Annotated in this window: 96 protein-coding genes and 2 pseudogenes (1 of these 98 only partly in view); 43 read left to right on the forward strand and 55 right to left on the reverse strand. The window is 64.7% G+C overall.

Features of this window, described 5'->3' with window-relative positions:
* Together D6M19_RS17600 and D6M19_RS34560 are read right to left on the reverse strand one after the other, a co-directional pair.
* A protein-coding gene (locus D6M19_RS17600; RefSeq protein WP_123026528.1) for a VOC family protein crosses the window boundary here: on the reverse strand, window positions 1–52 show its 5' portion. The gene continues 839 nt to the left of window position 1, outside the view; the window shows 52 of its 891 coding nt (coding positions 1–52); the start codon lies at window positions 50–52; the stop codon falls past the left edge of the window.
* 700 nt (window positions 53–752) lie between these two features.
* Entirely contained in the window at window positions 753–992 is a 240-nt protein-coding gene (locus D6M19_RS34560) for a hypothetical protein (RefSeq protein WP_206428563.1), read from the reverse strand.
* Between D6M19_RS34560 and D6M19_RS17605 the strand changes: the two genes are divergently transcribed.
* From D6M19_RS17605 to D6M19_RS17615, 3 genes are all read left to right on the forward strand, one after another.
* Complete coding sequence (locus tag D6M19_RS17605; RefSeq protein ID WP_164478549.1) at window positions 897–1616, forward strand: GntR family transcriptional regulator; 720 nt, start codon at window positions 897–899, stop codon at window positions 1614–1616. The genes D6M19_RS34560 and D6M19_RS17605 overlap by 96 nt on opposite strands.
* A gap of 152 nt (window positions 1617–1768) precedes the next feature.
* Window positions 1769–2980 carry an acyl-CoA dehydrogenase family protein gene (locus tag D6M19_RS17610; protein ID WP_164478550.1) on the forward strand — a complete coding sequence of 404 codons (1212 nt, stop codon included), beginning with the start codon at window positions 1769–1771 and terminating at the stop codon, window positions 2978–2980.
* Window positions 2981–3043: 63 nt separating this feature from the next.
* Window positions 3044–3835: an SDR family NAD(P)-dependent oxidoreductase gene (locus D6M19_RS17615; RefSeq protein ID WP_123026531.1), complete on the forward strand. Its 792-nt coding sequence runs from the start codon at window positions 3044–3046 to the stop codon at window positions 3833–3835.
* 36 nt (window positions 3836–3871) lie between these two features.
* Here D6M19_RS17615 and D6M19_RS17620 read toward each other — a convergent pair whose 3' ends face one another.
* From D6M19_RS17620 to D6M19_RS17635, 4 genes are read right to left on the reverse strand one after another with little or no spacing between them, the layout of a single operon-like run.
* The gene (locus D6M19_RS17620; RefSeq protein WP_123026532.1) at window positions 3872–4705 is read right to left on the reverse strand and encodes an SDR family oxidoreductase; all 834 of its coding nucleotides are present in this window, start codon (window positions 4703–4705) and stop codon (window positions 3872–3874) included.
* 32 nt (window positions 4706–4737) lie between these two features.
* Window positions 4738–5526 carry a maleylpyruvate isomerase N-terminal domain-containing protein gene (locus tag D6M19_RS17625; protein ID WP_123026533.1) on the reverse strand — a complete coding sequence of 263 codons (789 nt, stop codon included), beginning with the start codon at window positions 5524–5526 and terminating at the stop codon, window positions 4738–4740.
* Complete coding sequence (locus D6M19_RS17630; RefSeq protein WP_123026534.1) at window positions 5523–6737, reverse strand: CaiB/BaiF CoA transferase family protein; 1215 nt, start codon at window positions 6735–6737, stop codon at window positions 5523–5525. Before D6M19_RS17630 ends, D6M19_RS17625 begins: the two co-directional genes overlap by 4 nt.
* Entirely contained in the window at window positions 6734–8197 is a 1464-nt protein-coding gene (locus D6M19_RS17635; RefSeq protein ID WP_234834909.1) for an aldehyde dehydrogenase family protein, read from the reverse strand. Before D6M19_RS17635 ends, D6M19_RS17630 begins: the two co-directional genes overlap by 4 nt.
* Window positions 8198–8279: 82 nt before the next feature.
* Here D6M19_RS17635 and D6M19_RS17640 point away from each other — a divergent pair, with 82 nt between their 5' ends.
* Genes D6M19_RS17640 through D6M19_RS17655 form a run of 4 tightly spaced genes read left to right on the forward strand, consistent with a single transcriptional unit; the run spans window position 8280 to window position 11634 of the window.
* A complete protein-coding gene (locus D6M19_RS17640; protein WP_123026536.1) occupies window positions 8280–9041 on the forward strand; it encodes an SDR family NAD(P)-dependent oxidoreductase in 762 nt (253 codons plus the stop codon).
* Window positions 9038–9811 (forward strand): crotonase/enoyl-CoA hydratase family protein, encoded by a 774-nt coding sequence (locus D6M19_RS17645; protein ID WP_123026537.1) that lies wholly within the window; start codon window positions 9038–9040, stop codon window positions 9809–9811. The genes D6M19_RS17640 and D6M19_RS17645 overlap by 4 nt, the downstream gene beginning before the upstream one ends.
* 30 nt (window positions 9812–9841) lie before the next feature.
* Window positions 9842–10993 carry a thiolase family protein gene (locus D6M19_RS17650; protein ID WP_123026538.1) on the forward strand — a complete coding sequence of 384 codons (1152 nt, stop codon included), beginning with the start codon at window positions 9842–9844 and terminating at the stop codon, window positions 10991–10993.
* Between the two features lie 17 nt (window positions 10994–11010).
* The gene (locus D6M19_RS17655) at window positions 11011–11634 is read left to right on the forward strand and encodes a TetR/AcrR family transcriptional regulator (protein ID WP_123026539.1); all 624 of its coding nucleotides are present in this window, start codon (window positions 11011–11013) and stop codon (window positions 11632–11634) included.
* Window positions 11635–11705: 71 nt separating this feature from the next.
* On the opposite strand, the gene D6M19_RS17660 is transcribed toward D6M19_RS17655, so the two are convergent.
* The 3 genes from D6M19_RS17660 to D6M19_RS34280 form a co-directional block, all read right to left on the reverse strand.
* Entirely contained in the window at window positions 11706–12080 is a 375-nt protein-coding gene (locus tag D6M19_RS17660) for a cupin domain-containing protein (protein ID WP_123026540.1), read from the reverse strand.
* Window positions 12081–12137: 57 nt separating this feature from the next.
* Window positions 12138–13094 (reverse strand): fumarylacetoacetate hydrolase family protein, encoded by a 957-nt coding sequence (locus tag D6M19_RS17665; protein ID WP_164478551.1) that lies wholly within the window; start codon window positions 13092–13094, stop codon window positions 12138–12140.
* Between the two features lie 116 nt (window positions 13095–13210).
* Complete coding sequence (locus tag D6M19_RS34280) at window positions 13211–13786, reverse strand: hypothetical protein (protein ID WP_164478552.1); 576 nt, start codon at window positions 13784–13786, stop codon at window positions 13211–13213.
* Window positions 13787–14131: 345 nt separating this feature from the next.
* On the opposite strand from D6M19_RS34280, the gene D6M19_RS17675 reads away from it, so the two are divergent.
* On the forward strand, window positions 14132–14629 hold the full coding sequence (locus tag D6M19_RS17675; RefSeq protein WP_123026543.1) for a flavin reductase family protein: 498 nt from the start codon (window positions 14132–14134) through the stop codon (window positions 14627–14629).
* 51 nt (window positions 14630–14680) lie between these two features.
* Here D6M19_RS17675 and D6M19_RS17680 read toward each other — a convergent pair whose 3' ends face one another.
* Window positions 14681–16216 carry a class I adenylate-forming enzyme family protein gene (locus D6M19_RS17680; RefSeq protein WP_123026544.1) on the reverse strand — a complete coding sequence of 512 codons (1536 nt, stop codon included), beginning with the start codon at window positions 16214–16216 and terminating at the stop codon, window positions 14681–14683.
* Between the two features lies 1 nt (window position 16217).
* A complete protein-coding gene (locus D6M19_RS17685; RefSeq protein ID WP_123026545.1) occupies window positions 16218–17435 on the reverse strand; it encodes a thiolase family protein in 1218 nt (405 codons plus the stop codon).
* Between the two features lie 526 nt (window positions 17436–17961).
* Between D6M19_RS17685 and D6M19_RS17690 the strand changes: the two genes are divergently transcribed.
* Window positions 17962–18684 (forward strand): GntR family transcriptional regulator, encoded by a 723-nt coding sequence (locus tag D6M19_RS17690; protein WP_164478553.1) that lies wholly within the window; start codon window positions 17962–17964, stop codon window positions 18682–18684.
* A gap of 53 nt (window positions 18685–18737) precedes the next feature.
* Here D6M19_RS17690 and D6M19_RS17695 read toward each other — a convergent pair whose 3' ends face one another.
* The 16 genes from D6M19_RS17695 to D6M19_RS17770 all read right to left on the reverse strand — a co-directional run bounded on the left by D6M19_RS17695 (window position 18738) and on the right by D6M19_RS17770 (window position 34147).
* A complete protein-coding gene (locus D6M19_RS17695; RefSeq protein ID WP_123026547.1) occupies window positions 18738–19562 on the reverse strand; it encodes an LLM class flavin-dependent oxidoreductase in 825 nt (274 codons plus the stop codon).
* 69 nt (window positions 19563–19631) lie between these two features.
* Window positions 19632–20105, reverse strand: a complete 474-nt coding sequence (locus D6M19_RS17700) for a nuclear transport factor 2 family protein (protein WP_123026548.1) — start codon at window positions 20103–20105, stop codon at window positions 19632–19634.
* Between the two features lie 33 nt (window positions 20106–20138).
* Complete coding sequence (locus D6M19_RS17705; RefSeq protein WP_123026549.1) at window positions 20139–21059, reverse strand: VOC family protein; 921 nt, start codon at window positions 21057–21059, stop codon at window positions 20139–20141.
* A gap of 287 nt (window positions 21060–21346) precedes the next feature.
* Window positions 21347–21670 (reverse strand): DUF732 domain-containing protein, encoded by a 324-nt coding sequence (locus tag D6M19_RS17710; protein ID WP_234834910.1) that lies wholly within the window; start codon window positions 21668–21670, stop codon window positions 21347–21349.
* Window positions 21671–21944: 274 nt separating this feature from the next.
* Window positions 21945–22808, reverse strand: a complete 864-nt coding sequence (locus tag D6M19_RS17715; protein WP_407665361.1) for an alpha/beta hydrolase-fold protein — start codon at window positions 22806–22808, stop codon at window positions 21945–21947.
* Window positions 22809–22935: 127 nt separating this feature from the next.
* Complete coding sequence (locus D6M19_RS17720) at window positions 22936–23418, reverse strand: CAP domain-containing protein (RefSeq protein WP_123026615.1); 483 nt, start codon at window positions 23416–23418, stop codon at window positions 22936–22938.
* Between the two features lie 65 nt (window positions 23419–23483).
* Window positions 23484–24158 (reverse strand): Rv1363c family protein, encoded by a 675-nt coding sequence (locus tag D6M19_RS34835; protein WP_234834911.1) that lies wholly within the window; start codon window positions 24156–24158, stop codon window positions 23484–23486.
* Complete coding sequence (locus D6M19_RS17730; RefSeq protein WP_123026551.1) at window positions 24155–24598, reverse strand: Rv1363c family protein; 444 nt, start codon at window positions 24596–24598, stop codon at window positions 24155–24157. Before D6M19_RS17730 ends, D6M19_RS34835 begins: the two co-directional genes overlap by 4 nt.
* Window positions 24599–24813: 215 nt before the next feature.
* The gene (locus tag D6M19_RS17735; RefSeq protein ID WP_123026552.1) at window positions 24814–26238 is read right to left on the reverse strand and encodes an MCE family protein; all 1425 of its coding nucleotides are present in this window, start codon (window positions 26236–26238) and stop codon (window positions 24814–24816) included.
* Between the two features lie 2 nt (window positions 26239–26240).
* Window positions 26241–27374, reverse strand: a complete 1134-nt coding sequence (locus D6M19_RS17740; RefSeq protein ID WP_123026553.1) for a virulence factor Mce family protein — start codon at window positions 27372–27374, stop codon at window positions 26241–26243.
* Window positions 27371–28711: an MCE family protein gene (locus D6M19_RS17745; protein WP_123026554.1), complete on the reverse strand. Its 1341-nt coding sequence runs from the start codon at window positions 28709–28711 to the stop codon at window positions 27371–27373. Before D6M19_RS17745 ends, D6M19_RS17740 begins: the two co-directional genes overlap by 4 nt.
* Window positions 28708–30066 carry an MCE family protein gene (locus D6M19_RS17750; protein ID WP_123026555.1) on the reverse strand — a complete coding sequence of 453 codons (1359 nt, stop codon included), beginning with the start codon at window positions 30064–30066 and terminating at the stop codon, window positions 28708–28710. Before D6M19_RS17750 ends, D6M19_RS17745 begins: the two co-directional genes overlap by 4 nt.
* Window positions 30063–31091, reverse strand: coding sequence for an MCE family protein (locus D6M19_RS17755; protein ID WP_123026617.1), 1029 nt, complete (start codon window positions 31089–31091; stop codon window positions 30063–30065). Before D6M19_RS17755 ends, D6M19_RS17750 begins: the two co-directional genes overlap by 4 nt.
* A gap of 46 nt (window positions 31092–31137) precedes the next feature.
* On the reverse strand, window positions 31138–32526 hold the full coding sequence (locus tag D6M19_RS17760; RefSeq protein ID WP_123026556.1) for an MCE family protein: 1389 nt from the start codon (window positions 32524–32526) through the stop codon (window positions 31138–31140).
* A gap of 2 nt (window positions 32527–32528) precedes the next feature.
* Entirely contained in the window at window positions 32529–33386 is an 858-nt protein-coding gene (locus D6M19_RS17765) for an ABC transporter permease (RefSeq protein WP_123026557.1), read from the reverse strand.
* Window positions 33383–34147 (reverse strand): MlaE family ABC transporter permease, encoded by a 765-nt coding sequence (locus D6M19_RS17770; protein WP_234834922.1) that lies wholly within the window; start codon window positions 34145–34147, stop codon window positions 33383–33385. Before D6M19_RS17770 ends, D6M19_RS17765 begins: the two co-directional genes overlap by 4 nt.
* A 785-nt stretch (window positions 34148–34932) precedes the next feature.
* On the opposite strand from D6M19_RS17770, the gene D6M19_RS17775 reads away from it, so the two are divergent.
* Together D6M19_RS17775 and D6M19_RS17780 are read left to right on the forward strand one after the other, a co-directional pair.
* Window positions 34933–36438 (forward strand): FAD-dependent monooxygenase, encoded by a 1506-nt coding sequence (locus tag D6M19_RS17775; RefSeq protein ID WP_123026619.1) that lies wholly within the window; start codon window positions 34933–34935, stop codon window positions 36436–36438.
* Between the two features lie 114 nt (window positions 36439–36552).
* A complete protein-coding gene (locus tag D6M19_RS17780) occupies window positions 36553–37407 on the forward strand; it encodes a fumarylacetoacetate hydrolase family protein (protein ID WP_123026558.1) in 855 nt (284 codons plus the stop codon).
* 685 nt (window positions 37408–38092) lie between these two features.
* Here the strand turns inward: D6M19_RS17780 and D6M19_RS17785 are convergent.
* From D6M19_RS17785 to D6M19_RS17805, 5 genes are all read right to left on the reverse strand, one after another.
* Window positions 38093–38458, reverse strand: coding sequence for an EthD domain-containing protein (locus tag D6M19_RS17785; RefSeq protein WP_123026620.1), 366 nt, complete (start codon window positions 38456–38458; stop codon window positions 38093–38095).
* A 285-nt stretch (window positions 38459–38743) separates the two neighbouring features.
* The gene (locus D6M19_RS17790; protein ID WP_123026621.1) at window positions 38744–39463 is read right to left on the reverse strand and encodes a GntR family transcriptional regulator; all 720 of its coding nucleotides are present in this window, start codon (window positions 39461–39463) and stop codon (window positions 38744–38746) included.
* Between the two features lie 213 nt (window positions 39464–39676).
* Window positions 39677–40951 (reverse strand): NAD(P)/FAD-dependent oxidoreductase, encoded by a 1275-nt coding sequence (locus tag D6M19_RS17795; protein WP_123026559.1) that lies wholly within the window; start codon window positions 40949–40951, stop codon window positions 39677–39679.
* Window positions 40948–41271 (reverse strand): 2Fe-2S iron-sulfur cluster-binding protein, encoded by a 324-nt coding sequence (locus D6M19_RS17800; RefSeq protein ID WP_123026560.1) that lies wholly within the window; start codon window positions 41269–41271, stop codon window positions 40948–40950. The genes D6M19_RS17795 and D6M19_RS17800 overlap by 4 nt, the downstream gene beginning before the upstream one ends.
* Before the next feature lie 70 nt (window positions 41272–41341).
* Window positions 41342–42649, reverse strand: coding sequence for a cytochrome P450 (locus D6M19_RS17805; RefSeq protein WP_123026561.1), 1308 nt, complete (start codon window positions 42647–42649; stop codon window positions 41342–41344).
* A 447-nt stretch (window positions 42650–43096) separates the two neighbouring features.
* Here D6M19_RS17805 and D6M19_RS17810 point away from each other — a divergent pair, with 447 nt between their 5' ends.
* Both D6M19_RS17810 and D6M19_RS17815 read left to right on the forward strand, forming a co-directional pair.
* The gene (locus tag D6M19_RS17810; protein WP_164478554.1) at window positions 43097–44308 is read left to right on the forward strand and encodes an acyl-CoA dehydrogenase family protein; all 1212 of its coding nucleotides are present in this window, start codon (window positions 43097–43099) and stop codon (window positions 44306–44308) included.
* Between the two features lie 94 nt (window positions 44309–44402).
* A pseudogene (locus D6M19_RS17815) lies at window positions 44403–44522 on the forward strand (transposase); the annotation flags it as partial.
* A gap of 261 nt (window positions 44523–44783) precedes the next feature.
* Here the strand turns inward: D6M19_RS17815 and D6M19_RS17820 are convergent.
* Window positions 44784–45185 (reverse strand): nuclear transport factor 2 family protein, encoded by a 402-nt coding sequence (locus D6M19_RS17820; protein ID WP_123026563.1) that lies wholly within the window; start codon window positions 45183–45185, stop codon window positions 44784–44786.
* 59 nt (window positions 45186–45244) lie between these two features.
* A complete protein-coding gene (locus D6M19_RS17825; RefSeq protein ID WP_123026564.1) occupies window positions 45245–46168 on the reverse strand; it encodes a VOC family protein in 924 nt (307 codons plus the stop codon).
* A 724-nt stretch (window positions 46169–46892) separates the two neighbouring features.
* Here D6M19_RS17825 and D6M19_RS17830 point away from each other — a divergent pair.
* The 5 genes from D6M19_RS17830 (at window position 46893) to D6M19_RS17850 (ending at window position 52883) form a co-directional block, all read left to right on the forward strand.
* Window positions 46893–48395 (forward strand): aldehyde dehydrogenase family protein, encoded by a 1503-nt coding sequence (locus D6M19_RS17830; protein ID WP_123026565.1) that lies wholly within the window; start codon window positions 46893–46895, stop codon window positions 48393–48395.
* Between the two features lie 139 nt (window positions 48396–48534).
* The gene (locus D6M19_RS17835) at window positions 48535–49761 is read left to right on the forward strand and encodes a CaiB/BaiF CoA transferase family protein (protein WP_123026566.1); all 1227 of its coding nucleotides are present in this window, start codon (window positions 48535–48537) and stop codon (window positions 49759–49761) included.
* 39 nt (window positions 49762–49800) lie between these two features.
* On the forward strand, window positions 49801–50787 hold the full coding sequence (locus D6M19_RS17840; protein WP_123026567.1) for a LysR family transcriptional regulator: 987 nt from the start codon (window positions 49801–49803) through the stop codon (window positions 50785–50787).
* Between the two features lie 137 nt (window positions 50788–50924).
* Window positions 50925–51800: a 3-hydroxyisobutyrate dehydrogenase gene (gene mmsB / locus D6M19_RS17845; protein WP_123026568.1), complete on the forward strand. Its 876-nt coding sequence runs from the start codon at window positions 50925–50927 to the stop codon at window positions 51798–51800.
* Between the two features lie 45 nt (window positions 51801–51845).
* Window positions 51846–52883 carry an enoyl-CoA hydratase/isomerase family protein gene (locus tag D6M19_RS17850; protein ID WP_123026569.1) on the forward strand — a complete coding sequence of 346 codons (1038 nt, stop codon included), beginning with the start codon at window positions 51846–51848 and terminating at the stop codon, window positions 52881–52883.
* Between the two features lie 138 nt (window positions 52884–53021).
* Here the strand turns inward: D6M19_RS17850 and D6M19_RS17855 are convergent, their stop codons facing one another.
* The gene (locus tag D6M19_RS17855) at window positions 53022–53840 is read right to left on the reverse strand and encodes an LLM class F420-dependent oxidoreductase (RefSeq protein WP_123026622.1); all 819 of its coding nucleotides are present in this window, start codon (window positions 53838–53840) and stop codon (window positions 53022–53024) included.
* A 598-nt stretch (window positions 53841–54438) separates the two neighbouring features.
* Between D6M19_RS17855 and D6M19_RS17860 the strand changes: the two genes are divergently transcribed.
* The 4 genes from D6M19_RS17860 (at window position 54439) to D6M19_RS17875 (ending at window position 57373) form a co-directional block, all read left to right on the forward strand.
* The gene (locus D6M19_RS17860; protein WP_164478555.1) at window positions 54439–55227 is read left to right on the forward strand and encodes an alpha/beta fold hydrolase; all 789 of its coding nucleotides are present in this window, start codon (window positions 54439–54441) and stop codon (window positions 55225–55227) included.
* Between the two features lies 1 nt (window position 55228).
* Window positions 55229–56242, forward strand: coding sequence for an NADPH:quinone reductase (locus D6M19_RS17865; RefSeq protein WP_123026571.1), 1014 nt, complete (start codon window positions 55229–55231; stop codon window positions 56240–56242).
* Window positions 56243–56301: 59 nt separating this feature from the next.
* On the forward strand, window positions 56302–56784 hold the full coding sequence (locus D6M19_RS17870; RefSeq protein ID WP_123026572.1) for a nuclear transport factor 2 family protein: 483 nt from the start codon (window positions 56302–56304) through the stop codon (window positions 56782–56784).
* Window positions 56785–56893: 109 nt separating this feature from the next.
* On the forward strand, window positions 56894–57373 hold the full coding sequence (locus D6M19_RS17875) for a nuclear transport factor 2 family protein (RefSeq protein ID WP_164478556.1): 480 nt from the start codon (window positions 56894–56896) through the stop codon (window positions 57371–57373).
* Between the two features lie 203 nt (window positions 57374–57576).
* Here the strand turns inward: D6M19_RS17875 and istB are convergent, their stop codons facing one another.
* The 7 genes and pseudogenes from istB to D6M19_RS17915 form a co-directional block, all read right to left on the reverse strand.
* A complete protein-coding gene (gene istB, locus D6M19_RS17880; RefSeq protein WP_123026574.1) occupies window positions 57577–58359 on the reverse strand; it encodes an IS21-like element helper ATPase IstB in 783 nt (260 codons plus the stop codon).
* Window position 58360: 1 nt separating this feature from the next.
* Window positions 58361–59604: pseudogene (gene istA, locus D6M19_RS17885) on the reverse strand (IS21 family transposase).
* Between the two features lie 142 nt (window positions 59605–59746).
* Entirely contained in the window at window positions 59747–60136 is a 390-nt protein-coding gene (locus tag D6M19_RS17895; protein ID WP_123026576.1) for a metal-sulfur cluster assembly factor, read from the reverse strand.
* Window positions 60137–60139: 3 nt separating this feature from the next.
* Window positions 60140–61213 (reverse strand): amidohydrolase family protein, encoded by a 1074-nt coding sequence (locus tag D6M19_RS17900; RefSeq protein ID WP_123026577.1) that lies wholly within the window; start codon window positions 61211–61213, stop codon window positions 60140–60142.
* On the reverse strand, window positions 61210–62130 hold the full coding sequence (locus D6M19_RS17905) for an alpha/beta fold hydrolase (protein ID WP_206428557.1): 921 nt from the start codon (window positions 62128–62130) through the stop codon (window positions 61210–61212). The genes D6M19_RS17900 and D6M19_RS17905 overlap by 4 nt, the downstream gene beginning before the upstream one ends.
* Before the next feature lie 529 nt (window positions 62131–62659).
* Window positions 62660–63772, reverse strand: coding sequence for a cytochrome P450 (locus D6M19_RS17910; RefSeq protein WP_234834912.1), 1113 nt, complete (start codon window positions 63770–63772; stop codon window positions 62660–62662).
* A gap of 70 nt (window positions 63773–63842) precedes the next feature.
* Complete coding sequence (locus tag D6M19_RS17915) at window positions 63843–65555, reverse strand: FAD-dependent monooxygenase (RefSeq protein WP_123026579.1); 1713 nt, start codon at window positions 65553–65555, stop codon at window positions 63843–63845.
* Window positions 65556–65684: 129 nt separating this feature from the next.
* Here D6M19_RS17915 and D6M19_RS17920 point away from each other — a divergent pair, with 129 nt between their 5' ends.
* From D6M19_RS17920 to D6M19_RS17935, 4 genes are all read left to right on the forward strand, one after another.
* On the forward strand, window positions 65685–66464 hold the full coding sequence (locus D6M19_RS17920) for an IclR family transcriptional regulator (RefSeq protein WP_123026580.1): 780 nt from the start codon (window positions 65685–65687) through the stop codon (window positions 66462–66464).
* Window positions 66465–66864: 400 nt separating this feature from the next.
* The gene (locus D6M19_RS17925; RefSeq protein WP_123026581.1) at window positions 66865–67950 is read left to right on the forward strand and encodes an S-(hydroxymethyl)mycothiol dehydrogenase; all 1086 of its coding nucleotides are present in this window, start codon (window positions 66865–66867) and stop codon (window positions 67948–67950) included.
* A complete protein-coding gene (locus tag D6M19_RS17930) occupies window positions 67947–68579 on the forward strand; it encodes an MBL fold metallo-hydrolase (protein ID WP_123026582.1) in 633 nt (210 codons plus the stop codon). Before D6M19_RS17925 ends, D6M19_RS17930 begins: the two co-directional genes overlap by 4 nt.
* A 70-nt stretch (window positions 68580–68649) precedes the next feature.
* Window positions 68650–68952 (forward strand): YciI family protein, encoded by a 303-nt coding sequence (locus D6M19_RS17935; protein ID WP_234834913.1) that lies wholly within the window; start codon window positions 68650–68652, stop codon window positions 68950–68952.
* 210 nt (window positions 68953–69162) lie between these two features.
* Here the strand turns inward: D6M19_RS17935 and D6M19_RS17940 are convergent, their stop codons facing one another.
* From D6M19_RS17940 to D6M19_RS17955, 4 genes are read right to left on the reverse strand one after another with little or no spacing between them, the layout of a single operon-like run.
* Window positions 69163–69915, reverse strand: a complete 753-nt coding sequence (locus D6M19_RS17940; protein WP_164478557.1) for an acyl-CoA dehydrogenase family protein — start codon at window positions 69913–69915, stop codon at window positions 69163–69165.
* Entirely contained in the window at window positions 69912–71870 is a 1959-nt protein-coding gene (locus D6M19_RS17945) for an aconitate hydratase (RefSeq protein ID WP_123026584.1), read from the reverse strand. The genes D6M19_RS17940 and D6M19_RS17945 overlap by 4 nt, the downstream gene beginning before the upstream one ends.
* Before the next feature lie 27 nt (window positions 71871–71897).
* Complete coding sequence (gene ribB / locus D6M19_RS17950; protein WP_123026585.1) at window positions 71898–73145, reverse strand: 3,4-dihydroxy-2-butanone-4-phosphate synthase; 1248 nt, start codon at window positions 73143–73145, stop codon at window positions 71898–71900.
* Between the two features lie 8 nt (window positions 73146–73153).
* Window positions 73154–73666 (reverse strand): flavin reductase family protein, encoded by a 513-nt coding sequence (locus D6M19_RS17955; protein WP_234834914.1) that lies wholly within the window; start codon window positions 73664–73666, stop codon window positions 73154–73156.
* Between the two features lie 230 nt (window positions 73667–73896).
* Between D6M19_RS17955 and D6M19_RS17960 the strand changes: the two genes are divergently transcribed.
* From D6M19_RS17960 to D6M19_RS17980, 5 genes are all read left to right on the forward strand, one after another.
* On the forward strand, window positions 73897–75408 hold the full coding sequence (locus D6M19_RS17960) for an aldehyde dehydrogenase (RefSeq protein ID WP_123026586.1): 1512 nt from the start codon (window positions 73897–73899) through the stop codon (window positions 75406–75408).
* A 15-nt stretch (window positions 75409–75423) separates the two neighbouring features.
* Entirely contained in the window at window positions 75424–76584 is a 1161-nt protein-coding gene (locus D6M19_RS17965; protein WP_123026587.1) for an LLM class flavin-dependent oxidoreductase, read from the forward strand.
* Window positions 76585–76655: 71 nt separating this feature from the next.
* Window positions 76656–77642, forward strand: a complete 987-nt coding sequence (locus D6M19_RS17970) for an AraC family transcriptional regulator (RefSeq protein ID WP_234834915.1) — start codon at window positions 76656–76658, stop codon at window positions 77640–77642.
* A 102-nt stretch (window positions 77643–77744) separates the two neighbouring features.
* A complete protein-coding gene (locus D6M19_RS17975) occupies window positions 77745–78938 on the forward strand; it encodes a CaiB/BaiF CoA transferase family protein (protein WP_123026588.1) in 1194 nt (397 codons plus the stop codon).
* Entirely contained in the window at window positions 78935–79861 is a 927-nt protein-coding gene (locus D6M19_RS17980; RefSeq protein ID WP_123026589.1) for a hydroxymethylglutaryl-CoA lyase-like TIM-barrel protein, read from the forward strand. Before D6M19_RS17975 ends, D6M19_RS17980 begins: the two co-directional genes overlap by 4 nt.
* A 109-nt stretch (window positions 79862–79970) precedes the next feature.
* On the opposite strand, the gene fadD4 is transcribed toward D6M19_RS17980, so the two are convergent.
* The 3 genes from fadD4 to D6M19_RS17995 all read right to left on the reverse strand — a co-directional run bounded on the left by fadD4 (window position 79971) and on the right by D6M19_RS17995 (window position 83439).
* The gene (gene fadD4, locus D6M19_RS17985) at window positions 79971–81503 is read right to left on the reverse strand and encodes a fatty-acid--CoA ligase FadD4 (RefSeq protein WP_123026590.1); all 1533 of its coding nucleotides are present in this window, start codon (window positions 81501–81503) and stop codon (window positions 79971–79973) included.
* A 181-nt stretch (window positions 81504–81684) separates the two neighbouring features.
* Window positions 81685–82584, reverse strand: coding sequence for an SDR family NAD(P)-dependent oxidoreductase (locus D6M19_RS17990; RefSeq protein ID WP_123026591.1), 900 nt, complete (start codon window positions 82582–82584; stop codon window positions 81685–81687).
* 93 nt (window positions 82585–82677) lie between these two features.
* Window positions 82678–83439, reverse strand: coding sequence for a 3-hydroxyacyl-CoA dehydrogenase (locus D6M19_RS17995; RefSeq protein ID WP_123026592.1), 762 nt, complete (start codon window positions 83437–83439; stop codon window positions 82678–82680).
* Between the two features lie 423 nt (window positions 83440–83862).
* Between D6M19_RS17995 and D6M19_RS18000 the strand changes: the two genes are divergently transcribed.
* Complete coding sequence (locus tag D6M19_RS18000; RefSeq protein ID WP_123026593.1) at window positions 83863–84813, forward strand: TIGR03564 family F420-dependent LLM class oxidoreductase; 951 nt, start codon at window positions 83863–83865, stop codon at window positions 84811–84813.
* Here the strand turns inward: D6M19_RS18000 and D6M19_RS18005 are convergent.
* Entirely contained in the window at window positions 84810–85595 is a 786-nt protein-coding gene (locus D6M19_RS18005) for a GntR family transcriptional regulator (RefSeq protein ID WP_123026594.1), read from the reverse strand. The two genes, D6M19_RS18000 and D6M19_RS18005, sit on opposite strands and share 4 nt — an antisense overlap.
* Before the next feature lie 7 nt (window positions 85596–85602).
* Window positions 85603–86709: a zinc-binding dehydrogenase gene (locus D6M19_RS18010; RefSeq protein WP_123026595.1), complete on the reverse strand. Its 1107-nt coding sequence runs from the start codon at window positions 86707–86709 to the stop codon at window positions 85603–85605.
* Between the two features lie 325 nt (window positions 86710–87034).
* Here D6M19_RS18010 and D6M19_RS18015 point away from each other — a divergent pair, with 325 nt between their 5' ends.
* Genes D6M19_RS18015 through D6M19_RS18025 form a run of 3 tightly spaced genes read left to right on the forward strand, consistent with a single transcriptional unit; the run spans window position 87035 to window position 89254 of the window.
* Complete coding sequence (locus D6M19_RS18015) at window positions 87035–87985, forward strand: NAD(P)-dependent oxidoreductase (RefSeq protein WP_164478558.1); 951 nt, start codon at window positions 87035–87037, stop codon at window positions 87983–87985.
* Window positions 87982–88392, forward strand: coding sequence for a carboxymuconolactone decarboxylase family protein (locus D6M19_RS18020; RefSeq protein WP_234834916.1), 411 nt, complete (start codon window positions 87982–87984; stop codon window positions 88390–88392). Before D6M19_RS18015 ends, D6M19_RS18020 begins: the two co-directional genes overlap by 4 nt.
* On the forward strand, window positions 88373–89254 hold the full coding sequence (locus tag D6M19_RS18025; RefSeq protein ID WP_206428559.1) for an N-acyl homoserine lactonase family protein: 882 nt from the start codon (window positions 88373–88375) through the stop codon (window positions 89252–89254). The genes D6M19_RS18020 and D6M19_RS18025 overlap by 20 nt, the downstream gene beginning before the upstream one ends.
* A 20-nt stretch (window positions 89255–89274) precedes the next feature.
* Here the strand turns inward: D6M19_RS18025 and D6M19_RS18030 are convergent, their stop codons facing one another.
* A complete protein-coding gene (locus tag D6M19_RS18030) occupies window positions 89275–90753 on the reverse strand; it encodes an aldehyde dehydrogenase (protein ID WP_123026597.1) in 1479 nt (492 codons plus the stop codon).
* 187 nt (window positions 90754–90940) lie between these two features.
* Here D6M19_RS18030 and D6M19_RS18035 point away from each other — a divergent pair, with 187 nt between their 5' ends.
* Window positions 90941–91735: an MBL fold metallo-hydrolase gene (locus tag D6M19_RS18035; protein ID WP_123026629.1), complete on the forward strand. Its 795-nt coding sequence runs from the start codon at window positions 90941–90943 to the stop codon at window positions 91733–91735.
* 5 nt (window positions 91736–91740) lie between these two features.
* Here D6M19_RS18035 and D6M19_RS18040 read toward each other — a convergent pair whose 3' ends face one another.
* A complete protein-coding gene (locus D6M19_RS18040; RefSeq protein WP_164478559.1) occupies window positions 91741–92271 on the reverse strand; it encodes a carboxymuconolactone decarboxylase family protein in 531 nt (176 codons plus the stop codon).
* Between the two features lie 83 nt (window positions 92272–92354).
* On the reverse strand, window positions 92355–92948 hold the full coding sequence (locus D6M19_RS18045; RefSeq protein ID WP_164478560.1) for a TetR/AcrR family transcriptional regulator: 594 nt from the start codon (window positions 92946–92948) through the stop codon (window positions 92355–92357).
* Window positions 92949–93013: 65 nt separating this feature from the next.
* On the opposite strand from D6M19_RS18045, the gene D6M19_RS18050 reads away from it, so the two are divergent.
* The gene (locus tag D6M19_RS18050; RefSeq protein ID WP_123026600.1) at window positions 93014–93853 is read left to right on the forward strand and encodes an SDR family NAD(P)-dependent oxidoreductase; all 840 of its coding nucleotides are present in this window, start codon (window positions 93014–93016) and stop codon (window positions 93851–93853) included.
* A gap of 15 nt (window positions 93854–93868) precedes the next feature.
* On the opposite strand, the gene D6M19_RS18055 is transcribed toward D6M19_RS18050, so the two are convergent.
* Window positions 93869–94630, reverse strand: coding sequence for an SDR family NAD(P)-dependent oxidoreductase (locus D6M19_RS18055; protein ID WP_164478561.1), 762 nt, complete (start codon window positions 94628–94630; stop codon window positions 93869–93871).
* Between the two features lie 244 nt (window positions 94631–94874).
* On the opposite strand from D6M19_RS18055, the gene D6M19_RS18060 reads away from it, so the two are divergent.
* From D6M19_RS18060 to D6M19_RS18090, 6 genes are all read left to right on the forward strand, one after another.
* Window positions 94875–96431 (forward strand): aldehyde dehydrogenase family protein, encoded by a 1557-nt coding sequence (locus D6M19_RS18060; RefSeq protein ID WP_123026602.1) that lies wholly within the window; start codon window positions 94875–94877, stop codon window positions 96429–96431.
* Window positions 96428–98815: an acetyl-CoA acetyltransferase gene (locus tag D6M19_RS18065; RefSeq protein ID WP_123026603.1), complete on the forward strand. Its 2388-nt coding sequence runs from the start codon at window positions 96428–96430 to the stop codon at window positions 98813–98815. The genes D6M19_RS18060 and D6M19_RS18065 overlap by 4 nt, the downstream gene beginning before the upstream one ends.
* Window positions 98812–99591 (forward strand): SDR family NAD(P)-dependent oxidoreductase, encoded by a 780-nt coding sequence (locus D6M19_RS18070; protein WP_234834917.1) that lies wholly within the window; start codon window positions 98812–98814, stop codon window positions 99589–99591. The genes D6M19_RS18065 and D6M19_RS18070 overlap by 4 nt, the downstream gene beginning before the upstream one ends.
* Before the next feature lie 944 nt (window positions 99592–100535).
* Window positions 100536–101237 carry an MlaE family ABC transporter permease gene (locus D6M19_RS18080; RefSeq protein WP_206428562.1) on the forward strand — a complete coding sequence of 234 codons (702 nt, stop codon included), beginning with the start codon at window positions 100536–100538 and terminating at the stop codon, window positions 101235–101237.
* Window positions 101237–102100 (forward strand): ABC transporter permease, encoded by an 864-nt coding sequence (locus tag D6M19_RS18085; RefSeq protein ID WP_407665362.1) that lies wholly within the window; start codon window positions 101237–101239, stop codon window positions 102098–102100. Before D6M19_RS18080 ends, D6M19_RS18085 begins: the two co-directional genes overlap by 1 nt.
* A 3-nt stretch (window positions 102101–102103) precedes the next feature.
* On the forward strand, window positions 102104–103637 hold a 1534-nt coding region (locus D6M19_RS18090), incomplete at its 3' end, for an MCE family protein (protein ID WP_123026606.1).

Genomic DNA, 103637 nt, shown 5'->3' on the forward strand with positions numbered 1-103637 from the left:
CCGAGAGGTCGTCCACCTTGAGGGTTGCGTGGTCGATGCGATTGATTGACATGGCGTCGTTCCTTTCGGTAGATCCACCGGGTTCAGGTTTGTCCAAGTCCTGCGCTGCTTGTAAATCGAAGGCGTTGGATACCGTTTGCGGACCCTGCGTTACGGCGAGACGCCGTGACTTCGTTACCCACCGCCTATGTCGGCGTCCATGTTCCGCAGGTGTAGCGGGGGTTCCCGGAGCCTGCCAGGCGCGGCGCCGAGCCGCCTGAAACGCACCACGGTCCAACACCTTGGGGCGGCGGCACGGGTGACCACCGGATCATCCCGCAACCCCAACCCTTCCGTGAAGCGATCATGTCGGTGATCCTGAGCTAAGTGTAAGCAGAATGAATTGTCAACCCTCGATCTCGCGCCCATTGTTCGGCCCGACGCCTCAGTAGATCGCCCTGTCGATAGCCACTTTTTCAGCAGCGGTTCGTATTGCACGCTGTTCTTGGCTAATGAAGATGAACCTGTCACACCTCGGGCAACTGCTTACATTCTAGGGACCGCGCCCCTTGTGTGCGGCCCGGCCAGAGGCGGCCGTGGCGGAAGATGCAACGAGGACTCGCGCAGATGCCTCCCGACAAGAGACGCGGTAACGGCGACAGCCCGACTCTGCAGCAACAACGACTCGCTCGGCGTTGCCGAGAGCGTCGAATCAACCGCGTTGATAGGGTTCCGAGCTAGGTGGATTGGAGCTCTTTGGATGGCCATTGTCGTCAGTCGTAGAGGGCGGTCGCTGTGATCAGCGTCGGCGACGTCGGCGCGTGGACAGTTTCGGCGTCGGTGTCGCCGATCCAGACTGCTTCCCGCTCGCGCGACGTCCATCCCGGCGCTTCGGGCAAGGCCGAGGTGCCGTTCGCGTGAGCCGACGGGCAGATGGCGCGGGTAGCGCGCGCGGCAAGGGGGTATCGCTCGGTGAGACGATTTATCAGACCCTCAGGGACGACATCATCCACGGTGCCCTGCGTCCGGGTGCGCGGTTGCATCTCAGCGATCGGGCAAAAGCGGAGGGGGTGAGCCTCTCGATCGTTCGCGAAGCGGCTGCGCGGCTCGCGTCCGAGGGCCTGCTCGACGCGGTCCCGCAACGCGGGTTCTCGGTGCCGGAACTGTCTGTCGAGGATCTCGTCGACTTGAGCTGGACGCGCGTCTACATCGAGACGTTGGTGGTGCGCGAGGCCGTTGTCCACGGGGACATCGCATGGGAGTCCGAACTCGTCGCCGTGCATCATCGGTTGAACGCGACTCCGATGTTCGACGGCCATGGCGGCCACAATCCCGAGTGGATGAAGCTGCATGGAGGGTTCCACGAGGCGTTGGCGGCCGGCTGCCCCCATCGTCGAATTCGGCATCTGCGCCGGCAACTCTTCGATGCCTCCGAGATCTATCGTTCCTGGTCGGGGCCCGGCGAGCAGATGTCGTCCATTACTGCGCAGGAGCACACGTCGATTCTGGAGGCTGCGCTCGCGCGCGACGCCGACGCCGCTGTGGCTCGTGCAACCCAGCACATCGAGGGGATGACCCGCCACCTAGAGGACACCGCCAAACGACTCGAAGAGCGCGGCGCGTTCGTCACAGACTAGGACGCTCGGTTCGCGTCCGCGATCACGTCACCGCCTCCAGTTCCTGCTCAAGGGCACTGTTCGCGTTGCTCGGCTAAAAGATCGATTTTAGTGACCGAAATCGACCCTTGTGGTAGTGTGTGACCTGATCAACGTGGATGAGGGAGTCGCTGATGTCCGTTGTAGATGTCCAGTCGGCGGCCGACACCGCCACCGCCGCAACCGATTACGTCTCGATCGCGCGCGAGATGCGTCCCCGCCTGGAAGAGAGGGCACCGTGGGCGGATCGTGAGCGTCGGCTTCCCGAGGAGACGGTTCGCGAACTCATCGACGCGGGCATGTTCAAGTTGACGATGCCGAAGTCATGCGGCGGGGCTGGGCTGACGATGGCAGACTACTCGGACGTTCAGTTCGAGTTGGGCAAGGGTTGTCTGTCGACTGCATGGGTGCAGATGATCATCGGATGCGTCAACCACGTGGCGATGATGTCGCTGGGCGACGAGGGTCGGGCTCATGTTCTGGGGTCGGTGGAGGACCTGAGGATGTGCTCGGTGCTGGCGGCCAAGGGATCCGCCAAGCGCGTCGAGGGTGGCTGGGTGGTCAACGGCAAGTGGCCGTCGGCGTCGGGTTCGCTGCATTCGAATTGGGGCATGGTGGGCTGTCTGCTGCAGGAGCGCGACGGCAACCCGGCCGGTGTCGGTTCGGCGTTCATGCCGATCTCGGATGACGACGGCATCCAGATCATGGAGACCTGGTTCGTGACCGGTATGCGGGGGACCGGCAGCAACATGATCGTCGCGGAGGACGTATTCGTGCCCGATCACCTCATCGCCCTGCAGTCGGAGATCGCCGAGAAGGAGTTCTGGGGCCCGGACACCGAACCCGCCGAGCGCTGGGAGTTCGCGCCGCAGTTCGGTCTGGGCCTGATGGGACCGGCCCTGGGTGGGGCCGAGGCGCTGTTCGAGGGTGTGGCTGCCAACATGGGCAAGCGTGGTGTCGCGGAGTTCGATTTTCCGCGGCAGGTCGATTCCTCGGTGGTGTTGGGCCAGCTCGGGGAGGCGCGCATGCTCCTCGACAGCGCACGACTGCAGACCCGGCGCGGGATCGCGGCGCTGGAGGAGACGACACTGCAGCGTCCGATGACGTACAACGAGCGTGCTCGCTGCCGGGCCGATGCGGGTTTCGCCGCCAGTCAGGTCAGGGCCGGCATGAGCGCCTTGCTCGACATTGCCGGCAGTGCGATGTTCTCTGAAACAGCTCCACTGGAACGGATTTGGCGGGATCTCTCGGTCGTCACCCGACACCCCATGCTCAACACCAAGCTCACCAACGAAATCCTTGGTCGGGCACTGAGCGACCAACCCAACATCACGCACTTCGTGTGACCTGGCGCGAAGCGTCCAGACTTCCCGGCACCGCATCGCACAACGAGAGTGGAGACATCGAGCATGACCGAACTGGTGGCCGGTAGCGCGATAGTCACTGGAGCCAGTTCAGGCATCGGCCGGGCCATTGCCATGGCCTTGGCCGGTCGAGGCGCAGCAGTGGGCTTGATCGACGTACAGCGCGCGGGAGTCGACGAGCTCGTGGCCGAACTGAGTTCGGACGGGCACACCGTGGCTGCGGCGCGAGCCGACATCAGCGTGTGGGACGACGTGGACGCCGCGGTCACCGAGCTGACGGACAAGATCGGCGCTCCGAGCATCCTGATCAACGCCGCGGGCATCATCGACGGGTTTGCTAGCCTCGAAGACATGTCCGCGGCATTGTGGAACCGCGTGATCTCGGTCAATCTCACCGGAACGTTCAATATGACCAAGCGGGTGCTGCCTCACCTGCTGAGTCACCAGGCCAGCCGCCTCGTCAACATCTCCTCGATCGCCGGTGTCGTGGGCTCGGGTGGCGGGCCCGCCTATACCGCGGCCAAACACGGGATCGTCGGATTGACCAAACAGATGGCGCTGACCTACGCCCCACGGGGGCTCACCGTCAACGCAATCGCCCCTGGTCTCATCGGTACCGGGTTCCTCGCCAATTCACAGCAGTTCCTCGGCGCAGACGCGCCCGTCCTGAGCGGGGCCGCAGCCGCAGGGGAGGCAGCTGCCCTTGCGTTCATTCCGGCCAATCGGGTGGGCACACCGGAGGACGTGGCAGGCACCGCCTGCTTCCTGGCCTCCGACGCTGCGGGATACATCACCGGCCACCTGCTGCTCGTCGACGGTGGCTGGACGGCACAGTAATCAGAGAGTCTGCCGAGACATGCACAGTGCCGGGAACTAGTACACGTAGTCCTCACCGCTGGCGCGCACGGTGATGTCGCTGATGCTGATTCCCCACGGCTGATCGATGACGTACACGACGGCGTCAGCGAGCTCGTCTGGCTTGATCACCCAGTACTGCACGGAGTCTCGATCGGTGAGCTCCGGCGGCAGCTCACGCTTGACGTAGGCGGACAGCCGCTCGTTGAAGGTCTCCGCACGCTGACCAACCAGGCCGACGAGGGCCGACCGGTCGACCATCCCGGTATGAACGTTGGTACCGAAGACACCCGTCGGTTTGACCGTGGTGACCTTGATCCTTCCCTTCGTCTCGATCCGCAATGAATCCGACAGCGTCGTGACTGCGGCCTTGGTCGCGCTGTAGACGGCCGCGCCTTCGACTCCGGCGTTGCCGTAGATGGAGGAGATGTTGACGACCTGCCCGCGACCCTGCTCGATCATCTGGTCGTAGACGGCGCAAATCCCGTTAAGGACTCCCTTGATGTTGATGTCGATTGCGCGGTGCCACTTCTCGACAGCCCGGTGGTGGTCGCGGAAGTACGCCAGCGGCATGATGCCCGCGTTGTTCACGATGACGTCGATCGCCCGGTAGGTGTCGACGGTGTGTCGAGCTGCCGCCTGCAATTGTTCGAGATCGGTGACGTCCGCGACAAAGTGCGACGCGTCGCCGCCAGCTGCACGGATGGCTTCGACCACCTGGGCGAGCTTCGCCTCGTCAAGATCCACGCCGACCACCTTGGCGCCGCCGGCGGCGCACTTGCCGGCAATAAGACGTCCAAAGCCGTTGGCGGCGCCCGTAATCAGGATGACTCGACCTTCGAGATGTTGCACGGTACCTCCGTTGGTAGTGGTGTGACGCTTGCTCAGATGACCCGGATCGCGTCCAGGATCGGCGCGACGAGCTCGCGGCGTCCGGTGATCGCGACGACGGGACGCCAGGACGACCGCTTGGTCGCCCACCTGAGGAAGTCCGTGGCTCGCGTCGTCGCCGTCTCGGCGGGCAGGTCGGCCGTCTCGGTCAGTACGACCGCGTCGCCGTCCCGCGACAGGGTGAAGGCGCGCTCGGTCTCGCCCACGAGGCGAACGCCTACGGGATCGTCGCCGAGGGCGAGATGCAGCCGGCGTGGGCACATCTGGGGCAGCCCAGCCAGCATCCAGTCGATCGTCGCATCGATTGCCTCAGCGACACTCGCGCTTCCGGCGACGGGGCCATGTGGGAGAAGCAGGTCGGAGGTCAGGTGGACGAGGTGGTCGAAGGCCACGGCGTCGGCGAGCTGCGCCAGCCGGTAGGTTCCCAGTTCGCCGAGACGAATCGTCTTGCTTCGCAACGGTTCTTCCTGCAGTGCCACTAACGCGCGGAACCCGGCTTCGGCCTGCGCCGTGTAGTACTCAAGGGCCCGCTGCGGTGACCATTCTGCCCGTTCGTACACCGCGGCATCGTTGAGTGACTCGGTGGTGCCGTCCGGGTTGGGAGGCAGCGTCAGTCGGGGATCGGCAATCGTGTTCAGGAAGAACGCCATGTGGGTGACCAGATCCTGGACCCGCCAACCGCGGCAGGCGCTGTCGATCGACCAGTCGCTGAGCGCGAGATCGCCCAGAACGCTCGAGGTGTCGTCGATCAGTGAGCGCACCGCGACGATGGAGGGTGTCATATCGTGCCAGCCTCTCTGAACGAGCTGATGTCCTCATCGGTGTAGCCGAGCTCGGCGAGCACGGTCGAGGTGTGTTCCCCCAGCGCCGGGATGGGACCCATCCATGCCGAGTGCCCCGAGATAACCGGGGGTGGCAGCAGGGAGGTCACCGATCCGACGGGCGACGACACCTCCTGCCATCGTCCGCGAGCGGCGAGCTCGGCATGGTCGACGACATCGAGCGGCGTGTTGTACCGGGCGTTGCCGATACCGGCCTCGTCTGCTGCCGCCTGAATGTCCGCCAGCCGTCGCTGCGCGCACCACGCCGCCACGATCTCGTCGACTTCACCCCGTCTGGCGACCCGATCGACGTTGCGCCGATAGCGGTCGTCGTCGGCGAGCTCGGGTCGACCGATCATCGTCGACAGCCGCCGGAACTCGGCGTCGTTGGTGGTGCCAAGCACGGCCGTGTGCAGATCCAGCGTGCCGTAGGCACCGTACGGCGCCAACGCGGGAGAGCCCATGCCCACCGGAGGTTGATTGGACTCCGTATACCGCGCGTGCGTCAGCGCGTAGCCCATGAGTTCGGTTGCGGCGTCGAACATTGCGACCGACGAGGACGTCCCGGCGCCGGAGTGCCCGCGCGCGTGCAGGCCGGCCAGAATGGTGATCACCGCGTACAGGCCGGTGGAGACGTCAACGATCGCCGGACCCGGCTTCGACGGTTGACCCGGCAGTCCCGTGGTGGCACAGGTACCGCTCTCGGCCTGGATGAGTAGGTCGTATGCCCTCTTGTGGGCCATCGGACCGTCACTGCCGTAGCCCGAGATCTCCAAGGAGACGAGGCGCGGGTGGCGGGCCTTCAGGGACTCCGCGTCGATTCCGAGGCGGCGGGTGGCACCGGGAGTGAGGTTGGAGATCAACACGTCGGCCGATGCCAGCATTCGGTGCATGATCTCCATGCCCGCGGGCCTCTTCAGATCGAGGCTGACGGACTCCTTGCCGCGGTTCGCCCAGACGAAGTGCGCCGCCATCCCGTTGACGACGTCGTCGTAGTCTCTAGTGAAGTCGCCTCCGCGGGGGTTCTCGATCTTGATCACGCGGGCACCGAGATCGGCGAGCGTGCGGGTGCACATCGGCGCGGATACCGCCTGCTCGACGGCCACGACGGTGACGTCGGCCAGCGGCCCCCTCCGGTCGGCGCTAGTTTCGAACGTTGCGGCCGAGGTCATTTCGCTCCCGTCCGCTCTGTTTCCTCGCGCCGGCGGGCTGGGCCGGTCACGACCTGGGTGTCGGTGAACGAGTGCAGTCCCCAGATGCCGTTCTCCACGCCGACACCACTCCACTTGTGGCCGCCGAACGGAAGGTGGGGCTGCACGCCCGCGCCGTGGCTGTTGACCGACACCTGGCCACTGTCCAACTGCGCGGCCACCTCCATGGCGCGCTCGGTGTCTTCGGACCACACGGATGCGGTGAGCCCGAACGGGGAGTGATTGGCGCGTGCCACTGCGTCGGATGTGTCCCTGAACTCCACGATCGGCAGCACGGGTCCGAACTGTTCCTCGTCGACGACGCGAACGCCGTCTTCGACGCGGTCGATGATCGTGGGCTCGAAGAAATAACCGCGCCGGTCGATCCGCGTTCCGCCCGCCGCAGCGCGGCCGCCCGACCGCAGCGCATCCTGCACCAGGTCGTCGACGTGCTGGAGTTGCGGCCTATTGTTGATCGGCCCGAGTTCGACGCCGTCGGCCATTCCGTCATCGACGGTGACCGTGCGCGCGATCGCTGCAACGGCATCGACCAATTGGTCGTGGATGCTCTCGTGGGCATACACGCGCTTGATCGCGAAGCACGTCTGCCCGCTGTTGCGAAAAGCCCCCCAGAACAGTCGCTTCGCGATGCGCTCGATGTTGGCCCCGGGCAACACGATGGCCGGGTCGTTTCCGCCCAGTTCGAGCGTCACCCGCTTCAAATCGCCGGCGGCCGATACCGCGACCCGCTTGCCTACTGGCGTCGACCCGGTGAAGGTCACCTTGCGGGGAATGGGATGGGCGACCATGTCCGCACCGAGCGGCTCGACGCCGGTGATGACGTTGAAGACGCCGTCGGGGAGCACACCGCGCAACAACTCGCCGATGGCCAGCGTGGTCAAAGGCGTGTAGGGCGAGGGCTTGACGACCATGGTGTTGCCTGCCCGCAACGCCGGGGCGATCTTCCACACCGCGAGTGTGACCGGGTAGTTCCACGGAGTGATCGCGGCGACTACGCCTAGCGGGCGGTGGAGCACTTCTTCGTAACCGCGCTCGTCGTCACGGATGATCTCGCGCGGTACCTCGAGATCCGCGTAATACCGCAACCACGTGGCACTGACCTTGATCTCGGAACGTGCCTCCCTCAGCGGCTTGCCCTGCTCCGCGGTCAGCAGCGTGGCCAAGACGTCCTCGGCGGTCTCGAGCGCGTCAGCCGCGACCCGAAGTGCCGCGCGACGCGCGGATTCATCGCTGCGCCACGTCTGGAACGCCGACTCTGCCACGCCGAAGACATGGCTCAGATCCTCCGGTGCGAACGCGGGCGCATGAGCGAGAACCGAGCCCGTGGCCGGATTGAGGACGTCGAAGACGCCGCTGGCTGGATGATCCCTGCCACCGACCGACATTTGGCTCGATGCGCTGACCTTGACTGACTCCGTCACAGGCACGACGCTACACACTTACTGGACAGCCAGCAAGGAAAATGACACACTCGGTTCACCGCACCTGAGCGAAGGAGAACACATGGACTTGGCGGGTCAGGTAGCGCTGGTCACCGGTGGAGCCTCGGGGCTCGGGCTGGCGTCCACTGCGGCGTTGATCAACCGCGGCGCAACGGTGTTCGTCGCAGATCTGCCCACTGCCGGCCGGGGCGCCATCACGGACCTGGGTGCCCACTTCCTCGCGGCGAACGTCCTCGATGAGGAGCAACTAGCCGCGGCGCTGGATGCGGCCGGAGAGGCCGGACCGCTGCGTGGGGTGGTTCATACTGCCGGTCGCGGGGGCGATCGGCTCCGCATCCTGGATCGGGAACGTAATCCGGCGCCGTTGGACGCCTTCGCCGACATGGTGCGGACCAACCTCTTCGGTACGTACAACGTCCTGCGGCTCTGCGCCGCCCGAATGGCGGGCAACGACGAACTCCCCGAGGGAAGTCGGGGCGCCTTCGTCCTCACCGCGTCGGTGGCCGCCTTCGACGGTCAGGTGGGACAGACGTCGTACACCGCATCCAAGGCCGCTGTTCACGGCATCACCCTGGTGGCCGCCAGGGACCTTGCGTCGTGGGGCATTCGGGTGAACACCATCGCCCCCGGACTCTTCGACACGCCGATGCTGGCCCGGCTGCGCGATGACATCCGCGAGGGGTTGGCACAGTCAGTGCCGTACCCACGACGCCTGGGATCACCGGCGGAGTACGGCCGGCTCGCCGTGGAGCTTCTGGAGAACGACTATCTCAACGGCGAGACCATCCGGCTCGACGGGTCCATCCGAATGGCGCCCCGATGACCGCACCGGAAGAACCCCTCGAGACGTCGGTGACGGGCAACGTCCTCGTGATGAGGATGAATCGGCCTGCGGCTCGCAATGCCATGACGATCGAGATGGCTCGAGGTATCGCCGCCGGGCTCGACGAACTCGATTCACGTTCCGATCTTGCGGTCGGCATCCTCACCGGCACTGATGAAACCTTCTGCGCCGGAGCGGATATCAAGCGTCTCGCGCAGGGTGAGTCGGCGACCATCGACGGACGTGGCTTTGGCGGGCTGGTGGAGAAGCTGCCGTGTAAGCCCCTCGTCGCGGCCGTCGAGGGGTGGGCGCTCGGCGGCGGTTTCGAACTCGTACTGGCATGCGACCTCGTGGTGTGCGGTGCGGGCGCGCGGTTCGGGCTTCCGGAGGTCCGTCGCGGATTGGTGGCGCGGGCAGGTGGAGCGATTCGGCTGCCGCAGCGGCTGCCACGCGCCGTCGCCCTCGAGCTCCTTCTCACCGGTGAGCCCTTGAACGCGGTGAACGCATTGCACTTCGGACTCGTCAACGAGGTGGTGTCCGACGGCACGGCACTGGAGGCGGCGGTTCGGCTCGTCCAGCGCATCGCGGCCAACGCGCCCCTGGCCCTGATGGCCACCAAACGCATCGCGGAGGAGTCGCGAGCCTGGGGTGCCGACGAGGTCTTCGCTCGCCAGCGGGAGATCACCGACCCGGTATTCGCCTCCGCCGACGCAGCCGAGGGGGCGCGCGCATTCGCCGAAAAGCGCAGCCCCACATGGACCGGCGCCTGATGCGGGCGCAACACGGCCCGAGGAGACGACATGCCTGAAGCCGTGGTTGCCGCTGCAGCACGCACCCCCATCGGCAAGCGCAATGGTGCGCTGTCGGGTATCCATCCCACCGATCTGTCCGCGCTGGTCTTGAACGAGTTGGTCAAGCGGACGGGTATCGATCCCGTCGACGTGGACGACGTCCAATGGGGATGTGTGACCCAACTCGGCGACCAGTCCAGCAACGTGGGCCGCTTCGCCGTCCTCGCCGCCGGGTGGCCGGAATCGGTTCCGGCGGTGACGGTCAACCGCGCTTGCGGGTCCAGCCAGCAGGCGCTGGATCACGCCGCGTTCGCCGTCATGGCGGGGCAGCAGGAGCTGGTGGTGGCCGGCGGTGTCGAGACAATGAGTCGGGTGCCCCTGGGCGCGGCGCGGGCCACCGGTCAGCCGTATGGGCCTACCGTGCTCGAGCGGTACGGGGTGGTCGACTTCAACCAACTCGACGGTGCCGACATCATGGCCAAGCGCCACGGCTTGTCGCGGTCGATGCTGGACGAATACAGTGCACGCTCGCACGAACGGTCGGCCGCTGCGATAGACAGTGGGGCGTTCGACGAGCAGATCGTTCCGGTCACCACGAACGCCGGGATCGTGACGCGCGACGAGGGATTGCGGCGCGGTACCACGGTCGAGTCGCTGGCGAAGCTGAAGCCAATCGGTCGTCATCAGGACGGAGTCGTCCATGCAGGCAACGCATCACAGATCTCCGATGGCGCTGCAGCACTCCTGGTGACGACACCGCAGCGCGCAAAGGCGCTCGGGCTGACCCCATTGGTGCGGTATCACAGCGGTGCGGTCAGCGCCGCCGATCCCGTAACGGTCCTCGAGGGGCCGATGCCGGCTACGCACAAGCTGCTCCGCAAGTCGGGTCTGCGGCTGCGCGACATCGGGGCCTACGAAGTGAACGAGGCGTTCGCCACCGTGCCGCTCGCGTGGGCGAAGGACCTGGGAGCCGACGAGGAGCGGCTGAACCCGCTCGGTGGCGCGATCGCCGTAGGCCATCCGCTGGGCGCATCGGGAGCAATCCTGATGACCAGACTCATACACCATATGTGCGACAACGGAATTCGATACGGTCTGCAGACCATGTGTGAAACTGGCGGCACGGCCAACGCCACCATCGTCGAACTGTTGGTCAACTGATCCGGCAAGATGCGACCATGCCGGCACCCCATACCTCAACACAGGACGAACGCAGCGAGGCTGCGCGGAAGCTGATCATCGACGCCGCCATCAAACTCCTGGCCGAGGAGGGGTATCAGCGCACCACCTTCACCCGCATTCAGGACTGTGCCGGGGTCAGCAGGGGGCTGATCACTTATCACTTCGGGTCGAAGGCCAAACTGATCGAGGCCGTCATCGCATCGACACGGGACACCTTCAGCGCCGAAGCTCTCGAGCCGCTGAAGGAGGCTGCAACGGGTCTGGACGCGATCCTGGGAATGATCACCTCCTATTTCGACCGCTTGACCGTCAACCCGAAACCGGCAGCCGTGATGCTCGTCCTGGCAGTCAGCGCCGACGCCGACGCCGCTGAGGTCAAGGCGGCGGTGAGCCAGCGATACGCGGAGATGCGCCAGGAACTGTACGACTGGATCGAACGTGGGCGCGCGGACGGCAGCGTCGCCAGCAGTATTGAACCCGTTTCGTATGCGGCGTTGCTCGAAGGAGTCATCCGCGGCGTGGCGCTGCAGTACCTGGTCGACCCCGGCACCTTCGACATCCGGGGGGCCAGGGACGCCGCGGTACGGATGGTCACGGCCGCGCTTGCGGGGTCGGGCTGACCGGTCCCCATCGCCTCGGCCCTATCGCAGCCAGGAATGAGTACCGGCCCGATGCGGGGACCGAAGCGGCTTTACGTGTTGTCGCCTTGCCATTCCACGAGGTGCGCGAAGTCAGCGCGAGCGGGGGAGAAGACGTCGATGTTGAGGACGCGCCCGCTGCCCAGAGCCTTACCGGTGTGCGGCAGACCCGCAGGAATGTACAAATAGCCGCCGTCTTCGACGATGTACTTCTCTCCGTCGACGATGAACTCCATGGCGCCACCGAAGATCAGCGCGAGTTGGTCGAACGGGTGGTCGTGCGGTGGGATGTCCTCGGTCATGTCATCGAGATAGTTGAAGACCACCATGGCGTTGTCGGTCTGGATGGCGCTGCGTGCCACGCGGCCGTCGAACATGACTTGCGCGGGAATCGCCGTGGCCTTGCCCGTCATGACGTTCTGAGGCATAGCTGCACTCCTAATCTTCTAATCTTCGAGGGTCGCTGTTGAGTAACTTCGACTGGGCTATTCCGCCGCGGCGTGCAGTTCGATGCCTGCGTTGGGACGGTATGGGGCCGGCGGCGTGAGGTGGGCGCTGCTGAGTCGCTGAGCGCGCATGTGGGCGGCGAGGTCGGTGTCGATCTCGGATGGCCAGGTGCGGCCGACGGGGTCCTGGACCGTCACCTCGAGAGACCCGATCTTGTCGATCGTGAGGCGGACGTGGTCGCCGTCCTGCAGTGGGCCCAACCCTTGATGATTGGTCCCGCAAGAGATCACGTCGCCGGGTTCCAGTGTGGTGATCGATGACGCCCACCAGATGAGCCGCGCGATAGGATTCTCCATGTCGCTGGTGCGATAGTCCTGGCGCAGGTGATCGTTGACCCAAAGGCGAATGGCCAGATCGCTGGCGTCGCCGACCTCGTCGGCGGTGACGATCCACGGTCCGAGGGGGCCGAAGGTGTCAAAGCTCTTGTCGGCCAGTCCGGCTGCCTGGCTGACGCCTCGAGCGGAGACGTCGATGAGCGCGGTGTAGCCGAAGACGTAGTCCATCGCCTCGGACTCGAGCACCTGGTGTGCCCGCCGACCGATCACGACCGCCAGTTCGGCTTCGTGCTGAAACACGCTGGCCGGGACGTCGGGCAACCGCACCACCCCGCCGTGGCCGATGACCGAAGTCGATGCCTTCAGGAACATCCCAACGGGCTTGATCTCCCCCCCGACGCCTTCGAGATAGTTGCCTAGTGCGCAAAGCAGTTTCGTCGGCCGTGGCAGGGGGGCATCAAGAGTGACAGACGCCAGCGGCACCCCGTTGTCAGAGCGTGCGGCCGCCTCCAACGCCTGTCGGTGGTCGGCGAAGCTTCCGATCAAGCTGGGGAGGAGATCACGGGCGGGCTGCGCCGTGTCGACGAGATGGCTCACGTCGACGACGCGATCTCCTGTCACCACGCCGGGTTTCCCGCCATTGAACAGTGCGAGTCTCATCTCGACGAGCCTTCCTTTCATCACCAGGTTTACATTTGCGGCCGAACCGATCTCGGCCGACGTGAATCGTCAACTTGTCTAGCGCTGGGTGCCTCGAGCTGGTCGCGCCCCGCCATTCACGCGACGGCTCCGACGAGAAAGCGGCGGGCCGCGCCGACTGCTTCGGGAGCGCTCTCAAAGCCCATCTCGGCGAGCGCCTCGAGTAGTCCGTCGATGACGTGGGTTGCCGAACCGGGCATGGTCAACGGCAGCACCGCTATGCCGTCGGCGATGTCGAGGGCGTGAATGTCGGCAGCGAAACCGGCCAGACCGCGCGGTGATCCGACGTACCGCAAGGACGCCGTCTGGTCGGTCTCTCGGTCCAGCCGAGCGAGCGCACGAAGGGCGCGGCGCGGCTCGGGATCGATCAGCACACCCACTTCGAGGAAGATGACGGGGGCGGCGATGGCCTGCCGGGCCGCATCGGCACGTAGCGCTCTGGCGCGGCGAGCCGCGTCACGAAGGTCTGTAGCGGAGACGCGAACGACGGGGCCGATGGCCGCCCGACTGGCACCCAGTTCTATCCAGCGCTCTGCGACGGTTTCAGTCGTCGCCGCGGGATGATGGCCCGAGGAGTTCAGCGCCAGGGCTACGCGCAACGCCCTGCAGGGGCTGCCCTCGCCCGGTGTTCCCGCGGAGTCGTGCTCAGACACGCGACGCTCCTGAAATGACCGTGTAGCCGTGATGCCGTCAACGCTGAGCCCTGCCTGCGGTCTCCGAGTCCTCCGGCCGAACACCTTCGAATCTAACCCATCCTGGGCCTGAGGTCTACATCGATCTGCAAGCAGAATATTGGCCGGATTCCCGATGGATGCTTTTAAACTGCAGATAACTCGGAAAACTGCATTGAGGCCTGGCTGCTTTGGTCCTAAACTGATGACAGTTTGTCTTTCGGAATATGTCCGGGATGCGCCGATCAGTGGGCGCAATTTGCTCCGGGCGCGCAAGTGAAATGGCTGGGCGCGCCAGGACTGCACGAGAAGAGAGGATGTCGGCCCTTGACCGCTGCACCGCCTACGCCGCAGGATTTCCGCTCGGTGTTGGGGCACTTCGCCTCAGGCATCACGATCATCACAGGCGTCTGCGAGGGCAGGCCGGTTGGTTTCACCTGCCAGTCGTTCTCCGCGTTGTCCCTCGATCCGCCGATGGTGGTCATCTTGCCCGCGCTCACATCACGGACTTGGCCGCAGATCGCTCGAGGCGGGAACTTCGGCGTGAGCGTCCTTGCGCACGATCAACAGGACATCTGCGCCAGATTCGCCAGAAGCGGTACCGACAAGTTCAGCGGCGTGGAATGGCGAACATCACGGCTGGGATTGCCGATGATCGTCGGCGCCTGCGCCTGGATCGACTGCAGCATCGAGACGTCCCACACTGGCGGCGACCACGAGATCGTCGTCGGGGCCGTTCATCACCTCGAGGCTGACGGCGCACGGGAGCCGCTGCTGTTTCACCGGGGGCGTTACGCACACGCCGTGCCGGTAGGAAGTCCATGACAACGACTCCGTGACAACGAACCACGACGGGGCCGACGAGCTGCTCGGCGCTCAGATCTTCTGCTCCAGCGCGGCCCAGTACCGGGCTCTCACCTCACGACGTAGCACCTTGCCAACCGAGCTGCGTGGCAAGCTGTCGACGACGTCGACCGCCTTGGGTGTACGGACGGAGCCGAGCTTGGCCTTGCACATGGCGATCAGTTCGTCTGCTGTCACGTCCTGACCGGGGACCAATTCGACGACAGCGGTCACCGCCTCGCCCCAGTCCGCGTCGGGTGCACCCACGACGGCGCAGTCCTGAACGGCGGGGTGGCCGAGCACGACGTTCTCCACCTCTGCCGGGTACACGTTGTACCCGCCGGTGATGATGAGGTCTTTCTTGCGGTCGGTGATGTACAGGTACCCGTCGTCGTCGACATGCCCGACGTCACCGGTGAGCAGCCAGCCGTCGACCACCGTGGACGCAGTCGCGGCGGCATCGCCGTAATAGCCGGCCATGACGTTGTCGCCCCTGACGCATATTTCGCCGGACTCGCCGGCGGTAAGTTCGCGGCCGCCCTCGAAGATCCCGACCCGCAACAGAGGGAAGGGACGCCCGACCGACGACAGGCGTCGGTCGGATGCGATCTCACCGTCTTCGAAGTGTTCCTCTGGCCGAAGGTAGGCGATGGAGCCGAACGCTTCGGTCTGGCCATATCCGCCCATCATGACCGGCCCGAACACCTGGATGGCGCGTCGAAGCTTGGCGACGGATATGGGCGCAGCGCCGTAGAGCAGGTAGCGCAGGCTGGAGAGGTCCCGCTGCCGGATGTCGTCGAGTTCGAGCATTCGGTAGATGACGGTCGGGGGAAGGAACACCTCGGTCACGTGATGGCGCTCGATGGCGTCGACGACCCCATCCGGCGTTGCCCTCGGTATCAAGACGACGGTGCCGCCGCGGGTGAGCGCAGGCATGGCTAGGAATCCGGCGGTGTGGGTCAGCGGTGCGGCCGCCAGGTTGACGATCGGTGTGTTCTCGGGATAGTGAAACGCCAACAGCATGTGCGTCAGCGCCGCCGACATGCTGCGGTGGGTGATCATCACACCCTTCGACGGCCCCGTCGTGCCACCGGTGGCCATGATCGCGATGACCTCATCCGGTTGATGTGGCGGTTCCGGGTCGGTGGCCGGATGGCCGGCCAGCCAGGGCTCCAAGCCCACGTCGAAACAGATGGTCTCGCGAACCGATGGGGTGACGGCGGCCATCTGCTGGGCCGCTTCGCGCTGGCTGCTGTGGAAGAGGATCAACTCGCAGTCGAACCGGCTGAGCAGATCGATCGACTCAGCGGTGGGAATGTCGGCCTTGAGCGGCACCCAGGTGCACCCGGCGCGCCACAGACCCAACACGCAGATCATGCCGAGCGGGTCGTTGGGCGAGAGCACGGCGACCTTGGTACCGGCCGCGAATCCGTTGGCGGACAAGGCCTGCGCGATTCGACACGACAGCTCGCCGGCTTGCGTGTAGCTGTAGGTGCGCTCGTCCATCACGAACGCGGCGCCGTTGCGGTTGAGGCGCCAGCCGCGGTCGAAGAAGTCGGTGATGCGCACGTCAGCCGCCCAGGATCGTCACGACAGCGACGGCTTCCTCACCGCGCTGGTACCCGCCGCCGTTCTCCACGAGCCCGATGCGAGCTCCCGGTACCTGACGCCCACCGGCCTCGCCGCGGAGCTGGGTCACGATCTCGAATATCTGTCCCAGTCCGGTAGCGGCCAACGGGTGTCCCTTGGATTCGAGGCCACCCGAGGGATTGATGGGGATGCGCCCGCCGAGGGAGGACGCGCCCTGCAGAGCCATCGGCCCCCCCATCCCCATAGGAGCCAATCCGACCAACTCGCTGACCAGCAGTTCGCCAAACGCGGTGGCATCGTGCACCTCGGCGACGTCGACCTCGCCCGGGCTGACACCGGCCCGCTCGTACGCCCGGTCGGCGGCCCGCTTGGTCACATGTTGGGAGTAGTCGGCCCATTCGCGGTCCAGTCCGGTGGCGATGCCGTTCGCCCTCACCCGGACCGACCGGGAGGGGACCTTTCCCCCAGTGGGGAGGCACACGATGGCTGCCGCGGCGCCGTCGGTCACCGGCGCACACATGGGGACCGTGAGCGGATGGGCAAGCTTGCGCGCGTTCATGATGTCCTCGATCGACATCGGCTTGCGGTAGTGGGCACGTTCGTTGTGGACGGAGTGGCCGTGGTTCTTCGATGCCACCGCCGCCAGCTGCTCCACGGTCGACCCGAAGGTCTTCATGTGCAGTCTCGCGAACGCCGCGTAGACGTCCATCAGCGGGCTGCGGGCACCGAGTTCGGCATCGTCGATGGCCCCGCCGATGTCGTCGATCTCCTCGAACACCCGCTGGGGATTGTTGACGTCGGCGACCCCGTCGAACACCGACATGGTCTTGGCCCGGTCTCCGATATTCATGCGCTCGACGCCGACCGCGAGCGCGACGTCACAGGTGCCCGAGAGCACTTGGTTCACCGCGAGGGTGAACGCCGTTGTCCCTGTGGCGCAGGCATTCTCCACGTTGACGATCGGGATGCCTGCGATTCCCGACGGGCGCAGGGCGATTTGGCCGCCGGTCATCAGCTGGCCCTCCAGCAGGCTTTGGGTGGTGTTGCCGAAAAATGCCCAGCCGACGTCGGACGCAGTCAACCCCGCATCGGCGAGCGCGTCGTTGACGACCGAGGTCGTCATGTCGACGATCGACCGGTCGGGAAAGATGCCGAACTGTGTCATCGCCACGCCGGCGATGTGGACTTCTTTACCCATCGGTTCTCCCCTATCTGCCACCATCAAGGAAACTGTAAGCAGTTCACGGTTGTCAAGCTAGCGGTCCGCTCGATGCAGCTACGCGCCGGGGCGCGATCGAAGCGGCCTTCAGCCGTCTCGAGCGCTTTCCCCAGGGCGGGGGTCACGGGGTGCCGTCCCTACCTAACTGCTTACACACTGGGCGGGCCACTGGCGTGGTCGGGAGTCAAAAAATGATGGATCTATCCGTCGGCCGCATCGAGTAGGCTCGTCACCATGCGACGCGCTGGCACCGAGCGCGACCTGCAGACGCCGGTCGAGCACGTAATGTCGGCAGTAGGGAATCTCGCAGTTGGTGAAGGCGCGCAGTTTTGCCCGACCGGCAAAATCCGACGTACCGAACCTCGTGGCAAACTCAGATCACCCCGTGTGCGGCGTCGCGCGGTAGACTTGCCCCGATGTGAGCGGTCTGCAGAAGTCGTCGAACTACGAACTGCCGACAGAACCATCCACGACAACACCAATGACTATGAGCAAAGGCTCCTCGATGGATGACATGACAGCGGAGCAGGGTGGCGCCATGTGGGCGTACGGGAAGGTGCGCGCGGCCATTCTGTCGGGCGACTTACCTCCGGGCGGGCGGGTGTCTCAAGTCCAGCTCGCCGATCGCCTCGGCATCGGACGTCCGACGTTGCGTGAAGCGCTGCGGATGCTTCAGAACGAAGGCTTGATTCGAGCCGAGCACAACCGGCAGGTCCGCGTAGCACCGTTGGAACTGGGCGACTTCGAGGATCTGTGCGCGTTGCGACTGGCGGTCGAACCGATGGCCGTGCGGCTGTCCGTCCCGCTGCTGACCGACGAGGATCTGGTGCAGATAATCACGGCCGAGCAGGAGACCTCTCGGCTGAACCGAGAATTGGACTTCGTGTGCGCCGCGGCCTCGCATCAGCGCTTCCACTCGTTGATGTTCTCCCACGCGGGTGAGCGGGTCAGGCGAACGGCCGATGATCTGTGGCAGACCGCGGAACGGTATCGCAGACTGATGATCGGGAAGAACGATGATCTCGATGCCGTGGCGCGATTGGCTGACGCCGACCACGCCGCGATACGGCGAGCTGCCGAAGACCGCGATGGGGCGGTGTGCGCCGATCTCGTCGCGCAACACATCTCAAAGGTCAGCACCGTGACGCTCTCGTTGATTGACAGCAGCCATGACAGTCGCGTGCTGCGAACCGCCACCAGTCGCATCGTCGCCAGGAGCCACGCGTAGCGCTGACTCCGGTAAGCGAAAAGCTCGAGCCTGCAATCGAATCGAGTGCAGGACTACGCTGTGGCCACCTCGCGGGGACTGAGTCGCGCCAGCACTGCTCGGACCTCCCCGATGTCGTTCCAGTCCACCACCGGCCGGAGAATGATCCTTGCCGGGGCGGGGTTGCCCCAATGGTCCAGCTGCATTGCCAAATCTGCAGCGCCGTCACTAATGCTGCCGAGCAACGGTGGGGGGGAACCAGAGCGGGTGGAGGTCACGTCTACACCGTTGGCAGCCATCTCCTCCAGCAACTGACGCTCCGCTTCCGGGCCCGTCGCGACGACTCGGTGATAGACATGGGTGAAAAACCCCGGGTTGGTAGTCGTTGTCTGCAGTTTCGCCACTGCCGCCCGCACTTCGGCCGGGGTGAGCATCGAGAAGATGACGGCATCTGCTGAACGCGCGCTGAGTTCCAGCATGCGAGGGCCCTTGGTGCCCACGCCAACACGGGTGTGCGGCAACTCTTTGCGGATGACGTCGATCGCCGCGCCAACCAGACGCAGTTGCCCGCGCGCGGCCGCGCCGGCACCCACCCCCACTGTGACGCGCGACGAATCCAACTCCTCGGCAGCCATCTTGGGAGCCCACACCTCCGCGGGGTGCGTGTCCAGTGGAATGACGCCAACGCCGATTTCCATCCGGCGGGTGCTCGCGTACGCGCTGGCGAGGCGGGCAACGGGGTCGACTTCGGTGCCGACGACGTTGAACCAGAATCCGCCATAGCCGAGCTCTTCGGACAGGCGCGCCAGTTCACCAATGGTCCGCGGCGCCAGCTTTCCATGAACACCGACCTCCCAGGGTGGAGGTGGGCCGGGTTCGGTGAACGGTGATGCAGTCATGACCGGTAACTACTACAGACGTCGCCGACGAGGAGGCACATCGCCGAACTCACTGCTGGCGGTACCACTTCAGTTGCGGGGCAAGGGGATCGGGCTGCTGCCCGCTGAAACGAACACCGGTTCGATGACCCGACGTTGGATCAACCAGCGGTCGTCGTCACGAACGAAATGATCGGTGGCATCCGCGATCATTGTGGGTGGGGCGAGCGCCAACGGCGCCTCGCCGTCTTGGGCGTACAGCGTGATCACGTACGTCGCCGAGGCGTTCAGGTGGTCCACGACATCGGTGACCAGGTTCGAGACGAGATGCCGAGATAGACGTGGCCCGTTGGCTCGTCGGGCCGCGAAGAACTCCGCAACTTCCGCTCTGCCCGTCATCGTCCGAGCCGGCATCACGCACACACCTTGTTCGGTATAGAGCAGTTCATTGCCCACACCGTGGTTCCGATCGACGTTCCACCAACTCTGATGCACGGCTTGTGTCAGGGCGCTGGCACTAGATGGCTCGACGTGGGGTCCCGGCTGTGGGTCAGGGGACGGCATGCAGTTCTCCCTTCGCGGTGGCGTCGGCGTGGGCTAGGTACCGGTGGACAGGAAGGTCTCTGGGATTCCGTAGGACCAACCGTTCATGAACTCCGGGAGCTTCTCCGGGCTGGTGTCGTTGACGACCGATGCATCGTCGTCCATTTCGTCCATGCCGCCGCTGAACTCGTTACGATTTCCGGTGGGATCGAGTACGTAGGCGAAGGTGTTGGTCCCGAAACCCTTCGTGGTTCCGTACGTACCGCCGGCCATGTGGCGACCAGGTCCCCACTCCCACCGATGCCCATTTTCGACCAGTCGGTCGCTCAAACGGAAGTAGTGGTTGCCGTCTTCCATCGCAAAGGCGATGTGGTGCAGGCGATCCCCGGGATGAATGGCCTGCATGTAGGCGATGTCGTGATCGAGCTTGCTGGCCCGAAGCCATGATCCTGCCCAGTTGCCCGCGATGGTCAGGGCGATGGACAACTTGAATCCGAGGACCATCTTCATGAACTCTGCGAACTCGCGGGGGTTCAGGTCGCCGAGGATGTTGATGTGGTCGATGTCGGTCGGACGGGCCGAGCCGTCGGAGGTGAAGTTGGTGACCCCGGCGGTACGAGCGCCGTCGGCGACGACGAACTCCATGTGGTGTCCGCTGGGAAGATCGAAGCCGAGGATCTCACCGTGTCCGGGGCGGTCTGCGTCCTTGTACCGGCTGTATTCGACGCCGCTGTTGTTCAATCGCGACATGATCGCGTCGAGGTCGTCGCCGTGGTCCACGCCGAAGGCGAAGCTCTCGACTGCCTGTCCACCGTTGATCAGCGTGATGTCCGCTTCGTCGCCGCCACACGTCAACAGCGCGCGATCGGCATTGCGGTCCAGCACGATCAGATCGAGGACGCCCTCGTACCACTCCAGCGCCTCACCGAGATCTTTGACGCGAATGGCGGCGTGGTCGATCCGATTGATGGACATTTACTGACTCCTTCGAGAACGGTCCGCCCTTCTGCAGACACCGCTCTACTGTAAGCAGATAGTGGGCATAAGGCTAGTGTCTTTCTTTCTTCAAGATCGCCTGGGTAGAGCCTTCGCGGTCCTCGGAACATCCGTTTTATGCGGTTATCTGCAGGTATGCGCCGGGTCGCCCGCCTACCAAAACTTCAAGGATGCACATGGCGTAGCCTAAACGAGGCGTTTGATTCTGCTTACACTTATGCCGTCCAGATCCCGCTGGACAGCCCAGCGGTGGGCGGTCGCGAGGCTCAGCCACCCACGGGAGGCTGGTAGCCCGCTGCCGAATTCCGGAGCTGCGAGATCTGGGCGGGGCACAGGATGCCGACCGCGTAGGACACGATGTAGTTCGCTGATTGCTCGTCATTCGGACTGACGTCTCGTTCGACGTCGCTCATCACGTTGGCGTAGCTCTCACCGTTGGCAACGTGATGACAGATTTCGTGGCCGTACCCCAATGCGTCGCCGTAGGGGAAGTCGAAGTGACGGCGCACGACCACGTTGTAGGTGTATTCGACCTCGGGTGCCGGCGTCGCGGATGCGGGCGACGCTTGCGTCGGGGCGAGGACGGTCAAGACCGCGGCCAGGGTGACTGCGCCGAGAGTCCAGCTCCGCCAGGCTGTGCAACGACCCGGCGCGGCAATGAGCCTTGGTGACGCAGTTCTGCCGTCGGGTTGGCGGCAAATGGCCACCGGTTCCGACGCCGAATCGACTTCTGGTGCTGAGTACTTCACTAAAGCCACCTATCGGTATCCGTGCCTGCTGCGTCGTGCGTACACGTCACACGTAGGGCAGGCACTATCCCAACTCGGATCGGAAGGGGAGGCAGCAGGTCCACGCGGTGATCGCTCACCTGATGGAGGCGACGAGATCAGCGGACATCTTGGCCACTTGTGGTCCCCAACTAGACCAGTCGTGCTGGCCGCCAACGGGGATGTCGAAATGACCGTTGGTACCGCCGACCGACCGGAAGTGGGTAAAGAAGCTTCGGTTGCTGCCCTGCGCCTGATCGCAATGGTCGATCATCGCGGCCGGGTCACTGCACGTCAGGGTGCCGGGGCTGAACACCCAGAGCCGAGTGTTGTTGTTCACCAACAGCCCCACGTGCACGTCGGGGTCGTGCCACTTCCAGCGACCCAACTGGGCCGCACCCCACATCGCACGCGTGTCCACTCCACCGAACCGAGCCATGCCCTCGGTGATCGCACCATTGAAAGTCGTGGCCGACGGGGTCAGGAACCCCGACATCGATCCGGCGTACCGGAATCGGTCGGGGTGAAACGCCGCCATCATCAGTGCGCCGGTGCCCCCCTGGGCCGCGCCGACGATCCCGTGCCCGCCTGGCGCCAGCCCCTTGTTCGCGGAGAGCCAGTCGGGCAGTTCGCTGGACAAAAACGTCTCCCACTGGCGACTACCGTCCATTTCCCAGTCGGTGTACATGCTCCAGGCGCCGCTCGCAGGCGCGACCACCGAGATGCCCTGCCCCGAAAGGGTTTCCATGGCCTTGCCCGCCGTCACCCAATTGCTGACATCGGGTGCTGCATTGAAGGCATCCAGAAGATAAACCGCATGTGGTCCGCCGGCCTGGAACGCCACCGGAATGTCGCGACCCATGGCCGCCGAAGGGACCATCAGGTACTCGACGGCGGCTGCCTTCGCGACAGCGCTTTGCCAGAAGCAGACGGCGAACACGCAGGCCAACGCGACGCGCAGGAAGATGATGCTGACTTTCACGGTGTCCTCCCGATGTGACCTTCGCGTGGATACGTCAGGGTTCAGATGCGGCCGAAGCTGCGGTGTGGTCATGGTCGTCGACGAATACGTCGCCTGCGCTTGGTTGTCACGCCGCGTCCGGTCGACCGTAGAGCGCCACGACCACAGTCCGATCGAGTGAGTTCTCCGACCACACGCCGATCTCGGAGTGACCGCAATCCTGCATGATGGCCAGGTAGGCCGGGTTGTAGTACCACTGGTTGAGCAGTTCGATACCGCTCATAGCCAGGGCGGGGTTGATGCCAACCGTCTCGGCGACGTCACCTCTGAAACCGGTTGCCGCGGCACGACTCTGGGCCGTCGAGCCGTCGGACCCCAGGTCGCCGTCGAGCGCACGATTGGTGAGTACGTCCGCGGCGTGCCATTGCGCAGCGAGCTGCAGCTGCGGGCTGACGTGAAGGCGATTCGTACAACCCGCCTGATGCTGCAGGACATAGACGGCCTCGACCACGCTGGCGTTGAAACGCTTGTTGTCCGCGTGCGCAATCGGGGTCGAAGCCAGAACGGTTCCAATCGTCAGCAGCAATGCTGCGGGCACAATCCGCTTCATCGCAGCGCCGAAGATCGCCCACCGCTTGCGCGGGACCGGTGGCGGCGTCTGGTAGCTGGATCTGATCATTTGGGGTTGAACCCCGAGATGAGCCAGCGCGAGTCGCGGTGATCGAGGGCGACTTCGACGACCGAGGCAGTACTGGTCGGAGCATCCTGTCCCGTGGTGACGGCCTGGTTGATGAACAGCAGCACGACTGCGTGATTCGCGGTCGCCGATGCCGAGGCCGCCTCGGCCACAGTCGCCGTCGCGGAGATCATGCGCTGTTTTGCCCCGGGGATCACGACATCCCGGGTCAGGGACGTGTATTCGTCGCGAAAACCTCCGGTCAGGCGGTCGCGTGCGGCGCTCAACGACTTCTCCGCGGTGTCCGGGGTGTACGAAAGCATTGCCACGGCGCCGTCTTTGGCGGCTTGCACAGACTCTGCAGCGGCTCGTTCGTCGGCCTTGGCCCTGTCGACGGTGTATTTGAGGTAACCGACACCGAGCGCCATCAGCAGCACGATGGCAGGCACGACGTAGAAGCCGAGGGTCGCCGCCCATCGCCGCGGCGGGCGGCCGTCGTGTGCCAGGCCGTCCTCTTCTAGAGAAGAGTGCGTTCGCCTTCGCAACCGTAGAGTGCGGGCCCGCCGCACGGGTTTCGGAGCGTCTGTCGGAGCAGACGCCTCGACACTGTCGGCGCCGTCTGCCGGCTCGTCGGCCGCGTCGAGGTCGACCTCAACAACTTCGACTTTGCTCATGGGACGAACTCCACGTCGGACACTTTCACGGCGTCTCCCATTTTCTTGACGGTGAGTTGCATCCGCCAAGATCTCGGAGGTTGTTGCGGGGCGACGGCATTGGTGATGTTGACCTTGACTGCGACCAGTACCTGAGCTGTGTCTGCGGAGGCGGATTGCACGCCGGACGAGAGCACGGTCCCCGTCGAGGTCGACTGAGACTGCTTGACCACGTCGATGAACGGACCTGATCTCTTGGAGAAGTCGTCGTAGAAGGAACCCGTTGCGGTGTCGAGGATGCGCTGCACATCAGCGTCCGCGTGCTGCCAGTCGATTGTCGTGAGGTTCACCGCGCCTTGGCGGGCTGCCTGCAGGAACGCCGCACGCCCCGAATCTATCTGGTGGTAGTGATTGCTCTGCACGCCCAGCCATCCGCCGACCGCGCCCAGCGCGGTGACCATCGCGGCCCCTAAGAGGAGGGCAATACGGTGCGGCGGCCGCCGTCGAGCGGAAGCCACTGGGGCGGAGGGTGGCTCGCCATCAGGCGTGGGAACTGTGTCGATTCTCTCCGCCTCGAGTTCATCGTGAGGTCCATCGACGTCGGAAACGACGGCGCTATCGTCCTCCTCGGCGAGGTCGTTGTGTAAACCGCGTATCGCCGTTGCGGAGGCGCGTCTCATCGGTCATTTCCTTTCGGCACCAACATGTCTTGCCATGTCGGATTCGCCGGGGCGGATTGGGACAGATCGGACTGGGTGTACTGCTGTCCGTCTGGGCCGAAGTACTTGCCCGTTGCGGGATCGTAGGTTGCGGCAGCCACCGGCACAGGAGGCTGGGGTGGAGGTTCGGGTATCGGCTGGCCGGTTAGCGTCGCATTGGCATCGCCCTTCCAGTTGTAGCCGTCATTGAGCGGGACATACGTCCTGTCGCTCTCGCACTCCTTGACAGTCGCCGCGCGTTTGCCCGGTCGGGTTTCGCACGGAATGTTGCGTGCACCACGGACGTTGAATGGAGAGTCCTGGGGCACCCGGCAGTACATGTCGCCTGCCGGGCGGGTGGGGTAATCGACTTCGCTGGCAGATCGCGCCTGATTGGGCGGCAGGAAGCCGGTGGTGCACGGCGGCGGAAGGTTAATGTTGGCATTCAACGACAGGTTGATTCCCGGATACTTGCCGTACCGGTCCGGCAGTTCGGCCGACTGCACTCCCGCGGTGACCTGTGGCGCCAACACGAGTATTTGTTCGATATTGGCTTGGTAGACCACTGCGACGTCGGCCAAGCTTGCCATGTTGGCCGCCAAGATCGGCAGTGTCGGGTTGAGTCGGTCGAACAGCGCGCGCGTCTGGTCGAAGGCATCGGGCCCGTTGTTCAAAACTCCGGCGAAAGCTCCGTTCTGCGCTTCCAGGTCGCTGGTGATCTGCGCGAGGTTGGCCGCCCAAGCCTGGATTGAGTCTGCGGTGTCGATCTGGCTGTCCATGACCGGCTTGCTGTCGTCTATCAGGGTGGTGATGGAGTCCAGATTCTTGCGTGCGTCAGCGGTCAAGGCAGTCGTACCCGATATGAGGCGCGACAGTTCGGGTCCCAGACCGCCTATTGCGGTGAATGATTCGTCGATCGCGGTGCGGAGATTGTCGTTCGGTATCGCAGTCAGGCCGGCGTTGGTGATGGTGAGCAACTTGTTGACGTCGGGCGGGATGCTGGTGCGGGCGGCGGGAATCACGTCACCGTTCTTCAGCGACGGGCCCTTGCCACTCCTTGGGACCAGTTCGATGAATTGCTCGCCGATGGCCGATTGGCTGTGCACCCGCGCGTCGAGGTCGGCCGGGATGTGCGCATCTGAATTGATCGACAGTTGGGCTGTCACGCCCGCGTCCGACAACGCAACGCTGTCGACCCTGCCGACTTCCACCCCACGGTAGGTGACGTTGCTGTTGACGTAGAGCCCTGCCGAGTTGGGCAGTTCGACGTCGACGCGGTAGTGCCCGCCTCCCCACAGCAACCTGGGTACATCGAGGTAGCTGAACACCATGAATGCGCCACCGACGAGTGTGATGACACAGAAGATCGCCAGCTGCAGGCGAACTCGGCGAGTCAGATGCATGCTTACGGTCCTTGGTCCAGACGGTAGGGGGCCACAAGCGGGTTGCCGCCCGTGTAGGGGCTTGGGATGACGCCAATGGTCCGACCCCACTGCATCTCCAGCTCGGTCAGGTCTCCCTCGAATCGGGTACCGACGAAGAAGGATGAGTCGATTCTGCTCAACGTGAGATCGAGAATCAGGCTGACGTTGAGGTAGTCGCCCCGCTGCGCCTTGGCGATCATGTCCTTCGGGAAGGGGTAGGTGACGAAGAAGCCCAAGGATCTCGTGAGCGCGGGCCCGGAGTTCGCCAGCGACTCCAGGACCGGTCCCAGGTCCCGGAGTTCGGTCACCAGGGCGTCCTTGGTCTGATTGACCGAGTCAGCGGTCAAAGCACTGAACTTGCCCAGCTGGTCGACTGCCTCGATCAATTGATCGCGCTGGCCGTTGAGGACCGCCAGCGCCCGCGGAATGGTGTCGAAGGCCTTGTCCACCACCGGTTTCTGGTCGGCGAACTGCTTCACGAGCCTGTTCAGACTGTCGGTGGCGGCGATGATCTGGTCGGTTTGATCTTTTACGTGCCCGATGAACTGTTCCAGCTGTGCCATCAGGCTGCGAAGTTGGTCTTCGCGGCCACCGAACGCCGTCGACAGCGCTTTGGTGATGTCTTGGAGCTGGCCCACGCCGCCGCCGTTGAGGAGCATCGACACCGCGGCCAGTGTCTGCTCGGTCGAGGGGTAGGCGCGCCCCGCCGACAGCGGAATCAGCGACCCTTGGTGCAACCTACCTTCAGGAGGGGCATCGGTGGGCGGAGTGAGTTCGACGTGCAGCGAGCCCAGCAGGCTGGTCTGGCCGAGCGTTGCAACGGAATTGGCCGGCAGGTTGACGCTCTTGTCGAGTGACATCGTGACCAGCGCGTGCCAGTCTTGGCGTTCGATCTTGGTGATCGTTCCCACGTTGACGTCACCCACCCGAACCCGGGAGTTCTGCTGGATATTGGTGATGTCAGGCATCTGCGCCTGGATGGTGAACGACCCGTCGCCTGTCCCCTGGGTGCCCGGCATGGGAAGTGAATTCAGTCCGCGCCAGCCACATCCCGACATCGTGGTGGCAACGATTGCGGTCGCCGCGATGGAGATTGCCCGTTGGAAGCCTTTCATGGCTGCCCTTCCGCTTGCGGCGGTGCCATCAAACCCAGCAGACCGTTGTTGGGATCCGTCGGCGTCGCGACCGGTGCCGGCGCCGGGTCCGTTGGCGCTTCGGCAGGCAGAGGGGGGAGGGCCTCGGCGGGTGCTTGCGGACCGTTCGCGTGCGGCTGCGGTGGTACGAAGTCAGGGCGCAATCTGTCCTCGCTGTAGGTGATCTCATTGGGTCGCGTGGTCGCACCGACGAATGGGTTCATGCCGATCGGGGGGAAGTTGTACTGCCGGTTCTTCACGATCGGCGCCAGGTACTGCACGCAGAGCTTCGCCGACTGTTCGGAGTTCAGGCGCGATGCCGCCTGAATGCCGCCACACAGGAACGTGATCGGGTCGGAGAAGTTGTTGATCACCGGGATGCCGGTGAGGGCGCCCTGAGCAGGCTGGTAGAGGTTGGCCGCATTGGACAGCGTCGTGGGCCCGAGGTGCAGCGACTGCTTGATGTCGTCGATGCTGTCGTTCAGCGCCTGAGACACCGACGTCAACTTGTCGGCCGTGGTGCCGACTGTCTCGCGATTCTCGGCGATGAAGGTCCGCATTTCGATGAACGCCCCATCGAGATCCTTGACTGCATTGGCGACCTCGCCTTGATTGTTGTTCAGCAGGTGCGTGACTTCGGCGAAGTTGACGTTGAGCTGGCGCAGCAGGTCGGTGCTGTCGCGCAGCGCTGAGACCAGCGTGGCGAGATTCTTCACCGAGGTGAAGGTGTCGTCGCTGTGGTCGGCGACCGCCGAAACCGCCTGTGAGAGCTTGATCAGCGAGTTCCGGATCTCGGCACCCTGCCCGCGCAGATTGTCGGCGGTGGTGTTGATCAGAGACCCGAGGGTGCTCACGCCTTCCGGCTCGGTGGGCTGCAGTGTCTCGGCGAGCTTCTGCAGCTGCGTGCGGAAGTCGTCCCACTCCATCGGGACCGCGGTGCGGTCCGTACCGATCACGGTTCCCGTCGCCATGGTCGGACCGCCCTGGTAGGGCGGCGTCAACTGGATGGCGCGCGCCGTGATGAGCGTCGGCGACAGGATGACGACCTTGGCGTCGGCGGGCACGGGGTGCCGTGTGTCGAACCAGAAGGAGATCTTCACTTTGTCGGGTTGGGCTTCGATCGTCTCGATCTTGCCGACGTTGACGCCTCTGATGCGTACGTCGTCTCCGGCGAACACACCGTTGCTGTTCTCGAAATACGCGACAACGTGCACTCGATGGGCCACCCGGGACAGGTGCACGAGCGCCGCGGCGGCGCAAGTGATGACGAGGACCAGCGCGGCCACCAGTCCGATGCGCAATGCGCGGGAGCGAGTCATTGTGCAGCGTCCTGGATCGATGGAGTCGCTTGGGGCTCACCCGGTGCCGGTTGGAAGACCGGCATGGGCTCGGGTTGAGCCGGGGCGTCCTGCCCGGCCGGAAGGGCAGGCGGACCAGGCGGCGGCCCACCGGGCAACGGAGCGAGCCCCGGGTCTCGGTACGGATAGCAGCCGGTCGGGCCGGGCAGCGGCACACCGGGCGGCCCGCACCCTGGGTCACCCGGGTTACCGGTGATGGCATCTGGGATGGTCAGGCGCGGCTCACCACCTTGGCCCGTCCGTGGGTAGGGCACCGGCAGCGCCGGCGTGCCCGGCTGGCCGACCTGTGGGTCGGTCCGCTGGGACGGCAACAGCACGTGGGGATCAAGGCCGAGGTCGGAGAACGCCGCATCGACGAACGGTTGAGTGAACTGTCCGGGCAGCAGGTTCACGATGTAGGCCTTGAAGAACGGGCCCGACGAAATCGCTTCTCCCAAGGACAGTGCATAACTGTTGAGACCCTTGATGGACGCCTGGATGTCGGCCTTGCGGTTGTCAAGGATCGTCAGGACGCCGTTGAGCTTGTCGAGCGCCGGCTTGAGCGTGGACCGGTTGTCCTTGACGAACCCGCTGAACTGCTGCGACAACGCCGACAAGTTGTCAGAGATCTCGTCGAGAGCGGCGCTCTGACTTCGCAGGCTGACCAGCAGCGCGTTGCTGTCCCTGATCAGTTGGACGATGTTGTCGGTTCGGTCCGCCAGCACGGTGGTCGCCTTGCGTGCGTTGGCCAGCAGATTGCGCAGCTCCTCGTCACGTTGGGCCAACGTGTCGGAAAACCGCCCGACACCGGCCACCGCGACCTTCAACTCTGGTGGCGTGTCCTGCAGCGTTTGCGACAGCGTCTGCAACGACTGCGACAGCTGGTCGGTGTCCAGCCCGCTGATGGTGGCGGTGAGATCACCGATTGCGTCCGAAAGTTGGTACGGCGACTTGGTCCGGGTGAGCGGGATCGTCTCGGAGAGCCGTCCTGCACCGCGCGGCGTGACGTCGAGCACCTTATTGCCGAGCAGCGCGATGGTCTTGATCTCCGCTTCGGTCTCTGTGCCGAGCCGGATGTCGTCGTGCACGCTGAAACGCACCAGGACCCCATGGGAGTCCAACGTGATGCTGTCGATGCGGCCGGCGTCGAACCCCAGGACCTGCACCGGCGCGCCGGTGGTCAGCCCGCCGGATTCCTCGAAGTACGCCGAGTAGTCGGAGTCGGTGAACAGCGACGACAGGCGCGCGTAGTTGAGCGTGCCGACGGTGATCGCGGCGATCACCGCGACCGCGACCAGGCAGATGACGACGGGATTTCGTTCGCGGAATGGCTTCATTTGGGTGTGCACCTGCCCGAATCCTGGCCGGCGGCCTTGATGTAGACGGGCTGGCCGCCCTGCCCGTTGACCTTGAGGAACAGATCGCACATGTAAAAACTGAAGAAGTCGCCGGTGAGCGCCTGCCGTCCGACCATGCGGTAGGCGTCGGGCAGCGTCTTGAGGAAGTCGTTGAAGTAGTCGTGATCAACGAGCACTTGTGCTGCGGCACGGTCGGTTTGGTGAACCACCGACTGTATGGCCGGCCGTGACTGAGACAGCAGGTCACTGATCGACGCCGAAGCTGCATTGGCGTACGCCACCGAGTTCGTGAGGTCTTCCTTTCTTCCCTCGAGCCCGTGGATGAGTTCGGCCAGCGAGTCGACCGCCGTGCCCAACTGCTCACTGTGGTCGCCGAGCGAGCCCAGCAGGGTGTTGAGGTTGACCACCACCTGGCCGATGAGATCGTCACGGTCGGCGAGGGTGTTGGTCAGCGTTGCGGTCTGCGCCAGGATCGATCCGATGGTCGGGCCCTGCCCCTGGAAGGCGGCGATCAGTTGGCCGCTCAGCGCATTCACCTGACCGGGATCCAACGCCCGAAAGAGTGGTCGGAACCCGCCGATCAGCGCATCGAGATCCAGTGCCGGACTGGTCCGGTCCAGGGGGATGGTGCCGCCGACCGGCAATTTGCGCGTGCTGCCTGCGCCTTCTTCCAGTGCCAGGAATCGCCCGCCGATGTTGTCGTCATAACGCACCACCGCCTTCGTTGCGTCGGTGAGCACCACCGTGTCGTCCGTGCCGAACGTCACCTGGGCGGTCGCGTTATCCAAGATCTTGATCCCCTTGACCTGTCCGACCTCCACGCCGGCAATACGAACGAAATTCCCCTCCTTGAGACCACGGACGTTGGAAAAGATCGCGTTGTACGTCTTTTCGGACTGAAATCGAAGATCTCCGTATATCGCGACGAGGGCGAATGCGCCGAAAGCGCATATCACGACGAACACCCCAAGCCTGAGCAAGGTCGCGGAAAGGTTGCGGCGCAACGGTTCACCTGCCTTCAGTTCGTTTCGGCTGCATGGGGCGTCGGCATCACGGCGCCGGCGGCGCGGAGGCGGGCTCGGGAGCGGGTGCCGGTGGGACACCCGGGTAGAGCGGTGCTCCGTCGGGGCCGTACATCGGCGCGCCCCACGGCGGCGCCCCCGGATACGGGATGGGGCCTGGCGCAGGACCGCCCTGGGTGTTGCGAATGACGGGCGGCTCGGGGACGCCTCGTGTCACAGGCAGGAAGTTGGCCCACCCGGGGAACCCGATGCCAGGATTGGGACGGTTGTCGAGGCCACTGCCGAAGCCGGTGTCGGTGACGAGATTGCGCACCGGGTAGTTGTTCGCGACATCGGGCAGCGATCCGCAGCCTGGCTTGCCGCCCGGCCCACCCTTGGCGTTTACCACCGGCAGGTTGTCGGGGTACTTGTACATGTCGTCGCCCAGCAGAAGCGCCGAATCCATGAGCAGCGACTTGCCGTTGAATCCGCCCGTGGTGGCCTCGTGGAACTTCAATGCGGTGTTGGCGCCGACCAACAAGCACGTCAACTCCGGGTTGTACTTCATCAACAGATTCGTAGTCGGTTCCAACAGGTTGACGGCCTTGATCAGATTGTCCTTGGCAGGCGCGAGCGTCGCGGTGCCGCTCCGAGCGAAGCCGGCGACAGACAACATGAGCGCGTCGAACTGCTTGCTCTGGTCGACCAGGGTGGTGCTGGTGGTGCTTGCCGCCGAGAGGAACCTGATGATGTCGGGCGCGGCCTTGCTGTAGGTGTCACTGAACTGCTTCAACGCAATCCAGTTCTCAGGCATGGTGTCGCTGCGCGGATTGAGGGCCAGAAGAACGTCATTCGAGTCGGTTATCGACTGGCCGATCTGCTTACCCTTGCCACCGAAGCCGTCGTCGAGTGCGGACAGCACGGAGTTCAACTTGGCCGGATCGATGTGGTTGAGCACTTCGACCAGGTTCTCGAAGACGGTGTTCACCTCGACTGTGACGTTGGACGACTTCAGCACCGCGCCGGCCGAGAGCCGTTCCCGGCTGGGGTTGTCCGGGTAGACGAGGTCGACGAACTTGGACCCGAAAACCGTTGTCGCATCGATCTTTGCCGTCACATTGGCCGGGATGTGCGATACCTGGTCGGCGTCGATGGCCAGACGCAGCCGAACGTTGTCGAGCCCTGCCGAGACTGTTTCTACGTGCCCGACCTGCACGCCGCGCATCTTGACCTTGGAATAGGGTTCCATCACCAAGCCGGCACGATCTGAGGTCAACGTCACCGGAACAGTGGCGCTCAGCGCGCCCAGAAACGACGCCGCGCACAGCACCAAGCACCCGACGATGACAAGGACGAGTGCAGCGGCGAGCCAGCCAGCGGAGAATCGTGGTTCTCCAGCGGGGCGCTTGCGGCCTGACCGGTGACTGGATCTACTCATCGTCAACCCGAGAAGTTGAAGTTGCCGGTCTGGCCGTAGAGCGCCAGCGTGACGAACAGGATGATGAAGCCGGCGGCGATGAGCGATGCGCGGGTCGCCCGACCCACGGCTTCGCCCACTCCGGCGGGCCCTCCCGATGCCGTGAATCCGTAGTAGGTGTGGATCAGCATGATCACGATCACTTCGGCGATGGTGACGACGAAGGACCGAATGGCGTCGCCCGGGATGAAGAAGGTGTTGAAGTAGTGCGTGTACACGCCTCCCGACTGTCCGTACAACACGGTGCTGATGAACTTGCCTGCGAGGAATCCCATCATCAGCGCGACGCCGTAGATCGGGATGACCACAATGACTCCCGCGGCGACCCGAGTCGACGCCAGGTAGGCAACGGCTTTGATGCCCATCACTTCCAATGCGTCAATCTCTTCGTTGATGCGCATGGCACCGAGTTGCGCGGTCGCGCCTGCGCCGATGGTGGCGGCGAAGGCGACGGCAGCGGTGATGGGCGTGATGATGCGAGTGTTCGCGAACGCCGCAGCGAAACCGTTGAGTGCTTCCACGCCAACCTGGGACAGCTGGCTGTAGAACTGGCTGGCTCCCGCCGCGGCGGTGGACATGGCCATGAAGGACACCACCGCCACCGTGCCCCCGATGACCGCGAGCGCGCCGGTACCGAGGCTCATCGACGCAACCTGCCGTAGGAGCTCGGACCGGTACCTGGTGACCGCGTCCTTGACCGACACCACCGTCTCACCGAAGAACCGAGCCTGTTCACCCAGATCGATCCACCTCGACCGGACGGTACGCACTCGTTGGGCGGTGCGTGGGAAGGCCGAACGGACGACCGATAGGGATGTCATTTGCCCACCTGGAATCCGATTGCCGTCATCACCGCGTTGATGAGCAACAAGAAGATGAAGGAGAAGACAACCGTTTCGTTGACCGCATTGCCGACCGCGGCCGGGCCCCCACCGACGTTGATGCCCTTGTAACACGCGATGAGTCCGGAGGTCAGCCCGAACAGAGTCGCCTTGATCATCGAAACGATGACGTCGGTGAGGCCGGTGATGATGGTCATGCCCGCGACGAAGGCGCCGGCGGTGACATGCTGGACGAATACCGCGAAGAAGAATCCGCCGATCAGGCCGGTGAGGGTGACCAGCGAGGACAGTAGGAACGCCACCACCGTCGCCGCCAGTACGCGTGGCACCACCAGCGCCTGAATCGGATCGATGCCCATGACGCGCATGGCGTCGAGCTCCTCGCGGATGGTACGAGCGCCGAGGTCGGCGCACATCGCCGTGGCTCCCGCGCCGGCGACGACCAGGACGGTGACGAACGGCCCGAGCTGATTGACGGCGGACAACGAGGCGCCCGAACCCGAGTAGTCCGCGGCGCCGAATTCCACCAGCAGCACGTTGATGGTGAAGACCGCCATCACCACGAACGGCACTGCCAGGACGAGGGAAGGCAACAGTGACACGCGGGCTACGAACCACGTCTGGTCGAGGAATTCACGCCACGCGAATGGCGGCCGAAACATCGTGACGAAGACGTCGAGGACGAGCGCGAAGAACTTGCCGCCACTGCGTACCGGGCCCAGCAGCGTGGCGCCGGTCACGGTGTCGGAGAGCTTCGACGAGCAGGGATCGTTGCTGCGGCGCACTCGTCGAACGATTGCCCGCTGTCGCGCCCGAGTCCCCGCGTCCGCAGGCGTGTCGCCAGGGTCAGGCGCTCCGCGGATAGGTGGCCGCCGGAATCGAAGGCGACCACGTGGGGATACCGGTGGGGCATCTTCATCCAATCTGAGGCGTCAGTGTGACCACAATCACCCACATTGAAGTGTAAGCAGATTCGGTTTGTCAAGTGATTCTTGAAGTTATCTTCGACGGACTGCCGCAACCTGTGCCAGACGCATCAAAGTAGTTGTCCAACAGTGCTATTGAAAAAGTCTCAACGATTCTGCAAAGTATTGGACTACTAAAAATAAGCCGGTCTATCGACTAAACTGTTTACACTCTTACAGAGGACTGACAGCTGGGTCGCGTTGCCGCGGGTCCATCTCAGTCGAGCCGGCCCCCGGTGCACCTTCTGCGAGAGCGACTTGGAACGTGTTGGCGTTCGTGGTCGCTCCTTCAGTTCGGGCGAGGCTTCTCCGTGTTTACGCGCTTCTGGTCGATCATGTCAAAAAATTTCGAAATTTCTTGATCGTGTCGGTTCGGCGGGGTAACTTCAAATTTGCGAAGCAGGCGCGCGATGGTGCGCAGGCTGTGCTCACTGGCCAACCCGTCCAAGCGCGGGGCCGGCCGTGGACCGAAAAACGGAAACCGTGCCAACCCCGTTGCCCATCCGCGGCCCTCGCCCGAGACGGCGGTCTGCGCGTCTGAGGAAGTGAGAAGGATGAAGATGAGCGACGTCGATGTTCTCGTTGTTGGCGCGGGCCCCTCTGGGTTGACGCTGGCGGCAGAGGTCGCACGACGAGGCGCATCCGTTCAGATCGTCGAGAAGCGCGCGTTGGCTCCCGTGTCGCGCGCCGGAACGGTGCTGCCGCGTCCGATGGAGCTGCTGGACGCGCGCGGGATCGCCGATCGGTTCTTGGCGCGGGGTTACGAGCTAAACGGGGTTGGAACGCTGTCCTCGACGCATGTATGGGCCGGCATGTCTCCCCTCGCCTGGTCGCCATTGGGTTCCCGATTCGGCTTCACCTTGTACCTGCCTCAGCACGAGACCGAGGTACTGCTGCGCGCGTGGGCGGAGGAGGTGGGCGTGCAGATTCGTTTCGAATCCGCGCTGGTGGATCTCACGGAAACCTCGGACGAGATCCGAGCCACCACCCTCAACGCCGACGGCGTCGAGGAAGACACCACCGCCCAATATGTCGTCTGCGCAGACGGGGGGCGAGGCAAGTCACGCGAGCTCCTTGGCATCGACTGGGTCGGCCACGACACGACCTTCACCGGCATTGTCGCCACCGCCCGGATGGAATTCGCCTGGCCGGGTGGAGTGAGGCCGGGGCAGAACAAGTACGGCTTCACCGTCGCCTTCCCGTTCGGCACTGGTCTTACGCGATTCGCGATCGTGCACGTCGAGTCCGCGAAACGCCCGGTCGAAGAGCCCATCACTGCGGCCGAGGTCTCTCACGCAGCCAGCGAGATCCTCGAGGAGAAGATCGAGGTCACCGAGCTGGTCGAAGGGACCCGCTACGGCGACGCCATGAAAGTGGCCGGACAGATGAGAAAGGGCCGCGCATTCCTGGTCGGAGAATCTGTGCGAATTCACTATCCCGCCAGCGGCGTTGGGATGAACTTCTGCATCCAGGATGCGTTCAACTTGGGCTGGAAGCTCGCTGCGGTGGTGCAGGGCGATGCCAACCCGGCGCTACTGGACACATACGAGAGTGAACGACGGCCGATCGTGGACGATCTGCTGGAGAGCGTGCGTGCGCAGGTGGCCGTGCAATACAACTTCAGCGAAGGTGGGGCCGCCTACCGCCGCCGTTTCGAGAAGGACCTGATCCAGCTCCCGTCGGTGAACGCCGAACTGGTCAGGGAGCTCAACGGATTGCAGACGCCGTACGAGCGCCCTCCGGACGCACATCCTGCTGTGGGCCTACCGGCGCCGGACTTCGAGATCCTGCGCTTCGACGGCTCACCGGTGCGGCTCTATGAACTGCTTCGCGACCATCCCTTCGTCGTTCTCGACCTCAGCGGCGCGGAGTCCGTGGAGGCAACGGAAGTCAAAGACCTCCCTGCCGCGCTGGTGGCGGGCTACCCGGTTCGATTGCCGGCGGCCCTCGCAGGGGCGTCCGTCATCGTCGTCCGGCCGGACACGTATCTGGCGTGGGTCTACGACGCCGTGCCCGAACCGGGGGCAATTCGCCAGCAACTGACCCGCTCGCTGTACCTCGATTGAGCGCCGACCCTGCCCGGTGGGATCGGGGCCCTTGCGCCCCGCCCGATCCCGACGGGTCATCAAACGACGACGCACCAACAGCACCCAGCTGCCACTTATCTATAAGGAGAATCGATGCGTTTCGCCAACTACGAGGGACGCGCGACCATCGTCGTCACCGAGACGACGGGTGTCGACGTCGAGACGGTCAGTAACGGCAAGTTCGGACCCGACCCGGCCGAAGTCCTTGGGCACTGGGAGGTCTTCGTCGACTGGGCGCGGAATGCGGATCTGACCGGGCCGACCGTGGCCATCGACCGGTCGCGCCTGGGCCCGCCGTCCCCCGAGCCCACGCAGGTCTTCGCGATCGGCCTGAACTACAGCGAGCACGCGGCCGAGTCCGGCTTCGAGGTGCCCGACCGGCTGCCACCGGTGTTCACCAAGTTCCAGTCATCACTGACTGGTCCTTACACCACGGTGGCCCTGCCCGCTGGGGGAAATACCGACTGGGAAGTCGAGTTGGTGGCAATCATCGGCCGCGTCACCAGAGCCGTCTCCGAAGTAGAGGCGTGGAGTTGCGTCGCAGGGCTTTCGGTTGGCCAGGACATCAGCGAGCGCGTTTCGCAGCTTGCCGGGCCAGCACCTCAATTCAGCCTCGGTAAATCCTTCCCCGGGTTCTCCCCATTCGGTCCCTGGTTGGTCACCCCCGATGAGTTCGCCAACCCCGACGACCTCGAGATTGCCTGCGAGATCGACGGCGAGGAAGTTCAACGGGGGCGGACGAGTGAACTCATCTTCAATGTGCCCCAGCTCATTTCGATTCTCTCGCGACAGGTCACGCTGTACCCCGGTGACCTGATCTTCACGGGCACTCCGGCCGGTGTCGGAGTCGGACGTGACCCGCAACGATTCCTCAAGCCGGGCGAAACGCTGCACAGCTGGATTCCCGGCATCGGTGAGATCAAGCAGACCTTCGTCGCGACGACCTAACGGGTTTCGGTCCAGGTGACTGGTCGGCGTTGGGGGCGACCCCTTTGGTTGGGGATGCCTCGTCGACGGTGGGTGATGCGCCGAGGACGTCGATCCGGGCACCAGACGCGTTTGGTGAACTGGGTGAAGGCTGACAATTCCGCGCGGGCATCCTGCAGGTACCGCATGGACGTCGTCGAGGTGCTCGGTTACCTTGGGTGGCTCGCCTGACGACGCGTCGATGGTCCGATCATGTTGCGCGGCAGCAGATCACTCGTTCGGTTGGTCGAAAATGGAATGCGGCAGCATCATGACGCGATGACATGCACCTTCGCGGCGACGGCCACCGGCCGGGTGGCACCGAGCGGGTGAGGGCCGGCGTGGGCGTAGATGGTGATGAGTTCGACTACGGACGACGCGCATCATGGCCGGTCCGAGGAAGGGTCAATCCTCTTGCGTGCCAATACACTCCGCGCACTGGATTGGACGAGCAAACACGCCAACTGCCCCGCACCTAACTGCTCGTAGGCAAAGCGCGAGCGGTGTGTAGATGCAGGTCAACGGGATCGACAAACGCGGTAGTGAGGTGGGAATCATGATGATCTCCAAGTGGTTCCGCAATCATCCGCATACTTTCACCGACCAGTGGTCGCCGCGTCGCACAGCATTGTGCTGCAGGCCGGCGGCAGTGCGGGGCCAGCAGCTCTCAGAGATCGTTGATCATCTCGCGTTCGTTCACGATCAGTGTGATCGCACTATCGGGATCGAGGAACTTCAGCTCGTCCTCGAAGAGCATCTTGGTCGCCGCTTGTCCCTCCGGGGAGTTGTTGCCGGCGACCATGTCTTCCTCTGATTCGAACCAGGCTTCGGCCGTGCCGTCGTAACCGAGCACGAAGCCGCGTGCCTCGACCCACTGTGCGAGGAAGGGGCTCTGCGCATTGGGGTTCTGAACGTATCGCTTGATGCGGAGGACGTCTTTGACCGACCGGACCAGAGGCGCATGCTTGTTCTGCCAGTGATCGTTGAACTCCTCGAAGGTCGTTCCGGGCTTCCTCTTGAACGACACGATCATCTTGATCACAGAAACGTCCTCCTGTTCGGTGTGGGGTTTCCACGCGAAGCGGGCGCCGAATCTTCCGCCAAGCGGGCCGAAGAGACCCTTTAACTCTTGCCGGCGTTCCGGCTCAATCGGCAACGCTTCGCGGCCCGCACTAGCGCGCAACCATAAACGACACTACGCCATGAAGTCGAACGCGGCAACAATTTTCGAAATTGTTCCTGCTGAGTGGTTGACCGGTATGACGTGGTCTTTCACGCTTGTCGCGGCAGGTGCACAGTCAGGAAAAGCCGTGGGCGCCTATACCGAAGTATCCACTGCCTCTTTGAGGGTCAAGTCCTCGAGAACGGTGAGTAGTGAACTCGTGGTGCGCTCGATGTGGGCAACGAGCAACGGGCCGGCGGCATCTGCGTCGCGCCGGATCGTGGCGTCGAGAATGGCGCGGTGCTCCCCGGCAATGTCACGGTCGACGTCGCGTGCCAACGGCACCGACCAGCTGCGGTACAACTCGGCGCTGTCCCGCAGTCGTAACGCGGTTTGCAGAATGCGGTGGTTCTTGCATCCCGCAAGGAGGGCGTTATGAAAGTCGGCGTGCGCCGCGACCCATTCGTCGGTGAGTATGCCGCTTTCAGGGTCGCTGAACTGCGGCGTGCGCTCGAGTACGTGGTGGGCGGCAACCGCGCTACCCTCCCAGCTCACATCTCCGTCGCGTATCGCGTGCTTCAAGGCCAGCACCTCGATTTCCGCCCGCGCGACGGTCAGGTCGACGAGATCGTCGGCAGAGATCGGCATGACCCGAAACCCGAGCTGGACTTCGTTTTCGACGAGGCCGACCGAAGCGAGCCGCTGAAGTGCTTCCCGCAACGCTCCGATGCTGCATTGATACTGGTCGACCAGGGCTGCGAACCGCAACCGTTGTCCAGGCGTCAGCCGACCGCACAGAATGTCCTCGCGGAGACGGTCATACGCGACCTCACTCCGCATTGGTGCCGCGGCGGTGCCGCGACGTTGCGTTGCCATCGATCTCCTGTCCTGTCCCACCGGCGCGGGCGCCGCGAGTGCGGCCCTCACAGAAATTCGAAATTCGACCTGTGTTTCGCTAATTCTGACATGTTGCAGCCTCGATCGCACCCGCGGTTGACATCAGCGCACGGTAAGCCCCGTTGAGATCACCGAACCGTTGAGGCCGACGACGGGAAGGGGCGACCCGGTCCGACCACATCCGAGTCTTTCCTAACCAATTGAGGGCGCGCTGCAGATACCGGCTGGTGTCCGGGTGGCTTGGTGGTGTTTGACGGCTGCTTTCAGGTCGATGTCGTCGTCGGCGGCTTGTTCTGGTGTGAGCGGCATGTCGGAGGCGAGGATCTTTCGGGCGGCCAGGTGATCGCGAGCGGCGTTGACCGATTCGACTGCGACCAGTCGGTCGCTGCGGAAGCAGAAGATCGAGAAACTGCGGTCAGCGATCGATCCGCGAGTGACATAGGAGGTGTAGTCCCGCATCAGACCGGCGATCTGAAGTTTCGACTCGAACTGTTCTGACCAGAACCACGGGATCTGGGCGTATCGGGCCTCGGCGCCCATGATTTGTGCGGCGACGCAACGCGCTTGGTCGACGGCGTTCTGGACCGATTCCAAGCGGACCTGTTCGCCGGCATCGCGGCAGGGGAAGACGGCGCAGTCGCCGACGGCCCAGATGTGTGGGTCGGGAGTGCGAAGGTGGTGATCGACGACGATCCCGTTGGCAGCTGGCAGGCCAGCGCGCGCTGCCAGATCACTGTTGGGAATCACCCCGATGCCAATGACGACGACGTCTGCGGGGGTCACCTGGCCGTCGGAGGTGCGAACGCCGGTGACCCGCCCGTCTACTCCCAGAATCTCCTCAACGGTCGCGTTCATCCGAATATCCACGCCGTGTCGGGCGTGCTCCGCGGCGAAGTACTCGGACATCGGCGTCGACACTGCCCGTGCCATCACCCTGTCGAATGCTTCGAAGACGGTGACCGTGATACCGCGTTTGCGCGCCGCGGCAGCAACTTCGAGCCCGATGAAACCGGCCCCGACGACCGCTAATGATTCGCACCTGTTCAACGCGTCCAGCAGGCCGCGAGCGTCATCGACCGTACGTAGATGGTGCACCCCGGCGTTCTTCGTGCCCGGGACCGGCAGCGGCCGGTTACGAGCACCCGTTGCGAGCACGAGATGGTGGTAGCCAAGGACTTCGCCCCCGGCCAGTTCAACGCGTCGGTCACTGCGATCGATGGTCACGACCGCGCGCCCGCACCTCAGATCTATCCCGTGATCGGCGTAATACGCCTCAGGACGCAACGCCAAGGACTCATCGTCATTCTCGGTCAGGTACGCCTTGGAGAGAGGGGGTCGCTGATACGGGATTTCGCGCTCGTCGCCCACCAACGTCACGGATCCTTGAAACCCGTTCGCACGCAATCGGGTTGCGACCTCAAAGCCTGCTTGTCCGGCTCCGACGATGACCAGACGATCGTGGCTCATACTTGGGTGGCAGGAAGCCGAACGATCAAGCCGTCCGCCCGGTCGGTGACCACCAACTGGCACGAGAGCCTGCTGGCCTGCGTGCGTTCGCAGACCGTCTCGTCGAGCATCTCGTCCTCCTCGTCCGAGATCGGTGCGAAACTGTCCGCCCACGCCTCGTCCACATAGACATGACAGGTCGCACACATGGCCTGCCCGCCGCACTCCGCCACGATGCCGTCGATGCCCGCGGCTACTGCTGCCTGCATGATTCGCTTCCCCACGGGAACGTCGATCACCTGTTTGGTTCCATCGACGTGTAGGTAGGTGACGGAAGGCATTCTTCTCCCTGTGTTGCGGTGTTCGCTTCGATCAGTTGCAAATCAACTGTGGGACGCAGTGTGCGGTTGTTCAAGGACGATCGGCAGGAACGGGATTCGCGGTGGGATCCCATTCGATGAGCAGGTGTTCGGGTCCACGGAACGAGGTGTTGGGCAGATAGCGGAACTCTTGGCCCTCGACCAGACGCATGTGCGGAAGACGTCGCGCGACCTCACCCAGGATGACCTTCATCTCAAGGCGGGCGAGGGTCGCCCCGAGACAGGTGTGCACGCCGATGCCAAAGGTCAGGTGCCGCCGCGCATTTCCACGGTGAATGTCGAATTCATCGGGATCCGGGAAGATGTCATCATCGCGGTTCGCCGACGAAGTGACCAGCAGAAGCTTGCCTCCAGCCGGTATCTTCACCCCGCCCACCGTCGTGTCGACGATCGCCCTTCGTCGCCAAGCGACCACCGAACCCGAGTACCGAAGACATTCTTCGACCGCCTTCGGAATCAGGTCTGGATTCGCGCAGATCTCATCCCACGCCACACGGTTCTCGAGAAGCGTCCGGAACGCATTCCCGGTCGCGTTGGTGGTGGTCTCGTGCGCGGCGAAAATGCCGCCCATCACAAGATTCTGTACATAGTTGTCGCTGAACAGATCCGGATGCTGACGCTGCATGTCGAAGATGTGCGCCATCCACCCCGTCGCGTTGGGATCAGCCTTGACCTTGTCCAGCAACTCGCCTGTGAACTGCCAGTACCGGCCGAAGGTATCGGCAACGCGACTCTGCTCCTCGCCGTCGGGTCGGCCCCACGTGAACAAGGCCTGCGACACGCTCAGGCTGCGGACCTTCTCGATGTCCTCATCCGGTGCACCGAGAAATATCAGCGCGATGATGCAAGGCACTTCGTAGAGCAGATCGTCGACCAAATCTGCCTTACCCATGCGGACTACACGGTCCAGGTAGGAATTGACGACCGCACGGATCCTCGGTTCGAGCGTTGCAACGCTGTCGGCCCCGAAAGGTTCGGCGAGCAATCTGCGGTGGACGGACTGGTCGTCCTCATTGACGAGCGAATTGTCGGGGACGTACGCGTACTGGCCAAGGATTTCCATCGCTTCGTCGCTGATGGGCGTGATGGGTTCAAGCGCGATCGTTGCCGAGAACTCATCTGGATTCTTGAAGACCCGCTTCACGTCTTCGTAGCGCGTCACCACCCAGTAATCCAATTCGGGGCTGTAGAAGACCGGCTCCTCCGCACGCGCTTCACGAAGCGACGATGACGGATCGACCTGATAAGGCCCCCTGAACGGATCGAAACCGGCCGCCAATCCAGATACCGGACATCCGTTGGGGCTCAAGGACTTTGACGAGTATTGCTGAACTGTCACGACACTCCTCCCGAGTGTGATTGCCCACTAAGAGCTACCGGCGGCGGCTTCTAAATGCCCTCAGTTTCGGCGGGGCCGTACGCGGGTTGGGTCGGGGTTTGGCGCCAAACGAAACAAGGTAAGCCTGGTCGTAACTCCTGGGCATGCATGGAGTGACGACGATCACCAGCTTAACTGTAAGCAGATTTGAACGTCAATAGGTTGGATCGGACGTGTGCAGTATCCAAGAACCGTGATCCCACAGGCTGAGTCGGCACGATCCCTTGCACCACCACTGAGATTCTGCTTACATTTGAAGTCATCGTTGATGGCTGGGTCGACCGTAATCGAAGTTGAGCTGAGAAGACGCAACGCCAATTGCCAGGTGGCGATCAGATCGCCTCTCGTGACTTGAATCGACCTCTGGGTACTGCGTGAAGTGAATGTCTGATGGATGAGGGAGTCCTGATGTCCGTTGTAGATGTCCAGCCGGTAGCCGACACCGCCACCGCCGCAACCGATTACGTTGCGATCGCGCGTGAGATGCGTTCCCGCTTGCAGGAGCGGGCGCCGTGGGCGGATCGTGAGCGACGGCTGCCGGAGGAAACAGTTCGCGAACTCATCGACACCGGCATGTTCACGTTGACGATGCCGAAGTCGTGCGGGGGCGCGGGGATGACGATGGCCGACTATTCGGATGTTCAGTTCGAGTTGGGTCAGGGTTGTCTGTCGACTGCGTGGGTGCAGATGATTATCGGATGCGTGAACCATGTGGCGATGATTTCGCTGGGCGAGGAGGGTCGCGCTGACGTTCTGGGGTCGGTGGACGACCTGAGGATGTGCTCGGTGCTGGCGGCCAAGGGATCTGCCAAACGCGTCGAGGGCGGCTGGGTGGTCAATGGCAAGTGGCCCTCGGCGTCGGGTTCGCTGCATTCGAGCTGGGGCATGGTGGGTTGTCTGTTGCAGGAGCGCGACGGCTACCCCGCCGGTGTCGGTTCGGCGTTCATGCCGATTTCGGATGACAACGGTATTCAGATCAAGGAGACCTGGTTCGTCACCGGTATGCGGGGGACCGGCAGCAACATGATCGTCGCTGAAGACGTGTTCGTGCCCGATCACCTCATGGCCCTGCAGTCCGATATCGCCGAGAAGGAGTTCTGGGGCCCGGACACCGAACCCGCCGAGCGCTGGGAGTTCGCGCCGCAGTTCGGTCTGGCCCTGATGGGACCGGCCCTCGGTGGGGCCGAGGCGCTGTTCGAGGGGGTGGCGGCCAACATGAGCAAGCGTGGTGTGGCGGAGTTCGATTTCCCCCGGCAGGTCGATTCCTCGGTCGTGTTGGGACAGCTCGGGCAGGCGCGCATCCTGCTGGACAGCGCTCGACTGCAGACCCGGCGCGGGATCGCGGCGCTGGAGGAGACGACACTGCAGCGTCCTATGACGTACAACGAGCGCGCTCGCTGCCGGGCCGATGCGGGTTTCGCGGCCAGTCAGGTCCGGGCCGCAATGAGTGCGTGGCTCGACATCGCCGGCAGTGCGATGTTCTCTGAAACAGCTCCGCTGGAACGGATTTGGCGGGACCTCTCGGTCGTGACCCGGCACCCGATGCTCAACACGAAGCTCACCAACGAGATCCTTGGTCGGGCACTTAGCGACCAGCCCAACATCACACACTTCGTGTGATGCGACGCCTGGCGTTCCACACCTCACGGCACCGCATCGCACGGTGAGAACGGGGACAACGAGCAGGGAGTGTCGTGGTAATGGTGTAAGTGGCGACAGTCGTGAACGGGCAGGTCGTGGAAGTGGCAACTCCCGCAGCGGGACCCGCTACAAGACCGTCCTGACCGACGCGTGCGGCAGCATAGAGATCGATGTGCCACACGATCGCTCCGGAGACGCGCCCGCCGCTCAAGGATCTGCACGCTCACCAGCGCTCAACAGGAATTACGGGACACCCGGAAAGACACCATCCAGTCCAACAACTTGGCTGTATTCCCCCGTCGCATTTCACCCTGCAACCCGGAGCCATCGCAGGGCCGGAGGCGAGGGGATCGCTGGAACGAAATCCGCGAGGCCCGACCCGTCAGTAGCTCCGGCGAATGTACTACTCATTTAGACGGACATCAGTGCGGCTCGCTCGATGATCTTGGGTGTCTCAGGGTGCGGGCAGTGCCGCGATGAGGGGGCCGAGCGCAACGCTGTCGAAGTATTCATCCACGCGTCTGATCCGATCACCGTCGACGGTCACCAAGAGCGCGCTGCGCAGGACAGCCTCGCCACCGTCGCGCAGTGTGTAGGTATTCATCTGGGTCTGAACGAATCCGGTGTCGGTGGCGCTGCGCGAGAGGACCTCGATGCGGCAGTCTGATACCGAGGCGATGGCGGTGACCAGGGGTTCGAGTTGGTCCACGGACAGCTCGACGGCTTCCGTGCAGTGCCAAATCACGGCGTCGGGGGTGTAGAGCTCTCGGATGGCGCGCATGTCGGCAGAAGCGATCGCCGCAGTGAACCGGTCCGCGACCGAGTTGATGTGCGACGAGGCGACGGAGTCGGACATGTGAGCTCCTGGAAGGTTGGGCGGCGGAAGCCGGCGAGGCGCCTTCGCGAGGTGGGCGTTCAGCCTGGCTGATGGGCGCCGGTCATGATCTCCGCGAGATCGTCTGGTGCGAGGAAGGACGGTGGCGGTGGGGGCCCCCAGTTGAAAAGGCCGCGGGCGCCTGCCAGGGTCTCCGGTGACCACAGCTGATCGTCGATGATGCTGTCCATGTCGGAGTAGTACTCGGAGAAGTTGCCGGCCGGGTCCTTGAGATACCAGAAGAAGTTCGAGCCGGCGTGGTGACGTCCCAGGCCCCAGACGTGGCGTTCGGGGTTGCCCTCCAACATCGCCGAGGCGCCTCGACCGACTTCGTCGATGTCGTCAACCTGCCAGGAGCTGTGGTGCAGAAAGGCGACCGGAGCATTCAGCACCAGGAGGTTGTGGTGGTCGGTCGAGCAGCGCAGGAAGGCTCCGTGGTCCTTTATCCTGTCGCTGACTTTGAAGCCGATCACGTCGACGAAGAACGTCGTACTTGCCTCGAAGTCCGTCGTCCCGAGTACGACGTGGCCCAGCTTGCGGGGTCGCACCGCGGTATCCCGCAGCACGCCAGGAGCTCGTCCGTTCTGGCGTTCGATTCTGCCTGGCCCGTTGTACGGCGTCGCGGGAGTGTGGGGCTGCAGGAGCGGCTCGGCCACGGTTACGACGATGCGGGTTCCGGTGACGGGTTCGATGGTGGTGACGCTGGTCCCGTCGGTCTGCACCGGTGCCCCCGTGGCCCGCAGTCGGTGCACGACTTCAGTGATGTCGCCGGGATGTTCAGCGCCGATGCCAATTTCGATCAGGCGTCGGGAGGGGGCCCCCGTCACTCTGAGTTGCTGACCGCCGTCGGTACTGGACAGCCAGCCGTCCGCTCCCGGCGTGAGGCCGAATTCCGTGTAGTACGCGATGGTCTCGTCGACGTTGGGCACGCCCATGGTGAGCGCGGTCAGCCGGTGGAGCGGCATCGATACCGTCCTTTCGAGTCGCGGATTGGGCGGGGCAAATCCGAAGCGGACGGGTGCTTCTCGCCGCCGAACACCGGCGCGCCGCCGGGCCGAGGACGGCCTGAGTCATTCCAACGTGTCGTGCCTCACTTAGTGCGCGTCTATTTTTACGCCCGATATACGAAGACGTCAACAGTTTTCGAAAATATAGAGTTGGATCGTTTTACTGCGTGGTCGAGGCGGCTCCCGTCGGATGCGGTTGCCCTTGTCCCCACGGGTGCGAACACACGCGACCAGCCACCGAACATGCGTGCAGAGTCCGGGGCCCATACGCTCAACAAACACCAGGGCGTCCCAGCACCGTCAGATAGACCGGGCGGGCGAGTCCCCATTGGATAACCCATGAACATGGGTGAGTGGGCCCCGGCTCGCAACGTCCGACGCACCGCCGAGGGCCCACCACACCGTCAAGTCCTCTCCGAGCGTGTCCGCCCGCAGTGGGAGGCCGTTAGCGAGCGGTCCGAAGGTAGCCGCCGATGGGGCAGACCTTTTAGGCGTGCGCATTTCTGCATCCCGGGGTCGCAGTTCTGGCGATTGCCAGAGCATGCCGACGGGGCGCACCGTCGAATGACGCACCCATGACCGCATGAACGCGTTGAGGGCCGGTTGCGTTGTCACACACTGTGATCCGCCCGTCATCCCGTGGCCACCGTAGGTGGCGATGTTCGTTGAAGGAGCCTTGTCCATGACATCCGCCGCGACCCGCCCCCACGAGCTCAAGATTCCCGGCGCACGCGACTACCTGATGTTCGTCGATGGGGCGTGGGTGTCGGCGCTCGATGGTGCGTACAGCGATGTGACCACACCGATTCTTCGCGAGCATGTGATCGCCCGAGTGCCCGCCGCCTCGGCTGCGGACGTCGACCGGGCGGTGCGCGCGGCACGTGCGGCGTTCCCCGCGTGGCGATCTCAGCACTTCACCAGCCGCGCCAGCGTTCTCCTCAAGATCGCCGACGCAATCGAAGGCCGATCCGAGGAGCTGGCCAGGCTGACCGCATTGGACACCGGCAATGCGCTGCGCACCCAGGCCAGACCTGAGGTGGCCACGCTGGTCAACCTGTTCCGATTCTTCGCCGGCGTTGCCGGCGAGGTGAAGGGCACCGTGCTGCCCGCCGGTGACGACCAGCTGCAGTACACCCGCCTGGAGCCATTGGGCGTGGTCGGATGCATCCTGCCATGGAATTCGCCGTTGATGATCGCCGGCTTCAAGATTCCAGCGGCGCTGGCAGCGGGTAACACGGTGGTCGTCAAGGCTGCCGAGGCGGCCCCGTTGAGCGTGCTGGCACTGGCCGAGATCTGCGCCGAGTACTTGCCTGCCGGTGTTCTCAACGTGTTGACCGGGACAGGACCCATCGCCGGGGAGGCGCTGGTGCAGCACCCCGGCGTCGACAAGGTGTCGTTCACCGGTTCGACCGAGGTAGGCAAGCATGTTGCGCGGGCGGCCGCTGGGCGGTTGGCGCACGCCTCGTTGGAACTGGGAGGCAAGAACCCCTCGATCGTGTTCCCGGACGTGAGGGTCGACGACGACTTCATCGCCAACCTGCTGCTGTCGACTCGCGTCCACCGCCAAGGCCAGAGCTGCACCGCCGGATCGCGACTGTTCCTGCACCGCGACGTCCACGACGAGGTGCTCGACCGGTTGGTGTCGGCCCTGGCCGCGCTGAAAGTCGGCAATCCATTGTCCGAATCCACCGACATGGGCGCCATCGTCAACGGTACGCAGTTCGCCTCGGTGTGCGAATTCCTCGACGACGGCTTCAACGCCTCGAAAGTCGTTGTTGCGCTTGACGGATCCTCCGCCACGATGACCGACACCGACGGTTACTACATGGCCCCCACCGTGTTCACCGGCGCGGACAACTCCTGGCGGCTGGCGCGGGAGGAGATCTTCGGCCCTGCACTGGTGGTGATCCCGTGGACCGACCATGCCGAGGCCGTCGCCATGGCCAACGATTCGCACTACGGACTGGCTGCGTACGTCTGGACCCGTGATCTGGATCTGGCGTTGTCGACCGCCCATGCCCTCGAGACCGGGTGGGTGCAGGTGAACCAGGGCGGCGGCCAGATGGTCGGGCAATCCTATGGTGGGTACAAGCAGAGCGGCGTGGGCCGCGAGCTGTCCGTGGAGGGCATGATCGCCGGCTTCACGCAGACCAAGCAGGTCAACGTCCGCGTGCGTTCCCTGTGACGTCCCAAATCGGGACCGGACTCCGAACAACCGCCGAATCGACCATCACCGCCTTGGCGGAAGGCGCCCCGTCGCCGCAACGCTGCGGTACCAGCGACCACGAGCGGCCCCGGACGTGCTGCTCCGACAGGAGAGGCACATGACTGCTGGACCTCTCGACAGAGTTCTCGTGCTCGACATTTCGCGGGCACTGGCCGGACCGATCGCGGCAATGATGCTCGGCGATATGGGCGCCCGCGTGATCAAGGTCGAAGCTCCGGGAAGCGGCGACGACTCGCGGACCTGGGGCCCGCCCTTCGTCGGCCCCGAGGACGACTTGCAGTCCACCTACTTCATGTCGGCCAATCGCAACAAGGAATCGATCGTTGTCGACCTGAAGACCGAGTTCGGGCGAGATGCATTGCGCCGCTTGGTCTGCCGAGCCGACGTTCTCATTGAGAACATGCGTCCTGGCGCCTTCGACCGGTTGGGCTTCTCCGCGCAAGCGTTGGCGGATCTGAATCCGCGGTTGATCGTGCTCTCGATCACGGGGTTCGGTCACGATGGTCCCGAGGGCCATCGCCCCGGCTACGACCAGATCGCTCAAGGTGAGGCCGGACTGATGTCGGTCACCGGTGAACATGGCGGCGCGCCCACCCGCATCGGGGTGCCCATCGCCGACGTCTTGGCCGGAGTGCACGGCGCAGCCGGTGTTTCCGCGGCGCTGGCCAGTCGCGAGAAGACCGGACGTGGAATGGTGGTGCGGACGTCGCTGCTGGCTGCGGCCGTAAGCGTACACACCTTCCAGGGCACGAAATGGACCGTTGGCGGCGAGGTGGCGGCTCCCTCGGGCAACCATCACCCGCAGATCGCGCCCTACGGCAGTTTCCGTTGCGCCGACGGCTTCGTGCAGATCGCCGTCGGCAGCGAGCAAATCTGGCAACGTTTAGCGCCGCTGGTGGGGCTCGATGCCGCCGATCTTCGCTTTGCGACCAATACCGAGCGCGTCGCCAACCAGGCGGCCTTACAGGACGCGATCGAGACGAGCTTCGCCGACGGGACCCGATCGCAGGTGTTGGCAAGCCTGGAAGCCGCCGGCATTCCCGCCGGCGCGATCCGCACCCTCGACGAGGTCTACGACTGGGAGCAGACCCGCAGCCAGGGCTTGCTTATCGAGGTCGACCACAGTCTGGCCGGACCCATCCAATTGCCGGGACCCGCCCTGCGAATGGAGACGCCGCACGGGCATTCCCTGGTGCGCTCCGAGCACGAGGCGCCGCCGGCATTGGGTCAACATACGGAGCGAATTCTGGCCTGGCTCGGCATCGGCCGCGATCAGGAACTCACCGACGACGGTGAGCCGGAGTTCGCGGAGTTGCCTTCGTGATGACTTCCGCAAACCCGTCTCGACGATATCGTCTGCACCATGGTCTGGAGCGAGCACGACCGCGAAGGTCACCGATCAACTGACAGTGATTCCGCGAATCGCGCGGCACAGGCGATCGACGTGCGCTATGTGCGATCCGACGATCTTCGAATTCTGCTGGCGATAGCGCGCACCGGGCGACGACGAAGTGCTGCTGCCGCGCTGGGCATAGACCACACCACGGTGTCTCGCAGGCTGGCGTCGTTGGAGAAGTCCCTTGGTGTGCGGCTGGTGCAGAACGGCGCAGACGGGTGGGAACTCACCGAGATCGGCGCGGTGGTCGCCGAGCATGCCCGTGCCATCGAAGACGCCGTGCAGAGCGTCACGGCAGCGGCTCTGGGGATTGGGGAGAACAATCTTCGCGGCACCATCCGGGTAACCGCCCCGGATGGATTCGGCTCCTTGTTCGTCGCCCCGGCATTGGCGCGCATGCGCGTCGACCACCCAGATCTGGTGGTGGAACTCGCCACGGCGACGAGGAGCTTGAACCTGCACCAGTCCGGCTTCGACGTCGCAATCGCAGTCGGCACGCCGGTCAGCAGCCGATTGGTAGCCGAGCAGATCGGTCAGTATGCGCTCGGGCTCTACGCCAGCCGCGGCTACCTGCGGGACTTCGGCGAGCCGACCACGATGCAGGAGTTGCAACGCCACCCGCTCATCTTCTTCATCGACTCGCTGTTGCGGGTCGGCGATCTCGACCTGCATCGTCACCTGCCCGGTGTGACGGCAAAATTCATGTCCACCAACATCTTCGCGCATCTGGCTGCCACCCAGGCCGGCGGCGGCATCGGATTGCTTCCGGCGTTCATGGGCGACCCGGATCCTGACCTCAGGCGATTGTTGCCCGCCGACGTCGACGTGCGGTTGTCGTTCACACTGGCGGCCCGCCGGGAAAGCCTCACCAACCCTGCGGTCCAAGCCGTCCGTACCGCGATTCAGACGGAGGTGGCGCGCAGGCGCGCTGAGTTGTTGCCCCCCGTGACCTGACCGCTCGCCGCTGCCGACGAGGGGCAGGGTTGCGCACTTTCGCATCCCCGGTTCGCAGTTCCGATGGCTGCCGGTGGTACCCCCACGCGGGCATGGTGGGTGAACATCGACGTGTCCTCACCGATCAAGGAGAAAACATGACGACGATCGCCTTCCTCGGCCTCGGCAATATGGGCGGCCCGATGGCAGCTCGCCTAGTCGCAGCCGGCCACGCGGTACGCGGCTTCGACCTCGTCGCCGAACTGCGAGAAGCCGCGAAGGCCAACGGCGCGAACGTCTTCGACAGCGGCCACGCTGCGGTCACCGGTGCCGACGTGGTGATCACCTCCCTTCCGAACGGTGCCATCGTCAAGTCGTGCTACGACCAGTTCCTCCCCGCTGCCGATGTGGGCGCGCTGCTCATCGACACCTCGACCATTTCGGTCGACGACGCTCGTGACATCCACGCCAAGGCTGCCGAACGCGGCCTCGCTCAAATCGACGCCCCGGTGTCGGGCGGGGTGAGAGGCGCCACCGCCGGTACTCTCGCGTTCATGGTCGGCGGCGACGTCGATGCCGTCGCGCGGGCCACGCCAATCTTGGAACCGATGGCGGGCAGGATCATTCACTGCGGTGTCGCTGGCACCGGCCAGGCGGCGAAGGTGTGCAACAACATGGTGCTCGCCGTACAGCAGATCGCCATCGGTGAAGCCTTCGTCCTGGCCGAGAACCTCGGGTTGTCTGCTCAGGCTCTGTTCGACGTCATCACGGGAGCCACCGGCAATTGCTGGTCGGTGCACACCAATTGCCCTGTGCCGGGGCCGGTTCCCACCTCGCCGGCAAACGATCACTTCAAGCCGGGCTTCGCCACCGCTCTGATGAACAAGGACCTGGGACTCGCCATGACTGCGGTCAACGCCACCAAGACGTGTGCGCCACTGGGTACTCGTGCCGCCGACATCTACGCCAAGTTCGCCATCGATCACGCCGACAAGGACTTCAGCGCCGTCATCGACCTGCTGCGCAACAGTTGAAGCATTCTGACCTCGACTACGTCTACCAGTGATTGGATGCCACGCATGACGGCCGAAACCGCCGAGATACTCACCCGAGTGAACGGGACGGTCGGTTTCGTTACCCTCAACCGTCCCACGGCAATCAACTCCTTGACCCACCCCATGGTCACCCGCCTGCGCCAGGTGCTCACCGAGTGGGCCGAGGATGGTGACATCACCGCCGTCGTGTTGGACGGCGCTGGAGAGCGCGGACTGTGTGCGGGCGGTGATATCGTCGCGATCTACCACGACATCCGCGATGAGGGCGGCGCCAAGACGCGCCGTTTCTGGTACGACGAGTACCTCCTCAACGGATACATCAGCCGCTACCCGAAACCGTATGTCTCCCTAATGGACGGCATCGTGATGGGCGGGGGCGTGGGCGTCGGCGCGCATGGAAACACCCGTGTGGTCACCGAAACGACCAAGCTCGCGATGCCCGAGGTGGGGATCGGGTTCATTCCCGACGTCGGCGGCACCTACCTGCTGTCACGCGCTCCGGGGTCAACCGGGTTGCACGCCGCGCTGACCGGTGCACCGATGTCCGGTGCGGACGCCATCGCGCTCGGATTCGCCGACCACTACGTGCCGCACGACGCGTTGACCGGGTTCACGGCCACCATCGTCGCAGACGGTGTCGGGACGGCCCTGTCCGCGTATGCGGTGACACCCCCGCCGAGCGCAGTGGCCCAAAAGGACTGGATCGACGATTGCTATGCCGGGCAGACGATCGCGGAGATCGTCTCGTGCCTGCGTCGTCACGACGCGCGGCTCGCCAACGGTGCGGCTGATACGATCACCGCGCGATCACCGATCGCTCTTGCGGTGACGTTGGAAGCCGTCCGTCGCGCCGGCGCGCTCGGGACACTGGAAGACGTTCTCGCGCAGGAGTATCGGACGTCCTGCGCTGCGCTCGACTCACACGACTTCGTCGAAGGAATCCGAGCAATGGTCATCGACAAGGACCGCAAGCCGAAATGGTCACCAGCGTCGATGCCCGCAGTCACCGCATCGGACGTCGAGGCGTACTTCACCGGAGTGGACGTCGAGCTGACGTTCTAGAACGCGTGTGAAGCGATCCTCCTGGAGCGACCGCACCCCTCACTAGCCGACGGCGCGGCCTGGTGACCGCGCCGTCGATGTGTTCAGGGCCTTGCCATTCGTCGAGCATTGCGGAGTGCTACTGATCCGCCTCCACGTTCAGCGCTGACGGTCGCGCCAGGCAAGCATCTCTTCGAGGATGGTGAAGTCGAATCCGCTGACGGGATCGGGGTGGATCTCCGTAGTGAACGTGGTCGCCCCGGCTTCGAGGTAGGCGTCGACGGAGTCCGCTCCGCGCCAGCTCACCGAGCGCTCGATGTCGCCGCCGGATCGGCCGGCCTGCTCGGCGAGTTCGTCGACGAGCTTGCTTGCCTTCTTGAACTCTTCGATGTCCAGGAAGTTGTGCCAGATGTCGGCGTGACGGGCTACGGCAGGCAGTGTGCGCTTGGCACCGGACCCTCCGAGGAGGATCGGGATCTTGCGGACGGGCGGCGGAATCAGCTTGGCGAGTCGGTTTTCGATCCGTTGGAGGTTCTCGTCGAAGAGGTCGAAGCGAGACTTCCAGGTCCCAAAGTCGTAACCGTAGGTGGTGTAATCCTTTTCGTACCACCCGGCGCCGAGTCCCAGGATGAGGCGCCCGCCGCTGATGTGGTCGACGGTGCGCGCCATGTCCGCCAGGAGGTCTGGGTTGCGGTAACCGATGCCGGTGACGAGCAAGCCGATCTCGGCGCGGTGAGTGATCTCGCCCCAGCTTGCCAGCGCGGTCCAGCCCTCGAAGTTCGTCACGTCGGGCTGAACCTCGGCGAGGACGGGCTGGCCGTCCTCGAAGCCGCCGAGCGTTGGCTTGTGGAAGTGGTCGTAACCGAAGATCAGGTCTGTGCCGAGGTCTTCGGCGTGACGAATGGCGGTCCGCCAGCTGGCGTAGTCGGGTGCGTCATCGGGTCCAATTTGGACACCGATGCGAATGGGTCGGGTCATGGTGGTCCTCTCGATGTGCTGGATGTTGAGTTGTGCCGAGGTCACCGAAGGTCTTCTCGCATCAAGTCTTTCGATCCTGCCGTCGCGATTGGACGTCGCCTGGGCGTGGGTGATTCCGGCTGAGGGTTGTATTCGCGAGGGTAGAGATGCGATCCCCACCGACCCTCTCTCGCGCCCATCGTGCGACCGCGATGTCTGACCTCTCCATAATGTTCGAAGATATCAGGTGATTTCGAAATTGACCGTGGCGCGTGACGCCAGTCATAGCATTGATGCTGGTTAACGGGGGTCTTGTCCGAGCTGGTGCTCACCTGTGTGCGGGCAACCCGGTCGGCGGGACCCGTTGTCACTGCCTCTTCGCCGCGAGTGATCTGGCGCTGTGAGGCGTCCCCAGCCAGCGGTTATGAGCACTGGAGCAGGACGCTCCATGCCCCGGTGGCCCGAATCCAGGAAATTTCCTGTTTCAACCAATGGAATGCAGCTCCCGCGATTCCCGGAATGCCGCGATGCTGTGACGGCGAACACATCGACGTGAAGGAAGTGAGATGGGACCGACACCCCAGGCACCGGCATCCCCAAGCGGTGCGGTGGCGCCGCGGTGGCATCGCCAGTCCTCGTCGGTGGGGGCAGTGACGTGATCGCATTCGTCCACGGCGTACCGGAGACAGCGGCGATCTGGGGTCCGCTGAGGGAACGGCTCGGCGAGGAGTCCGTGGCCCTGCGGCTCCCGGGATTCGGCACCCCCCGCCCCGACGGCTTCGAGGGCACGAAGGACGACTACCTCGCGGCGATCGTTGCCGAGATCGAAACGCTCGACGGGCCGGTTGATCTGGTGGGACAGGACTGGGGCGGGTTGCTGACGTTGCGGGTGGCCACCACACGCCCAGAGCTGCTGCGGAGCTGGATCGCCGACTGCGCCTATTGCTTTCACCCGGACTTCGCGTGGCATCCGTGGGCGAAGGAATGGCAGACGCCAGGGCTCGGTGAAGGCCAGATATCAGAGGGCAGAGGCATCCTGGTCGGCCCCAATGAGCTCCTGCGGACGCGCGTGGGCCAACAGACAGCTCGGGAGGTCATTGCCGCCCAGGACGACACCATGCAACGGTGCATCCTCGATCTCTACCGCTCGGCGGCGCCGAACCTGTTCGCCGACTGGGGGAAACAGATCACGCAGTCAACGACGGCGCCCGGGGTGGTCCTGGTCACCGCCCTGGACTCCGAGGGCTCGGGGCCGGGCCAGCGGCTCGATCGGGAGGTCGCACAGATGCTCGGTGCGGGGATCGAGTTGTTCGAGAGCAGGGGGCACTGGTGGATGTTGGAGGACCCGGACGGCTCCGTTGACATGCTGCGTCGTTGCTGGGATTCGATCAAGGAAAGGGACTTTTGACGTGAAAGCAGGATGGTTCGAGGAGTACGGAGTTACCCGGGATGTCGTCAAAGTAGGACATCAGCCGGACCCGGCCCCACAGCCGGGTGAGGTCCTAGTCCGGGTCGAGGCGTCTGGTGTCAATCCGAGTGACGAGAAGCGGATCAGCGCCCAGCACCTGCTGCTCTCCAGCGATCAAAGCGGCGGCTACGGTGGCAGCTTTCCGCTGCAGATTCCGCTGAGCGACGGAGCGGGAGTGATCGAGGCCGTCGGTGACGGCGTGGACAAATCTCGGGTGGGTGAGCGGGTCTGGCTCTGGAACGCGCAGTGGGAGAGAGCATTCGGGGCAGCGGCAGAGTACACAGCGCTACCGAGCGAGCAGGCAGTTCAGCTGCCCGATTCCGTCGACTTCGTCGACGCCGCCAACCTCGGCATCCCGGCCCTAGCCGCGCACTATTCCGTCTTTTGCGACGGTCCAGTCGAGGGCCGCACCGTCCTCGTCACCGGCGGAGCCGGCGTGGTTGGCAGGTATGCCATCCAGATGGCGAAGTGGGGCGGTGCGACCGTCATTGCGACGGTCAGCAATGACGCAAAGGCGACGCTCGCCCGTTCTGCAGGTGCCGATCAGGTCATTGACTACCGGACCGAGGACGTTGCGGAGCTGGTCTTAGCGGCGACCTCTGGCGCCGGGGTGCACAGGATCGTCGAGGTCGACTTTGGCGGCAATCTCGCGGTCACCCTCAAGGTTCTTGGTATCAACGGGGTGGTGTCTGCCTACGGCTCGGCGGGGCAACCGGCGCCCGTCGTGCCGTTCTACACGATGATGTTCAAGGGCCACACGTTGCGAGCGCCGGTCGCTTACACCCTGCCGGAGGCGCACCGCAAGAAGGCGATCGAGGATGTCAATCAAATGATGTCCAGCGGAGTGCTCACACACAACATTGGTCGCATCTTCCCGCTCGACGAACTCGCCGGCGCCCTCGAACACGTCGTGGACCCAGCGAAGGTCGGCAGCGTCGTCGTCAACCCGACCTAAGCCCCTCAGATAAGGACACCTGTCGCCGGTCACGGCGATGAAACAGGAGGAGATGAGAGATGTCGAAGTTACTTGATCTGGTCAAGAAGCACGCGGCGGCTGAAGACATCCAGGACATCGATACGACGATGTCGACGTTCACCGAGAACTGCGTCTATACGATCCCCGCCATCGGCCTGAATATGCACGGCAAGAGGGAAGTTCGCGCCCACTACGAGAACACCTTCGCAACGTTTCCCGACTTCCGAACCGTCGACTCGATGTGGTGGGACCTAGAAACCGATGTGTTCCTGCGCTGTCAAATCGAGGGGACCATCTCTGGTGTGGAGTGGAATGGCTACGAGCCACCACCCGAGAAGGTGGGCACCAAGATGACCTTCTGGACCTTCACTCGCTTTCCACGAGCCGAGGACGGGCTCTTGCTTGGCGAAGAAGTGTGGCTCAATGGCAACGAACTGCTCGCGAACTTCGGTGTGCTTCCCTCCGCGGATGCCTTCGAAGTGGCCAAGGCGTACCAGATCCCACGGTTGGGCGCGGGTTGACGACTGCCGAACGCCACTCACGGCCCATGGCGGTGGCGGGTGAGTACGCGCTGATTTTCCCAATAGCGCGCCAGGCTCTTGGCGCGCACACCCAAGAGAAAGGTCACTCGTGTCGAAACTGATGGATTTGGTCAAGGAGCACATCGCAGCAGAGGATCGGCAAGATGCCGAGGCCGTCATGACGACGTTCACCGACGACTGCATCTACAACCTCCCCACATTCGGACTGGCGATGCGCGGAAAGGAGGAGGTGTATGAGTTCTACAAGAACATGTTTCAGCAGTTTCCCGATTTCGGACACGTGGAGGAAGAGTTCTTCGAATTCGAGACCGGGGTCATGGTGAGAGTGCGACACGTCGCGACGATCATTGGCGGATGGAATGGCATCGAGCCGCCGCCGGAGAAGATTGGCACCAAGATGTACTTTTCAGCGCTGGCGCATTTCCCGCTGGCGCCGGACGGTCTGCTGCTGGGCGAAAACGTCTGGATGGACGGTAGTGAGATTCTTGCCGGATACGGCGTCGTACCCTCCGCCGACATCTTCGGGGTGGCGCAGGTGTTGCAACGGCCGGCCGTGCATCTGCAGTAGAGAACGACCTCGGATACCCCGCCCGTGGGGTCTAGGCGTATTCGCGGATGTATTTGAGCAACAAACGATCTCAGTAGACATAGCCCGGTGCTGCCGTCCCCTTGGCCGGAGTCCTTCCACGGAGGCATCCGCTGGCTAGCTGTTGACGACGGTCCAAACCCGGGCCAAAAACGACGGTTGAAAACTAGGCCACGTGGTCGTGGTTATTGTGCCGTGTTGTCGGCTCTGGCGGAGGGCAAGGTGTCGATTCCGGTGTCTTTGAGGCGGTAGCTGGAGCCTTTGAGGGTCAGGACGTCGGCGTGGTGCACGATGCGGTCGATCATCGCCGCGGCCACGACCTGGTCGCCGAATACGTCTCCCCAGCGGGCGAACGGCAGGTTGGAGGTCAGGATCAGCGAGGCGTGTTCGTAGCGGCTGGAGACCAGTTGGAAGAACAAGTTCGCGGCGTCCTGCTCGAAGGGGATGTAACCGACCTCGTCGACGACGAGCAGGCCGACGCGGCGCAGCTTGGCCAGCTCGGCGGGGAGCCGGCCGGCGTTGTGGGCGGCCTTGAGGCGGGCGACCCAGTCCACGGCGGTGGCGAACGCGATGCGGTGCCCGGTTTGGGCGGCCTTGACCGCCAGTCCGATGGCAAGGTGCGTCTTGCCGGTTCCGGGTGGCCCGAGGAGTACGACGTTGGAGGCCTTGCCCAGGAAGGCCCCGGTGCCCAGGTGGGCGATCATGTCCCGGTTCAGTGCTGGTTGGTGATCGAAGTTGAAGTCCTCCAATGACTTCCGGGTCGGAAACCCTGCCGATCGGATGCGGGTCGCCGCACCAGAGGCTTCGCGGGCCGAGACCTCCCGGGAGAGCACTGCCGCCAGATACTCTTCATGAGTCCAACCTGCGTCGCGGGCCTGTTCGGCCAGGCGGGCCGCGGACTCGCGGATGCGTGGGGCTTTGAGGGCTTGGGCGTAGTGCAGGACGGACTTCATCGGATCCTCGGCCATGTCAGGCCACCTCACCATCGGAAGTGACTGCGCCGGTGGTGAAGTCGACACCGAAAGCACGGTCGTAATCTGCGAGGTCGCGGACCAGATGATCGCCGTCGGCCGGCGGTGGACCGGTTTGGAATTGATGACGCAGCACCGCGGCCGTCGTCACGTGGGTGGGGTCGGTCAGGGTTTGTCGCGCCGCCCAGCAGCGGTCATGAGCCGCCAGCAGGCGCCCCGCCCGAATCACCGTCACTCGGGCCAAGGTGGTGCTCACCTCGACGAGTTGACCGATCGCTCTCGGATCCACGGAGTAGTCGTTGCCGCCCACCCGCAGGTAGTAGTCGCGTCCCAGCCGCACCGAGGTCATCGTCTCGGTGACTGGTGGCACCGGTGGCAGGGTCAGCATCTGGGCTCGATCGGCATCGAGGAAGTCGACCGGACGACCATCGAGCACCCGCACCCTTCGAGTGTTGGCAGTCGGAAGCCATTGACTGAGTTGATCATTGAAGTCCGCAGGTGAGGTGAAGCTGCGTCCGGGAAGGAATGAAGTTTCCAGATACCGGTTGGCTCGCTCGACGATTCCCTTGGATTCGGGGTCATAGGGTTTCATCTGCACCAGCCGCGACCCCAGCGTGCCCATCAGCGCTGTCACCGGCTCGGTCAACCGACCCCGACGCCCAATCCCGGCCTCGTTGTCCCACCACAACTCATGCGGCACGGCGGTGAAACTGTGTGAGAGCAGCTGCCACATCCCGGCGACCAGGTCCATGGTCTGGCGCGAGGGCAGCATCACCGCGGCGATGAACCGGGAGAACGCCGCGACCATCACCAGCACCGGGAGCATCGCCTCCTGGCCGAACCCGACCGGAATCTTGGGCGCCGGGAACCACAGATCGCACTGGACTGCTCGCCCCGGCGGATGGGCGAGTCGATCCACCGGATCAGCGGGCAGGTACTCCGGGCGGATCGCCCGGACCCGCTCCCGAAATCATGAGATCGACCCGGTCCACCCGACCCGCTCGGCGATCACCGTCGCCGGCATCGTGGGATAGGCCGTCAACAGCGCTCGAATCCGCGGTTCCATCTCGTTGATCGCCGACGGTGATGAGGCTCGCTCATACTTCGGCGGCGCGACACGGTGGCCAACGCACTGGCCACCGTGTCGCGCGCGATGCTCAGCTGCCGTGCGATAGCCCGCTGCGACAATCCTTCGCTGCGGTGGAGATGCCGGATCAAGGCCCAGTCTTCCAAGGAGATCACCCATCCAATCTGATTGGGTGGCCTACTTTTCACCGTCGCGACTGGCCTAGTTTTCAACCGTCGTCAACACTAGCCTCCTTCGGGAGAATCTGGCTGCGTCATACGCCAGGCAGCCTCGAAGGAGGCTAGCCTTTCGGTCGACCTACCGAGCGATGCCCGCTGCGGGGGCCACCGCAAGGTTGCGCTCGTTTCGGCGGCGTCTAAGTTCTTCGCGAGCCGTGGTACTCATCATCGTCGGAAGCCATTCGCCCGCCGGGTTGACCTCACACCGGGCACTGGTGACGCCCTCGATCGAACCGATTCGTTCCTCGACGGCGCTGACGATGTTCCCAACCTGTAGGCAGATCGGGCTGGTGAGTCGGAGAGTGACCGCAACGGCACCCTCATCGATCTCGATCCGCTCCACGAGCCCCATCTCCGGTAAGGAGATGGGGACACCCGTCGCGATCGAGCAAGGATCAACGACCCGCGCAAGGGCGGCCTCGACCGACTCTCGTAGAACCTTCGGAGTCAACTGCATCTCACGGCTCATGAGTTAGGTCACCGCAGTCATGCTGGTCGTGGTAAACGGGGCGTGGATACCCTCGCCCCGACGCTGGTCGAACTCGTCACCACGGATCCGGTCCAGCCGCTCCTGGAGGTCGAGGTCGATCATACGGGCATAGTTCTCCGCCAAGATCTTTCGCTTACGCTCAGGCGTCAGCTCGGGTGCACCCGATGCGAGCTGCTCTTGGCTGAACTGGAAATCACGGACGAACGTCTCGATGAAGGGCTGGGGATGAAACGCCATCGCGCCGGTTCCCCAGAGGATCTTGTCGAGGGCTTGCTCCCCGCCGTAGGTCAGCAGACTAGCTAGAGCTTGGGCGAATAGGGGCTTCTTCAGGCCCAGCAGTGAGGTGGTGATCTCCAAGTTGATGTACACGTTGTGGAAGCGCGCGACCTGCCAGGCGCTCTCCTCGAGGAAAGCCATGCCGCCGTGTACTACCTCGAAATTCAGGTTCGGAAAGGCGATTGCGGCGCGATCGATGTCGTCCACGCGGTAATACTCGAGCGGGGATGGTCCCAGTGGTACCGCTTTGTGAATTGCCACCACCCTGAGGCCGAGCTCTTCGGCCTTGGCGAAGAACGGGAATGCCACCTCAGGGTCGTCCATCATCCAGCCCTTGGTTTCCGGAGTCAGCCAGCTCTCCGGGTAGAGCTTGAGCCCAACCGGGTTGAGCTCCTCGACTTGGCGCTCGAGCTCGTCGAGGCCCTGCTTTCCGGACATCGGATCGACCCCGCAATAGGTGATGAACCGGTCCGGCCAGCGCTTGTTGGCCTCGGCGGCCTTCTCGTAGGAGCAGAGCCCGTCCTTGAAGGCGAAGATGGGCAGGACATGGTTGACCGCGAGGTCGGTCGAGCTCTCGAGGAAGAGCAGGTTGGTCAGGTCGTCCATCGACCAGTTGCTGAGGTAGTCCTCTCGGCTGATCATGTAGCCGGGTCGCGTCGCGGCCACCACCGAACCATGTACCACCGCGGCGACGATGTCCGCGTACTTCGTCGCGTAGTTGCGTGGATCCAGGTTGTAGGCGTGGACTACCGCGTCGAGGACTGGGATGCCGTCAATCATTTCGGGTTCCTTTCGGCGAAGAATTCTTGGACCGCGGTCAGGACGCGCTCGGGGCGTTCGATGTTGGCGCAGTGCCCGCAGTCGGGGATCTCGACGAGGCGCGAGTCGGGGATCCGTTCGGCCAGCACGCGGGCGTAGCCCGGTTCGCGCAGTCGGTCCTCCAGCCCGGCGATCAACAGCGTCGGCACCTTCAGGTTCTCGTACACGGTCGTATCGGGCTGCCCAAAGTCGCTGCGGGCTGGGATGAGCGGCGACTTGAAGCGCGCCGCGGCAACCGACTCCCATGCACCGGGGGCGATGCTCATCTCGTAGCGGCGCCTGACGTACTCGGTGTCGGTGTGCCAGACGTCGTCGACGAAGAGCGCCGATACCAGACCACTCATCGACTCCATCGTGCAGTCGAACTCCAGTGTCTTGCGACGGTACTCGTTGTCAGGGACGAAGCCGGCGCCGCTGATCACCACGATCCGGTCGGCCGGTAGACGTGCTGGGTTGGCCGCCACCTCTTGAGTGAGCCACGTTGCACCCATCGAGTTGCCCAGGAAGTCGGCCCTGTCGATCGCCATCACTGCGAGGAAGCGTCGCATGTGGGAGAGCATCCGCGCCCGCTTCCCGCCGAAGTCGTGAATCTTGTCGGTCTTGCCGAAACCGAGCCAGTCGGGCGCGATCACCCGATGGTGCTCGGCCAGGCCGGGAAGGATGTACTCCCAGCTGAACTCCGCGCAGCCGCCGTACTCACCGCTGTGCAGGAGCACCAGGGGTGGTCCGTCACCGGCTTCCAAATAATGGGTTCGGATCCCGTCTACTTCGATGAACCGGCTGTTCCACATGGGCGTGGGCGGGACGGGAACCCTATTCCCGCCGGCCGGGGCCCCAGCTGCCGGGTCCCTCTCGGCCAGGTCAGGTGGCTGCGACATCTTCCTATTCTCCTCTTGGTCGTTTCCTGTTTGATGCGGCGTTCTCATGGGTGTGTGCGATGAGTCGGGCTGATCGCGGCCTCGGCCGGTCTACCACTTGCTGACCGGTGGCAAGGCTTTCATCCTCCAGCCCGCTCCCGTATCCCCGGAGGGACGTGCCCTCCGCCTGCACAAGAGATGCACGCGGGCCTTGATGGGCGAGTTCGACTGCCCCCGCCAACCGGAGGAGCCAGCGCCGATGATCAGCACGGGCGTCTCGAGCGCCGCCGCGACGGCATCTGTGGTGATACGTGATTGCCGTTCTGGCGCAGTGAAATCGGTGCCCAGGCGGCTCGACGCCGGGTCTCACGAACTGTCCGACGCTCGGTGGCCACGTGAGTAGGGCTCCGCTGATGGCCGACCGACGATGTCGATGACACACGGGAACTTTGGCACCTAGAAGACTCGAAAAGCGCTGAAGTACTTGAACTTTCGGCCCGCTTCGGGATGCGTCGGTCGCACTCGGGCTGGAACGGGGGCATTGGTCCGGTCAGCTCACGAGCTTGACCCGCATGGATGTGAGTCCGCGCAGCAGCTGGTTGGTCGAGCGGACGAGATCGGAGATCTCGAAGCGCTCGACGCGGGCGCTCAGCGCTTCGAACAGCGCGCGCATTTCCAGACGGGCCAGGTTCGATCCCAGGCAGGTGTGCGGTCCGAACCCGAAGGCAACGTGTTCGGAGACGCGCGGTCGCCGAACGTCGAAGCGCGTCGGGTCCTCCCAGCGGCGCTCGTCACGATTGGCGGACCCGAAGAGCAACATCACCCGCGTACCTTCGGGAATGGTGATGTCGCCCACGGCATAGTCGCGGGTGGCCAGACGGCTGAAGCGTTGAAGCGGCGACTCGAGCCGCAGTGCCTCGTTCACCGCATTGGGGATGAGGCTCGGGTCCTCGCGGATGAGATCCCACTGTTCCGGGTGTTGCCCGAATAGCATCATCGCGCTGCTGATGCCGTTGATGGTGGTGTCCAGGCTCGGAGCCAGATAGGCCGACATCATGCCAGCACACGATGAGCGGTCGATCTCGCCGCGGTCGGCCGCGTCGTAGATCGCCTGCGCCCATCCGCCGGGGCGCAGGTTTGGCGGGACTGCCTCCTCCTCCTGGTAGCGGAGCATATCCATCAGTGTGGGGAACGCCGCCCGCGAGGCCGGATTGTCCGGTCCCGCGCCCTGGAAGAGCGCCGATGCCCAGTCGAGCATGCGCTCGCGCCCGGTCTCCGGAATGCCGACCAGCCGGGAGATGACGGTGAGCGGGAGGTGGTAGGCAAAGTCGGTGACTCCGTCGAACTCGCCGGCCTCGACCAAGCGGTCGACGACGGCCTGGGCTTCCTGGTTGAGGATGTCCGCGAGATTCCGGACTGTGTCCGGTCCGATCGGGTGGCGGATGACGCGCCGGATGGCGGTGTGCTGCGGCGGATCGGTGCAGATGATCGCCCTACCGCGCATCGCGGCATTGACGGTGTCGTTGAACATGACCCCGCTCGCGGAGGAGAAGGAATCCGGATCGCGGGCGATGGTCCGCAGCTGTTCATAACGCGGGATCGCAAAGAGGCCGAGCTTGTTGAGCCAGACGGCCGGTCCGCCGGCACGCAACTCTTCGTACAACGGATATGGATCGAGCAGAGCGTCGAGAGCAAAGAGATCGACGTCGGACTCGGGGACATCGAGCATGGTCTTATTCATGAATTCCACTCCTGGTGTGATTTGACATGTCGGTATGAGCGGCGTTCTGCGTCGCCCCGGTCCTTCGCTGCAACATTGGTGAGTTCATGTCTGCGGGATCACGAGAACGAACTCCGGCATGTATTTCTTGGTATGTGGCGGTTGGCCACATTGCGGTGATGATTGCGGTTTGGTCGATGTGGTTGCCGTGCCAGGCGATGTGTTGGTCAGGTCGTATGAGTAGCCAGTCGTATGGGGCGGGCAGGGTTGTTGGCCTTTCGACGATGTCGAGGGGAAGGTTGAATGTGTGGGCTTGGTTGCGGGTTGCGATGGCGGCGGGGGAGTGTGGTTCGGGGCCTAGCAGTGTGAATCCGCGTCCGAGTGCGTCGAATAGGGGTCGTTGTTGATCGTCTAGGCAGTGGGGGAGTCGGCTGCCGACTTCGGTGTTGGGTGTGTAGTGGTCGAGGTCGGTTGGGACAGCGGACTTTTGGTTGGCCTGGTGGACGGTCGTGTCGGGGCTGGGTTGGCCGTACGTGTATCCCAGAACGAGTCCTGCGCTGTGGAATTCACTGAACTTGGATCGTTGGATGTGTTCGGCGAGCGTCACTCGGTTGGTTCCTTGGGCGGCCTGGCGCGCGAAGTCGCCTGGCAAACCGCCCATGTTTTGGCGGGCCGCGGCGATGGTGATCTGCGCGATCGGTTTTCGTTCCTGCTCGTAGGTGTTAAGCAGCCCTGGATCGGCCCAGCCGGCGAGCACTCCTGCCAGTTTCCAGGACAGGTTGACCGCATCTCCGATGCAGGTGTTGTAGCCGTGGCCGCCGAAGGGTGGGTTTTGGTGTGCAGCTTCGCCGACGAGGAAGACCCTGTCTTTTCGGTAGCTGTCGGCGACTGTCATTCGCGCGTTCCATGAATCGGTGGACAGGACATGGTGGGGGAAGGGCCCTCCAACGAGGTTTTCGAGCAGTCGTGAGACGTGAGCCCGGCCTTGTTCTGCGTCGACGCCCGGCATGATCGCCCACCAGGTGCCATCGAGATCGAGGCGGCCGATCAACCCCGAGGTCCGCTCGTTGACGATCCAGTACTGCACCGCATCGCCGAGGTCGGTGCGCAGCTGGGGGGCGTGGAACACCGCGTTGAAGTTCGGTCGCGGATCGGATTCGCCCCGCAGCTCTATTCCGGTTGACTGGCGCGTCGGACTTGACGGGCCGTCGCATCCCAGAACGTAGTCGGCCTGGACTGTGATGGACCGCTGACCATCGTCGAGCCGGGCAGTGACGCGATCGGACTGTGAGGTGTCCAAATCGATGAGGCGGGCACCCCACAGGAAGTCGACGAGGGGGTTGGTGGCCAGGTGGGCGCGCAAGACCTCTTCGACCAGCGGTTGGGGTATCTGCTGCCCGACTTCGGGCGAGGCAGCGGTACTGCAGAGTCCAAAGCAGTCGGTGAACTCGGTGATGGCGTGGCCGGTGAGCGCATCGGCGAACACGACCCGATCCGACCAGTTGGGATTGAGGGGAGCCGCCTCGCGGATGGCGGTGGCGATTCCCCAGCGGCGGAACAGTTCCATCGTCCGTATCGAGGTGGTCTTGGCGCGCGGCCGGCCCACCGAGACCGAGGTGCGGGGTTCGGCGACCAGGCAGGCCACCCCCTGATGAGCGAGTTCGCACGCCGCCGCCAGGCCAGAGGGGCCAGCGCCGACGATCAGCACGGGCGTCTCGAGCGCCATCTGTGTGTCCTCTACGGTCGTCGGGTGTTATAGCCGTCACAGCATCGCCGTCCTGACCATGGGTGCGGGGGTGTGATTTCATTGGTTGAAACGACGAATCCGTCTGGCATCGGTGCGACAGGAGATGCAATGGCCCGCGGTGAGGCCCACGAGTCGGTAGTGGACCGAGTTTTCCGCGTCCTCGGTGCCTTCGACGTCCCAGGAGAAGAACTCGGTCTCGCGAACATCGCGGTCCGCGCAGCCCTCCCCAAACCAACCGCCCATCGGCTAGCCAGCGCACTGGTATCCCTCGGCGCACTCGAGAAGCGCGATGACGGCCGTTACGTGCTGGGCTTGCGCCTTCTCGAGCTGGCAGCATTGGCCCCCCGCGTATACGAGCTGCGGACGATCGCCATGCCGTACATGGAGGATCTGCACGCCGTGACGCGACAACACGTCATGCTTGCCGTCCGCGAAGGGGATCGGGCCGTGATGGTGGAGCGGCTATCTGCCCGCGGCTCCGGCGCGGTGCTTTACCACGTCGGGGGTTCGATGCCGTTGCACTCAACCGGGGTCGGACGCGTCCTGTTGGCTCACGCTCCGCGAGACTTGCAGGAGGAGATTCTGGCGCGCACGTTGGTCCTTGAGCCAGAGCGAACCCCGTTGCCCGCAAGGGAACTGCGGGCGGCACTGGCGGTCATACGACGAGATAACTTGGCTGTGGTACACAGAACCTTCACGAACGAGTTCCTGGACACGATGAGCTCGGTGGCGGCCCCAATCCGGGCGGCTGGGGGCGAAGTCGTCGCCGCTCTGTCGGTGATCACTTGGGCGCACGAGGTTGCCGCCGGCGAACTTCGCGCAGCCCTGCTCACCGTGGCGCGCGCAATCTCGCGACAGCTCGTCGCCGGCGCACACCCTCGAACCTAAGTATGTCTGCGCCGAACACCGGGTGGGCGGGTGATACCGACTCGGTGATCCGCCAGTAGGCGCGGCAGCATGCCCCAGCACGTCGCGCGGGGGGCGGGCCCCGCGTTCGAAACTAATGTCATATTTCGAATATCTGTTGACAGTTCGTTTGCCTGCGCCAATACTGTCGAGGGCGCCGTCGACGTTGCGTGCCGCCTCTGACACGTGAGCGGGCTGCCCGTGACACCGCGAGCGACCGCGGCCCGTGTTCCGCGAAATTGACTGCTGCCAAGCGTGATTCGGTGGTGCAGGCCACTCGCGGGACGCGCGACCCCGTCGGGACCTGGCCCAGCGTCGGCGTGTGCCGGCCCGTGCCCACCTGCGATATGCCCGCCGCACACGGAAAGAGGAAGGGAAACCCATGAGTCAAACAGTTCACGGTGTGGTCGCCAAAGGCGTCGGCCAGCCCGTGTCACGGGAACAGGTCGTCATTCCGGATCCGGGACCGCACGACGTCGTCGTGGCGATCGCGGCATGCGGTGTGTGCCACACCGATCTGCACTACCGCGAGGGCGGCATCAACGACGACTTCCCCTTCTTGCTTGGCCACGAGGCCGCTGGCACCGTCGAGTCCGTCGGTCAAGCGGTCACGCTGGTGAACGTCGGCGACTTCGTCGTCTTGAACTGGCGTGCGGTGTGCGGGCAGTGCCGAGCGTGCAAGAAGGGAAAGCCGATTTACTGCTTCGACACTCACAACGCATCGAAGAAGATGACGCTGACCGACGGCACGGAACTGACACCAGCCCTCGGGATCGGCGCGTTCGCCGACAAGACCCTCGTGCACGAGGGTCAATGCACCAAGGTGGATCCCGAGTCCGACCCTGCCGTGGTGGGTCTGCTGGGATGCGGCGTCATGGCCGGGTTGGGTGCGGCGATGAACACCGCAGCGGTGGGACGCGGCGATTCGGTCGCGGTCATCGGGTGTGGCGGCGTCGGGGATGCCGCGATCGCGGGCGCCCGGCTCGCTGGTGCGTCGACGATCATCGCGGTCGATCGCGACGAGAAGAAGCTGCAGTGGGCCACCGATCTCGGTGCCACCCATACCGTGGATGCAACTCAGCTCGACGTGGTGGAGGCGGTGCGCGAGCTGACCGGCGGCTTTGGCGCCGACGTCGTGATCGACGCGGTCGGCCGGCCCGAGACATGGAAGCAGGCCTTCTACGCCCGTGATTTGGCCGGCACCGTGGTGCTGGTCGGAGTGCCGACGCCGGAGATGACCATTGAGCTGCCCTTGATCGACATCTTCTCTCGGGGCGGATCGCTCAAGTCGTCGTGGTATGGCGACTGCCTACCCGACCGCGACTTCCCGGCCCTGGTGGACTTGTACCGTCAAGGCCGCCTGCCACTAGAGAAGTTCGTCTCCGAGCGGATCTCGATCGACGACGTGGAGAAGGCCTTCACTGCGATGCACGACGGTCGCGTGCTGCGTTCGGTAGTGGTGCTGTGAACGGCTCGTTTCGGACGGAAAAGGTAGTCACCACCGGCGAATTCAGCATCGATGGCCAGACGTGGGAGGTGTCGAACAACGTGTGGATCGTCGGCGACGATCAGGAGGTCGTCGTCGTCGACGCCGCCCACGAGACGGCAGCGATCATCGACGCGGTGGGCGATCGCAACGTGGTAGCGGTGCTCTGTACCCACGGGCACAATGACCACATCACAGTGGCACCCGAACTCGGCGTCGAACTGTGCGCGCCGGTACTGCTGCACCCGGCCGACGCCGTCTTGTGGAAGGCGACGCATCCGGAGGCCTCGTTCTGGTCTGTCGAGAGCCACCCGAGGATCGGCGTGGCCGGCACGGAAGTCGAGGTCATCCACACTCCCGGGCATTCACACGGATCGACGTGCTTCTACGTTCCAGAAGCGGGCCAGCTGTTCAGCGGTGACACCCTGTTCGCCGGTGGCCCCGGCGCGACCGGACGCTCGTACTCGGACTTTCCCACCATCATCGGTTCCATCCGGGACCGGTTGTTCTCGCTGCCGACGAACACCCGCGTCAACACCGGCCACGGCGAGGGCACCACGATCGGCGCCGAGTCCCCATACCTCGAAGAGTGGATCGCACGAGGTCACTGACGGCGGTACACGCCGACATGCGCGCCAAAGATCCACTGGTGCAACGGGAATCGAATTCTTCAGCTCAGAAATGGCGGAACAGACCATGGCGCTCTTCATCGTTCAGTACAGCTTCTCCTCAGCGAGCGCGCCCGGTCGCGACGACCACCGGGCAGCTCACCGCGAGTGGCTTCGCGGGCTGCTCGAGCAGGAGCGACTCCTAGTCGGCGGCCCCTACCCGGACGGGACGGGGGCAATGGCGGTCGTCGAGGCTCCTGACCGTGAATCGGTTCGGAACTGGTTCGACGACGATCCCTTCCTCCGGGAAGACTTGGTGGACGAATTGTCGGTCGTGGAATGGGTACCGACGATGGGCAGGGTCGGCGCCGGCTGAGGTGTCGGCGCGCAATCGGCGATGTCACCAATCGTCGTGGTGCCCCAATCGTCGCGGCGCCAGTGAAGGCCAGCCATGTACAACGAAGTTCTGGTCGCCAACCGGGATGAGATCGCCACCAAAAGGTGCTCGAGCTGGCGCCGTCGAAGCGGTGAAGATCGAGGCAACCACCACCGAAGGGGGGTGACCTCATAGCGGTGATCCCGGGGGTCAGGTGGCAGGTGCTCCATCACCCCGGGTGACCACGACAAGTCGCTGCCGATCGTTGATCGCCACGTCGTCGAAGATCACCTGGGCGCACTGCGCGCCGCCGGCGCCCGGGTGAAGCGCAGATACCGTGATGCCAGGGCTTCCCATCGCGACGATGAAGTGCGCGCGCCGCGGGCGCACCCCTCGCGGTGGTGTGAGCTGCGCCGCGAGCAGCCCGTTATCGGCGTGCAGAGCGTGGGCGGTGCAGAGGATCCGGCCGGCGACGTGCCAGGTCCCGTCGTCCCAGCACTCGGCTGCCAGGTCTTGGCCGACGAGGTCACCAGCAGCACCCCGTTGGTCAGTCAATGAACACCACAGGTCATCGCCGCGCAGCAGTCGTCGCAGGTAGCGCGCCTTGACGTCGTCGGTTCCGTAGGCCACGATCAGCGGCCCGCAGACCCGTAGAGCCGGGGTGTCGAGGAGATGCGCCAGGGAAGCGGCCGCCAGTTCCTCGGTGACGATCGCCTGCTGTGCCGGCGAGCCATTGCGACCGCCGTAACGCCACGGCCAGGTGATGCCGACGTATCCAGCGTCGTAGAGCAGTGTTTGAGCGCGGCGCCGGGCCAGGACCGCTTCGGGGTCGAATGTCTGTGAGCGCGCGTCGGCCAGGGCGGGGAGTCGTCCCTGATTGCCCTCCAGGAATGACCACAGCCGCTGACGGTAGAGGTGATCGGCGGAGACGTCGAGCCCGCCGGCGGCGCGGTTCGCGCTCACGCGGGGACCCCCCTGCTCGCGATGGCTGGATCGTAGTTCCCGACCTGCGCGAGAAGCCCACCGGCGAGCAGGGTCTCGCGTTCTCCGGCAGTCAAATCGATGGTGACCGAGAATTGTGTCCGATCGCCGGTGACGACCGACAACTCCTCGCGTCCGTCACTCAGGGCCTGCCGCAACCCTGTGACGGTCCACTCCTGACCCACGTCGATCTGCGGGGTGTCGTCAGGCAGGACGAGCGGCACAATGCCCACGGCTATCAGGTTGCGCCGATGGATGCGGGCATAACTGCGGGCGGCGATGAGCTTCACTCCGAGATGTGCTGGTATCAAGGCGGCATGCTCGCGCGATGACCCCTGGCCGTAGTTGTGTCCGCCGACGATGATGCCGCCGCCCCATCGACGTGCCCGGTCGTGGAATTCGGCGTCGAAGCGCTGGAACATATATCGGGCGCAGATGGCGATGTTGGACCACACGGACATCGCGATCGCGCCGTCGGGCGCCATGTCGCCGGTGGAGACGTCGTCGCCGACGTCGATCAGCACGCGCGCGGTGAGGCCGTCCGGGACCGGTGTCGGTGGGGCTGGTGCGACGAGGTTCGGCCCGCGCTCGACGATCACCGAGGCCCGCTCGCGGGCGGGCAGCGGGACGGTGATGTGGTGGTCGTGAATCGAGACGTCCGGCGCGGCGGCGGGGCGAAGCGTGATTGACCCGCGCGCCGTGGGGTCGGTGATTCGTCCGGTGAGAGCGCTGGCCGCCGCGGTCGACGGGCTACACAGATAGACCTGATCTTCGGCGGTTCCACTTCGGCCGGGAAAGTTGCGGTTGAACGTGCGCAGCGATGCCGCTCCCTGCAGCGGAGCCTGACCGATACCGACGCAGGGGCCGCAGATGGGTTCGAGCATGCGGGCACCGGCCTGCAGCAGATCCTGGTAGACACCGGATTCGATGATGGTGTTGAGGATTTGGCGCGACCCGGGGGTCACCGTGAGCGAGACCCGTGGATGCACGGTGCGCCCGCGCAGAGCCGCAGCCACCGTCGCGAGGTCCTCATACGAGCTGTTCACCGACGAACCCACGCACACCTGCGTGACCGGCGTGTCGGGCAGTTCGTCGACGGCGATCACGTTGCCGGGAGAGTGCGGCACGGCCACGAGGGGGCGCAGGTCGGTCAGGTCGATCCGAATCTCCTCATCGTAGGTCGCGCCCGAGTCCGCACACATCGCACGGAAGTCGCCATCGCGTCCCTGTTCGGCGAGCCAGCGCGCCGTCTCGGCGTCGGAGGGAAAGACCGCCGTGGTGGCACCGGTTTCGATGATCATGTTGGCGATGGTCGCTCGTCCCGACGTGGAGATCGTGGCCACGCCAGCGCCGTAGAACTCGAATACCGCGCCGCGTCCACCGCGAACGTCATAGCGCCGCAACAGCTCTAGGACGACATCCTTGGGTTCGACCGCGTCACGCAGCGCGCCGAGGAGTTCGACACCGATGACCCGAGGACAGGGAAAGGTGAAGCCGCGGCCAGCCATGGCCACGGCGACCTCGAGCCCACCGGCACCGGTGGCGAACATCGCGGCTGCCCCCGCCGTCGAGGTATGCGAGTCGGCACCGAGGAGCAATTCACCGGGCCTGGTGAAGCGCTCCAAGTGAATGTAGTGCGAGATCCCATGTCCAGCCGGTGAATAGCGCAGGCCATAGCGTTGACAGAAGGTGGTCAGATACCGATGGTCCTGCATGTTCTTGTCGTCGATCTGCAACACGTTGTGATCTACGTACATGACTGCCAGCGGAACCTCGATCGAGTCGGCCCCGAGTTGCTCGAACTGCATCGCGGCCATCGTCCCGGTGGCGTCCTCGAGCAGGATCTGGTCGGGGCGCACGCAGATGTCGGCACCGGGGATCAATTCACCTGCGGTGAGGTGAGCGCGCAGGATCTTGAAGGTGAGGTTGTCGGCCATCACGGTCGGTTCCTTCCGGGGACGTCTTCAGGGCAGGGCAACGGGAAGATCGAGCAGGTGGCCCAAGCGGTCACGCTTGGTCCGCAGATAGGTGATGTTGTCGTCGTTCGCAATCGGCGGGGTGGAAATCCGCTCGGTGATCGAGATGCCATTGGCGTTGAGCGCCTGAAGCTTCCGAGGATTGTTGGTGATGAGGCGGATGCGGTCGATCTCGAGTTTCCGTAGGACGGCGGCACTTACGTCGTAGTCGCGACTGTCAATCGGAAGGCCGAGTGCAATGTTGGCGTCGACGGTGTCGTGGCCGGTTTCCTGCAGTGTGTAGGCGGCAAGTTTGTGCGCCAAGCCGATTCCCCGGCCCTCCTGTCCGCGAAGGTAGATCAGCACGCCAGCGCCCTCGGCGGCGATCGCGGCGAGCGCGGCGTCGAGTTGGCTTCCGCAGTCGCAGCGACGGGAGCCGATGACGTCTCCGGTGAGGCACTCGCTGTGGACGCGAACCAGGACCCCGGCGTCGGTGGCCGAGGCGCTGCGAACATCGCCATGGCACAACACCAGATGGTCGACGCCGTCGCCGGCGGTGTAGGTCTGCGCGATGAACAGTCCGTGATCGGTGGGGATGGCCGCGGAGGCACCAAGGACCGCGCCGGTCTCGACGCGTCGGCGGTGTTCGACGAGCTCGGCGACCGAGATCATCGGGATCTGGTGGGCGGCGGCGAACGCGGTCAGGACCGGTCCAGACATCGGAATGCCGTCATCGGCCACCAGTTCGGTGATGACGGCGACCTGGCGGCACCCGGCCAGCCGCATCAGATCCACCGACGCCTCGGTGTGTCCGGCGCGTTCGAGAACCCCCGCGGCGCGCGCCCGCAACGGGAACACGTGACCGGGCCGGCGCAAATCGGCTGGCACAGTGGACTTGTCGGCCAGCGCACGCACAGTGGCCGCTCGATCAGCCGCAGAGATTCCGGTGCCAGTGCAGACGGCGTCCACGGTGACGGTGAAGGCGGTCTGCTGGTTGTCCGTGTTGGTGGCGACCATCAGGTCCAAGCCGAGGTCATCGGCGATCGCGTCGCTCATCGGGGTGCAGACCAGGCCGCTGCCGTGCCGAAGCAGGAAGACCATGTCATCGGTGTCGACATATTCGGCAGCCATGACCAGGTCGCCCTCGTTCTCGCGGTCGGCGTCGTCGGCCACGAGGACCATGCCGCCGTGTGCGATCGCGGTCAGTGCTTCGCTGAGTCGGCTCAACGCGTCGGCGGGTGCAGAGGTCGTGGGCATGCGGTCCCTCACTGTCGGCCGGTGTGGTTGTTGTCGTGCGGGTGCGGAAGGTGGTAGGCGCCTCGGAAGTACAGGAGTGGTCGGTCCTGCGAGTTGGCCTGCAGGTCGAGTACTTCGGCTGCCACGATGGTGTGGTCGCCCCCGTCGTATTCGGCCCACAGTCGGCACTCGGCCCACGCGACCACGTCGTCGAGGATCGGCGCCCCGAGCGACCCGGGTGACCACTTGACACCGGCGAACTTGTCGGCGCCCGAGACAGCGAAGCCGTTACTGAGCCCGTCGTGGTGAGCGGCGAGGACGTTGATCGCGAAGGTGCCGACGTCACGGATCCTCGGCCAGGTCGTCGAGGAGCGCCCCGGGCTGAACATCACCAGGGGAGGATCGAGAGACAGCGAGCCAAATGACTGGCAGGTGAAGCCGATGGGGCCGCCGTCGCTCATCGTCGTGATGACGGTGATGCCCGAGCAGAAGTGCCCGAGCACAGTCCGCATGAGCTGGGGGGTGACGTGTGAAACCTGCATCGTCGTCTCCTGAGGTGCCTACGGTCGGCGGTCTCCGCGCACCGACCGTAGGCAGTTTGTGACCGCGCTCACTATCCCGAGACGGCAAGCGATCATCCGCAAAGTGAAAATCGGTCGCGCCGCTGCACGGAACGGACAATGCGCTGCACTGACCGGCTATCGACGGGGCTGAGGCGGTCCTATCTTCGGATCATGGTGACCTGCGACACACGAACCATGGGAAGTCGACTATGACAGCTGCACCCGCGACCGCCCGGCCCGACGTCGAACCGGGCCTCGAAGAGTTCAAGATGTTCATCGGCGGCGAATTCGTCTCTGCTCGTTCGGGAAAGACGTTCGACACCGAGAATCCGTACCTGGGCCGAGCGTGGGCGCGAGTGCCCGACGGTTCGAGCGACGACGTCGATCTCGCCGTCGACGCGGCGCGCTCCGCCTTGCAGGGCCCGTGGGGTGAGGCGACCGGCTTCGAGCGGTCGCGGTTGCTGCGCCGGCTGGGCGATCTGGTTGCGGCCAACGCAGAACGGTTGGCGCGCTTGGAGGTTGCCGACTCGGGCAAGTTGTACCGCGAGATGATCGGACAGCTGAACTACCTACCGCAGTGGTACTACTACTACGCCGGGCTGGCCGACAAGCTCGAGGGGCGCACCATCCCCTCGGACAAGCCGAACTTCTTCGTCTACACCCGCCGTGAGCCGGTTGGTGTGGTCGCCGCGATCACGCCGTGGAATTCGCCGCTGCTCCTGCTGACCTTCAAGCTCGCCGTCGGCCTCGCCGCGGGTTGCACGTTCGTGATCAAGCCATCCGAGCACTCTCCGGCAGCCACCCTGGCGTTCGCCGAACTGGTCGACGAAGCCGGCTTCCCACCCGGTGTGGTCAACGTGGTGTGCGGCGCGAGCCGCGAAGTCGGCGAACACCTAGCGCGTCACCGCGGTGTCGACAAGGTCGCCTTCACCGGCTCCACCACGACCGGACGGGCCGTGGCCAAGGCTGCAGCGGAGAACCTGAACAAGGTCACCTTGGAACTCGGCGGGAAGTCTCCGCAAATTGTCTTCCCCGACGCCGATCTCTCCGCGGCGGCCAACGGCTTGATAGCCGGCGTGTTCGCCGCCACCGGGCAGACCTGCATGGCGGGGTCCCGGTTGATCGTCCACGAAGACGTCCACGACGGGCTGATTCAACTGGTCGCCGAACGCGCCCGCGCCATCAAACTCGGCGACCCCAACGACGCCGACACCGAGATGGGGCCCGTAGCGAACCGCCCCCAGTATGAGAAGGTCCTCGGCTATCTGAAGACCGCGGTGGCAGAGGGTGCGACGGTCGCCGCTGGCGGTGGCCCCAGCACCGAGCAAGGCGGACTGTTCGTTCAGCCCACCGTGTTCACCGACGTCACCCCCGACATGACCGTCGTGCGAGAAGAGGTGTTCGGTCCGGTGTTGGCCGCCTACAAGTTCCGCACCGAGGAGGAAGCGCTGGCCCTCGCCAACGACACCCCGTTCGGGCTCGCCGGTGCGGTGTGGACCAGCAACGTCCATCTCGCGCATCGGGTGGCCGCAAAGCTGCGCGCCGGCACCGTGTGGATCAACGCCTATCGAGTGCTGGCGCCCAACGTTCCCTTCGGCGGCTTCGGCGACAGTGGCCTGGGCCGGGAGAACGGCCTCGAGGCAATCAACGAATACACCGAGAACAAGTCCGTGTGGGTCGAACTGACCGGCGCGACCCGTGATCCCTTCAAACTCGGCTGAACGACAGGAATATTCATGACCACGATCGATTTCGCCCCGACCGAACCCCGTCCCGTCGAGGAGACAGTCCCCCTGGTCGACCGCAGGGAGACCAACCCGATGTTCAACGACCAGAAGATGAAGCTGGGCCTCTTCGGCACCAACTGCTCCTACGGGCTGATCATGTCGCACGCGCCCACCACCTACGAGGTGAGCTGGAAGCACACCGTGGAGATCGCGCAGCGCGCCGACGCCCTCGGCTTCGAGGCGCTGGTGCCGGTGGCGCGCTGGAAGGGCTTCGGCGGAACCACCAACTTCAACGGCAACTGCTTCGAAACCTATTCGTGGGCAGCGGGACTGGCTCAGGCCACCGAGCAGATCGCGATCTTCGCGACGTCGCATCTGCCGACGGTGCATCCCATCGTGGCGGCCAAGGCCGCCACCACGATCGACCGGATCTCCGGTGGCCGTTTCGGTCTCAACCTGGTCATGGGCTGGGTGGAACCGGAGATGGCGATGTTCGGCGGTTCGCAACGCCAGCACGACGACCGCTACGCCTTCGGGCAGGAGTGGATCGACTACACCAATGATCTGTGGACCAAGCCGGGTGCGTTCAGCTTCCACGGCAAGTACTTCGACGGTGACGACGTGGAGTCCTACCCCAAGCCGCACCAAGCGCCGCGGCCGGCTCTGATCAACGCCGGCAATTCCAAGAGCGGCATCGAGTTCTCCGCCCGTAACGTTGACTTCAACTTCGCCTCATTGGACACCCTCGAGAACATGAGGGCCTACACGTCGGCGATCGTCGAGAAGGCCCGCACTGACTACCACCGGACGATCAGCCCGATGACCTATGGGTTGGTCGTGTGCCGCGACACCGAGAAGGAAGCCAAGGCCGACTTCCAACGGGTCGTCGACGACGGCGACTGGGGCGCGGCGGGCAACGTCATCAAGATGGCGATGTCCGGGGCAAGTCAGTCGTTCGATCATGCCAAAGAATTCCAGGAGCGGTTCATCGCCGGGTGGGGCGGCTACCCCATCGTCGGCACGCCCGAGCAGTGCGTCGAGGAGATCGGCAAACTCAACGAGGCGGGGATGGACGGGATCATCATGGGGATGATCGACTACAACGAGGAGATGAAGTACTTCGGTGATGCCGTGATGCCGCTGCTCAGGCAGGCCGGACTTCGCCACTGACCCCTGGCGCCTGGCCGTCGAAACCGCGGCGGCCAGCCGGGTAGGTCATGATGGGGAGAAGGAGCGAATCGGTGAGTCACGACGTCAAGCGACCTCTCGACGGGCACCCCGTGCTGCAGACGCACAGCCTCGACGAGGCTCGCCAGGCGGTGACCGAGGTGTACCTCGACCATGATTTGCGCGCCGACCAGCCCGGCCGCCTCGACATGACGCTCAATGCTGTGGAGCAGCGCCTGTTCACGGCGGGGTTCTTGACCTATGGCGCCAATGCCACGTTGTCCATGCCGCCGACCGAGGACTGCTATCACGTCAACCTGACGATCAACGGGGCTACGCATGCCGAGCGCAGCGACGGGCAGCGGGCCAGCACCGAGGCTCGCCGCAGCGGCCTGATCCTTCACCCCGAGCAAACCAACATCGTCAGCTGGGAGCCCGACGCCGAGCAAATCATCCTCAAGGTGCCGCGCAAGAGCTTGGAAACTCACCTGACCGATCTGCTCGGGCAGCCGGTGAACACTGCCATCGACTTCGAGTTCGGGCTAGATCTCTCCACTCCCGCCGGCGCGAGCCTGCTTGCCTCCGTCGAGTTCTTCGTACACGAGCTCGACCGTCCGGGCGGCATCGCCGAAATGCCGGTCGCGCGCGACCAATTCGAGTCATTCATCATGAGCCAACTGCTCGCCGCCGGAAGGCACCCCTACCGCGATGACATGCTCGCCGAACCCGGACTGGTCAAGTTGGGGCGGTTGCGTCCCGTCGTCGACTTCATCGAGATGAACGCCGACGAGCCGCTGACACCCACCGAACTGGCCCGCGCCGGAAACATGAGCGTGCGTACCCTGCATGCCTCGTTTCAGCGTTGCTTCGGGATGTCGCCCATGGCCTACGTCCGCAAAGTGCGACTCGAACACGTACATGACGAGCTCGTCTCCCGCCGAGGCGGTGACCAGAGCGTCACCGAGGTCGCCACCCGGTGGGGTTTCTACCATCTGGGCCGGTTTGCCCAGCAGTACAAGGACAGATTCGGGGAGTACCCCTCAGACACGCTGCGCCGCTGAATCCTTGGCTGATCACGGCCGTCGGCACTGCGACCCGTCAGTGACGCCCCACCCCGAGGCGGGGTGCTGCCGTGCCCGCCAGTCCTCGAAACGGAGGTCCAAATGTCTCGACCCCTACCACTGTCCGACATCCGCGTACTCGAACTCGGCAACTACATCGCCGCACCCACCGCAGGCCGGCTGCTGGCCGACTTCGGTGCCGAGGTGATCAAGGTCGAACGCCCGCACACCGGTGACGAACTCCGCAACTGGCGCCTCTATGCAGGCACCACCTCCATGCTGTTCCGCACCATCAACCGCAATAAGAAGTCCATCGTGTTGGATCTGCGCACCGAGGGCGGTCGGGCCGACGTGCTCGCGCTGGCAGCCCACTGTGACGTGGTCCTGGAGAACTTCCGACCGGGCACGCTGGAGAAATGGGGCCTCGGACCCGAGGTGCTCGATGCCGCCAATCCGAACCTGGTGATCACTCGCATCTCGGCATTCGGCCAAACCGGGCCGATGTCGCAGCGCCCCGGATTCGCCGCAGTGGCCGAAGCATTCGGCGGATTGCGCGAACTGGTCGGCGATCCGGATCGTCCTCCGGTGCGCACCGGGGTGTCCATCGGCGACTCCATTGCCGGTCTGTACGCCGGATTCGGCACGGTGATGGCTCTGCTCGCCCGGCACCGCGACCCTGAAAACCCGATTCCGTTGTCCGACAGGATCATCGACGTCGCACTCAACGAATCGATCTTCTCGGTGATGGAATCGTTGGTGCCCGACTACCTCGCCTACGGCGTGCAGCGGACACGGGTGGGCGGGCGGATGGAGGGAATCGCCCCGTCCAATGCCTATACCTGTAGCGACGGAAAGTCCATCGTGGTCGCCGGTAACAGCGACGCCATCTTTCAGCGCTATATGCATGCGATCGGACGGCCGGAACTAGCCGCCGATCCCGCACTATCCACCAACGAGGGCCGGTGGATCCGTCGCGACGAACTCGACGACGCCATCGGCGCCTGGGCTGCCCAACACGAGCGCGAGGAGGCGCTGAAGATACTCGACGACGTGCAGGTCCCCGCCGGGCCGATCCTGACGGCCGCAGACATCGCCGTCGACGAGCAGTACGCGGCGCGCAACATGATCCAGTCGTTCGCCGTCGACACCGGAAACCTCGAACCCAAGCAAGTGGGTTTCCCCGGTGTGGTGCCGGTGATCGGCGACGCGTCACTACCGGTCCGGTCGATCGGACCCGATCTGGGTGAGCACACCGACGAGATCCGCGCCCGCTTCCTCGACGGAGTCGTCCGATGACCGCTCCGATCGCAAGGGTGCTGCTGCGCGACGTCACCCTGCGCGACGGGCTGCAACTCACGGGCAAGCTGCTGCCCACGGCACACAAGGTCGACCTCGTCCGGGCTCTGCTCGAGCTGGGTGTCCCCGAACTCGAGATCGGGTCGATGGCCCGCCCAGATCTGGTCCCGACGATGGCCAACACCGTCGAGGTGATCGGGGAGCTGACCCCGCAGGAGTTGTCGCGCTGCTGGATTTGGGTGGCCACGCCCCGCCATGTGGAACGGGCCGCCGCGGCAGGGGCACGCAACTTCCAGTACTGCCTGTCGGCCTCGGATGCCCACAATCAGGCCAACGTCGGCCGATCCACCGGCGCGAGCCTGGCCGCGATGCCAACTGCCGTCGACATCGCGGCCTCGGTGAACGGTCGCATCCAGTTGTGCATCGCCACCGCCTTCAGCTGTCCCTTCGACGGCGTCGTGGCGCCACAGCGGGTGCTCGACATCGTCACCGACGACCGCACCGACGGCTGCCACGACACAGTGGTATGCGACACGCTCGGACAAGCCATCCCCACCCAGGTGTCCGACCTCGTAGGGCGAGCGCGGGCGGCAGCCCCACAGCGGCGGGTCGCCTTCCACGGCCACGACACCTGGGGCATGGGGGTGGCCAACACGCTGGCAGCGGTCGCGGCGGGTGCCGCCGTGGTCGACGGTGCGCTCGGCGGGCTCGGCGGCTGCCCCTTCGCGCCCGGCGCCAGCGGCAACACCGCCACCGAGGACATCCTGTTCGCCACCCGGCCGGACTACCTAGACCCGGCCAGCTTCGCGAGTTTCGTTCGGCTGTCAGAGGACCTGCTGCACGAGCTGGACGAAGCGTCGCGGTCCAAGGCGGCCCAGGGGGCACGTTCACGCGCCGCCGCCTTCGAGTGGGTAATCGCCTAGCCGCCGGACCCGGTCAGCGGAGGCCGTCGAGCACCGGCGCGCCGATGGAGTCCCGGTAGAGGTGGTGTTTCATTCCGGACCGGTCACAGTTTTCGCGGGCATGGGTTGGTCAAGTCTGGTTGGCGTATTTGTCGATGAGTGGTTGTTTGTTGAGTTTTCCGGTGTCGGTGCGTGGCAGCTGGGCCTCGAAAGCGATTGATCGTGGACATTTGTAGTGCGCCAGCTGATCCCGTAGCCATCTCAGCAGCTCGACGGCGAACTCATCGGTCGCATCAATTGCGGCGACGGTCTGCACTGCGGCCTTGACCGACTGCCCCATCTCGTCGTCGGGGATGCCGAAGACCGCCGCGTCGAGCACCTTCGGATGGGTGACCAAGAGGTTTTCGGCTTCCTGCGGATAGATGTTCACCCCGCCGGAGATGATCATGTGATGGCGCCGGTCGGTGAGGAAGAGGTAGCCCTCCTCATCGAGGTAGCCGATGTCACCGACTGTTGTCCAGCCGTGGCTGTTTTGTGCGGCGGCGGTCTTTTCGGCGTCGTTGAGGTATTCGAAGGGAAAGCCGCCGTCGAAATAGATGTGGCCGGGCTCGCCGGCGGGCAGCTCCTGGCCGTCCTTGCCGAGGATGTGGGCGGTGCCCAGCATGGCCTTGCCGACCGAGCCGGGATGGGTGAGCCAATCGCGTGCGCCGATAAACGTAATGCCTGCCCCCTCCGAGGAGGAGTAGTACTCATCGACGATCGGGCCCCACCAGTCGATCATCTGCTTCTTGATCTCCACGGGGCATGATGCTGCGGCGTGCACGACGCGCTGCAAGGTGGAGACGTCGTAGGAATTGCGCACGTGTGCAGGCAGTTTGAGCATCCGCACGAACATGGCCGGCACGAACTGGCCGTGGGTGACGCGGTGGTGTTGGATCGCCGCCAGCGCCTGCTCGGGATCGAACTTCTCCATGATTACGGTGGTGGCGCCGAGCGCCTGTGCTGCCAGCGACCACATCGCCGGCGCGGTGTGATACAGCGGTGCCGGGCTCAAATAGGTGGCGTCACCGGTGATTCCCACGGCCCCCAGCAACGGCGCCAACGGGTTTGGCGCCTCGGCGGGCGTTAGAGCCGGCAGCGGGCGCCGGATTCCCTTGGGTCGGCCCGTGGTGCCCGACGAATACTGCAGCAGATCGCCTTCACGCTCGTCGGGGATTGCGGTGCCCGGCTGATCGGCCACACACCGCGGGTAGGTGTGCCAGCCGTGCAGCTCGTCGTCGGCGATGATTCGAAGTGCCGGCAGTCCGCCAGGTTGGTGATCGGCCAGGCTTTCACATATCGGGCGTGTTGCCGAAGAGCCGATGATCGCTTTGGCCCCACTGTCGGCCAGGATGTATGCCGCCTCCGGCGCGGTCAGATGGGTGTTGATCAACACGTAGTACAGGCCGCAGCGCCGCGCTGCCCACATGACGGCATGGAAGTGTGCGTTGTTCTCCATGACGACCGCGACCGCATCGCCCTCACCTAGACCGGCGTGGCGCAAGTAGTGGGCCAACTGGTTGGCCCGCGTCTCGAGCTCGCCGAAGCTCACGGTCGTCGCTGACGGATGCAGTATTACCGCGGGTCTATCCGGATCGGCCTGGGCGAGCGGGCGAATCTGCATATCAGAATCGTCTGGTAACGGGGCGGACTAGCCGGGCCGCTGCTGTGAATGCGGGTTTTGAGTTCATCGACGAAATCAGCTGCAGCTCAACAGGACACCGATGAGCAACATTCACACAGAGCCCGGCACCGGGCCTGTCTGGGTGCGAAACGCTGCGCGCTATGAAGTTTCCCTCCGGCCATCAGCTGACGGGGAAGACCACTTTGGTCAACTCCTCGGAGACATCCCACAGGCGCCGCTGCAGGTTCAGGTCGTATGACTGCTCACTGGACGCGACGACGACGGGATGACCCTTCACCTGGCCGATGCCGTTGGGTCCGTAGTACTGGCCGCCGAGCACGGCTGGGTCGGTGGCCGCGCGCAACGAGGGCAGCGCGCCGGCTGCCGGCTTCTGGGAGATGAGCGGGCTGATCGCCATCAATGGACGCTCGATTACCCGCGGGATGTTGCGGGCCAGCTCGGTGCTCGAAGCGCCGGGGTGCGACGCCACCGCGATCGTCGTGGCACGCGGCGCCAACCGGCGCTGCAGCTCGTAGGTGAACAGCAGATTGGCGAGTTTCGACTGGTGATAGGCGCCCATCCGGCTGTAGTTGCGCTCCCACTGCAGGTCGTCGAACTGGATGACGGCGCCCGTGCGGTGTCCGTTGCTGCTGACCGTCACGACCCGCGAACCCGGCACGCCGAGCATCGTCTCCAGCAGCAACCCCGTCAGGGCGAAGTGGCCGAGGTGGTTGGTGCCGAACTGCAGGTCGAAGCCATCGACGGTGGTGCTCTTCGGGGTCGTCATGACGCCGGCGTTGTTGATCAGCAGGTCGATGCGGTCCAACCGGCCCTTGAGCTCCTCGGTGGCGGTGCGGATAGACGCCAGCGAGGTGAGGTCCAGTTGCTGGACGATCACGTCGCCGGTCATGCGTGCGGCGGCGTGCGCACCCTTGGCGGTGTCGCGGACTGCGAGCACGACGCGTGCCCCCTTGGCCGCCAGCGCGCGCGCCGTCTCGAAGCCCAGCCCGGTGTTCGCACCCGTGATCACGGCGGTACGTCCGGTCTGATCCGGGATGTCGGCGGTGGTCCAGTCGGTCATGGGATCTCCTCGCTAAACTGTCAGCGGGGTGGCCGCCCCGGATGTGCGTCGTGCGTTTGGGCCTCGAGGGCCGAAAATCGTTGTGAGACGGTGCTATCGCGGTGCCAGCCGTATCGCTCCGTCAAGGCGGATCACTTCACCGTTGAGCATCGGATTCTCGACGATGTGCACCGCCAATGCGGCGTACTCATCGGGATGTCCCAACCGCGCGGGATGGGGCACCTGTGCGCCCAATGCCGCTCCGACCTGCTCGGGCAGTAGTCCGAGCATCGGTGTCTCGAATGGGCCTGGCGCGATCGTGACGACCCGGATGAGCTCGCGCGCCAGGTCGCGCGCTATCGGCAGGGTCATACCGACCACGCCGCCCTTGGACGCCGAGTAGGCGGCCTGACCGATCTGTCCGTCGAAGGCCGAGATCGATGCGGTGTTGATGATGACGCCACGCTCGCCGCCGATGGGCTCGGTGCTGGCGATCCGCTCGGCGCCCAGCCGCAGGACGTTGAAACTCCCCACCAGGTTCACGTTGACGACGCGTTTGAAGCTGTCCAGCGGATAAGGGCCATCCTTGGACACGATCCTGAAACCGTCGCCCGTACCGGCACAGTTGACGACGATGCGCAGCGGGCCCAGAGACTGGGCGAGGTCCAATGCGCGGCTCACCGAATCGGTGTCGGTGACATCTCCGGGGCAGAACCGCGCGCGGGTACCGAGTCGTTCAGCCGCTACGTCACCTGATGATGACGGCAGGTCGAGAATCACCACCGACGCACCGCGATCGAGTAGTCCGCGTGCGGTGGCCAAGCCGAGCCCGGAGGATCCACCGGTCACGACGGCCACTGAGTCGTCGACGTTCACCTCGCACCCACCTTCCCGCAAGCGATGGACTGGTTCCAGCACCGAACGTATGCCAGGCCGCCGGCGGTAGCTAGGCCGTCGAGGGTGGTAAAACGCCGTTTTCGCGCGCGGTGTTCGCCTGAGCTTGGGATCACACCGCCCTAGCCGTAAGGGCCCGGGGCACAATCGAGTTCAGTGTGCGCGGGCGCACACCTGGCTTTCGAAGAGTGCGACGCCTCACCCGCGGCCACTTGCTATTTCAACGTCGCTCATGCCGAGCGACAGGCGATTTCGGCTGGAACGGAGTTTTCACCGGGGTAGCAGCGCCGGAGGCAGGGGGGAGGTAGCCTCGGTCGAACGCTCCCGGGGCTGTCCCGCTCTGCGACGGCCTGAATCGTCGCGTCCGCAGGGCTTAGTCGCTACACTTCGACCAGAAAGGCGATCATGCGCATCAGCCGCTTCTTTTCGCCGACAGTGACCTTGACCGACTACGTCGACCTGATCGTCGGCTGTGAAGCCGCCGGCTTCGATGGCGCATGGATCCCCGACGCAATGTCGTGGGATGCGCTCACGGTGTCGGCACTGGTCGGGGCGCGCACCTCGACGCTGCGGGTGGGCACGGCAGTCGTCCCGGCATACCCGTCGCATCCGTTGACGCTCGCCGGCAAGGCGATGTCGACTCAGGCCGCGGCCGGTGGGCGGTTCACCTTGGGCTTGGGCACGTCGCATCAATTCGTCGTCGAACAAGTGTGGGGAATGTCCTTCGCTCGCCCCCGCCAATTCATGAGCGAGTACCTGGACATCCTGATACCGGCGATGCAGCAGGAACAGGTCGCGTTCCACGGCGAACAGCTGACTGGGGCACTGCCGCGAGCGTTGGTCCTGCCCGGTGTGCAGCCGCCGCCCGTCTTCTTGGCGGCTATGGGTCCAGCGATGCTGCGACTGGCCGGCGCCCACGCCGACGGCACGATCACCTGGTTGACCGGACCGCGCACGCTCGCCGATCACATCGTGCCGACCATCACCACCGCCGCCGCGGAAGCCGGCCGCCCGGCACCGACGATCGTGGCCGGCTTGCCGGTTTGTGTGACCAACGACGTCGAGGACGCGCGCAAGCGTGCGGCGGTTGAATACCAGGTCTACGACAACTTCCCGTCCTATCGGGCCATGTTGGACCGCGAAGGTCACGCCGTCGCTGGTGACGTGGCGTTGATCGGCAGTGCCGCCCAGATCGCCGAGAGTGTGCACGGATTGCGCGAGGCTGGTGTCACGGAGATGTATGCCGAGATCTTCGGCACCGATGAGGAGATCGCTGCCACGGTCGAGGTGCTGACCGGCCTGGCTCGCAGTCAGTCCGGCCCCAATGATGCTGCGCTGCTGAAGCATTCGCGCTAGCGCGATGGTCGATGGGCTCGGTGGATCGACAAGCGGTGCTCGTAGCGATCGGATGCGTGCACGGTGTGGGAGATCTCCAGCGGCCGTCCGTCGGCGTTGCGGTAAACGCGCTTCACGCGCAACGCCGCGCCACCGGCGACGGTGTGCAGGGCAGCGGCCCATTCATCGGTCAGGATGATGGCTGTAACCGTCTCCTCGGCGCTGGCGACGGGACCCTCCAACGCGCCAACAGCGGCGATGACGGTTCCCTGTGCGCGGCCCGTTGGGATTTTGTCCTCGCTGACCAGGCGTTCACCGATATCCGGGGGAACGATGATGTCGGTCACCGCGAATGGGGCGTCGTCTACCCATCGGCGCACCCGCAACTGCGCCACCACAGGACTGTCCAATTCGAGGTCTGCGGCATGGGCCGGATCGCGCCGCAGATGCAGCGCGGTGATGACCTCCATCTCGGTTCCCGTCCACTCCTCCAGGTGCTCGATTGACCCCGTCGAACGTACGACCCGGCCGGTCTTGGGGCGTTCGGTCGGGTAGGTGCCTCGCCCTCGGACACGGTAGACCTGTCCGTCGGCGACGAGTTCCTGGAACGCGCGCCGTACCGTCTGACGCCCGAGCCTGTAGGCCTCCATCAACTCGGTGTCGGTCGGGAGTGCGGTGTCGGGTCCGTACCGTCCGGCCTGAATCTGTTCGGTGAGAAGCAATGCCAACTTGCGGTAACTGGGCAATTCGGCGCTGCCGGGTAGGCGTGCCGTCGCGACGTCGGCGGGTAGCTCCGCAGTCATGGCACTGTCATGCGAACGTGATGACCTGGCGGAGCGTTCTGCCGTGGTGCAGGTCGTCCATGGCCTGGTTGAGCTCGTGAAGCCGGATGTGGCCGCTAATGAGCTTCTCGATGGGCAAGCGGCCCTCCTGATACATCAGGACGTAGCCCGCGATGTCGTCGCGGGGAACGTTGGAGCCCATGTAGGAGCCGATGATGGAGCGCGCCTGTACGACGAGCTCGGTGGGCGCGATAGTGATCCTGGTGTCGGGATGCGGCAGTCCCACGGTGACCGTCCGTCCGCCCGGAGCGGTGAGCGAGATGGCTGTTTCGAGCGCCGGGCCGCTGCCCACGCAGTCGACGACCACCGCGAACTTACGGCCGGATGCGGTCGCTTCCTGCGGTGTAAGGGCCTCGTGCAATCCGAGCTCACGGGCGATATCGAGCTTGGATGCAACGGTGTCGACGCCGACCACCGAATCGGCGCCGGACCCCAATGCCACCAGGGCGCCGGCCAGACCGACACCGCCGAGCCCGACGACGGCGACCGACTCGCCGGGTTGTAGGCGGCCCGCGTTGAGGATCGCGCCGCCCCCGGTGAGCACCGCGCATCCCAGGAGCGCAGCCACGTCGGAGGGAATCTCGTTGGGAATCGCGATGATTGAGTGCTGGTCGATCACGGCGTGGGTGGCGAAGGCCGACACGCCGCTCTGGTGGTCGAGGTCGGTGCCGTTGCGGTGCAGTCGCCGGCCGCCGCCGAGCAGCATCCCGTCGGCGTTCGCCTTGCTGCCTCGGCTACACAGCGACCAGCCGGGTGGGGTGCAGGACTCGCACTGGCCACAGCGCGGCATGAAGGTCATCACGACCTTCTGTCCGACGGACAGGTCCACCACACCGTCGCCGAGTCGTTCGATGATGCCGCAGGCCTCGTGTCCGAGAACCGTGGGTACGTTGCACACCCGGTCGCCCGATACCCGCGAGAGGTCGGAGTGGCACACCCCGGCTGTCTCGATCCGCACCAGCACCTCGCCGTATCGGGGCGCGTCGAGTTCCACGGCGGCGAATTCGATCGGCCGGCTCTCGCCCCAGGGCGGTGGCGCGCCGATGACGGTGAGTACTGCGGCTTCGATCTGCACTGCTTCTCTCTCGGGCCGAAGAAGGGGCGGCTATTTAGCGTCCGGCCAGGCTACAGCCCGTCGGCACCCGGCGTCAACGACCATGAATACGAGCTGAGGATCCGCGCAGACGGCGCTACCGCACCCCGACGAGGAGCTCGTCGGCGATCGGTTCAGCCGGGTCGGTGCAGCTCAAGGGGTTGATAGCGGGCCGGGGATGACAGACGTGCGTGCCGGGGCGTATAAAGAGTCGTCACTTTCGCTCTACAGTTACAAACAGCCGCTTCTATCTCTCGCATTGCGGCCGCGGCGACCCTGCACTGCACGACAAACCCGAAGGAGTGTCATGCCAGACCGGTTGACCTCGGACCCGACGACACTCTTCGTCGGCCTCGGCAGGATGGGCGCCCCGATGGCTCGGCGCTACGCCGAGACCCGTCCGACGCTGGTCCATGACTCCGACGACGCCGCCGTCGCGCGGACGGTATCCGACTCGCCGGCCGGACCGATGACGTCGTTGGATCAGATCCCGGCCAGCGTCGACACCGTCATCCTGATGCTTCCGCACAGCGGGATCGTGGAATCGGTGCTGCTGGGACCCGGAGGTCGGGGTGACGGTCTCTTCCGGCGGCTGAGCGAAGGCGCCCTGGTCATCGACATGGGATCATCGCGGCCGGCGAGCACTCGGGCGTTGGCGGACCACGCCGCGGATCTGGGCCTCGACTTCGTCGACGCGCCAGTCTCGGGCGGGGTTGCCAAGGCCGTCGACGGCACGTTGTCGATCATGATGGGCGGGGCCGACGGTGCACTAGACCGCGCCCAGCCGCACGTAACCCCTTTGGGCAGCCAGATATTCAGGCTCGGACCCAGCGGAGCCGGGCACTGCGCCAAGGTGCTCAACAACTGGCTGTCGGCGTGCAATCTGGCTGCGGCGGGTGAAATCCTTTGCATCGCAGCCCAAGCCGGCATCGAACCCGCCGCCATGCTCGACACGCTCAACGGCTCCACCGGTCGCAACCAGGCGACCGAAGTCAAGTATCCGGCCCACGTCCTGACCGGCACCTACGGGTCGGGATTCGCATTCGACCTGATGGTCAAGGACCTCCGGACGGCCGACGAGGTCAAGCGTGGGCATAGCAGCTACACCCCGGTCTTGGATGCAGCGCTGGACGTGATCGAGAAGGCAGGCACCTTCCTTGGTGCCGGCGATCGTGACCACACGGAAGTGGCCAAGTTCTATCAGCACGAGAACGGGGTCGTGTTCGACGGCACCGAAACCCGCAAGGAGGCAATGTGACCGCAGCCCAGGAGTACATCGACGAGATGGCCGCGACGAGGGGCTATGTGCTGGACTACCACAAGGTGATGGCACAGCACGACTTTCCGGTTCTGCAGGCGGCGAATGGATTGGTGGGCGCTGCCTACCTGAATCAGCGCACCCTGGACCGCAAGACCAAGGAGCTGATCTTCATCGTCAGCCTGACGGTGATGCGGGCGTCCAAGGGGCACATTCAGAGTCACATCCGCGTTGCGCTCGAGCTCGGTGTGAGCGCGACCGAGATCCTCGAGGCCATCGAGATCTCGCTGCCCGAGGCGGGCATCGTCGCGTTCCAAGCCGGACTCGAGGCGTGGCGCGAGGTCGTCGGTGCCGACGGGCTCGAGCCGAGTGTCGCGGTGCACCAGGGTGGTTCGGGCACGGACTGAGTACGTGGCGATGTCGATGCCGCCTGCAGAGGAGTTGGCTTCCGACCGCGACGACGACTACACCGTCTGGATCATCAAGTACGGCACCAGGCAGACTACGCGACGCGAACTGTTCCTGAACTACGATCTCTACGGGGAGCCCGATGCCCCGGCGACGATGGACTACTTCTTCTGGGTGGCACGCAACCGGCACCGCACCGTCGTCATCGACACCGGATTCTCTGAACGGGCCGCAATCGCGCGCGGGCGCAGCATGATCCAGCATCCAGTCGACGCCCTGGCCAGCATCGGAGTCGAAGCGCGCGACGTCGATGCGGTCGTGCTGACTCATGCTCACTACGACCACATCGGCAATGCCGGGCTGTTCGGCGACGCCACGCTACTGATGGCGCGCCGGGAGATGGAGTTCTGGGCCTCGTCAGTGGCGCAGAAGCGGTTGTTCGCTGCCTACACCGAGCAAGACGAGCTCGACGCGTTGGCGGCGGCACGCCGGCGTGGACGGCTCGAACTGTTCGACGGCTCGATCGACGTTGCGCCCGGCATCGAGGCGCTGGAACTCGGCGGTCATACACCAGGGATGAGCGTGGTGACCGTACGTACCAACGCGGGCACGGTGCTGCTGGCGTCTGACACCATGCATCTGTACGAACAGTACGAACGCGAGATGCCGTTCTCCGGCGTCACCGATCTCGCGGGCATGTACCTCTGCTACGCGACCATTCGCTCGATGCTCGATCAGGGTGTGAGCCATCTCGTGGCCGGCCACGATCCGATCACGTTGAGTCGATTCACGCCAAGCAACGTTCTGCCCGGGCTGGCCGCAACTATCGGCACGACGACGACGGCCGTCCCCGCCGATTAGCCGAGCAGGGGTTGGGCAGCTCAGCGCATGACGAAGGGGTTCCCCACGGCAGCACCGGTATTGATCCACACCGTCTTGTTCTCGAGATACTCTTCGATGGCCCCGATGCCGTTCTCGCGACCCAGCCCGGAGTCCTTGAAACCGCCGAAGGGCGCCATGTAACTGACGGCGCGATAGGTGTTCACCCACACCGTTCCCGACGTGATGCGATCGGCCATTCTGAAGGCCCGCCCGATGTCGGTGGTCCAGACTCCCGCGCCAAGCCCAAAGCGCACGTCGTTGGCGAGCTCGACGGCCGCGTCCTCGTCGGAGAACGGAATCACGGCAAGCACCGGTCCGAACACCTCCTCCTGAGCAATGCGCATCCCGTTGTCGACGCCGGTGAAGATCGTTGGCTCGACGAACCAGCCCTGGCCGCACTCGGGGCGATCGGCAGCGCCGCCGCCAAGTGCGACCGCTGCACCTTCTCGCTGTGCGATGTCGACGTAGTCGAGTACCTTCGCGTATTGCGCACGCGTGGTGATCGGACCGACTTCGGTCGAGTCGCTCATCGGGTCGCCCATCCGCGCCGGGCGAGCCAGATCGACTAGGGTACTTACGAATTCGTCATGGATGCTGTGCTGCACCAGCAGCCGTGACCCGGCGATACAGGTCTGGCCGGTGGCGGCGAAGATGCCGGAGACGACACCGTTGGCGGCGGCCTCCAGGTCGGCGTCGGCGAAGACGATGTTGGGTGACTTGCCGCCCAGTTCGAGGGCGACGTGCTTGAAGCCACGCGCGGCCGCTTCGTTGATCACGCGTCCGGTCACGTCGGAACCGGTGAAGCTGATCTTGCGCACCAACGGATGCTCGACGAGCGGCGTGCCCACGTCCTTGCCGAAACCGGTGACGACGTTGACCACTCCCCGTGGGAGGCCGGCCTCGTGCAGGAGTTCGACGAGTTCGATCGTGGAGGCCGAGGTGTACTCCGACGGCTTGATCACCACGGTGCACCCAGCGGCCAAGGCCGGCGCAAGCTTCCAGCCCAGAAGCATCAGCGGGCTGTTCCATGGGGTGATGATCGCGACCACGCCAACGGGCTTCTTCTGGGTGTAGACGAAATAGCCCTTCTTGTCGAGCGGCACCACCGTGCCCTCGATCTTGTCGGCCAGTCCGCCGAAGTAGTAGAACCACTGCGGCAGGTAGGTCAACTGGCCGTACATCTCGGCGAACAACTTGCCGTTGTCTCGAACCTCGATCTCGGCCAGGCGGCGAGCGTTGTCGGCGATGACGTCGCCGAGTCGGCGCATCAGGGCGCCGCGTTCGCTGGCGGTCAGCTGCGGCCATGGCCCGTCGCTGAAAGCGTCGTGCGCGGCTCTCACCGCCCGGTCGACGTCGGCGGCATCGCCCTGAGCCACCCGCGCCCATGGCGCGCCGGTGTAGGGGTTTTCGCTCTCGAAGTACGAGCCGGTGGCCGGTTCGGCGGCCGCGCCGTCGATGAACATGTTGTATGGCTTCATGATCGGTCCTATCTATCGACGGTGCGGCAGTTCCGACGGATACCGTCGGTGGCCGACCGTCCATCGTGACCCAGTGAGTGCCCTCGGCGCGACTACCTGAGCCGAATCTGGACGCGGAGCGGCGTTTTCACCATAGAGCCCGCATATGGATGCCGAACGACTGGTGCGGTTCGGCCTAAGATGTGTCGTGAGAATCGGAGGGCTGACCGTCGAGCCGGTCTACGACGGAATGGGCTGGGAGCCGGCGCGCGAGTTTCTCGACCGACCCGGCGATCCGGACCCGTGGTCGTGCCACCCCGAACTTCACGACGAGCGGGGCAACCTCGACTTCACCCTCGGCGGCTTCCTGGTGCGCACCGGTGAGCGCACGATCCTGATCGACGCCGGCGTCGGCGCGGTGAACAGCGAGAAGTACCGCGGCGGCCAGTTCCTGGAGAGCCTTCGCGAACTGGGGGCGAACCCCGAGGACGTCACCGACGTGCTCTTCACCCACCTGCACTTCGACCACGTCGGATGGGCGACGCAGAAGGGTGAGATCGTCTTTCCCAACGCCACCCATCGTGTGCACGCTGCGGACTGGGCCTACTTCATAGAGTGCGCCGATCCCAATCCAGGTGCGTGGCGCAAGCTTTCGCCGCTCACCGACCGTCTGGAGCTCTTCGACGCCGACACCACCATTGCCACCGGTGTCGACACCTTGCACGCCCCCGGGCATACCCCCGGATCGACCATCGTCGTCGTCTCCAGTGACGATCAGCGCATGTTCGTGCTCGGCGACGTGGCGCACTGCACTTTCGAGCTGACCGACCCGACGTGGGAGGCGGTCTACGACCTCGACCGCACCGCGGCCCGAGGGGTTCGCGAGCGGCTCGCACACCAACTCACCGACCAACCCGACGTCATCGCCGGCGGTCACTTCTCCGGTCTACGGTTCGGCCGATTGGTCACCGTCGACCAGGAGCGCAGATTCGCATTCCTCTAGCGCTGTCAGTCGACCGGCAGCGGATCGGCCGCGAGGTACTGCTGGTAGTCGTCCTCGAGGTCGATGTCGAAGGACGTCAGCAGGCGGGTGACCCCGCAGTAGTGGCACACCGTGAAGACGAGGTCGACGAGCTCGTCGGGCTCGAAGATCCCCGCGAGGCGGTCGACGGTTGCCGCGGCGACTCCCGGCCCGGTGGACGCCTCGCGAGCGGCGTCGATGACCGCCGCCGTGCGTTCGTCGCGGGCCGTCCCGTTGCCCTTGATCGCGGCAATGTCGGCCTCGGTGACGCCGACGGCCCGTCCTGTCTTGAGGTGATGGGCCCACTCGTAGGGTGCGCGTGCCTCCCATCCCACTGTCAGACAGGCGATTTCGCGGATGCGCCCGTCGAGGCGGCTGTGCTTGATGAGGTGCGCACCGAGTGCCGACAGCGCATGGGTCAGACCGGGACTGTGTACTAGAACCCCGGCGAGGTTGGACGGGTAGCGGAGCAGACCGCGGTGGACTTCTGGAAGGTCGGCTTGATCGACATAGGTCATTCGCGCCATGGTGTTCCCCTCTTCGTGCTGTCGTGGATTCCGTTCCGTGCTCGCAGGCTGCGAGCGTGGAGTCGAGGGCGGGATCAGCTCGCGCACAGGCACCTGGCGATCTCGATGACGTGGCGTCGATACGCCGCAGGATCGACGCGTTCTGCCCGTTTGGCCCCGACTGCCGCGAACACTGCTACACGAGCGAGTTCATCCGCGGTCACCTTGCCTGCGGCGGGCAGTGACGGCAGGAGCAACGCGACGACCCGGCCGAGGAGTTCTTGCTCGATGTTTCGGGTTCGGTACGTTCCCGGGTCATCCGTTGTCAACGTGTGCAATTCGTGAAGGTGCGCGTCATCGCCGAACCACTCCAGCCCGGTGCCGAAGTACGCGTAGAGCAGATCGGCGAGCCGTTCCTCCAGGGGAGCCGACGACGTCGCGACGGCCTGGGTGCGGGAGGCAATCGCTCGCTCGCACGCGTCGAGTAGCGCCTGGAAGATCGCCTCCTTGCTTTCGAAGTGCAGATACAATGTCCGCTTTGCCAGGCGTGCCTCGGCGGCGATGGCGTCCATCGAGCAATGCCGGAAACCCGTCCGGACGTAGACCGCGCGTGCCGCTTCGACGATCTGCGCCTGGCGACGCTCGGATAGCGCCATCGAGCCGATCGCCTCGCTTGGCGGTGCACGCATTGCACGATTATAGTGCATTGAGTGCATAACTTCGTGCGGTTTCAGAAAATCTCGAGGAGCAACCGATGAGCGGCAAGGTGTGGTTCGTGACCGGGGCCTCGCGTGGCTTCGGCCGTATCTGGGCGACCGCGGCCTTGGCTCGAGGTGACAAGGTCGCGGCGACGGCGCGCGACATCGGTTCGCTCGCCGGTCTGGCCGAGGCGTATCCGGACTCGGCGTTACCGTTGCGGCTCGACGTCACCGATCGTGATGCCGTCGATCACGCGGTGGCTGAAGCTCACCGCCACTTCGGGCGGCTCGACGTCGTGGTCAACAACGCGGGCTATGGGTTTCTCGGAGCTGTGGAGGAGGTCAGCGAGGCTGACGTTCAGGCGCTGCTCGACACGAATTTCTTTGGCGCTCTTCGGGTGACGCAAGCCGCGCTACCGATATTGCGTGATCAGGGCAGCGGGCACATCGTGTCGGTGTCGAGTCTGGCAGGGTTGGTGGGCGAGCCGGCGCTCGGTCTCTACAACGCATCGAAGTGGGCGTTGGAGGGGATGATGGAGGCCCTGTCGATCGAAGTGGAGGCCTTCGGAGTCAAGGTGACGCTGATCGAGCCCGGTCCCTACGCCACCGACTTCTCGACCCAGTCGAGTCTGCGCTTCGCCACCCCGAATGCCGCCTACGACGGTGTTCGCCAAGGGCTAAGGGCCACTTACGGACCCGAAGACATCGGCGACCCACACGCCACGTTGGAGGCGCTCTTCGACGTCGTGGACTCGCCCCAACCGCCGCTACGGCTGATCCTGGGCCGCACGGCGCTCCGTCACACCCGAAGCCGGTACGCCGAGCGGCTCGCCACCTGGGAAGCATGGGCACCTGTCTCGGAACGGGCGCACGGCTCCCCATCCGTCGGCACCTGACTCAGGGGGCCCGGGTCAGTGGTTGATCTTGCCCACCACGAACCATGCGAACCGCGGCGAGAGGCGACGCAGCAGGTAGGACGACCGTCCTCCCGGCACGATGACCGACCTGCCGGAGCGCATTGCCTTGTCGATGTCGGCGATCAACGCGTCAACGGTGATGCCCATTCGTGACTGCCCGGCGTCGATTCGGGCGATGCCCGGCGGCCCGCCGACGGCCTGCCGCAGCAGCGGCGTCTTGACGGCGTTGGGCGCCACCAAGAGAACGTCGATGCCATGCCGCTTCTCCTCCGCGGCCAAGGTCTCCACGAAGACGTTGACAGCCGCCTTGCTGGCGGAATAGGCCGCGAACTTGTTGGTGGGGAAGTACCCGGTCAGTGATCCCATGACGACGATCTGGCCACGGCGGCGGCGCCGCATGACCGGCAGGACCGCCTTGACCGCGTTGACAGTGCCCCCGTAATTGATGGTCATGGCGCGCTGGATGTCGTCAGCATCGACGTCTGCGATATCGCCTCCCGGCATTATCCCGGCGGAATGAAACAATCCCGTCACCGGGCTGCGCGCCTCGGCTTGATCGACCAGGGCGACACAGAAGGCACTGTCGGTCACGTCACCGACCACCGCATCCACCGCGTCGTCACCGGAGAACGCCTCGACCACGTCCGCGCTGACGTCGGTAGCCGTGACCAGCGCACCGCGGCCCCGAAACAGCCGCACCGCGGCTCGTCCGATCCCGCTGGCCGCGCCGGTGACGATGACGTGTTCAGAAGCCATGCAAGAAGTCTCATTTCTATCCGGTGACACCCGGCAGGCGCCGTCGCGCACCATTCGGAGTCGAGTCTGCGGGCGCGACGTCAGGCCACACAACACTCACGCGACGGTTGCGGCGAGAACCGCTTTTTCGGCCAGCCCGGGAGGAGCCTGAGAAGCCGCTTTTCGGGATCACGGGTTCCGTTGAGGAGGTTGCGGGCCCGAAAGTGGCAGCAGTGAACGGTGCGGGACGAAGCGAGGATGTTCGATGACGTTGACCAACACCGATGCGGGCACGGGGGATCCGCCGGCGCTGCCGACCTTGCAGTCGGTCAACCCGATCACCGGTGCCGTCGTGGGTCGAGCGCCCATCGACGACCGTGGCCGCGTCGACGCGGCCGTCTCGGCGGCGCGCACGGCCGGTCAGCAGTGGTCGGCCCTGTCGATCGGCGACCGTGCAGCGCATCTGCTCCGCGTGCGGGAGTCCTTCGCCGATCACGCTTCTGCGATCGCCGATTCCTTGCACGCAGAAACCGGCAAGCCACTCGTCGACGCGTACATGGAAGTCATTTCCGGTCTTGGGTTTTGGTCGTGGGCGGCGCGCAAAGCGCCCAAGTTGCTAGCACCCAGAAAGATCTCGACGGGACCGATGGTCGTCAAACGGGCCACCGTGCATTACGGACCCGTCGGCGTCGTCGGGGTGATCGCGCCGTGGAACTTTCCCGTCTCTATTCCCATGCAGTCCATTCCGTATGCGTTGATCGCCGGGAATGCCGTGGTGTTCAAGCCATCTGAGATCACCCTGCGCACCGGATCGCTCATCGCCGAAGCCATCAACGCCGCTGGCCGGGATCTGGTTCACCTCGTGACCGGCGACGGCACCACCGGTGACGCGCTGGTGCGATCGGGTGTCGACAAGGTCGTCTTCACCGGCAGCGGTGCGGTGGGCCGAAAGATCCTGGCCGCCACGGCGGCCACGCTCACCCCGACCGTCATGGAACTGGGCGGCAAGGACGCCGCCATCGTCTGCGCCGACGCCGACGTCGCACGCGCGGCCACCTGTGTCACCGCCGTGGCGTTCGCCAACGCGGGTCAGCTCTGCATGGCCACCGAACGGGCTTATGTCGACGCGCGCGTCTACGACGAGTTCGTCGAAGGCGTCGTGGCTGCTACGTGCCGACTCCGATTCGGTCCTAAGGCCACGTCGCATCTCGGGCCGCTGACCCGCCCGCAGCAGGCCGACCTGCTCGAGCAACGACTGCGCGACGCGCAAGCCGGTGGTGCCCGGATCGCGGTGGGCGGCAAGCGTCACGTCGACGGTCCCGCGGTCTACTTCGAGCCGACCGTCGTCGTGGACGTCACCGCCGACATGGCGCTGCTCCGTGAGGAGAGCTTTGGGCCGATCCTGTCCATCGTGAGGGTCAACGACGCGGACGAGGCGGTCGCAGCGGCCAACGATAGTGACTACGGGCTCAACGGCAGCATCTTCACCACCAGCCAGGCCACCGCCGCCCGGCTCGCCGCTGCACTGCAGACCGGCGGTGTGCACATCAACGACGCCCTGGTGGGCAACGCCATTCCCGGGGTGCCGTTCGGTGGGGTCAAGCGCAGCGGCTTCGGCCGGTTGCAGGGCGATGTCGGGCTCTTCGAATTCGTCGCAGCCAAGACCGTCATCGGTGAACGACGCGGCCCGTGGCCGGCCCTGGCCTCTCAGATGATCGCCGAACGCCGACCGAGTCCGGCGTCGCTCGGCAGGTTCGTCGCGCTGGCCTATTCCTCCAAGGGGCTGCCCGCTCGCCTGGCCCGCGCGACGCATCGCCGATGAGCACCGTGACGTCACTGGATCCGCGCACGCCGATCCTGGTCGGGGTCGGCCAGATCACCGACCGGCTCGGTCAGCCTGACTATGCCGCAATGTCGGCGGCCGACCTCGCCGCCGACGCCGCTCGACGCGCCATCGCCGACAGCGGGGCGCCGACCGCCGACATCGTCGGCGCGATCGATACCATCGCCACCACAAGGCAATTCGATAACTCCTCGCCGAGTACCCACGCCCCGCTGGGCCGCTCGAGCAAGTTTCCGCGGTCGGTTGCGGTCCGGCTCGGGGCACATCCCCGCCGCGCCGTGCTGGAGGTCGCCGGCGGCCAATCCCCGCAACATCTGGTGAACGAGTTCGCTGCCACGATCGCCAGTGGCCACGCCGAGGTCGTGCTGCTGGCCGGGGCCGAGGCGATGTCGACTATCCGCCACTTCGCCGAACGTCCCGACGGACGTCCCGACTTCGCCGAGGATCCCGAGGGCGAGGTCGAAGACCGCGGCTACGGACTGCGGGGCCTGGTGTCGCGCGAGCAGATCGCGCACGGACTGGCGACGATGCCTGCGCAGTATGCGTTGCTGGAGAACGCCCGTCGCGCCCATCGAGGAGACACCCGCGCGCACTACCTCCGCGCCATGGCCGAACTGTTCGCCCCCTTCGCAGCCATCGCCGACGCCAACCCGTTCTCGACGGCGCCCGCCCCGTACTGCGTCGACGACCTGGCCACGGTCACCGACCGCAACCGGCTCATCGCCGATCCCTACCCCCGCCTGATGGTCGCTCGCGATCAGGTCAACCAGGGCGCGGCCGTGCTGATGACGTCGGTGGGGGCCGCCCAGCGTCTGCGTGTGCCAACCTCGGCCTGGGTCTTCCTGCGCGGTCAGGCCGACCTTCGCGAACCGAACCTGCTCGATCGCCCCGATCTGGCCACCGCTCCGTCCGCAGCGACCGCCATCGAGTTGGCTCTCGAGGCCGCGGGTGTGGCGCTCGACGACGTCGGCTACTTCGACCTGTACAGCTGTTTCCCGATCGCCGTCTTCAATGTCTTGGACGGACTGGGCCTCGCCCCCGACGATCCCCGTCCGTTGACTCTCACCGGGGGATTGCCCTTCTTCGGCGGTGCCGGAAACAACTACTCGATGCACGCCATCGTCGAAGCGGTTCATCGCGTGCGCGCCGATCAGCGCGGCTATGCCCTCGTCGGCGCCAATGGCGGTGTGCTATCGAAGTATTCGGTCGGCATCTACAGCTGCCAACCCGGCTCCTATGTAGCCGATGACAGCATCGGCATGCAACGCGAGATCGACGCCGCACCCACCGTCGCGCGCAGCGCCCACCCACACGGCTGGGCCAGCATCGAAAGCTACACCGTCACCTACGGCAAGACTGGTCCGACGGGCATCGTCGTCGGACGACTCGAGGACGACGGCCGCCGCTTCCTTGCCGGCGTCGCCGCAGACCCCGACGGCACACCCGACCCACTGCTGGAGGTGCTCACCTGTAGCGACGAACCGACTGGCAGCCGCTTCTACGTCACCCCCGGTCCTTCCCGCAACGAGGCCAGCATCAGTCGCCGCGCCGCCACGCGGCGACGACCGCCAAGGCCCGCGCTCGACCGCCCCTTCGAGCACGTGATCGTCGAACGCGATGGCCACCTGCTGACCATCACGATCAACCGGCCCGAGGTGCGCAACGCACTGCATCCGCCGGCCCACCGGGAGCTCGACGAAATCCTCGACGCCTACTTGGCGGACCCCAACCTGTGGGTGGCCGTCATCACCGGCGCCGGTGACACGGCCTTCTGCGCCGGCAACGACCTGAGCTACAGCGCCACTGGCAAGCCAATCGTGTTGCCACTGAATGGATTCGGTGGAATCACTGCACGTCGGGATCTCACCAAACCCGTCATCGCAGCGGTCAACGGATACGCGATGGGTGGCGGGCTGGAGATCGCACTGGCCTGCCACCTGCTCGTCGTCGACACCACCGCGACCCTGGCGCTCAGCGAAGTCAACGTCGGACTGGTCGCCGCCGCCGGCGGCCTCTTCCGGCTACCCCGCGCCATACCACCGACGATCGCCACCGAACTCATCGTCACGGGTCGCCGCATCGACGCCGAAGAGGCACGACGGCTCGGTCTGGCCAACCGCGTCGCACCGGCAGGTCAGGCGCTGGCCGTGGCTCGTGAGTTGGCCGCCGAGATCATTTCCAGCTCACCCACCTCGGTGCGGCTGTCGCTGACGATGATGCAGAAGGCTCAGGACGCTACGGCCGTCTTCGCCGCCATGGACGACTGCCAACCCGAACTGGACGAGCTGATGACGACCGACGACGCCAGCGAGGGCGTCACCGCGTTCGCCGCCAAGCGCCCTCCCGAGTGGAGGAACCGTTGACACCGGGTGCCGGCCAACTCGACGGCAAGGTCGCCGTGATCACCGGGGCGGGAACCGGTTTGGGAGCAGCGGTAGCGCGGCTGTTCGCCCTCGAGGGTGCCGGCGTCACATTGGTGGGTCGCCGTGAGGCGAAACTGGTGGAGGTTGCGTCGGCGATCGAGGCCGTTGGTGGTCGGGCACTCGTCGTGCCCGGCGACGTTTCTGCACCGGAGACTGCCATGCGTGCTGCCGAAGAAACCACTCGACGGTTCGGCGGCGTTGACGTCCTGATCAACAACGCCGGACTCCATGCGGCTCCGTATCTGCTACACGAGACGCCGCTCGACGAGTGGAACGACTTCTTGGCTGTCGACCTAACCGGCCCGTTTCTCTTCACGAAGGCGGTTCTGCCATCGATGATGCAGCGTCGAGATGGCGCAATCGTCAACATCGGCTCGATGGTGGCTCTTGTCGGATTCAAAGGAAGCGCAGCCTACGCCGCAGCGAAGGGCGGGTTGGTGTCGATGACCAGGACGACCGCCGTCGACTACGCGCAGTACGGCATCAGGGCGAACTGTATATGTCCGGGCGGCATGGAACCCGTGGAATACGGCAACCTGAGCGAACAACAACTGGCGAAGCTGTATGAGGCGGTGGACTTGTCTGGCGGTCCGCTGATCAACCGTCTAGCCAACGTCAACGAGGTCGCCGCTTTCCTGTTGACGATCGTCGGCCCGAATGGCAGATCACTGACTGGGGCAGTCATTCCGTTCGACGCGGGTTTCACCGCGAAATGACTTGAGCACTCAGCGGATCACGCAACCCGCGTCGACCAGGGCATGCCAGACGTTGGTGACCACAGCTAAGTTCCAGCGCATCGTATTTCAGTCGTCGCTCTTGTGGGCGATGCGCGGTGACGAGCTCGCCATCGACCCATCCTTGCGAGGAACGCTGTTGCCGTTGACTTGTCGGCACAACCGTGCGCCGTCACTGCTTGACGGTATCACGAGCACCTTGGCCTCGGCGCTTGGCGCTGGGCTTCACGCACGCGACTCTCTCTTGTCCTTATCCAATCACGATGGGGACGAACGTCATTCATTGATTTGACCGCGGCGCAGTCGCGCACGCACTGGACCCAAGGGTGGCTGCGACTAACCGCCGGTGCAATCGACACGGGCGCCGGTGCGCCGCTGGCACCGCCGGGACGAATCGGTGCAGTTGCCAGGCGGCTCCGGGAGCATTCATCGGCACGAGCATCACGCTGGTATGTGAAGGCCGGCAGTGGCATCAATGATCGTCGGAGTCACGCAACGCGTTGGTGGTGGCCTATTCAGAAGATGTTGTTTGACAGGCTAATACACCGATATACGAGGGTGCCAAACCGCGGCATGCACCTTCGATCCTGCGACATTGCGACTTTCGAGTGTCGTATGTGCAGGCCCGGGCACGACGTCGATAACGACGTCCACCTGTCACGACACGTCCATGACGACGAATCCGCAACCGCTGACCGGTTCGGGTCATTAGGCTCGAAAACGCCGTTCCGGTCACGACCGGTACCTACGAGTGGTCTGGAACACATACGCTGCGTTCGGCGACCGGCCCAAATGGAGGAATCGACCGGCCCAAATGGAGGAATTTTGTACCCAATCGCGCAGCACAGCAAACTTGCAGGGGTCTGACTGTGGACGTGCTCAACGCGGCGTCGAAGCCTTTACGAGGCGTCGGCGGGTTCTACGCGATGTCACTGGACACCCTGGTGGCGATTGGCCGTCGCCCTTTCGCATGGCGTGAACTCCTGCTGCAGTGCTGGTTCATCACCCGCGTCTCGGTCGTTCCCGCGCTGATGCTCGCCGTGCCGTTCACGGTGCTGGCGGCGTTCACGCTCAACGTTCTGCTGATGGACTTCGGCGCCGGTGATGCCGCCGGCACCGGCGCAGGCATCGTGATGGCGCAGGTCGGGCCCCAGGTGACTGTTCTTGTGGTGGCCGGTGCCGGGGCGACGGCGATATGCGCCGACTTGGGTGCCCGCACCATTCGCGAGGAACTCGATGCGCTGCGCGTCATGGGTCTAAATCCGATTCAGACATTGGTGGTGCCTCGCGTGCTGGCCGCCTCCCTCGTCGCGGTGCTCTTGTCGGCGGTGGTCTCGCTAACGACCCTGGCCGGAAACTTCTGCTTCTCGGTCTTCGTGCAACACGTGACCCCAGGTGCCTACATTGCCGGCCTAACGCTACTTACAGGATCAACCGACGTGTTCGTACTCCTGATCAAGGCTGCCCTGTTCGGCCTGGCCGCCGGTCTCATCGGGTGCTTCAAGGGGATATCCGTCGGCGGCGGCCCTGCGGGTGTCGGCAACGCGGTCAACGAAACGGTCGTCTACTCGTTTCTCGCGCTGTTCGTGATCAATCTGCTGTTGACCGCCGGACAGTTCGGGGTGTGATGATGACAGAGAACACCGCCCTTCCCAGCCGCCTGCATCCACGACTGACCCGCGTCAGGCGCGGTTTTGTCAGCGGTTGGAACCGGATCGGCAGCCAGACCCAGTTCTACGGGTTGACCATCCGATCGATCGGTCTGGCCGTCGTGCATTACAAGTCCGAGATCGTGCGGCTGATGGCACAGATGAGTCTGGGCGTCGGTGCGCTGGCGCTCATCGGCGGCACCGTCGTGGTCGTCGGATTTTTGACGTTGTCCACCGGTGCCCTGATCGCCGTTCAGGGATACAACCAGCTGGCCGGCATCGGAGTCGAGGCTCTGACGGGTTTCGTGTCCGCATATGTCAATGTCCGCATCATCGCGCCGGTCACCGCGGGCTTCGCCCTTGCCGCCACCATCGGTGCGGGCGCTACGGCACAGTTGGGCGCGATGCGCATCTCCGAGGAGATCGACGCGCTGGAGGTGATCGGAATCAGGTCGGTCGCCTATCTGGCGTCAACGCGGTTGATCACCGGCGTCATCGTCGTCATCCCGCTTTACTGCATCGCCGCCCTGATGTCGTTCATCGCGGCACGGATGGGCACGATCCTGCTGTACGGACAGTCGAGCGGGGTCTACGACCACTACTTCGAAACCTTCTTGATTCCCAAGGATCTGCTCTGGTCGTTCGTGCAAACCATCGCCATGGCGATCGTGATTATGCTCATCCACACCTACTACGGGTACACCGCCACCGGAGGGCCCGCCGGGGTGGGCGAAGCAGTGGGACGGGCGGTGCGCGCGTCGCTGGTGTCGGCGATCTTCGTGCTCCTCCTGGTCAGTTTGGCCGTCTACGGCCAATCCGGCAGCTTCCACCTGGCGTCGTAACGCATGGAATTCCGACCCGGCGAACGGCGCCTCCATCCCGCATGGTGGACGGCCATCCTGCTCGTCACACTGATTGCTGCGCTCGCCGGAACCGCCGTGCTCTACAGCGGATCACTGAAGTCCGTCGTGCCCGTCGTCGTGACGTCGAACCGGGCCGGGCTCATCATGGAGTCCGGCTCCAAAGTCATGATGAGCGGCGTGCAGGTAGGACACGTCACCGGCATCACCGGAGGCCGTGACCAGGTCGAATTGAAGCTCGACATCGACTCGGACCAAGCGGCGAACATCCCTGCCAATGTCGGTGCGCAAATCCGCGCCACGACCGCATTCGGCGCCAAGTACGTCGACCTCGTCTACCCCGACCAGCCCAGCGCGCAGCATCTGCGCGCAGGAGCCGTGCTGGCGTCGCGCAACGTCACCACCGAAGTCAACACCGTCTTCGAGAACCTCGTTGGACTGCTCGACCAGATCGACCCCGCCAAGCTCAATTCGGTACTCGGCGCGCTGTCCGAGGGCTTCCGCGGCCAGGGCCAGCAGATCGGCGAGGCGATCACTGACGCCAATCAGGTTCTCCTGGAACTGAACCCACGCAGTGAGACCATCCGCCAGGATTGGCGGTCGCTCAAATCGTTCAGCGATACCTACGCCGCGGCAGCCGACGACATCCTGTCCGTGCTGGACGCCGCGAGCACGACAAGTACCACGGTCGTCAAACATTCCGCGGCCTTGGATACGTTGCTGCTCAACGTGATCGGGCTGTCGAAGACGGGCACCGACCTATTGTCCAGCAACGAGCGGAATCTGGTCGACGCGGTCAACATCCTGGCCCCGACCACCCACCTGCTGCTCAAGTACAACCCCGAGCTGACCTGCACGCTGGTGGGCGCGCAATGGTGGCTCAACCAGGGCGGCGGCCTGAAGAACATCGGCGGTAACGGATACAGCTTCGTCGCCGACGCGGCCGTCCTGCTCGGTGACGACAAGTACAAGTACCCCGACAATCTCCCGATCGTGGCCGCCAAGGGCGGGCCGGGCGGCGCCCCGGGGTGCGGGTCGCTTCCCGACGCCACCAAGATGTTCCCGGTACGGGCGCTGGTCACCAATACCGGATGGGGAACGGGGATGGACTGGCGGCCGAACCCTGGCGTTGCGGCGCAAACCTGCTACGCGGATTTCCTTCCGGTCACGCGGGCTGTGCCCGAACCACCGAGCCTGCGCGATTGCCTTCCCGGTCCTGCCATCGGGCCGGTCACCGCCCCCGGCATGCCGCCCTACGGGGCTGCTCTCTACGGGCCGGGTGGGGTGCCGTTGTGGCCGGGTCTCCCACCAGCGGGCACCCCGCCGCCGGTCCCGGCCCCTGGCACTCCGGTGGCCCCCGGCAAGATGCCGCCGCAACCTCCGGCGGTGTTGGGTGCACCGCCACCGCCGGTTCCCGCCCCGGCCCAGGCGCTGCCCTGCCTCTTCTACACATCTGCCGCCTCCGACGACAGCTCACGACTCCCTCCACCGCGTCGTCTCATCCCTCATCAGCGTCAAA

Origin of the sequence: Mycolicibacterium stellerae (genome assembly GCF_003719305.1) — a bacterium.
Taxonomy (GTDB): Bacteria; Actinomycetota; Actinomycetes; order Mycobacteriales; family Mycobacteriaceae; genus Mycobacterium; species Mycobacterium stellerae.

Coding starts and splice junctions, on each gene's coding strand:
- D6M19_RS17610 (WP_164478550.1), top strand. CDS start 1,769: ATGTCCGTTGTAGATGTCCAGTCGGCGGCCGACACCGCCACCGCCGCA.
- D6M19_RS17615 (WP_123026531.1), top strand. CDS start 3,044: ATGACCGAACTGGTGGCCGGTAGCGCGATAGTCACTGGAGCCAGTTCA.
- D6M19_RS17625 (WP_123026533.1), bottom strand. CDS start 5,526: ATGACACCCTCCATCGTCGCGGTGCGCTCACTGATCGACGACACCTCG.
- D6M19_RS17630 (WP_123026534.1), bottom strand. CDS start 6,737: ATGACCTCGGCCGCAACGTTCGAAACTAGCGCCGACCGGAGGGGGCCG.
- D6M19_RS17640 (WP_123026536.1), top strand. CDS start 8,280: ATGGACTTGGCGGGTCAGGTAGCGCTGGTCACCGGTGGAGCCTCGGGG.
- D6M19_RS17645 (WP_123026537.1), top strand. CDS start 9,038: ATGACCGCACCGGAAGAACCCCTCGAGACGTCGGTGACGGGCAACGTC.
- D6M19_RS17650 (WP_123026538.1), top strand. CDS start 9,842: ATGCCTGAAGCCGTGGTTGCCGCTGCAGCACGCACCCCCATCGGCAAG.
- D6M19_RS17655 (WP_123026539.1), top strand. CDS start 11,011: ATGCCGGCACCCCATACCTCAACACAGGACGAACGCAGCGAGGCTGCG.
- D6M19_RS17660 (WP_123026540.1), bottom strand. CDS start 12,080: ATGCCTCAGAACGTCATGACGGGCAAGGCCACGGCGATTCCCGCGCAA.
- D6M19_RS17665 (WP_164478551.1), bottom strand. CDS start 13,094: ATGAGACTCGCACTGTTCAATGGCGGGAAACCCGGCGTGGTGACAGGA.
- D6M19_RS17685 (WP_123026545.1), bottom strand. CDS start 17,435: ATGGGTAAAGAAGTCCACATCGCCGGCGTGGCGATGACACAGTTCGGC.
- D6M19_RS17690 (WP_164478553.1), top strand. CDS start 17,962: ATGGATGACATGACAGCGGAGCAGGGTGGCGCCATGTGGGCGTACGGG.
- D6M19_RS17695 (WP_123026547.1), bottom strand. CDS start 19,562: ATGACTGCATCACCGTTCACCGAACCCGGCCCACCTCCACCCTGGGAG.
- D6M19_RS17700 (WP_123026548.1), bottom strand. CDS start 20,105: ATGCCGTCCCCTGACCCACAGCCGGGACCCCACGTCGAGCCATCTAGT.
- D6M19_RS17705 (WP_123026549.1), bottom strand. CDS start 21,059: ATGTCCATCAATCGGATCGACCACGCCGCCATTCGCGTCAAAGATCTC.
- D6M19_RS17720 (WP_123026615.1), bottom strand. CDS start 23,418: ATGAAGCGGATTGTGCCCGCAGCATTGCTGCTGACGATTGGAACCGTT.
- D6M19_RS34835 (WP_234834911.1), bottom strand. CDS start 24,158: ATGAGCAAAGTCGAAGTTGTTGAGGTCGACCTCGACGCGGCCGACGAG.
- D6M19_RS17730 (WP_123026551.1), bottom strand. CDS start 24,598: ATGGTCACCGCGCTGGGCGCGGTCGGCGGATGGCTGGGCGTGCAGAGC.
- D6M19_RS17735 (WP_123026552.1), bottom strand. CDS start 26,238: ATGCATCTGACTCGCCGAGTTCGCCTGCAGCTGGCGATCTTCTGTGTC.
- D6M19_RS17740 (WP_123026553.1), bottom strand. CDS start 27,374: ATGAAAGGCTTCCAACGGGCAATCTCCATCGCGGCGACCGCAATCGTT.
- D6M19_RS17745 (WP_123026554.1), bottom strand. CDS start 28,711: ATGACTCGCTCCCGCGCATTGCGCATCGGACTGGTGGCCGCGCTGGTC.
- D6M19_RS17750 (WP_123026555.1), bottom strand. CDS start 30,066: ATGAAGCCATTCCGCGAACGAAATCCCGTCGTCATCTGCCTGGTCGCG.
- D6M19_RS17760 (WP_123026556.1), bottom strand. CDS start 32,526: ATGAGTAGATCCAGTCACCGGTCAGGCCGCAAGCGCCCCGCTGGAGAA.
- D6M19_RS17765 (WP_123026557.1), bottom strand. CDS start 33,386: ATGACATCCCTATCGGTCGTCCGTTCGGCCTTCCCACGCACCGCCCAA.
- D6M19_RS17775 (WP_123026619.1), top strand. CDS start 34,933: ATGAGCGACGTCGATGTTCTCGTTGTTGGCGCGGGCCCCTCTGGGTTG.
- D6M19_RS17780 (WP_123026558.1), top strand. CDS start 36,553: ATGCGTTTCGCCAACTACGAGGGACGCGCGACCATCGTCGTCACCGAG.
- D6M19_RS17785 (WP_123026620.1), bottom strand. CDS start 38,458: ATGATCGTGTCGTTCAAGAGGAAGCCCGGAACGACCTTCGAGGAGTTC.
- D6M19_RS17790 (WP_123026621.1), bottom strand. CDS start 39,463: ATGGCAACGCAACGTCGCGGCACCGCCGCGGCACCAATGCGGAGTGAG.
- D6M19_RS17795 (WP_123026559.1), bottom strand. CDS start 40,951: ATGAGCCACGATCGTCTGGTCATCGTCGGAGCCGGACAAGCAGGCTTT.
- D6M19_RS17800 (WP_123026560.1), bottom strand. CDS start 41,271: ATGCCTTCCGTCACCTACCTACACGTCGATGGAACCAAACAGGTGATC.
- D6M19_RS17810 (WP_164478554.1), top strand. CDS start 43,097: ATGTCCGTTGTAGATGTCCAGCCGGTAGCCGACACCGCCACCGCCGCA.
- D6M19_RS17820 (WP_123026563.1), bottom strand. CDS start 45,185: ATGTCCGACTCCGTCGCCTCGTCGCACATCAACTCGGTCGCGGACCGG.
- D6M19_RS17825 (WP_123026564.1), bottom strand. CDS start 46,168: ATGCCGCTCCACCGGCTGACCGCGCTCACCATGGGCGTGCCCAACGTC.
- D6M19_RS17830 (WP_123026565.1), top strand. CDS start 46,893: ATGACATCCGCCGCGACCCGCCCCCACGAGCTCAAGATTCCCGGCGCA.
- D6M19_RS17835 (WP_123026566.1), top strand. CDS start 48,535: ATGACTGCTGGACCTCTCGACAGAGTTCTCGTGCTCGACATTTCGCGG.
- D6M19_RS17840 (WP_123026567.1), top strand. CDS start 49,801: ATGGTCTGGAGCGAGCACGACCGCGAAGGTCACCGATCAACTGACAGT.
- mmsB (WP_123026568.1), top strand. CDS start 50,925: ATGACGACGATCGCCTTCCTCGGCCTCGGCAATATGGGCGGCCCGATG.
- D6M19_RS17850 (WP_123026569.1), top strand. CDS start 51,846: ATGACGGCCGAAACCGCCGAGATACTCACCCGAGTGAACGGGACGGTC.
- D6M19_RS17855 (WP_123026622.1), bottom strand. CDS start 53,840: ATGACCCGACCCATTCGCATCGGTGTCCAAATTGGACCCGATGACGCA.
- D6M19_RS17870 (WP_123026572.1), top strand. CDS start 56,302: ATGTCGAAGTTACTTGATCTGGTCAAGAAGCACGCGGCGGCTGAAGAC.
- istB (WP_123026574.1), bottom strand. CDS start 58,359: ATGGCCGAGGATCCGATGAAGTCCGTCCTGCACTACGCCCAAGCCCTC.
- D6M19_RS17895 (WP_123026576.1), bottom strand. CDS start 60,136: ATGAGCCGTGAGATGCAGTTGACTCCGAAGGTTCTACGAGAGTCGGTC.
- D6M19_RS17900 (WP_123026577.1), bottom strand. CDS start 61,213: ATGATTGACGGCATCCCAGTCCTCGACGCGGTAGTCCACGCCTACAAC.
- D6M19_RS17905 (WP_206428557.1), bottom strand. CDS start 62,130: ATGTCGCAGCCACCTGACCTGGCCGAGAGGGACCCGGCAGCTGGGGCC.
- D6M19_RS17915 (WP_123026579.1), bottom strand. CDS start 65,555: ATGGCGCTCGAGACGCCCGTGCTGATCGTCGGCGCTGGCCCCTCTGGC.
- D6M19_RS17920 (WP_123026580.1), top strand. CDS start 65,685: ATGGCCCGCGGTGAGGCCCACGAGTCGGTAGTGGACCGAGTTTTCCGC.
- D6M19_RS17925 (WP_123026581.1), top strand. CDS start 66,865: ATGAGTCAAACAGTTCACGGTGTGGTCGCCAAAGGCGTCGGCCAGCCC.
- D6M19_RS17935 (WP_234834913.1), top strand. CDS start 68,650: ATGGCGGAACAGACCATGGCGCTCTTCATCGTTCAGTACAGCTTCTCC.
- D6M19_RS17945 (WP_123026584.1), bottom strand. CDS start 71,870: ATGGCCGACAACCTCACCTTCAAGATCCTGCGCGCTCACCTCACCGCA.
- ribB (WP_123026585.1), bottom strand. CDS start 73,145: ATGCCCACGACCTCTGCACCCGCCGACGCGTTGAGCCGACTCAGCGAA.
- D6M19_RS17955 (WP_234834914.1), bottom strand. CDS start 73,666: ATGCAGGTTTCACACGTCACCCCCCAGCTCATGCGGACTGTGCTCGGG.
- D6M19_RS17960 (WP_123026586.1), top strand. CDS start 73,897: ATGACAGCTGCACCCGCGACCGCCCGGCCCGACGTCGAACCGGGCCTC.
- D6M19_RS17965 (WP_123026587.1), top strand. CDS start 75,424: ATGACCACGATCGATTTCGCCCCGACCGAACCCCGTCCCGTCGAGGAG.
- D6M19_RS17975 (WP_123026588.1), top strand. CDS start 77,745: ATGTCTCGACCCCTACCACTGTCCGACATCCGCGTACTCGAACTCGGC.
- D6M19_RS17980 (WP_123026589.1), top strand. CDS start 78,935: ATGACCGCTCCGATCGCAAGGGTGCTGCTGCGCGACGTCACCCTGCGC.
- fadD4 (WP_123026590.1), bottom strand. CDS start 81,503: ATGCAGATTCGCCCGCTCGCCCAGGCCGATCCGGATAGACCCGCGGTA.
- D6M19_RS17990 (WP_123026591.1), bottom strand. CDS start 82,584: ATGACCGACTGGACCACCGCCGACATCCCGGATCAGACCGGACGTACC.
- D6M19_RS18000 (WP_123026593.1), top strand. CDS start 83,863: ATGCGCATCAGCCGCTTCTTTTCGCCGACAGTGACCTTGACCGACTAC.
- D6M19_RS18005 (WP_123026594.1), bottom strand. CDS start 85,595: ATGACTGCGGAGCTACCCGCCGACGTCGCGACGGCACGCCTACCCGGC.
- D6M19_RS18015 (WP_164478558.1), top strand. CDS start 87,035: ATGCCAGACCGGTTGACCTCGGACCCGACGACACTCTTCGTCGGCCTC.
- D6M19_RS18030 (WP_123026597.1), bottom strand. CDS start 90,753: ATGAAGCCATACAACATGTTCATCGACGGCGCGGCCGCCGAACCGGCC.
- D6M19_RS18040 (WP_164478559.1), bottom strand. CDS start 92,271: ATGACCTATGTCGATCAAGCCGACCTTCCAGAAGTCCACCGCGGTCTG.
- D6M19_RS18045 (WP_164478560.1), bottom strand. CDS start 92,948: ATGCGTGCACCGCCAAGCGAGGCGATCGGCTCGATGGCGCTATCCGAG.
- D6M19_RS18050 (WP_123026600.1), top strand. CDS start 93,014: ATGAGCGGCAAGGTGTGGTTCGTGACCGGGGCCTCGCGTGGCTTCGGC.
- D6M19_RS18055 (WP_164478561.1), bottom strand. CDS start 94,630: ATGGCTTCTGAACACGTCATCGTCACCGGCGCGGCCAGCGGGATCGGA.
- D6M19_RS18060 (WP_123026602.1), top strand. CDS start 94,875: ATGACGTTGACCAACACCGATGCGGGCACGGGGGATCCGCCGGCGCTG.
- D6M19_RS18065 (WP_123026603.1), top strand. CDS start 96,428: ATGAGCACCGTGACGTCACTGGATCCGCGCACGCCGATCCTGGTCGGG.
- D6M19_RS18080 (WP_206428562.1), top strand. CDS start 100,536: ATGTCACTGGACACCCTGGTGGCGATTGGCCGTCGCCCTTTCGCATGG.
- D6M19_RS18085 (WP_407665362.1), top strand. CDS start 101,237: ATGATGACAGAGAACACCGCCCTTCCCAGCCGCCTGCATCCACGACTG.